The organism is Enterococcus sp. RIT-PI-f (assembly GCF_001297065.1).
Lineage (GTDB): Bacteria > Bacillota > Bacilli > Lactobacillales > Enterococcaceae > Enterococcus_D.
On the sequence record NZ_LHOX01000011.1, the window covers coordinates 1 to 115,343 of the forward strand.

Annotated in this window: 106 protein-coding genes and 3 other annotated features (1 of these 109 running past the window's edge); of the genes, 30 read left to right on the plus strand and 76 right to left on the minus strand. The window is 42.7% G+C overall.

Annotation, left to right across the window (positions count from 1 at the left end; all coding sequences use genetic code 11):
* Positions 1–160: 160 nt before the first annotated feature.
* Positions 161–1,231: an AbrB family transcriptional regulator gene (locus AEQ18_RS03750; RefSeq protein ID WP_326930184.1), complete on the plus strand. Its 1,071-nt coding sequence runs from the start codon at positions 161–163 to the stop codon at positions 1,229–1,231.
* A gap of 167 nt (positions 1,232–1,398) precedes the next feature.
* On the opposite strand, the gene AEQ18_RS03755 is transcribed toward AEQ18_RS03750, so the two are convergent.
* From AEQ18_RS03755 to AEQ18_RS03775, 5 genes are read right to left on the minus strand one after another with little or no spacing between them, the layout of a single operon-like run.
* Positions 1,399–2,136 (minus strand): amino acid ABC transporter ATP-binding protein, encoded by a 738-nt coding sequence (locus AEQ18_RS03755; RefSeq protein WP_054115032.1) that lies wholly within the window; start codon positions 2,134–2,136, stop codon positions 1,399–1,401.
* The gene (locus AEQ18_RS03760; protein ID WP_054115033.1) at positions 2,133–2,834 is read right to left on the minus strand and encodes an amino acid ABC transporter permease; all 702 of its coding nucleotides are present in this window, start codon (positions 2,832–2,834) and stop codon (positions 2,133–2,135) included. Before AEQ18_RS03760 ends, AEQ18_RS03755 begins: the two co-directional genes overlap by 4 nt.
* Positions 2,835–2,861: 27 nt before the next feature.
* A complete protein-coding gene (locus AEQ18_RS03765) occupies positions 2,862–3,671 on the minus strand; it encodes a transporter substrate-binding domain-containing protein (RefSeq protein WP_054115034.1) in 810 nt (269 codons plus the stop codon).
* A 13-nt stretch (positions 3,672–3,684) separates the two neighbouring features.
* Positions 3,685–4,368 (minus strand): amino acid ABC transporter permease, encoded by a 684-nt coding sequence (locus tag AEQ18_RS03770; protein ID WP_054115035.1) that lies wholly within the window; start codon positions 4,366–4,368, stop codon positions 3,685–3,687.
* 13 nt (positions 4,369–4,381) lie between these two features.
* Complete coding sequence (locus AEQ18_RS03775) at positions 4,382–5,239, minus strand: SDR family oxidoreductase (RefSeq protein ID WP_054115036.1); 858 nt, start codon at positions 5,237–5,239, stop codon at positions 4,382–4,384.
* Positions 5,240–5,405: 166 nt separating this feature from the next.
* Between AEQ18_RS03775 and AEQ18_RS03780 the strand changes: the two genes are divergently transcribed.
* Positions 5,406–6,734: a lanthionine synthetase LanC family protein gene (locus AEQ18_RS03780; protein WP_054115037.1), complete on the plus strand. Its 1,329-nt coding sequence runs from the start codon at positions 5,406–5,408 to the stop codon at positions 6,732–6,734.
* Positions 6,735–7,135: 401 nt separating this feature from the next.
* A complete protein-coding gene (locus tag AEQ18_RS03785) occupies positions 7,136–8,044 on the plus strand; it encodes a LysR family transcriptional regulator (protein WP_054115038.1) in 909 nt (302 codons plus the stop codon).
* A gap of 480 nt (positions 8,045–8,524) precedes the next feature.
* Here AEQ18_RS03785 and AEQ18_RS03790 read toward each other — a convergent pair whose 3' ends face one another.
* The 4 genes from AEQ18_RS03790 to AEQ18_RS03805 all read right to left on the minus strand — a co-directional run bounded on the left by AEQ18_RS03790 (position 8,525) and on the right by AEQ18_RS03805 (position 12,548).
* Positions 8,525–8,788, minus strand: a complete 264-nt coding sequence (locus AEQ18_RS03790; protein WP_005228304.1) for a type B 50S ribosomal protein L31 — start codon at positions 8,786–8,788, stop codon at positions 8,525–8,527.
* A gap of 100 nt (positions 8,789–8,888) precedes the next feature.
* A complete protein-coding gene (gene rho / locus AEQ18_RS03795) occupies positions 8,889–10,184 on the minus strand; it encodes a transcription termination factor Rho (RefSeq protein ID WP_054115039.1) in 1,296 nt (431 codons plus the stop codon).
* A 2-nt stretch (positions 10,185–10,186) separates the two neighbouring features.
* Entirely contained in the window at positions 10,187–11,446 is a 1,260-nt protein-coding gene (locus AEQ18_RS03800) for a UDP-N-acetylglucosamine 1-carboxyvinyltransferase (protein ID WP_054115040.1), read from the minus strand.
* Positions 11,447–11,678: 232 nt separating this feature from the next.
* Positions 11,679–12,548: a class II fructose-bisphosphate aldolase gene (locus AEQ18_RS03805; protein WP_054115041.1), complete on the minus strand. Its 870-nt coding sequence runs from the start codon at positions 12,546–12,548 to the stop codon at positions 11,679–11,681.
* Positions 12,549–12,906: 358 nt separating this feature from the next.
* Here AEQ18_RS03805 and AEQ18_RS03810 point away from each other — a divergent pair, with 358 nt between their 5' ends.
* Positions 12,907–13,371, plus strand: coding sequence for a YehR family lipoprotein (locus tag AEQ18_RS03810; RefSeq protein ID WP_054115042.1), 465 nt, complete (start codon positions 12,907–12,909; stop codon positions 13,369–13,371).
* Positions 13,372–13,455: 84 nt separating this feature from the next.
* Here the strand turns inward: AEQ18_RS03810 and AEQ18_RS03815 are convergent, their stop codons facing one another.
* Entirely contained in the window at positions 13,456–15,063 is a 1,608-nt protein-coding gene (locus AEQ18_RS03815) for a CTP synthase (RefSeq protein ID WP_054115043.1), read from the minus strand.
* 681 nt (positions 15,064–15,744) lie between these two features.
* Between AEQ18_RS03815 and AEQ18_RS03820 the strand changes: the two genes are divergently transcribed.
* The gene (locus AEQ18_RS03820; protein ID WP_054115044.1) at positions 15,745–16,221 is read left to right on the plus strand and encodes an RNA polymerase sigma factor; all 477 of its coding nucleotides are present in this window, start codon (positions 15,745–15,747) and stop codon (positions 16,219–16,221) included.
* Positions 16,218–16,907 (plus strand): hypothetical protein, encoded by a 690-nt coding sequence (locus AEQ18_RS03825; protein WP_054115045.1) that lies wholly within the window; start codon positions 16,218–16,220, stop codon positions 16,905–16,907. The genes AEQ18_RS03820 and AEQ18_RS03825 overlap by 4 nt, the downstream gene beginning before the upstream one ends.
* 50 nt (positions 16,908–16,957) lie before the next feature.
* Here the strand turns inward: AEQ18_RS03825 and AEQ18_RS03830 are convergent, their stop codons facing one another.
* From AEQ18_RS03830 to AEQ18_RS03865, 8 genes are all read right to left on the minus strand, one after another.
* On the minus strand, positions 16,958–17,674 hold the full coding sequence (locus AEQ18_RS03830) for a zinc metallopeptidase (RefSeq protein ID WP_054115046.1): 717 nt from the start codon (positions 17,672–17,674) through the stop codon (positions 16,958–16,960).
* A gap of 85 nt (positions 17,675–17,759) precedes the next feature.
* Entirely contained in the window at positions 17,760–18,092 is a 333-nt protein-coding gene (locus tag AEQ18_RS03835) for a zinc ribbon domain-containing protein YjdM (RefSeq protein WP_054115047.1), read from the minus strand.
* Positions 18,093–18,308: 216 nt separating this feature from the next.
* A complete protein-coding gene (locus AEQ18_RS03840) occupies positions 18,309–18,968 on the minus strand; it encodes a methionine ABC transporter permease (RefSeq protein WP_054115048.1) in 660 nt (219 codons plus the stop codon).
* Positions 18,961–19,986: a methionine ABC transporter ATP-binding protein gene (locus tag AEQ18_RS03845; protein ID WP_054115049.1), complete on the minus strand. Its 1,026-nt coding sequence runs from the start codon at positions 19,984–19,986 to the stop codon at positions 18,961–18,963. The genes AEQ18_RS03840 and AEQ18_RS03845 overlap by 8 nt, the downstream gene beginning before the upstream one ends.
* A gap of 12 nt (positions 19,987–19,998) precedes the next feature.
* Positions 19,999–20,850 (minus strand): MetQ/NlpA family ABC transporter substrate-binding protein, encoded by an 852-nt coding sequence (locus AEQ18_RS03850; protein ID WP_054115050.1) that lies wholly within the window; start codon positions 20,848–20,850, stop codon positions 19,999–20,001.
* A 54-nt stretch (positions 20,851–20,904) separates the two neighbouring features.
* Positions 20,905–21,131, minus strand: a binding site (T-box leader).
* Positions 21,132–21,222: 91 nt separating this feature from the next.
* Positions 21,223–22,050: a diaminopimelate epimerase gene (gene dapF / locus AEQ18_RS03855; RefSeq protein WP_054115051.1), complete on the minus strand. Its 828-nt coding sequence runs from the start codon at positions 22,048–22,050 to the stop codon at positions 21,223–21,225.
* A gap of 44 nt (positions 22,051–22,094) precedes the next feature.
* On the minus strand, positions 22,095–23,396 hold the full coding sequence (gene lysA, locus AEQ18_RS03860; protein WP_054115052.1) for a diaminopimelate decarboxylase: 1,302 nt from the start codon (positions 23,394–23,396) through the stop codon (positions 22,095–22,097).
* Complete coding sequence (locus AEQ18_RS03865; RefSeq protein WP_054115053.1) at positions 23,393–24,565, minus strand: M20 metallopeptidase family protein; 1,173 nt, start codon at positions 24,563–24,565, stop codon at positions 23,393–23,395. Before AEQ18_RS03865 ends, lysA begins: the two co-directional genes overlap by 4 nt.
* Before the next feature lie 214 nt (positions 24,566–24,779).
* On the opposite strand from AEQ18_RS03865, the gene dapA reads away from it, so the two are divergent.
* The 3 genes from dapA to dapD are packed head-to-tail and all read left to right on the plus strand — an operon-like array spanning position 24,780 to position 27,155.
* Positions 24,780–25,661: a 4-hydroxy-tetrahydrodipicolinate synthase gene (gene dapA / locus AEQ18_RS03870; protein ID WP_054115054.1), complete on the plus strand. Its 882-nt coding sequence runs from the start codon at positions 24,780–24,782 to the stop codon at positions 25,659–25,661.
* A gap of 12 nt (positions 25,662–25,673) precedes the next feature.
* Entirely contained in the window at positions 25,674–26,429 is a 756-nt protein-coding gene (dapB, locus tag AEQ18_RS03875; protein ID WP_054115307.1) for a 4-hydroxy-tetrahydrodipicolinate reductase, read from the plus strand.
* Between the two features lie 12 nt (positions 26,430–26,441).
* A complete protein-coding gene (gene dapD, locus AEQ18_RS03880; protein WP_054115055.1) occupies positions 26,442–27,155 on the plus strand; it encodes a 2,3,4,5-tetrahydropyridine-2,6-dicarboxylate N-acetyltransferase in 714 nt (237 codons plus the stop codon).
* A gap of 74 nt (positions 27,156–27,229) precedes the next feature.
* On the opposite strand, the gene AEQ18_RS03885 is transcribed toward dapD, so the two are convergent.
* The 7 genes from AEQ18_RS03885 to AEQ18_RS03915 form a co-directional block, all read right to left on the minus strand.
* Entirely contained in the window at positions 27,230–28,174 is a 945-nt protein-coding gene (locus AEQ18_RS03885; protein ID WP_054115308.1) for a DHH family phosphoesterase, read from the minus strand.
* A 58-nt stretch (positions 28,175–28,232) separates the two neighbouring features.
* The gene (locus tag AEQ18_RS03890; RefSeq protein WP_054115056.1) at positions 28,233–29,564 is read right to left on the minus strand and encodes a DRTGG domain-containing protein; all 1,332 of its coding nucleotides are present in this window, start codon (positions 29,562–29,564) and stop codon (positions 28,233–28,235) included.
* Positions 29,565–29,594: 30 nt separating this feature from the next.
* The gene (locus tag AEQ18_RS03895; protein WP_054115057.1) at positions 29,595–30,278 is read right to left on the minus strand and encodes a metal-dependent hydrolase; all 684 of its coding nucleotides are present in this window, start codon (positions 30,276–30,278) and stop codon (positions 29,595–29,597) included.
* Between the two features lie 297 nt (positions 30,279–30,575).
* A complete protein-coding gene (locus tag AEQ18_RS03900) occupies positions 30,576–32,258 on the minus strand; it encodes a ribonuclease J (protein WP_054115058.1) in 1,683 nt (560 codons plus the stop codon).
* Between the two features lie 123 nt (positions 32,259–32,381).
* Positions 32,382–33,434, minus strand: a complete 1,053-nt coding sequence (locus tag AEQ18_RS03905) for an aspartate-semialdehyde dehydrogenase (RefSeq protein ID WP_054115059.1) — start codon at positions 33,432–33,434, stop codon at positions 32,382–32,384.
* A 305-nt stretch (positions 33,435–33,739) separates the two neighbouring features.
* On the minus strand, positions 33,740–35,530 hold the full coding sequence (locus AEQ18_RS03910; protein ID WP_054115060.1) for a glycoside hydrolase family 13 protein: 1,791 nt from the start codon (positions 35,528–35,530) through the stop codon (positions 33,740–33,742).
* 187 nt (positions 35,531–35,717) lie between these two features.
* A complete protein-coding gene (locus AEQ18_RS03915; RefSeq protein ID WP_054115061.1) occupies positions 35,718–36,173 on the minus strand; it encodes a MarR family winged helix-turn-helix transcriptional regulator in 456 nt (151 codons plus the stop codon).
* 140 nt (positions 36,174–36,313) lie between these two features.
* On the opposite strand from AEQ18_RS03915, the gene AEQ18_RS03920 reads away from it, so the two are divergent.
* Complete coding sequence (locus tag AEQ18_RS03920) at positions 36,314–38,653, plus strand: ABC transporter ATP-binding protein/permease (protein ID WP_054115062.1); 2,340 nt, start codon at positions 36,314–36,316, stop codon at positions 38,651–38,653.
* A gap of 157 nt (positions 38,654–38,810) precedes the next feature.
* The gene (locus tag AEQ18_RS03925; RefSeq protein ID WP_054115063.1) at positions 38,811–40,163 is read left to right on the plus strand and encodes an Nramp family divalent metal transporter; all 1,353 of its coding nucleotides are present in this window, start codon (positions 38,811–38,813) and stop codon (positions 40,161–40,163) included.
* Positions 40,164–40,254: 91 nt separating this feature from the next.
* Here AEQ18_RS03925 and AEQ18_RS03930 read toward each other — a convergent pair whose 3' ends face one another.
* The 11 genes from AEQ18_RS03930 to AEQ18_RS03980 all read right to left on the minus strand — a co-directional run bounded on the left by AEQ18_RS03930 (position 40,255) and on the right by AEQ18_RS03980 (position 53,472).
* Complete coding sequence (locus AEQ18_RS03930; RefSeq protein WP_054115064.1) at positions 40,255–41,478, minus strand: DUF1015 domain-containing protein; 1,224 nt, start codon at positions 41,476–41,478, stop codon at positions 40,255–40,257.
* On the minus strand, positions 41,478–42,662 hold the full coding sequence (locus AEQ18_RS03935) for a phosphoglycerate dehydrogenase (protein WP_054115065.1): 1,185 nt from the start codon (positions 42,660–42,662) through the stop codon (positions 41,478–41,480). The genes AEQ18_RS03930 and AEQ18_RS03935 overlap by 1 nt, the downstream gene beginning before the upstream one ends.
* A complete protein-coding gene (gene serC, locus AEQ18_RS03940) occupies positions 42,663–43,742 on the minus strand; it encodes a 3-phosphoserine/phosphohydroxythreonine transaminase (protein WP_054115066.1) in 1,080 nt (359 codons plus the stop codon).
* Positions 43,743–43,858: 116 nt separating this feature from the next.
* The gene (locus tag AEQ18_RS03945) at positions 43,859–44,794 is read right to left on the minus strand and encodes an alpha/beta fold hydrolase (RefSeq protein ID WP_054115067.1); all 936 of its coding nucleotides are present in this window, start codon (positions 44,792–44,794) and stop codon (positions 43,859–43,861) included.
* Positions 44,795–44,944: 150 nt separating this feature from the next.
* Positions 44,945–46,720, minus strand: a complete 1,776-nt coding sequence (locus AEQ18_RS03950; RefSeq protein WP_054115068.1) for a glycoside hydrolase family 2 protein — start codon at positions 46,718–46,720, stop codon at positions 44,945–44,947.
* Positions 46,721–46,724: 4 nt separating this feature from the next.
* On the minus strand, positions 46,725–48,131 hold the full coding sequence (locus tag AEQ18_RS03955) for a glycoside hydrolase family 43 protein (RefSeq protein WP_054115069.1): 1,407 nt from the start codon (positions 48,129–48,131) through the stop codon (positions 46,725–46,727).
* Between the two features lie 29 nt (positions 48,132–48,160).
* Entirely contained in the window at positions 48,161–49,954 is a 1,794-nt protein-coding gene (locus AEQ18_RS03960; protein WP_054115070.1) for a glycoside hydrolase family 2 protein, read from the minus strand.
* 12 nt (positions 49,955–49,966) lie between these two features.
* On the minus strand, positions 49,967–50,377 hold the full coding sequence (locus AEQ18_RS03965; RefSeq protein ID WP_054115071.1) for a hypothetical protein: 411 nt from the start codon (positions 50,375–50,377) through the stop codon (positions 49,967–49,969).
* A gap of 4 nt (positions 50,378–50,381) precedes the next feature.
* Positions 50,382–51,218 carry a carbohydrate ABC transporter permease gene (locus AEQ18_RS03970; RefSeq protein ID WP_054115072.1) on the minus strand — a complete coding sequence of 279 codons (837 nt, stop codon included), beginning with the start codon at positions 51,216–51,218 and terminating at the stop codon, positions 50,382–50,384.
* A gap of 15 nt (positions 51,219–51,233) precedes the next feature.
* Entirely contained in the window at positions 51,234–52,142 is a 909-nt protein-coding gene (locus AEQ18_RS03975; protein WP_082348596.1) for a carbohydrate ABC transporter permease, read from the minus strand.
* A gap of 64 nt (positions 52,143–52,206) precedes the next feature.
* Positions 52,207–53,472, minus strand: coding sequence for an extracellular solute-binding protein (locus AEQ18_RS03980; protein ID WP_152911878.1), 1,266 nt, complete (start codon positions 53,470–53,472; stop codon positions 52,207–52,209).
* 241 nt (positions 53,473–53,713) lie between these two features.
* On the opposite strand from AEQ18_RS03980, the gene AEQ18_RS03985 reads away from it, so the two are divergent.
* Positions 53,714–54,625, plus strand: coding sequence for an ArsR/SmtB family transcription factor (locus AEQ18_RS03985; protein ID WP_054115074.1), 912 nt, complete (start codon positions 53,714–53,716; stop codon positions 54,623–54,625).
* 45 nt (positions 54,626–54,670) lie between these two features.
* Here AEQ18_RS03985 and AEQ18_RS03990 read toward each other — a convergent pair whose 3' ends face one another.
* The 6 genes from AEQ18_RS03990 to AEQ18_RS04015 form a co-directional block, all read right to left on the minus strand.
* A complete protein-coding gene (locus AEQ18_RS03990) occupies positions 54,671–55,699 on the minus strand; it encodes a Gfo/Idh/MocA family protein (protein ID WP_054115075.1) in 1,029 nt (342 codons plus the stop codon).
* A gap of 22 nt (positions 55,700–55,721) precedes the next feature.
* Complete coding sequence (locus AEQ18_RS03995; protein WP_054115076.1) at positions 55,722–56,690, minus strand: sugar phosphate isomerase/epimerase family protein; 969 nt, start codon at positions 56,688–56,690, stop codon at positions 55,722–55,724.
* Positions 56,687–57,406 carry a ThuA domain-containing protein gene (locus tag AEQ18_RS04000; RefSeq protein ID WP_054115077.1) on the minus strand — a complete coding sequence of 240 codons (720 nt, stop codon included), beginning with the start codon at positions 57,404–57,406 and terminating at the stop codon, positions 56,687–56,689. Before AEQ18_RS04000 ends, AEQ18_RS03995 begins: the two co-directional genes overlap by 4 nt.
* Positions 57,403–58,158: a sugar phosphate isomerase/epimerase family protein gene (locus tag AEQ18_RS04005; RefSeq protein ID WP_054115078.1), complete on the minus strand. Its 756-nt coding sequence runs from the start codon at positions 58,156–58,158 to the stop codon at positions 57,403–57,405. The genes AEQ18_RS04000 and AEQ18_RS04005 overlap by 4 nt, the downstream gene beginning before the upstream one ends.
* Before the next feature lie 28 nt (positions 58,159–58,186).
* On the minus strand, positions 58,187–59,263 hold the full coding sequence (locus tag AEQ18_RS04010; RefSeq protein ID WP_054115079.1) for a Gfo/Idh/MocA family protein: 1,077 nt from the start codon (positions 59,261–59,263) through the stop codon (positions 58,187–58,189).
* Between the two features lie 208 nt (positions 59,264–59,471).
* Positions 59,472–60,341: an AraC family transcriptional regulator gene (locus AEQ18_RS04015; RefSeq protein WP_054115080.1), complete on the minus strand. Its 870-nt coding sequence runs from the start codon at positions 60,339–60,341 to the stop codon at positions 59,472–59,474.
* A gap of 132 nt (positions 60,342–60,473) precedes the next feature.
* Here AEQ18_RS04015 and AEQ18_RS04020 point away from each other — a divergent pair, with 132 nt between their 5' ends.
* Entirely contained in the window at positions 60,474–61,262 is a 789-nt protein-coding gene (locus AEQ18_RS04020; protein ID WP_054115081.1) for a PHP domain-containing protein, read from the plus strand.
* A 64-nt stretch (positions 61,263–61,326) separates the two neighbouring features.
* Here the strand turns inward: AEQ18_RS04020 and AEQ18_RS04025 are convergent, their stop codons facing one another.
* The 6 genes from AEQ18_RS04025 to AEQ18_RS04050 all read right to left on the minus strand — a co-directional run bounded on the left by AEQ18_RS04025 (position 61,327) and on the right by AEQ18_RS04050 (position 66,904).
* Complete coding sequence (locus AEQ18_RS04025; protein WP_054115082.1) at positions 61,327–62,265, minus strand: 2-dehydropantoate 2-reductase; 939 nt, start codon at positions 62,263–62,265, stop codon at positions 61,327–61,329.
* Between the two features lie 279 nt (positions 62,266–62,544).
* Entirely contained in the window at positions 62,545–63,501 is a 957-nt protein-coding gene (trhO, locus tag AEQ18_RS04030) for an oxygen-dependent tRNA uridine(34) hydroxylase TrhO (RefSeq protein WP_054115083.1), read from the minus strand.
* A 108-nt stretch (positions 63,502–63,609) separates the two neighbouring features.
* The gene (locus AEQ18_RS04035; protein WP_054115084.1) at positions 63,610–64,347 is read right to left on the minus strand and encodes an alpha/beta fold hydrolase; all 738 of its coding nucleotides are present in this window, start codon (positions 64,345–64,347) and stop codon (positions 63,610–63,612) included.
* 123 nt (positions 64,348–64,470) lie between these two features.
* Entirely contained in the window at positions 64,471–65,343 is an 873-nt protein-coding gene (scrK, locus tag AEQ18_RS04040; protein WP_054115085.1) for a fructokinase ScrK, read from the minus strand.
* Between the two features lie 187 nt (positions 65,344–65,530).
* Entirely contained in the window at positions 65,531–66,025 is a 495-nt protein-coding gene (locus AEQ18_RS04045) for an LURP-one-related/scramblase family protein (RefSeq protein WP_054115086.1), read from the minus strand.
* A 3-nt stretch (positions 66,026–66,028) separates the two neighbouring features.
* Entirely contained in the window at positions 66,029–66,904 is an 876-nt protein-coding gene (locus AEQ18_RS04050; RefSeq protein ID WP_054115087.1) for an SPFH domain-containing protein, read from the minus strand.
* 166 nt (positions 66,905–67,070) lie between these two features.
* Between AEQ18_RS04050 and AEQ18_RS04055 the strand changes: the two genes are divergently transcribed.
* Positions 67,071–67,427 carry a hypothetical protein gene (locus AEQ18_RS04055; protein ID WP_054115088.1) on the plus strand — a complete coding sequence of 119 codons (357 nt, stop codon included), beginning with the start codon at positions 67,071–67,073 and terminating at the stop codon, positions 67,425–67,427.
* A gap of 58 nt (positions 67,428–67,485) precedes the next feature.
* On the opposite strand, the gene queG is transcribed toward AEQ18_RS04055, so the two are convergent.
* The gene (gene queG, locus AEQ18_RS04060; protein ID WP_054115089.1) at positions 67,486–68,652 is read right to left on the minus strand and encodes a tRNA epoxyqueuosine(34) reductase QueG; all 1,167 of its coding nucleotides are present in this window, start codon (positions 68,650–68,652) and stop codon (positions 67,486–67,488) included.
* A 230-nt stretch (positions 68,653–68,882) separates the two neighbouring features.
* Between queG and AEQ18_RS04065 the strand changes: the two genes are divergently transcribed.
* The 4 genes from AEQ18_RS04065 (at position 68,883) to dhaL (ending at position 73,431) form a co-directional block, all read left to right on the plus strand.
* The gene (locus AEQ18_RS04065) at positions 68,883–71,216 is read left to right on the plus strand and encodes a cation-translocating P-type ATPase (protein ID WP_054115090.1); all 2,334 of its coding nucleotides are present in this window, start codon (positions 68,883–68,885) and stop codon (positions 71,214–71,216) included.
* A 211-nt stretch (positions 71,217–71,427) separates the two neighbouring features.
* Positions 71,428–71,832 (plus strand): dihydroxyacetone kinase phosphoryl donor subunit DhaM, encoded by a 405-nt coding sequence (dhaM, locus tag AEQ18_RS04070; protein ID WP_054115091.1) that lies wholly within the window; start codon positions 71,428–71,430, stop codon positions 71,830–71,832.
* Positions 71,829–72,812, plus strand: coding sequence for a dihydroxyacetone kinase subunit DhaK (dhaK, locus tag AEQ18_RS04075; protein WP_054115092.1), 984 nt, complete (start codon positions 71,829–71,831; stop codon positions 72,810–72,812). The genes dhaM and dhaK overlap by 4 nt, the downstream gene beginning before the upstream one ends.
* 16 nt (positions 72,813–72,828) lie before the next feature.
* Positions 72,829–73,431, plus strand: coding sequence for a dihydroxyacetone kinase subunit DhaL (gene dhaL / locus AEQ18_RS04080; protein WP_054115093.1), 603 nt, complete (start codon positions 72,829–72,831; stop codon positions 73,429–73,431).
* A 109-nt stretch (positions 73,432–73,540) separates the two neighbouring features.
* Here the strand turns inward: dhaL and AEQ18_RS04085 are convergent, their stop codons facing one another.
* From AEQ18_RS04085 to hisS, 4 genes are all read right to left on the minus strand, one after another.
* Positions 73,541–75,421: an acyltransferase family protein gene (locus tag AEQ18_RS04085; RefSeq protein WP_054115310.1), complete on the minus strand. Its 1,881-nt coding sequence runs from the start codon at positions 75,419–75,421 to the stop codon at positions 73,541–73,543.
* Positions 75,422–75,618: 197 nt separating this feature from the next.
* A complete protein-coding gene (locus tag AEQ18_RS04090; RefSeq protein ID WP_054115311.1) occupies positions 75,619–76,494 on the minus strand; it encodes a YitT family protein in 876 nt (291 codons plus the stop codon).
* 156 nt (positions 76,495–76,650) lie between these two features.
* The gene (aspS, locus tag AEQ18_RS04095; RefSeq protein WP_054115094.1) at positions 76,651–78,426 is read right to left on the minus strand and encodes an aspartate--tRNA ligase; all 1,776 of its coding nucleotides are present in this window, start codon (positions 78,424–78,426) and stop codon (positions 76,651–76,653) included.
* Positions 78,423–79,736, minus strand: a complete 1,314-nt coding sequence (hisS, locus tag AEQ18_RS04100) for a histidine--tRNA ligase (protein WP_054115095.1) — start codon at positions 79,734–79,736, stop codon at positions 78,423–78,425. Before hisS ends, aspS begins: the two co-directional genes overlap by 4 nt.
* A 119-nt stretch (positions 79,737–79,855) precedes the next feature.
* Positions 79,856–80,062 (minus strand) — a binding site (T-box leader).
* Between the two features lie 217 nt (positions 80,063–80,279).
* Between hisS and AEQ18_RS04105 the strand changes: the two genes are divergently transcribed.
* Positions 80,280–80,729, plus strand: a complete 450-nt coding sequence (locus AEQ18_RS04105) for an acyl-CoA thioesterase (RefSeq protein ID WP_054115096.1) — start codon at positions 80,280–80,282, stop codon at positions 80,727–80,729.
* A 72-nt stretch (positions 80,730–80,801) separates the two neighbouring features.
* Positions 80,802–80,972 carry a hypothetical protein gene (locus tag AEQ18_RS15730; RefSeq protein WP_162838219.1) on the plus strand — a complete coding sequence of 57 codons (171 nt, stop codon included), beginning with the start codon at positions 80,802–80,804 and terminating at the stop codon, positions 80,970–80,972.
* 62 nt (positions 80,973–81,034) lie between these two features.
* Here the strand turns inward: AEQ18_RS15730 and AEQ18_RS04110 are convergent, their stop codons facing one another.
* The 12 genes from AEQ18_RS04110 to nox form a co-directional block, all read right to left on the minus strand.
* A complete protein-coding gene (locus AEQ18_RS04110) occupies positions 81,035–81,661 on the minus strand; it encodes a PepSY domain-containing protein (protein WP_054115097.1) in 627 nt (208 codons plus the stop codon).
* 104 nt (positions 81,662–81,765) lie between these two features.
* Positions 81,766–83,121, minus strand: a complete 1,356-nt coding sequence (locus AEQ18_RS04115; RefSeq protein WP_054115098.1) for a sensor histidine kinase — start codon at positions 83,119–83,121, stop codon at positions 81,766–81,768.
* A complete protein-coding gene (locus AEQ18_RS04120) occupies positions 83,111–83,818 on the minus strand; it encodes a response regulator transcription factor (RefSeq protein ID WP_054115099.1) in 708 nt (235 codons plus the stop codon). The genes AEQ18_RS04115 and AEQ18_RS04120 overlap by 11 nt, the downstream gene beginning before the upstream one ends.
* A gap of 146 nt (positions 83,819–83,964) precedes the next feature.
* Positions 83,965–85,389, minus strand: coding sequence for an ABC transporter ATP-binding protein (locus tag AEQ18_RS04125; RefSeq protein ID WP_054115100.1), 1,425 nt, complete (start codon positions 85,387–85,389; stop codon positions 83,965–83,967).
* Positions 85,386–86,078: an energy-coupling factor transporter transmembrane component T family protein gene (locus AEQ18_RS04130; RefSeq protein ID WP_054115101.1), complete on the minus strand. Its 693-nt coding sequence runs from the start codon at positions 86,076–86,078 to the stop codon at positions 85,386–85,388. The genes AEQ18_RS04125 and AEQ18_RS04130 overlap by 4 nt, the downstream gene beginning before the upstream one ends.
* Before the next feature lie 15 nt (positions 86,079–86,093).
* Positions 86,094–86,684 carry an MptD family putative ECF transporter S component gene (locus AEQ18_RS04135; protein WP_054115102.1) on the minus strand — a complete coding sequence of 197 codons (591 nt, stop codon included), beginning with the start codon at positions 86,682–86,684 and terminating at the stop codon, positions 86,094–86,096.
* A 203-nt stretch (positions 86,685–86,887) separates the two neighbouring features.
* The gene (locus AEQ18_RS04140; protein ID WP_054115103.1) at positions 86,888–88,321 is read right to left on the minus strand and encodes a right-handed parallel beta-helix repeat-containing protein; all 1,434 of its coding nucleotides are present in this window, start codon (positions 88,319–88,321) and stop codon (positions 86,888–86,890) included.
* Between the two features lie 354 nt (positions 88,322–88,675).
* Positions 88,676–89,659, minus strand: coding sequence for an Abi family protein (locus AEQ18_RS04145; RefSeq protein ID WP_054115104.1), 984 nt, complete (start codon positions 89,657–89,659; stop codon positions 88,676–88,678).
* A 326-nt stretch (positions 89,660–89,985) separates the two neighbouring features.
* Complete coding sequence (gene rplT, locus AEQ18_RS04150) at positions 89,986–90,345, minus strand: 50S ribosomal protein L20 (protein WP_054115105.1); 360 nt, start codon at positions 90,343–90,345, stop codon at positions 89,986–89,988.
* 62 nt (positions 90,346–90,407) lie between these two features.
* Positions 90,408–90,608 carry a 50S ribosomal protein L35 gene (rpmI, locus tag AEQ18_RS04155; protein ID WP_003128650.1) on the minus strand — a complete coding sequence of 67 codons (201 nt, stop codon included), beginning with the start codon at positions 90,606–90,608 and terminating at the stop codon, positions 90,408–90,410.
* A gap of 60 nt (positions 90,609–90,668) precedes the next feature.
* A complete protein-coding gene (gene infC / locus AEQ18_RS04160; RefSeq protein WP_054115106.1) occupies positions 90,669–91,190 on the minus strand; it encodes a translation initiation factor IF-3 in 522 nt (173 codons plus the stop codon).
* 48 nt (positions 91,191–91,238) lie between these two features.
* Positions 91,239–91,362 (minus strand) — a sequence feature (ribosomal protein L20 leader region).
* 87 nt (positions 91,363–91,449) lie between these two features.
* On the minus strand, positions 91,450–92,784 hold the full coding sequence (nox, locus tag AEQ18_RS04165; protein ID WP_054115107.1) for a H2O-forming NADH oxidase: 1,335 nt from the start codon (positions 92,782–92,784) through the stop codon (positions 91,450–91,452).
* 336 nt (positions 92,785–93,120) lie between these two features.
* On the opposite strand from nox, the gene AEQ18_RS04170 reads away from it, so the two are divergent.
* Positions 93,121–93,753 (plus strand): pentapeptide repeat-containing protein, encoded by a 633-nt coding sequence (locus AEQ18_RS04170; RefSeq protein ID WP_054115108.1) that lies wholly within the window; start codon positions 93,121–93,123, stop codon positions 93,751–93,753.
* Here AEQ18_RS04170 and AEQ18_RS04175 read toward each other — a convergent pair.
* Entirely contained in the window at positions 93,750–94,655 is a 906-nt protein-coding gene (locus AEQ18_RS04175) for a magnesium transporter CorA family protein (protein WP_054115109.1), read from the minus strand. The two genes, AEQ18_RS04170 and AEQ18_RS04175, sit on opposite strands and share 4 nt — an antisense overlap.
* Positions 94,656–94,740: 85 nt before the next feature.
* Entirely contained in the window at positions 94,741–95,382 is a 642-nt protein-coding gene (locus AEQ18_RS04180) for a deoxynucleoside kinase (protein WP_082348597.1), read from the minus strand.
* A gap of 301 nt (positions 95,383–95,683) precedes the next feature.
* Between AEQ18_RS04180 and mvk the strand changes: the two genes are divergently transcribed.
* The 5 genes from mvk (at position 95,684) to AEQ18_RS04205 (ending at position 101,844) form a co-directional block, all read left to right on the plus strand.
* Entirely contained in the window at positions 95,684–96,616 is a 933-nt protein-coding gene (mvk, locus tag AEQ18_RS04185; RefSeq protein ID WP_054115111.1) for a mevalonate kinase, read from the plus strand.
* Positions 96,609–97,613 (plus strand): diphosphomevalonate decarboxylase, encoded by a 1,005-nt coding sequence (gene mvaD, locus AEQ18_RS04190; protein WP_054115112.1) that lies wholly within the window; start codon positions 96,609–96,611, stop codon positions 97,611–97,613. Before mvk ends, mvaD begins: the two co-directional genes overlap by 8 nt.
* A gap of 10 nt (positions 97,614–97,623) precedes the next feature.
* Entirely contained in the window at positions 97,624–98,706 is a 1,083-nt protein-coding gene (locus tag AEQ18_RS04195; RefSeq protein WP_054115113.1) for a phosphomevalonate kinase, read from the plus strand.
* Entirely contained in the window at positions 98,703–99,743 is a 1,041-nt protein-coding gene (gene fni / locus AEQ18_RS04200) for a type 2 isopentenyl-diphosphate Delta-isomerase (RefSeq protein ID WP_054115114.1), read from the plus strand. The genes AEQ18_RS04195 and fni overlap by 4 nt, the downstream gene beginning before the upstream one ends.
* 190 nt (positions 99,744–99,933) lie before the next feature.
* Positions 99,934–101,844: a heavy metal translocating P-type ATPase gene (locus tag AEQ18_RS04205; RefSeq protein WP_054115115.1), complete on the plus strand. Its 1,911-nt coding sequence runs from the start codon at positions 99,934–99,936 to the stop codon at positions 101,842–101,844.
* Positions 101,845–101,867: 23 nt separating this feature from the next.
* On the opposite strand, the gene celB is transcribed toward AEQ18_RS04205, so the two are convergent.
* The 5 genes from celB to rpsO all read right to left on the minus strand — a co-directional run bounded on the left by celB (position 101,868) and on the right by rpsO (position 108,324).
* Positions 101,868–103,214, minus strand: coding sequence for a PTS cellobiose transporter subunit IIC (gene celB / locus AEQ18_RS04210; protein WP_054115116.1), 1,347 nt, complete (start codon positions 103,212–103,214; stop codon positions 101,868–101,870).
* Positions 103,215–103,237: 23 nt separating this feature from the next.
* Positions 103,238–104,617, minus strand: coding sequence for a glycoside hydrolase family 1 protein (locus AEQ18_RS04215; RefSeq protein WP_054115117.1), 1,380 nt, complete (start codon positions 104,615–104,617; stop codon positions 103,238–103,240).
* Positions 104,618–104,748: 131 nt separating this feature from the next.
* Positions 104,749–105,525 carry a DeoR/GlpR family DNA-binding transcription regulator gene (locus AEQ18_RS04220; protein WP_235505482.1) on the minus strand — a complete coding sequence of 259 codons (777 nt, stop codon included), beginning with the start codon at positions 105,523–105,525 and terminating at the stop codon, positions 104,749–104,751.
* A 196-nt stretch (positions 105,526–105,721) separates the two neighbouring features.
* Positions 105,722–107,839, minus strand: a complete 2,118-nt coding sequence (pnp, locus tag AEQ18_RS04225; protein ID WP_054115119.1) for a polyribonucleotide nucleotidyltransferase — start codon at positions 107,837–107,839, stop codon at positions 105,722–105,724.
* 215 nt (positions 107,840–108,054) lie between these two features.
* The gene (gene rpsO, locus AEQ18_RS04230) at positions 108,055–108,324 is read right to left on the minus strand and encodes a 30S ribosomal protein S15 (RefSeq protein WP_054115120.1); all 270 of its coding nucleotides are present in this window, start codon (positions 108,322–108,324) and stop codon (positions 108,055–108,057) included.
* A 216-nt stretch (positions 108,325–108,540) separates the two neighbouring features.
* Here rpsO and AEQ18_RS04235 point away from each other — a divergent pair, with 216 nt between their 5' ends.
* The gene (locus tag AEQ18_RS04235; RefSeq protein ID WP_054115121.1) at positions 108,541–109,401 is read left to right on the plus strand and encodes a MurR/RpiR family transcriptional regulator; all 861 of its coding nucleotides are present in this window, start codon (positions 108,541–108,543) and stop codon (positions 109,399–109,401) included.
* 80 nt (positions 109,402–109,481) lie between these two features.
* Here the strand turns inward: AEQ18_RS04235 and AEQ18_RS04240 are convergent, their stop codons facing one another.
* Together AEQ18_RS04240 and AEQ18_RS04245 are read right to left on the minus strand one after the other, a co-directional pair.
* Positions 109,482–110,645 (minus strand): AI-2E family transporter, encoded by a 1,164-nt coding sequence (locus AEQ18_RS04240; protein WP_054115122.1) that lies wholly within the window; start codon positions 110,643–110,645, stop codon positions 109,482–109,484.
* A 14-nt stretch (positions 110,646–110,659) separates the two neighbouring features.
* The gene (locus AEQ18_RS04245) at positions 110,660–111,013 is read right to left on the minus strand and encodes a PTS glucitol/sorbitol transporter subunit IIA (protein ID WP_054115123.1); all 354 of its coding nucleotides are present in this window, start codon (positions 111,011–111,013) and stop codon (positions 110,660–110,662) included.
* Positions 111,014–111,132: 119 nt separating this feature from the next.
* Between AEQ18_RS04245 and AEQ18_RS04250 the strand changes: the two genes are divergently transcribed.
* From AEQ18_RS04250 to AEQ18_RS15735, 3 genes are read left to right on the plus strand one after another with little or no spacing between them, the layout of a single operon-like run.
* Positions 111,133–112,155: a lactonase family protein gene (locus AEQ18_RS04250; protein WP_054115124.1), complete on the plus strand. Its 1,023-nt coding sequence runs from the start codon at positions 111,133–111,135 to the stop codon at positions 112,153–112,155.
* Positions 112,156–112,174: 19 nt separating this feature from the next.
* Complete coding sequence (locus tag AEQ18_RS04255) at positions 112,175–112,525, plus strand: hypothetical protein (protein ID WP_054115125.1); 351 nt, start codon at positions 112,175–112,177, stop codon at positions 112,523–112,525.
* Positions 112,526–112,557: 32 nt separating this feature from the next.
* A complete protein-coding gene (locus AEQ18_RS15735; RefSeq protein WP_162838220.1) occupies positions 112,558–112,719 on the plus strand; it encodes a hypothetical protein in 162 nt (53 codons plus the stop codon).
* Between the two features lie 48 nt (positions 112,720–112,767).
* Here AEQ18_RS15735 and AEQ18_RS04260 read toward each other — a convergent pair whose 3' ends face one another.
* Together AEQ18_RS04260 and AEQ18_RS04265 are read right to left on the minus strand one after the other, a co-directional pair.
* Positions 112,768–114,315 carry a bifunctional metallophosphatase/5'-nucleotidase gene (locus AEQ18_RS04260; RefSeq protein ID WP_054115126.1) on the minus strand — a complete coding sequence of 516 codons (1,548 nt, stop codon included), beginning with the start codon at positions 114,313–114,315 and terminating at the stop codon, positions 112,768–112,770.
* 138 nt (positions 114,316–114,453) lie between these two features.
* Positions 114,454–115,343: the 3' portion of an ABC transporter substrate-binding protein gene (locus tag AEQ18_RS04265; RefSeq protein WP_054115127.1), read on the minus strand. The gene runs 388 nt beyond the window's last position; only the last 890 of its 1,278 coding nucleotides appear in the window; its start codon lies beyond the right edge, outside the window; it ends in the stop codon at positions 114,454–114,456.

Here is a 115,343-nt window from a genome sequence, read left to right on the forward strand (position 1 = left end):
TAGTTCGTCTGTTGTAAGATGGGTGTAGGTCATTTGTACTCACTCCTTAATAATTCTTTGGTCGGAACTATTTTGAGTGTAGCACAAATGATCTTTTTAGTTGTCTAGCTTAATTTTACAATCGACGATATAAAAAAACAGACATCTAAAGGAGGCCTTTGTGATAATCCAAATTGTTTTCACACTTCTTATCGCCTTGATTGGTGGTTTGATATTTAAAAGAATGAAAATACCAGCTGCTTTTATGACCGGTGGTATGATTGCAGTCGCCATCCTCTCGATTCTGACAAATCAAATGGCTATGCCTCGTTCTATGAAGTTTTTCGCTCAAGTTATCAGCGGTGCTTATATCGGCCAACAAAGTTCTAGAAATACTTTTTTACAATTAAAGCATTTGATTTTGCCAATTATTTTCTTGATGTCCTTATTTACTATCAACAGCTTTATCTTGGGTGCTATTTTTGTTCATTTTTTTTCAATGGATTGGACAACTGCACTCTTATCTTGCTTACCCGGAGGTATCATGGATGTCTCCCTCATCAGTATTGATATGGGGGCGAATGCTGAAATCGTTGCTACGATGCAATTGGCAAGACTTGTAGGTATGTTGATCATCTTGCCTCAATGGTCAAAATTGATTTTGACTACTTTTGCTAAAAAAAATAAACAACAAAAATCCCGTACTAATAAGGATAATCAATCTGCGCCTTCAGTAACGATCGTGGCCAAGAAATCAATGACCAACGATATAAAGATCTTGTTTATTGCTTTTATTGGCGGCTCCCTTGGTGTGTTCCTCGGTATTCCTGTTGGCGCTTTAATTTTTGCCTTGCTTTTCTCCTTTATGTATAAATTGAGAGTGGATCCTTTCTCTCTTTCACCATATGTAAGATATGGTGCACAGATATTGGCGGCTTCAATTATTGGCAGCACTTTTACGATGCACAGTCTTTCACAAATGAAAACCTTAGTCTTTCCAATCATTATCTTGTTTATCGGTTTCTTGTTGGTCAACATAACCTTTACATTGATTGTCAGCCATTTTGACATACTTGATACCCAGTCTGCAATTTTTGCTTCATCCCCCGCTGGTGCAACAGATATCTCTCTGATTGCTGCTGATTTAGGCGGTGATTTAACTTCTATTGCTAGTATTCAAATCACACGTACCCTGTTTGCGATTGTGGTACTACCACAGTTGATCAATTTTTTTATACATATGATGAATTGAGCAAAATTTTGCGTGCACCAAAAAAAATCCTCTAACGAGGATTTTTTTTGTTAATGATATAAGAAATATAAATACTATTGGCTCTATAATTTATAGAACAAAGGAGACCCGGCAACATTGATCATCCTTTACGATATGCCTCGGTGAATATCATCTTTCAATTTCACCTACTGATTCGACACCCGTGTCAAAAATCGATTGACCCGTTCATTGGTTGACTCTTCAAATATCTGCTTCGGCGTGCCTTTGGCAATCACTTGTCCATCTTCCATAAAAATCACTTCGTCTGCAATTTCTTTTGCAAAACTCATTTCGTGCGTCACAATAAGCATTGTACGGTTATCTTGTGCCAACGTCTTAATTATTGCCAATATTTCACCTACCAATTCAGGATCTAAAGCAGAAGTCGGTTCATCAAACAACACAATTTCTGGATTTAATGCTAGCGCTCTTGCGATGCCGATACGCTGCTGTTGCCCACCGGATAACTGACTGGGATACTTGTCTTTTTGTTCCAATAGACCAATTTGAGTCAACAATACCTCCGCAATTGCCACTGCTTCATCCTTTTTAGTTTTCTTGACCATAATCAACCCTTCGGTAATATTTTGCAATGCTGTCTTGTTTCGAAAAAGATTATAATGCTGAAAGACCATCGACGTATGACGTCCTAAAAATAAACGTTCTTTTTTAGAAAGGTTGCTAAAGTCGATTTTTTTACCTTTGAGCAGAATCTCTCCTGACTCTGCAGATTCTAAACAGTTGATACATCGCAAAAAAGTCGTTTTACCTGAGCCGCTAGGTCCGATGATAACTTTGACTTCGCCTTTTTGAATGGTTAAATCGACACCTTTCAAAATTGATGTTTGATGAAACTTTTTTTTAATTTGTTTGATCTCGATCATATCAAAACCTCTACTTTACTTATTTGCATTGCTAGACGAATTCCTTGTTCAATCAACACACTTAAAAACCAATATATCACTGCGATTGCCAGATATGCTTCTAAATAATTATATCCTTGCCCTGCTTTAATAATGGCGGCGTTGTAAATTTCTATCACACCGACCATTGAAACCAAAGAAGAGGCTTTTACCAAACCAATTAATTGATTGCCCAAAATAGGCATCGCACCCAAAAGCGCTTGTGGCAAAATAATACGAGAAAAAGCTTGCCACTGTGAAAAACCAATGGATTGCGCAGCATCCCATTGCCCTTTGGAGATACCATCGATTCCAGCTTTTAGAGCCTCGGCAGTTCCTGTGATTGAAACGATCGTCAAAGCAAATATCGCAACATGTTCAGGTTTGTTATCGAAAATATTCAAAAATGAATGTCCTTCTCCTATCAGTTGATCTAAATAATTCACGATTACTGTTTGGGAAAATAACAATACAAGTACAACTGGGACTCCTTTAAAAATAGTAATATAAATCGTCGCGAACTGATTCAAAAAAGGGACATGAAAAATCCGAAACCATGTAAATAAAAGACCAATCATGAATGAAAGCAAAAAAGAAATACCAGCAATATTGATTGTCACAGGCAGATAGCCTAATGAAGTACGTATTGTCTGAAATAAGAAGTTAGTGTCAATCGTCATATATTATCCGTCCTATCACAAACATAATTATTCTGTATAATCATCGCCTAACCATTTTTTAGATAATTCTTGTAACGCCCCCTCTTCTTTCAATGATTTTAGTGCTTGATCAATCGCTTTCTGCAATTTGGCTTCTTTCTCATCATCTTTACGATACAAGAAATAAGTTGATGACTCATTGACTGGTTTGTCAGAAGCTTTTAATGACGTACCATATGCTTCGTTGTACTTATTGATGTCGAATTTAGTCAATAATGTGGCATCATAAGAACCTTTTTGCAAGCCTCTTACAATTTCTTCAAAACCATTAGATAAATAAACAATATTGATGTCGCCTTCTTCTTCACTATTGAATTTTTCTAATAAGGTCGGTGCATTTCCACCCGCAACGGCAGGTACATTTTTGCCATTTAGATCTGACAAACTCTGGTAATTCTGATCATCATTTTGGGCAATATAGAGATCGTAATTGGTATACCCTTCAGTGGCGTATAAATACTTGGCTTGTCGTTCTTCATTTGTTTCTAGCTGATTGGCAATTAAATCGATTTTGCTGCTTTCAAGAGACGTAAACAATGAGGCAAACTCGTATTGTTCATATTTAAATGTATACTCTGGCAATTTATCATCAATGGCCCGAAGTACCTCAACGTCATAACCAGTCAACTCCCCCTCTTCATCTAAATATGTGAAGGGTTGTCCCGCTCCGCTAGTACCTACAATAATTTCTTGTGCACCTGTTTCTGTACTCGTTGCCTCTGTCTTCCCGCAACCCGCAGCACCCAATGTCACCAATGATAAACTACCGATGAATAAAGTCCATTTTATTTTCTTCATTCGTTTTTTCCTCCTAATATTCATATATGATCCGTTGATCAATCCATTGAAAGATTCCTTTTAATAAATAACTAGCAACAATAAAAATAATTGCAGCAATCAAGTAGACTTCTGTATTGCGGTAAGTCAACGCTGCAATTGAACGGACTTTCCCCATAACTTCGACAATTCCCAAAGAAAAAGCTAAAGAAGTATCTTGCAGCAAGCCAACCAAAGCAACCCCAAAATTTGGGATGGCAATTCTGAATGCCTGGGGTAATACGATGCGGCTATAGCACCTCCATTGACTTAAACCAATTGATCGCGCTGCTTCTATTTGACCTTTTGGTATGGCCAAAATTGCACCGCGGATAATCTCAGAAAAAAAAGCACTACAGTTCAATCCATAAGCAATGAATACATAAGTCAATTTACTCCATCCCTCAATGGATAAACCGACTGTTTCCAATAACACCGGTAATCCATAAAAGACAACAAACAACTGCACCAAAATCGGTGTTCCTCGCAAAAATGATACAAAAACAATAACAATCTGATTGGCGATAGGTACTTTTTCAACACGGATGATCGCAACTATTGCACCTAGAAAAAAACCTATCAAACAAGCAACTGCGACAATCAATACGGTAAGAGGAAAAGCCTTCAAAATACTAACAAAATAGCGTTGAACAATATCCCAATGAATAAAATCTGCCATCAACAATCACCTCTTACGTCAAATCGATTGACCCTAAAAATTCAGAGATAGTCAATGGGGGACGCTTTAATACCTGGGTCAAATCATCTGATACAACATTCAACTGGTTTTCTCTTAACCCCTTTTGAATATTCGCTATGAATGCAACTGTGGCCTCATCGATCCCAAATGATTGTAATTGAGCAATATACTCTTTTTCGGCAAGTTGTTCAATAACAATATTGGCTTGCTGAACCTCATTGACTTGATTGATCAAATCTGATTGAGATAATGGATTGCCAGAAAATTCATAGATCTGTTGATCGATTTTTTCCTGTGATAAAACAGTTGCGATGGCTTCAGCATAATCTTGTTTTGCGGCCCAACCAATTTTCCCCTCCCAAATGACTGTTTGCCAAACCCCTGTTTGTAGAGCCGTCTTGATTGCTGTCTCCTCGTTCTCTAAATACCAATTATTTCTGAAAAAAACATACGGTATACCCGTTGCTGCGATTTTTTTTTCAGTATAAGCATGGACTTCTGCTAGATTCAATGTACTTTCCTGCGCATTCACTACACTTGTATAAGCAATGAAGCCGACATTGGCTTTTTTTGCGGCTTCTATGGCTTGCCCATGCTGCCGAATACGTTCCTCAGTACTGCCATCTGTCGAAATAATCAGTAAACGATCAACAGCCGCAAATGTCTGCTCTAAATGAGCCGGATCATCAAAGTCCCCTTGACGTACCTCTATACCTGCTGCAGCCAAATCCGACGCCTTTTCAGGGTTTCGTACGCTAACTGCCAATAATTCATTTGGTAAAAGTTTGGATAATTGATTTATGATACGTGCACCGAGATCTCCAGTAGCACCTGTAATCAGTAAGGTCATAACTTATTCCTCCATTATTTTGATTTGTGGTAGCTCCTAGCTTAGCGGTCAGAAAACTTTTCGTCAATTTGGAAATAACTAATACAATCCTTTAGAAAAAAGCTAATTTATTTTTGTGGTTCTACTTGCTATAGTGGCGTTATTCAACTGAAAGAGAGGGAAAAGAATGAGTGTATTTTTAGAAGAAACAAGTCTTACCTATCTAGAAACAGCAAAAAAAGCATTTACCTATATCGAGTCTAAGAAAGTACAAACCGAATATGGCATATACTGGTCGTTAGATGAGTCAACAGATAATGGTGCTTATTTCGACGAAACAAGTATTTACGCAGGAAGTGCCGGTATTCTCTATTTCTATTTGCAACTCAGTAAAGTAACAAACGATAATCGCTATTTAAAGGATGCTAAAGAAGCATTGCGCTACATTCAACATCGTTGGGAAACTGACCGTGACTTACAATTAGCGATTTCAAATTGGGCGTATACCAGTGGATATAGTGGTATCGGCTATGTATTGACTGAACTCTATTTGCATACCAAAGATACTTCGTATTCAGACTTTGTCACAGCAATTGGCCAAGAAATCATCAATCAAGCGGTGAAAGACGAAGCAGGCAACGGCTATTACTGGTCAGGAGCAATCGGTGTTATCGCTGACTCTGGCACATTATTATTCTTATTAGATACAGCTGAAAAACTTTCAATCCCTGAATGGACAACATTTGCTATCGAAGCAGGACGATACTTATTGAATAAAGGAATCACTTATCCTGATGGTGGAATCTATTATAAAGGTGTGAAATTTGGTCCAGAAGGCAGTCATTTCCCTGGCTTTCCTCTCGGTTCGGCAGGTGTCGGTTATACACTTTTGAAACTTTATAAAGCAAGCGGCGATGACCAATTTCTTGCAGCTACTGACGGCATCAAAGAGTACTATGAAGCCATCGCTCAAGGCGATGAAGAAGCCTTGCTGATTCCCCACAATGTGCCAAATGACCATATTTACTATCTAGGTTATTGCGGCGGACCAGCTGGAATCGTTCGTTACTTCTACTATTATTATACGTTGACAAAAAATGAAGAATACCGTGACTTTTATCAAAAACTACTCAAAGGCGTCTTGAAAACTGGGGCACCTGATATTCATTCTGAAGGCTATTGGCATACCCATACACAATGCTGCGGCACTTCAGGTTTAGTCGATACATTTATTGGGGCTTACCTTGATACCAAAGACCCATTGTATTTAGCAGCAGCAAAACGCAGCGGTCTTCAATTGTTAGGCTGGAGCCGAGATGAGCCAACGGATAGTGAAATCATAGGAACCAAATGGTACCAAGCTTACTCAAGAATCGATCCTGACCAAATAACTACAGCAATTGGTTACTATGATGGTGCTGCTGGCATCGCTAGTTCCCTTTTACATCTATATCAAATAGAAGAACACGCCTTTCCGATCCAAAACGTATTAGACAACCCTTTTCCAGTACAATAAACCATTAAAAGTACCTGCTATTTTTCAGTGCCAACCAAAAATGTATTTTTGGTGAAGGTACTGTATGATAAATAGTCGGTACTTTTTTTCATGCAGTTAAATTATTGGCGATTCTTTTTTCTAATCACAAGAAGAAAAAACAAGTCATCCAGATCGACTCATATTGAGAAACCAGGAATAAGAATTCAATCTAGTTTTGCGTTTTTTGTTGCTGTCAACGGGATAATGAGACTATGCTTTTCTGTTTATTCGCGTATCTTCTGCTTATCATTTTTAAGAGATTGATCTTATCACAATAAAAAACCACCTATTGCTCTATGTTCGTTCTTTCTGTTATGCTAACTTAAATTTATCTCCAAGATTCCATTTTAAACTATTGTTCCTAAAGAAAGGTTTTGCCTATGAATCTGCAGCAATTAAAATATATCAACGAAATCAGTAAGCAAGGAACGATCAATGGGGCGGCCTTAAACCTTTACGTAACTGCACCCACTATCTCTGTGGCTGTAAAAGAATTAGAAACAGAACTCGGATTCCGATTGTTCGACCGAACTGCCGCTGGTATGCGTGCAACGCAGCGAGGCGCTGCATTTATTGAATATGCCCAAAAAATTTTGGCAGAGTTAACCAACTTAGAAGCGACCTTTCTCTCCTCAGAAGAACCAGAACAACGTTTTTCGATATCTAGTCAGCACTATGATTTTGCTTCCGAAGCATTTGTGCAATTGATCAACACTTCGGCTGAGAGTCGTTTTACCTATCGTTTTTTGGAAACTGAAACAAAAAAAGTCATCCATGATGTCGCAAACCATATGAGTGAAATCGGCATTATTTATCTAAGTGAATTCAATGCGATTCCGTTGCACGAAGCGTTCCGAAAAAACCAACTGACCTTTGTTCCTTTACTCACCTTTCAACCTCATGCTTTTTTGAACCGATATCATCCTTTAGCAGAAAAGAAAAGTTTATCTTATCATGACTTACAACCTTTTCCTGTCATCACATTTGAGCAGTCGACAGATTCAACGATCCATTATTCTGAAGAACCAATGGAGTTACAATCACAAGCAAAAGTCGTCATTGTCAGTGACCGTTCCAGTGCCATAAATGTTTTGACAGGTACAAACAGCTATTTGATAGGATCTGGGATCATGAGCAGTATGCTTACTGCTCAAACGCTAGTCTCTGTTCCAATCGAAAGTTTAGCCAAGCATCAAATCGGCTATTTATTACACCAATCGCTGCCGCCTTCGCCGACTGCAGAACTGTTTATTGAAAAATTGCACCAAGTGATTACCAGTAAAACATGATTGATGTCATTAATTACGCTATCTTATATATGTTTCACTTCCAATTCATCCTGACCCAACTAGGAAATCTTATTGATGGACATTCACATTTGTGTCTGAATAAATGGAATTTAGTTAACATGTGATGATCAATGACAATAAGACGGCAGTCGCCTATGATAGATAGAACTGGATCACTTCAGCAGCTAAAAAGAATTCTTTCTGAATTCCTTTGCTATTGAAATTTTTTGCCAGCACTTTGATTTCTCTCATGATGCGTCAAGTCGTAAATGTTATTATGTAAGTACCAACGAAATAAGTAAAATGCATATTTATATGATCAATCAATTAAGTGAAATAATATAAAAAACTAAATAGATTTTTTATCAACTGGTTGGGTTTCACTTAAATTTTTCCATCAGTTCTTGTTGACAAAAAGCACAAAAAAAAAGACTTTCTTCGAAAAGAAAGTCGCTGAATATTGATAAATCAATATGTCTATTATTCCGCAGCGTTTGCGTCTTTGAGACCGTATTTTTTGTTGAAACGGTCCACACGTCCGTCTGCTTGTGTGAATTTTTGGCGTCCAGTGTAGAATGGATGTGAATCAGAAGTTACTTCGACACGGATCAATGGATACGTGTTGCCGTCTTCCCACTCAACTGTTTCTTGAGAATTCTTTGTAGAACCTGATAAGAATTTGAAACCAGTAGTTGAGTCCATGAATACAACTGGATGATAATCTGGATGGATATCTTGTTTCATTTCTTCTTCTCTCCTTTGCCCTGGCTCATTTGCTTCACCAGAGTTGATTTTGTCGAATTTACAACATGACTATCTTACCATGTTTGATTTACAGATGCAATTATCTTTTGATATTTCTTTTTGGACGTTTGTCGCCGAAATGAACTTCCTGAAACGCAGCAAGGAATTCTTGATTGTTTTTGGTTTTTCGCAGGAATTGGATGAATTGTTCCGTGAATTCTAATGAGTCACCGGTCATGTTGTTGCGTAAACGCCATGTTTCTTCTAACTGCTCGCTGCTCATCAACAATTCTTCTTTGCGGGTCCCTGATTTTCTAATATCTATAGCAGGGAAGACACGACGCTCAGCCAAACTGCGTGATAGTTGTAATTCCATATTGCCGGTTCCTTTGAATTCTTCATAAATGACATCGTCCATGCGGCTGCCGGTATCAACTAAAGCTGTCGCCAGAATAGTTAAACTACCGCCTTCTTCAATGTTGCGGGCCGCCCCAAAGAATTTCTTTGGTTTATATAACGCAGCAGGGTCGATCCCCCCACTCAACGTTCGCCCACTTGGCGGTACGACTAGGTTATATGCCCGTGCCAAACGCGTGATACTGTCCATCAAAATCACGACATCCCGCTTGTCTTCCACCAAGCGCATCGCCCGTTCCAACACAAGCTCCGCTACTCGGGTATGATTGCTCGGCTGCAAATCAAAAGTTGAGGACACCACATCCCCTTTGACACTGCGTTCTAAATCAGTGACTTCTTCTGGCCGTTCATCGATCAGCAAGACGATCAATTCAACATCTGGATAATTATCGGTGATCCCATTGGCAATTTCTTTCAAAATGCTTGTTTTCCCAGCTTTTGGCGGAGCCACGATCAGGCCACGTTGTCCAAAACCAACCGGTGAAAACATATCGATCATTCGGGTAGATAAGCGCCCAGCGGTGGTTTCCAAATTCAAATGACGGTTCGGATACAGTGGCGTCAAGGCTGGAAAATGCGGACGTTCTTTGGCCTCTTCTGGGTCTTTGCCATTGACAGACTCCACATGCATCAAGCCATAGTAACGTTCCGACTCTTTCGGCGGTCTTGCTTTGCCGGCAACTTTATCTCCGTTACGCAAACTAAAGCGACGGATCTGTGAAGAAGAAATATAAATATCTTCTGCACTAGGACCATAATTGATGGGCCGCAAAAAACCATAGCCTTCTTGCCCCACGATGTCCAAAACACCTTCCATATAGAAGAAGCCTTGCTTCTCCGCTTGTGCACGAATCACCGCTAAAGACAATTCTTTTTTGTTCATTTGACTGTAATACGGAATCCGGAACTGTTTGGCAAAAGTATAGATTTCTTTCAACGTTTTGTTTTCCAGTTCAGCCATTGTTAAATAATCGCTCATAGTTACTCCTCTATCATTTGGATATCCGCACCCAATGCAGTCAGTTTTTCGATAATGTGGTCATACCCACGCAAAATATATTCAACATTGAAGACGGTCGTTGTACCTTGTGCCATCAATCCAGCAATCACCAGACAAGCCCCAGCTCGTAAATCTGATGCAACAACTTCTGCGCCCTGTAATTGACTTGGTCCGCTCACAAAAATCATATTGCCTTCGGTTGTCGCATTGGCACCCATTCTTGCCAATTCAGGAATATGATTGACCCGTTTCGCATAGATCGTATCTAAAATTTCTGACTTGCCATGGGCTTTCAATAACAAAGGTGTGATTGGTTGTTGCAAGTCAGTTGCAAATCCTGGATATGGATAAGTTTTGACGACAGCAGGTTTCAGGTCTTTCGAAGGATGAACGTAAATTTCATCTTCACTGATATCCATGCGGACACCGATTTCTTCTAATTTGGCGATATAGCTTTCAAGATGCTCATAAATCACATTCTTGACTACGATCCCTTCCCCGACAGCTGCAGCCAAGGACAAGTAAGTCCCAGCTTCAATGCGATCAGGAATGATTGAATGTCGGCATCCATGCAATTCTTCTACGCCTTCGATACGAATCTCGTTGGTGCCTGCACCTCTGATTTTAGCGCCCATATTGTTCAACAATGTAGCAACATCAATAATTTCCGGTTCCCGTGCAGCATTCTCAATAATCGTTTTGCCTTTGGCTTTGACAGCGGCCAGCATCACATTGATCGTTGCGCCAATTGACACCATATCCAAAAAGATGCGTTCGCCAACAAGCTCTTCTTCACTGGTACGCAAATACATTGCACCATGCTCGTTCGTCACAGTAGCACCCAGTGCTTCAAATCCTTTAATGTGTAAATCGATAGGGCGTGGTCCTAAGAAACAGCCGCCTGGCAACCCAACGACACCTTCACCAAATTTGGCCAACAAAGCACCCATGAAGTAATAGGACGCACGTAAACTATTGATTTTTCCGCTTGGCATTGGGATCGAGACAATATTGGTTGGATCAATTTCGAGGGTATTGTGTGCAAAATGGGTTTTGACACCCATGATTTCGAGGATTTCAATTAATGAGTGCACATCTTGGATGTCTGGCACTCCTTCTAAAACAACAGGAGAATCTGCGAGGATCGCAGCTGGAATCAACGCCACAGCACTGTTCTTTGCCCCGCTGATGGTGACTTCCCCTTTTAAGGGACGATTGCCTTCGATGACAATTTTCTTCATTTATATCCACCTATACTTTTTTTAAATTTGTGTATACTAAATTGATTTTAGCATAAAATCAGCAAAGAAAAAAGAACCATCTTCTCACGCGACGTTGTCACCTACTGAAGGTGTAGCAGCCGATGGCTGTATATCTTGCGGAAAATGAGTTTATTCATTTTCTAATCCTATCCAAAGCATAAAAAAACCGCTAGAAAGACATCTTTCTAACGGTTTTGGGCAGTTATTCGAATTAAGCTTTACCAGCTGAACCGAACCAGTCAATGTGTTCTTCTGCATCTTTAACGATTGCAGCAACACCTGGTGCCAATAATTTACGAGGGTCGAATCCTTTGCCTTCTTGATCTTTGCCAGCTTCGATATATTCACGTGTAGCTTTAGCAAATGACAATTGGAATTCAGTATTTACGTTGACTTTAGAAACACCCATAGCGATTGCTTTTTGGATTTGTTCTTGAGGAATACCAGAACCACCATGTAATACTAAAGGTACATCAGAACCTACAGCATCAGCGATTGCTTGTAAGTGGTCAAAAGCAAGGCCTTTCCAGTTTTCTGGATATTGACCGTGAATGTTACCAATACCGCAAGCTAGGTAATCTAAACCAGTTGCAACCATTTGTTTACATTCTTCGATGTCAGCTAATTCGCCAGAACCGATGATACCATCTTCTTCTCCGCCGATTGAACCAACTTCACACTCAACAGAAATGCCTTTTGCGTGTGCTTTTTCTACAACTTCTTTAGCCAATTTCAAGTTTTCATCGAATGGTAAGTGAGAGCCATCGAACATAACTGAAGTATAACCAACTTCGATACATTCCATTGCTGCATCGTAATCACCATGGTCTAAGTGGATCGCAACTGGAACAGTAATGTTCATTGAATCAACTAAGTTAGTAATGATATCTTTAGCAACTTTGTAACCGCCCATGTATTTCGCAGCGCCCATTGAAGTTTGGATCAAAACTGGTGCTTTCTTCGCTTCAGCGGCTTTTAAGATCGCTTGTGTCCATTCTAAGTTATTTGTGTTGAATCCGCCGACTGCATATCCGCCTTGACGAGCAGCTTTTAAGAATTCAGCTCCTGATACTACTGGCATAAAAAATTCCTCCTAAGTTTTAAAAAACTTTATTTGTTAAGCCATGCTTAACCGACACTGCTATTTTAGCAAATATTTGCGGTATTTGCTACTAAAAAGAAGAATTTATCTTTTCAAAAAAAGTCTGCACAAAGTCAAAAGAACCTTATTTTCAAACGGTTTTCAGAAAACTTGCCGTTTTATAAGCAATTCTTTCCTGCCTGCTTGCATTTATCACATTATTTCACATGTGAAAATTCGCGAAAAATTTCACAATTTTTTTCGCTGTTTTATCATAATTCTCAGTCCAGGCATTTTTGAGCATATCAATAGCCTTGTGAAAGCGCCTATACTATCATATTAAAAAAGGAGGGATAAAATGAAAAAAGCATTACTTGGATTTTTTACATTGATTGGTATTTTATTTTTGGCAGCCTGCGGCAATGGTACAGGGTCATCTGAAGAGACAAAAACATTCACAATGGCGCAAAATGGGGTTTCGATGGAATTGGTGTTCCATTATGATGGCGATAAAGTCATTAGTCAGACAGCGAACAATGTCATGCCTTATGAAGCGATCGGTGCGACAACGAAAGAAGAAGCACAAGAATTACTGGACCCCATCGCAGAACAATACCAGCAAGTTCAGGGCTTGGATTACTCTCTAGATTATAGTGACAGCGAAGCCACTGAATCTTTGACCATCAATTACGATGAGTTGGACTATGACGCCGCCAAACAATTGCCTGGCGTCAGCTTTGAAGGCGACACGGACAATGGTATCAGTATGGAGCGGACAGAAGAAATGCTTTTGGATCAAGGATATGAACTAAAAGAAGAATAACTCCCTCAGGGGTCACCATAGAAAAAAACGCTATGCACCACTGTCTTTCACATGAAAGGACAGTAGCGGCATAGCGTTTTTTATTTAGGCTTGGCGATTGTCTAATGATGCCCCAACAAACGCTTTGATCAAGCGTTGTGGACGTGTTGGACGTGAGATCAATTCTGGATGGAATTGGCAGCCAACAAAGAATTTGTTTTCTGGAATTTCCACGATCTCAACCAACCGATTGTCCGGTGATACACCAGAGAAGACCATTCCCTGTGCTTCAAAAATCTCACGGTATTGGTTGTTGAATTCATAACGGTGACGGTGACGTTCTTGCACCACTTCTTCATCGTTATAAGCCGCAGCTGTTTTGGTACCTTTCTTCACTTTACATGGATATAGACCTAAGCGTAATGTACCACCCATGTTTTCGATATTTTCTTGATCGGCCATCAAGTCAATAATGTTATTGGCTGTTTCAGGATCTGTTTCTGCAGAATTGGCATTTTCTAAACCAACTACGTTGCGGGCAAATTCCACGCATGCCATTTGCATCCCTAGACAAATCCCTAAGAATGGCACATCGTTTTCGCGGGCATAGCGAATGGCTTCGATTTTCCCTTCGATGCCGCGGTCACCAAAGCCACCGGGAACCAAAATACCGTCTGCATCTGATAAGTAAGCAGCTGCATTTTCAGCGGTAATGTCTTGGGCTTTGATCCAATCTAATTCAATATCTGCGTCAAAAGCAAAACCAGAATGTTTTAACGCTTCAACCACAGATAAATAAGCATCTGGCAATTCAACATATTTTCCGACAAGTGCAATCCGGACTTTTTTCTTCAAGTTCAAGACTTTCTCTTCTAATGCTTGCCATTCTGTCATATCAGCTGCTGGAGCCGTCAATTTCAAATGATCACAAACGATTTGATCCATGCCTTGCGCTTGTAGTGCCAATGGGATTGAATACAGTGTTTCAACGTCGCGAGATTCGATCACTGCTTCAGGCGCCACATCACAAAATTGCGCCAATTTGTTTTTGGTTGATTGGGAAACTGGTTGTTCTGTACGGACAACTAGGATATTCGGTTGAATGCCTAAGCCACGTAATTCTTTGACACTGTGTTGTGTCGGTTTGGTTTTCATTTCTCCTGCAGCTTTTAGATAGGGGATCAAGGTTGTATGGATGTACATCACGTTATCCGCACCTACATCGGCCTTCATTTGACGCAACGCTTCTAAGAAAGGCAATGACTCGATATCCCCAACTGTACCGCCGACTTCAGTGATAATAATATCTGAGTCTGTCATTTTGGCAGCCCGCATGATTTTTTCTTTGATTTCATTGGTGATATGTGGAATGACTTGGACAGTCGCGCCTAGATATTCCCCTTTTCGCTCTTTCCGCAAAACTTCTGAGTAGATTTTTCCAGTTGTTACGTTTGAGTATTTGTTCAAGTTGATATCAATAAACCGTTCATAGTGACCAAGGTCCAAGTCCGTTTCTGCGCCATCATCTGTTACAAATACTTCCCCATGTTGATATGGGCTCATTGTGCCCGGATCGACATTGATGTAAGGATCGAATTTTTGGATCGTTACTTTCAAGCCGCGGTTTTTTAACAAACGGCCCAATGACGCTGCAACGATACCTTTACCAATTGAAGAAACCACGCCGCCGGTTACAAAAATATATTTTGTCATAAACTGAAAAACTCCTTTAATCTATTTTACAGGAAAAGCACTTAGAAAATAGTAAAAGCTCCCTATCCATCGAATGAATAGGGAGCGAAAATTCTAAATCACTTTCTGACTCTTGTAAAGAGTGCCCAAACAGAATGATACAATCTCACCTAATAAATGTCAAGAAAACTTTATCGGATTTTTTCAGAAAAAGACTTGAGTTTCAAATCGAAGGTGGTTCTTCCATGAGGTTTCATGAACCCACCCGTAATTAAAAATTCTTAACTACTCTTCACGATTTCACCATATCTATTCGAAAGAATATCTATTTTTACGCCTACTTTATTGATTTTTACCTGTCATAATCGTTTTTGTAGATGAAGACTGGCGCTTTACTCGTTTTGCTAAAAATGATTGGAAGGTTCATTCTAGGTATTTTTGGCAAATGTGAGGTGCAGGTTCGATTCCTGCCTTCTACGCTATGGTTTGCCCCTGAACAAGATACTGAGATGTATCTTGTTTTTTTGTGGGTTTCCCGATTCTGTCTCATACGCTTCTCCAGAATGGACGGTTGGTTGATTCTAACGAAAAGATTTGCGACAATAGCTATAAACAACAAACAAAGCATTTTTTCAATTTTTCTCTATTCTTTTGTTCACTTTTTCTCAAGTGGTTTGTTGTATTGATGAGAGGAGGGCCGACATGCAGTTAGATCAATATGAACAGTATCTTTTTGCATTGACCAAAGATTTGATTCAGTATCTTCAATCCATTGGCGCTAGTCTGCAAGATGCTGAGGATATTGCACAAGAATCCCTCGTCAAAATACTTGAGATCGAGCAGGTCTTATCCGCTGATGCTATCCGTCCGTGGTTGTTTCGTGTAGGCATCAACCGTTATTTCAATCTATATAACCAGACAAAGCGTCGCAATCGTATTCTCAGACAATATCTCCCTGTCAATGAAGGCACGGAATGGCAGGAATCAGATGATCGACTGTATGGTGCGTTGCTGCAATTGCCTTTAACAACAGCTACGCTCCTATACATGAAATATAGCGAAGGACGTAGCATCAAAGAAATCAGTTTTTTATTCAACAGATCTGAAGACAGTATCAAAACATCTCTTTATCGCGGCCGAAAGCAACTTAAAATGATAGTGGAGGAGAAGGAAAAATGACACTTGAAGACAAAGAATTAGCAGCTATCGTGAAAAAAGCTAGACGTAAAAATAATCGAAAAATCATGTTTACTATTATATTCAGTTTGATTCTATTTATAGGTGTCCCACTTACCTGGTATCTGCGTTACTATAATTACGGTCCTTTCCAAGGAGACAAAATGGCTGGTGTTCCAGACAATCATTTGATTCAATCAGAAAATGATAATGGACTTAGCAGTTTACTGTTTGATTACGGCTCTCATCTCATGTTCAACACGCATGCAACTTCGATCACAGTGTTTGTCGACACATATCATTATGGTGATAGAGTTGGTCACGATTCGGCCGCATCTCTCACCTATGAGAAAGACGCAGATCTCAGCGGCTACATGAACATCGGTTTTCCTAAAGGTGAAGGCAAGCTGCTGACAGAAATATTTTCCAATGGAGCCAAATCTAACACAATCACAGATTTAACACAGTACGGGTATCCGACAGAAGATGAAGAAACTTCACCCCAATTTGGTGGTGTGATCAGCATCGAAAATAACCAAGTGAAGATTCAAAAAAAGCAGGAGATTCCATTGTTTTATTTAGCAAGTGGAGATGCGCTGAAAATTTATGCTGATTTCAAACTTAATATTGCCCAAGAAAACCTTAAGACCTTAGATCTTGTATTTTATATCTATGCGCTCGTTGAATAAAAAAAATCTGCAGAAATTTACTCTGCAGATTTTTTTTCTTATCAGAAAGTTTAATTCCGACGATTGTTATTTCCAAACAAAATAACCAAACGCAGCAATTGTAACAATGTAGCAACCGCTGCTGCGACATAGGTTAATGCAGCGGCAAACAGTACCCGTCGTGCTTGGGGAACTTCTTCCTCTGTCAATAATCCTCCGTCTGCCAAAATTTTGATTGCCCGTTTTGAGGCATCAAATTCGACAGGCAGCGTCACCAATTGGAAAATAAAAGCCAATGAAAAAGCAATCAATCCCAAGTTGACAAGAAACGAGCCACGAAGCAACACACCGATCAAAATCAAGGGAATCGAAATCGAAGTGCCAATATTAGCGATCGGAACGATCGCATGGCGCAGACGCAACGGGAAATAACCCTTAGCATCTTGGACCGCATGTCCGCACTCATGGGCTGCGACACCAATCGCCGCAACCGAGGTTGATTGCGCCGTAGCTTGCGATAAACTCAGTGTTTTATTGCCTGAATTATAATTGTCTGTTAAATCACCAGCGATGGCTTGAACACCAACATCATGAATGCCTTGGCTTTCCAAAATGAATTGTGCCGCTTTCGTTCCAGTAATATTGTTGCGGCTTTTGACTTTGTCAAATTTGTTAAAGGTACTTTTGACATATGCTGAAGCAGCCATCGAAATAACCATACCGATGATCACTAAAATAAACGTAGGGTCGTAAAACCAACCAAAACCATATCCACCCATACCATACATAAGTGTATTCCTCCTTTAAATCTTTGACCTTATTTTACCATTAAAGTCGTGAAAAAACGGTGAAGATGAAACGAAAATTTTGTATTTAACCTTTTTTTACAAACTCAGATTTCAATTTCATTGCACCGAATCCATCGATTTTACAATCAATATTGTGATCACCTTCGACCAATTTGATGTTTTTCACTTTTGTACCTTGCTTAATGGCACTTGTTGCACCTTTGACTTTGAGATCTTTGATCACAGTCACGGTATCACCATCAACCAGAAGATTGCCATTGGCGTCTTTGTAAACCGGCAGCTCTTCTGTGGCTTGCGCGTCTTCCCATTCATGACCGCATTCAGGGCAAACATAGAACCCCCGATCTTCATATGTATAGCTTGATTGGCACGTAGGACAATGAGGCATTTGTGTCATATTGTTGCTCCTTTGATAAAATAGTATAGTTGTAAAAAAAACAATTCGACTTCAGCATACCCAAAATTGATACCGGATGCAACCACTATTTTCGTCATAAAAATTGTAAAAAAAACATGCACTGCATTCGAACATTCATGTGTCCGTTCTGCAGTGCATGCTGTCTATGGTGCCATGAGGGGGGAATCCCCTATTCTTCCTACCATACATATGTCTTTATTTCGAAAAATAATTGGCACAGGCATCGCCAATCCATTGGATGATTTGCACGATAACGATCAGCAAAACAATCACAAAAATCAAGATTGCCGTTTCGTAACGGTAATACCCGTATTGGATCGCTAAATCGCCGATCCCACCTGCGCCAATCGTACCGACCATGGCGGAGTAGCCCAATAAACTGATCAGTGTCAAAACAAAGCCGCGGATCAAAGCTGGCAAACTTTCCGGCAAAATCACCTCACGGATGATCTGACCTGTAGATGCGCCAGAAGCAATACTCGCTTCTAGAACACCATAGTCGATTTCTGTGAAGGCCGACTCCGCGATTCGTGCATAAAATGGGATGGCCGCGATCGACAATGCGATAGCCCCTCCTGCTGGTGTATATGGGTCACCAATCAACAACGCCGATACAGGAATCAATGTGATCAAGAGGATCAAGAAAGGCAGTGAACGAATCGCATTGACAATAAAATCAGCTACATGGTGCAAAGCCTTGTTTCTATAAAAAAGTCGGCTGCTTACTAAAAACAGCACGAGCCCTATCAACAAGCCGAAAACAACGCCGATCACTGCAGAAGTCCCTACCATAAAGAAGGTTTCCCAAAGGGCCTTAGGCAAATTGGTTTTCAATATCTCGATCGTTTCAGTCATTGGCTGCACCTACTTTCCTCAAAGAGAAGACATTGGCCGCAATATACGCGCGGGCTTTGTCGATTTCTTCTTGCGGTCCTGTCAAATATACATACAAAATACCGATCACATCTTGTTGGATATAGTCAATTTTGCCATGAATAATATTGACAGCCACATCATACGCTTTGGCTACTGTTGAAATCAAGGGTTCCAACGTATACTCTCCTTGATATCTTAATTCCAGTAAATCGCCTTGTGTAAAGAGCGCTAATATTTCCTCCGGTAGTGTCAAATCTAAATAACGGCCAACCAACTTTTGCGTGATCGGTTGATTGGGTTGACTGAACAGCCCATAGGTCGTTTGTTCTTCCACGATTCGGCCGTTCTCCATTACTGCTACGCGATCAAAAAATTTGCGGGCAACATCTAATTCATGGGTAATAAAGACGATCGTGATACCGGTTTGTTCTTTGATTTTCGTCAATAATTGCAGGGTCTCTTCGGTGGTTTCAACATCCAACGCACTCGTTGCTTCATCACAGAGCAAAATTTCCGGCTGATTAGCAATGGCACGGGCAATGCCGATTCGCTGTTTCTCGCCACCAGACAAATTATTGGGATACGCATGCAATTTATCTGTTAAATCCACCATTTCCAGTAATTCCATGATCCTAGCTTCCCGCTGGTCTTTGGGGTAGTTGCCGGCTTTTAGCGCAAACGCTAAGTTGTCTTTGATCGTTCGATTATGGATCAAATTGAAATGCTGAAAAATCATGCCGATCTTCTGGCGGATTTGCCGCAATTCCTGTCCCCGCGCTTTCGTGATATCTTGTCCATCAATCAAGATCTGACCACTTGAAGGGACTTGCAGTAAATTCAACGTCCGAACGAGGGTGCTTTTCCCCGCGCCACTCAAGCCCACAATACCGAACACTTCTCCTGCCTGTACAGAAAAGTCCACACTGTCCACCGCTTTTTTGAATTGCTTATTTTGTTTGAATAAAACCGAAACCTGTTTTACTTCTATTTTTGCCATCGCTATTCCTTCTTACTCTGTCCAAAAATCTGGTTGATTGAAATCTTTGAAAGCTGAATCAGCAATCGCATCTTTGAAATCTTGACTTTCCAACACTTCAGTCACAGCTTGTGCAAAGTCGCTGTCTTTGTCTTCTGTGCGAACAACAAAAACATTTTTATATTCTTCTTTCAACGACTCTAGCGCCAATGCATCCGCTGGATCTAAGGAAGCCGCCCAAGCAAAATTCCCAGGTACCAAGGCTACATCTACGGTATCTAAAGAACGGGCCAATTGTGCAGCATCCAGTTCTTTGAAGGTCAAGTTTTTCGGATTGTCTTTGATATCCGTTACAGTGGCTTTGGTTTCATCGATATCCTCTGCAATCGTGATCAAGCCGTTGGCGGCTAACAATTGCAAGGTCCGTGCCAAGTTTGAGGCATCATTGGCGATCGATACTGTTGCACCATCTGCTAGATCATCCAGACTACTCAGTTTATTGGAATAGATCCCCATTCCTAAGGTTGGTACTTTTTGTAATGCTGTCAAATCTAAATCATTGTCTGCTGAAAATTTTTCTAAATAAGCCGTATGTTGAAATAAATTGGCATCGATTTGACCATTGGCTAAGGCATTGTTTGGTTGGATATAATCATTGAAGACCTTTGTTGTCAAAGTATAGCCTTTATCTGCCAATAATGGTGAAATCACATCTGTTACCATGTCACCATAAGGACCAGGTGCAACACCAACCACTTTTTCTTCTAGCGCTGCTGTTGTGCTTGATGCTTCTGTTTCACTGGTACTGCCGTTTCCGCAAGCGGCTAGTGTGAACAAGACGGCTGTTACCGCCAACCCAACTGTTAATTTTTTTAACCCTATCATTCTTCATTTCCCCTTTATTTTAAAATAAAAAAAGTCCCTTCTCTATAAGCATAGAGAAAGGACGAAACAACCAAGTTCGTGGTACCACCTTTATTCGTTGATCGAAATCAACCTTATCAGTTCACTGATTTGCTGTAACGGGCATCCCGTTGTAGGCTAGCCTAAAGCTCACATACAAACGCTCAAAGACCATCTTCGATCAATTGCTTGTGCTCTTTCCCACCAGACCGAGCTCTCTGAAACAAGCAGCAATGACTTACTTTTCTTATCGTTGCGCATTTTTTAATTGTGCTTAACTATACGATACGCAGATTTGATTGTCAATCTTTTTTTCATGAAAATCCAATTCATTTACAAGTGTTTTCACCTAGTTTATAGATGTAAATTCTCATCTGTGATCAACCCTTCTGACACCATGATGGCATCACCAATCAACGCAAGGTTTTCATGGTCAACGACTACAGTCAAGGTACCGCCTAGTACCTGCAGCAAGACTTCTGCCGTGGTTTTTCCTTGATGGTGTGACACTGCATAGGCAGTAGCACCCGAACCCGTACCGCAAGCAAACGTGAAGTCTTCCACCCCGCGTTCAAAGGTTCTGACGACTAAATCACCTGTTGGCGTCTCATCATAGAAGTTGACATTGGCGCCTTTCGGAAAAGCAGCCCAATGGCGTATCGCTTTTGCAGTGTCTGTCAGCTCATTTAAAGGTACATCTGCTAAACCTGGATAATGGACGACAGCATGGGGGATCCCTGGATTGCCTAATTCCACATAATCAAGTGTGGTGACCGTTGTTCCTGGGAAGGATTGAGCAAAACGCGTCACTGTTGGCGGATTTAACAAAACTTTGTATTCTTTCTTGTCTAAGCGCCAAGCGGGTACATCCCCAGCCACTGTTTCAATGGTCATTGCTTCACCAGCGATTTGCTGTTCATAGGCATAACGCGCAATGCAACGCGCGCCATTTCCGCACATCTCAGCTTCCGTACCATCTGCATTGTAAAAACGCATGCGAAAATCAGCTGTGCCTTCTGGATAGTCCACTGCCATCACGGCATCGGCACCAATCGAGAATTTATGTCGACAAGTTTGGATCGCTAGTGCCGAGAGTTGTTCATGGGTCAACTTCAATGACCGATTATCGATCACGATAAAATCATTAGCGGCACCTTGCATTTTGGTATAGGGAATCTTCATGGTTGCTCACCTGCTTTCTTATTTTAATCTGGACAAACGCCGATTTATTTCGTTAAAAATGAAGGAATCACTTCATTTTGGATCATTTGCTGATAGGTTTGGCGTTTGACAGCCAATTCTGCTTGGCCTTCATTGACAAACACAACAGCCGGGATTTGCAAATTGTTATAGTTGCTGGCCATTGAATAGCCATAAGCCCCCGTTGAAAATGTCGCAAAGATGTCACCGGTTTTAACGGGCGGCAACGCCAAGTCCTTCACCAATATATCGGTACTTTCGCACGCTTTGCCAGAAATCGTGATGGTTTCTGTTGCTGGTTCATTGGCGCGGTTAGCCAAGATACCTGTATAAGCTGCTTGGTACAAACCCGGACGAATATTGTCTGTCATCCCACCATCGATACTGGCATACGTCCGTATACCTGGAAGTGTTTTGATACTGCCAATCGTATGCAAACTAATACCGGCCTCTGCAACAATACTACGCCCAGGTTCAATAACGATCGTTGGCCGTTCTTGGTTTTGCTGTTGATAAAATGCATCGATTTTTTCCATCACTGGGTCAAGGAAGAAGCTGTAAGGCTGACGGATGTCCGCTTCAGTATAACGGACACCAAAACCACCACCAACATTCAACTCCTTGATCCAATAAGAAAACCGATCAAAAATTTGTTTGACTAACTGCAGGGCTGCATCCGTAGCGCCTAGATGTGATTGGTTATCGGATAACTGACTGCCAACATGAAAATGCAGCCCATAAAAATCGAGTTCAGGCGCATCGATGACCTCGGCTATCAGCGGAAACAAGATGTCTTCATCCAATGGAATCCCGAACTTAGAATCTTTTTGGCCAGTAGAAATAAATTGATGCGTTTTTACAGACACTTCTGGTGTGATCCGCAACATAATCTTCGCCACCTGATTCATCTCTTGGCAAATCGCCCGAATCAAGCCGATTTCTTGTATTCCATCGACAATGATCCGGCCAACACCATACTCGATGGCCGCTGTCAGCTCTTCGATTGATTTGTTGTTGCCATTAAACTCGATATGTTCTGCAGGGAAATCAGCTTGGATCGCCGTATATAATTCACCGCCACTCACAACATCCAATGACAATCCTTCATCAGCAATGATCCGCAACATCGCAGTTGTACAAAATGCTTTGGCTGCATAAGCCGCTCGCGTATGCGGATAGCGAGCCAAAAAGGCCGCATGGATTTTCTGACATTCTTCCCGAATGTCAGAAACAGAATAGACATACAAGGGGGTCCCGAATGTTTGCGCCAATGACACCGTATCGACACCATCGATGTATAAATGGTTTTCTTTGATTTCTTTTGTCATTTTGCAGCTCCTTTCGTTTCATTCAATGCAGGGATCAGTCGGACATAACACTCAATCCCTTGCAAGAGATTTTTTTCATCAAAATTCATTTTATTGCTGTGCAGCGGGTACGTATACCCCTTGTCTTCATTCCGTATCCCAACGAAAAAGAAAACACCAGGAATTTCTTTTTGATACATCGAAAAGTCTTCCGCCAACATATAGGGTGGGGTTTCAAGATAACTATCTCCTGCGACTTTCGCCAAAACATCCACCATTTGTGCATCGTTATCTACGACACGATACAGGTGCTCAAAGTCTACTTCTGCACGACAACCATAGCCTTTAGCAATTTCTTCCGCTAACAAAGTCACACGCTGTGTCATCGTATCATACACATCATCATCAAACGCGCGCATCGTCCCATTCAAGACAACTTTGCCCGGAATGATGTTCTCAGCATCTCCACCATGGATTTTGCCAAACGTGATCACACCAGAGGACAACGGACTGATGTTCCGAGAAATCACTGAATGCAACCCTTGGATCACAGCCGCAGCTGCCAAGATCGCATCACTTCCTTGTTGCGGTTGTGCCCCATGGGCGCTGGCGCCATGGATCGCGATATTGATTTCGCCATTGCGAGCCATCATCGGCCCTTTGCGGCAAGCGATCACACCTTCAGGGAAATCCGGAAAGACATGCAAGCCCACGATTTGTTCCACCGCAAAATCCCGTAAAACACCTTCATCGATCAGCAGTTGTGCACCACCCGGCCCTTCTTCTGCTGGTTGGAAAATGAGAATGATCGTTCCTTGGATCGCCTCTGGGTGTGCGGACAAATACTTAGCAAAACCCAACATTGTGGCCATATGTCCATCATGGCCACAAGCATGCATGCGCCCCTCGTGGGTTGAATGAAACGCGACCCCAGTCTCTTCTTGGATCGGCAATCCATCAATATCTGTTCGAAAAGCAAGTGTTTTCCCTGGTACTTCACTGCGGAAAACCGCCACTAAACCTGTATCTAAAATAGGATAGATCTCCTTCATGCCAAAAGATTGCAACTGGCGCAGCAAGTATTCTTTTGTCTTGAACTCGGTCAACCCCAATTCAGGAATTTGATGTAACGCACGTCGATAACGCACCACATCCTCAGTTAAATCTTTGACAGCTTGAGATACTTGCATGTAAAAACACCTTTCTTTCATCCGAATAAATTATCCATAAAGTGGCTGGATATTCAGTTTTTCATGGTTTTTCATTGATATTGGTTAATATTATAGTATATAATTCGAATAATCTATAGATAAATTGTCTAAATTTTTCGATTTTTATTCAAACTTTTCTGGTACACTTATCTTATAGACAAAAATAAAATTGGTTGGAAGGATGTGTCGTATTTTGACAATATTCAAAGGTTCTGGCGTTGCTTTGATCACCCCTATGCTTCAAGATGGTTCGGTGGATTTCGATAAGTTGAAGGAGTTGGCAGAGTGGCATGTGCAACAAGGAACTGACGCGATCATTGCTTGTGGTACGACCGGAGAAGCCTCCACACTGGACGATGAAGAACACATCGCAGTCATCGAAGCTGTGGTGCAGCAAGTCGCTGGCAGAATTCCCGTGATCGGTGGTACTGGTTCGAATAACACCCAGCATGGCATCTACCTTTCGCAAGAAGCGCAACGTGTTGGTGCAGATGCATTATTGGTGGTGACACCTTACTACAATAAAGCAACAAAAAGAAGTTTAGTGGCGCATTATGAAGCCATTTGTCAAAGTGTTGATTTACCCGTGATCTTATATTCGGTAGCTTCCCGCACAGGCTTGAATTTAACCCCTGACGCTGTAGCTGAGTTGAAAAAGATTCCAAATATCAAAGGGATCAAAGAAGCCAGCGGCGACATTTCACAAATCGCTGAAATCGCACGCTTGGCAGATGATGATTTTGCACTGTATTCCGGCAATGATGATCAAGTGACACCGATCCTCGCACTTGGCGGCGCTGGCGTCATCTCAACGATCGCTAACATCGCACCTAAACAAACGGCGAAATTGGTTGCTGATTTCTTAGAAGGCGATCTTCAGCCTGCCATTCAAGAACAACTGAAACAAAAACCATTGATCGATGCCATCTTCAGTGAAGTCAACCCAGTGCCGATCAAAGCAGCGGTGTCCTTACTAGGAAAATGCGATTTGCATTACCGGTTGCCTCTTGGCATGCCGGAAGATGCGACCTTGGTCCATTTAGAAGAAGAAATGACTGCATACGGTTTGCTTTAAGGAGGCAGCATGGTGAAAAACATTTTATTAAGCGGCGCCAATGGCCGCATGGGTCAGGTGTTGCAAAAACTGATTGGGCAGCACCCAGACCTTGAAGTTGCAGCTGGATTGGATCGCCACAAAGATCTTAACGGTGCTTTTCCGATCTATGATTCAGCCGCTGACATCAAAGAATCGATCGATGTCGTCATCGACTTTTCGCATTACAGCAATGTCCCTGAGCTGTTGAATTACTGTGTTGATCAGCAATTGCCCATCGTGGTAGCAACCACAGGATTAACGGAAGAAACGCAAATGATGCTGCCAGTAGCGGCCAACGTCATTCCAGTTTTTTATTCCGCCAACATGTCATTGGGGATCAATGTCTTGATCAAAGCGCTCCAGTCGATCACCCCAGCACTAGAAGCTGATTTCGATATCGAGATCATTGAAAAACACCACAATCAGAAACTGGATGCACCTAGTGGCACCGCACTATTGTTGGCCGACGCCATCAATGACAGTTGCGAGAACAAGAAGGATTATCTCTATGGCCGTTCTGGCAGCGACCTTGTCAACGATCGACAACAACTAGGCATCCACGCTGTACGAGGCGGTACGATCTCTGGGGAACATACTGTTATCTATGCGGGACAAGATGAAATCATTGAACTGAAACACACCGCGCTCTCACGCGACATTTTCGCAAACGGTGCTTTAAAAGCAGCAGTCTTTTTGGCTGATCAAGCACCAGGACTCTATTCTATGCAAAATCTACTCGATAAGTAAAGGTGGTATCTTATGTCAGAATTACAATTTTCAGATCCGTATCAATTAGCAAAATATATCAAAGACGCCAACAAACAAACCCCAGTCAAAGTATATATCAATGGCGACCTGTCAGACGTTGCGGTTGACGACATTCAATTATTCGGCAGCGGGAAGTTTTTCTTCGTTGTTGGCGATAGTCAAAAAGTCGCTGCATTTCTCACGGAACATCAAGACAAGATCACCGATCATTATTTGGAAAATGATCGCCGGAATTCAGCCATTCCGCTTTTAGACCTAACCGCTGTGGATGCGCGGATCGAACCAGGCGCCTTTATCCGTGATCAAGCCATCATTGAGAAAAATGCTGTCATTATGATGGGCGCAGTCATCAATATTGGGGCCGTCGTTGGTGAAGAAACGATGATCGATATGGGGGCTATTTTAGGCGCTCGGGCAACTGTGGGCAAGAAAGCCCATATTGGTGCTGGTGCCGTCTTGGCTGGTGTCCTTGAACCACCTTCAGCAAGTCCAGTGTTCGTAGAAGATCATGTATTGATTGGCGCCAACGCAGTCGTTTTGGAAGGTGTGCGTGTAGGTGAAGGTGCCGTCGTAGCCGCCGGTTCTGTGGTGACTGAAGACGTGCCCGCTGGTGCAGTTGTTGCCGGATCCCCAGCAAAGGTCATCAAAATGAAAGATGACAAAACCAAAAGCAAAACCGAATTCTTAGACGACTTGCGGGGATGATCTCCCTATGCTCCTGTCGCCTACTAGGTGTTGAACAGCATAAAAAAGAAGCAGCTTGTCGGCTGCTTCTTTTTTTATGCTTGTCGGATCGCTTCTTGGATTTCTTGATAAATAACTGCGACTTCTTCTAAATCAGCTGCATTGGCGCCACTAGCTAATGGATGCCCCCCGCCATGATGGCGCTTGGCAATCTCATTGATGACAGGTCCCTTCGAACGCATCCGCACGCGATAATAGCCTTCAGGCTGTTCGACAAAAATCGCCCAAGCCAAAACATCTTCGATTTTCCCTGGCAAAGAAACGATCGCTGATGTTTCTGAATCGACCACACCGAAAGATTGCTGTAATTCTTGTGAAAGAATCACTTTTCCAGCACCTATCTCATCCACTTCCAGATGTTCATAGACATACCCGGAAAGCCGTGCGACTGATGAAGATATTTGATCGATTTGACGATTTATTTTTGGTGCATCAAAGCCAAAGTCCAATAAATCAGCAGCGAGCCGTAAGGTGGTTGCTGTGGTGGCAGGATATAAAAAGCGGCCTGTATCACCAACGATGCCTGCGTAAAGTAAACGGGCAGCTTCTTTATTCATTTTAAGTATTTCTTGATGATCTGACCAAAAAGCAGCAATCATTTCACTGCAGCTGCTGGCCTGCGTATTGACCCAGACAATATCTCCATAGGGCTCATCATTTGGATGATGATCGATTTTGATCAATTTGGCGCCTTTGTCATAGCGTTGATCACTGACCCGTGGTGCGTTGGCTGTATCCGTAACGATCACCAGGGCACCTTGATAATCTTCGTCAGTTACAGTGTGCATTTGTGCCAGATAATCTAGACCTTCTACCGGACCACCGACTTGATAAATGGTTTTATCCGGAAAACTGTTGCGTAATATCTCTGCCAAGCCAACTTGAGACCCTAAGGCATCTGGATCAGGGCGTTGATGGCGATGGATAATAATCGTTTGATAACGCTGGATCGTCTGTAAAATTTCTTCTTGTACATTCATGTCTGTCACAACTTTCTCTCTTCGATTTGCCGTTTGATATCTCCTGCGATTACTTTGATTATGGCCGCTCCATGACTTGGCAAACGACGATTGCTTTAGCGACCAAAGAATTCTCGATCGTTACCTCAATATCGATTTTTGCTGAGCGCCGACCCAATTCTAAAATTCTTGGTTGAATAATAATTTCACTTTCTAATTGAATCAAGCGGAAATAATGCAGATTGACTTGTTCGATCCAACTATTTCGTCTTTGATTGAGTTGCATCGTTCGTTTGGCTGTATTGGCGATCACTTCGCTCAATACACCAAAAGAAATCGTCCCGACTTCATTGACCATTTGCGGTGTGACTGCAAAGCTGAAATGCGGTTGCGGCAGTTTATTGCCTTCAAAATCTTGATCGATCACTTGCATCTGTCCTGAGATCTGATCAGAGATCGTATCAGAGATTTGCGTTTGTCTTTGGACCATTTGCATGGCTTTCATAATATCTTGACGCGTCACGATCCCTATCAATGATAAATCATCTGCCACTACAGGCATGACTTCCAAGCCATCCCAAATCATTTGATGACTGGCAGAAGCGACACTCATTTCTTTCTTGACGATGCGCGGATCACGGGTCATGATCCGTTCAATGATTTGTGTATCTGGTTTCTCCAACACATCTTTTGCAGTTATGATCCCCACGACCCGCATATTTTTATTGACCACAGGATAGCGAGAATGGTTGGTTGATTCTGAGAGGACTTTATAGTCTTTGACAGTATCAAATGTATGGAGATATTTTGTTTTTTCTAAAGGCATATAAATATCACTCACCAACATGATATCTTTCTTGATCAGTTGGTCACTCAAGGCTCTGTTGATCATCGTTGCTACGGTAAATGTATCGTAGGTCGTTTGTAAGATCGGCAACGCTAGCTCATCTGCCAAGCGACAAATTTCTGGTGTCGTTTCAAATCCCCCAGTGATCAAAACCGCTGCACCATCTTCTAACGCTAATTTGTGGACTTCATTTCGGTTCCCGACGATCACCAATGAACCTGGTGTGATATAGCGTTCCATCGCAGACTCTTTCATGGCACCAATCACAAATTTGTTCAAATCTTTATCCAACCCGCTGGCACCGCCAAGCACATTGCCTTCAATGATTTGAACCACTTCACCAAAGGTCAGTTTTTCAATATGTTTTTTTAATTTTCGTTCGATGCGGATCGTTCCCACTCGTTGGATCGTTGATACCAAACCAATATTTTCAGCATCTTTGATCGCCCGATACGCTGTTCCTTCACTAACATTTAAATCTTTTGCGATGCCCCGCACAGAAATGCGGTCGCCAACCGGTAAATTCTCGATATGCATTAAAATCAAATCATGTTTTGTTGCCATAACTATCCCCTCTACGAACCATCTTCATTTTTATAAAGTGATCGATTCACCGATCGTCATTATCTGTCCTACACCCTTTGGCAGCAGCTGAATAAATGCTTGCGGGTCTTGTTTGATCAGCGGAAATGTATTGTAATGGACCGGTATTGCTTTTTTTGCTTGCAATAATCCTGCAGCCGTTGCAGCATCTTGCGGCCCCATCGTAAAATTATCCCCAATCGGCAAGAAAGCCACATCAATGTCAAATTGTTCGCCAAGTAAAGCCATATCGCCAAACAGCGCTGTGTCACCCGCATGATAAATCGTTTTGCCTTCCGCTTGGATCATGATCCCTGCAGGGTTTCCCATATAGATTGTTGTGCCGTCTTCTTCAATTCCCGAACTATGTTTTGCGTCAACGAAAGTCACTTGGCCAAAGGGAAAGTCATAGGACCCGCCAATATTCATGCCATGTGTTTCTGAAACGCCTTTACGCGCAGCATATTGACAGACTTCTACAACACTGATGACCGGCGCTTCATTGCGCATCGCAATATCGACCATGTCCCCGATATGGTCACTATGACCATGGGTGATCAAGATCCAGTCTGTTGTTACTGTTTCTGCCTTCAGATCCGTTGCAGGATGACCGTTGATAAAAGGATCAAACAACACTTTTTGTCCATTGTCAAAATCAATTGTCACGACGGAGTGTCCATGGTATGTCAATTTCATGTAAAAAAACTCCTTTCCTATCCATTGATACAGTCTAATATTTTTTATTATAACAGATAAATACAGGATACCCAAAGAGGAAAATCGACAACACCTGATCAATCCCCTTTATAGCCATCCGCTGGTCCCTATACCATAAAACCAATGTATTCTTAAAAAAAGGAAATGACACAGTTTTTATCATTGATTCAGCACGGAACAGAGACTAAAAAAAAACTGTAACTGAAGCGCAACGAGGCCTCAGTCAGCGGAATTGCTTTTGGGCACTCATTGGCTTTAGTTACAGCAAATGACGGTTTATTTACGGTGACGATTTCTTTGACTTGATTCCATGATCACAGGTAGGATCACCGGACGACGTTTGGTTTGTTCAAACAAGAAACGGCTCAAACGATCACGGATATCTTGTTTCAACTTGCTCCACTCAAACTCTTCATCGTGCAAATGTTTTTCAACGATTTCAGCTACGATCTCACCGCTTTCGCGGATCAAGTCACGACTCGCTTTGACATACACAAAGCCGCGAGAAGTGATTTGCGGTGCAGAAACGATTTTCTTTTCGCGACGATTGATCGTCACCACAGCCACAAAGATGCCATCTTCTGATAGGACTTTACGATCGCGCAATACGATATTGCCAATATCCCCCACACCGATACCGTCGATCATGACGTTTTCAGCAGGTACATTGCCAGCAGCATGCATGTGCTCTTTTTTGTACTCCAGCACATCCCCCCGTGCAGTGATGAAGATGTTTTTCATTGGAATACCGACTTCATGCGCCAAATCAGCATGCGCTGCCAGTTGACGATATTCGCCTTGGATCGGAATCAGATACTTCGGTTTCATCATGTTCAGCATTAGTTGCAGATCATTGGGATTGGCATGACCAGACACGCGGAAATTGTCCGAAATCTGTTTGACCGTTCCGCCTGCTCGATAAATCATATCCTCTGTCTTAGCAACGATCGTTTCCATCGCAGTTGTTGGGGTCGTCGTAATATACACCAAATCCCCTTCTTGCACTTTTAGCGAACGATGTGTGCCATTCGCCATTTTTTGCAAGGCTCTGATTGGTTCACCCATACGTCCTGTTTCCAAAATCAATAGTTGTTCCGGTGCATATTTCTTCATTTCTTTTTGTGTGATCAATAAATCTTCAGCTGGTAATTTCAACTTGCCTAATTTCATCGCCGTTTTGATGATTCGACCAAAATCTTGGCCAGTCAAAACAACTTTACGGCCTGAACGAAAGGCTGCATCTAACACTTGTTGGACCCGTTGCAGATTGCTGGCCACGCTAGCCACAATAATCCGGCCTTCCCAGTAACGAATGTTGTCATAAACCTCGTCTTGGATGGTCAACTCAGAAGCAACTGGTGCAGGATTTTCTGCATTAGAAGAAGTACTCAATAAGGCTAAGACGCCTTCTTTGCCGATTTCTGCTAAACGACCAAAGTCTGTTTGATACATGGGAATCGCTGTTTGATCAAACTTGAAGTCCCCTGTATAAACGATATTGCCAGCTTTTGTCTTGACACTGATCCCGACTGAATCAGGGATTGAATGGGTCGTTCTAAAGAAACTGATCGTTGCATCACCAAAATCGATTTCTGAATGTTCATCAATAATATGGAAATCTTTGAAACGCTTGGTAGCTTCATTTTTATTCACTGTTAACTTAGCCAATTCAATCGTTAATTCCGTCCCGAATACGGGTACTTGAATGTTCTCCAAGAAGTAAGGCAAGGCCCCAATTGCATCCGCATGTCCATGGGTCAAAAAGACACCAGCAACACGGTCAGCATTTTCTTCTAAATACGTAAAATCAGGAATGACTGTATCAATTCCTAATAATTCATTTTCTGGATAGCGGACACCGCAATCCAGCACAAATATATCCTCTCCTACTTCAGCAATGTACATATTCTTTCCGTTCTCACGTACGCCGCCAAGAGGAATGATTTTTATTGTTTCCACTTCTATTCACCTCTTATAATTTTCTCTATCTTTTATATCCCAAGCATAAGCCGTCTTTTCTATTATACAACAAAAAAAAGAAAAGCGTGGCATTCACCACACTTTTTCCGAAATTCTTATGGTTTACACATGGACCAAACCTTGTTGGTGCAAGGTTTCGGCGATTTGTACAGAGTTCCAGGCTGCACCTTTGAGCAAGTTATCAGAAACCACCCATAAATGCAAACCATTGGCTACATCTAAATCTTTGCGGATCCGCCCAACGAAGGTCTCTGTTTTCCCCACACTGTTTAAGGCTTGAGGATAGATTTGCTGACTCGGATCATCTTGCAAGACCGCGCCGGGTGCTTCGCTGATCCACTGCTTGACCGCAGCGACATCGGCATGGTCAGCTGTTTCAATGTACACCGATTCAGAATGGCCGCTAAATACCGGGATGCGCACACAAGTGGCTGCCACTTGGATCGTCTCATCTTCCATGATCTTTTTGGTTTCATTGATCATTTTCCACTCTTCATACGTATAATCGTCTTCAGCAAAGACATCGATCTGCGGCAACGCATTGAAAGCGATCGGATAATGTTTTTTGTCGCTTCCAGCTGGTAAAATCTCTGGATTCAATTCTTCTGGCTGCTTGCCCGCCAATAAATCTGCTGATTCTTGCGCCAACTCAGCCAAGGCCTTGGCACCCGCACCAGAGACAGCTTGATATGTTGAAACGATCAACCGTTTCAACCCAACTTTTTGCCGAATCGGTTCTAAAGCGACCATCATTTGAATCGTTGAGCAGTTGGGATTGGCAATGATGCCTTTGTGCCGCGCCAGTGCGTGGGCATTGACTTCCGGCACCACTAAAGGCACTTCAGGATCCATACGAAAATGACTGGTATTGTCAATAACAACAGCCCCGCGTTTGACAGCTTCTGGTGCATAGACTTTGGAGATCCCCCCGCCAGCGCTGAACAACGCAATGTCAATCCCTTCAAAAGAGTCTGGGGTCAATTCTTCAATAACAATAGGTTGATTATTGAACACAAGGGTCTTGCCAGCAGAGCGTTTAGACGCCAATAATGTGATCGTTTGAATAGGCAGCGTGGTTCGCTCCAACATCTCAATCATTTTTGTGCCAACTGCGCCCGTCGCGCCAACAACCGCTACGTGATACCCTGTACTCATCAAATCACTCCTCAAATATTCAACTATTTTCCCTAGTTTATCATATCCCTCAAAAAAGAAAAGACCTTTATGAAAGAAGCAATGAAAAATGTTGTGAATCATCAGAATTTTCAGCAATTCGCACTTTTTTTCAAAAAACCCACTCATTCTGAATAGATATCATTTGTCACATTCATATGTTATAGGCTATAATAGCCGCAGAAGGAATTTTGGGGAAGATTCTTTCCAACGTGCATGGGGAAATTAAAAAAACCCAATAACTTAAATGAGGCAAGATTCCACGGGAATCTTGCCTCATTTTTACTCTATTCTTTTTCGATAGTATCTTCTTGATCGGCTTTAGCGATCGCAAACCCTTTTTTATCAATCACGATGATTTCTTCTTCCTCTTGCATAAATTGCTGCAACAGAACATTTTCTGGTTTAGATAAAGTGATTTGCTCATCGCCGGTATTAAAAATACCGATGATGCGCTGCGCCTCTAATTCTCTTTCAAAAATAATCAATCCATCATCTTCTGAAACCCAATTCCAATGCAGGGCCCCTTCAGACAGGACCTTTTGATTTTCTTTGCGAATGCTGATTAGATTCTTTGTAAAATTCAGCAAGTCGCGGTCTTGTTTCTCTTCTTCCCATATCATACATTTTCGACAGTCAGGATCCATATCTCCAGTCAAGCCGATTTCATCTCCATAATACAAACAAGGAACCCCTTGTTGGAGATACATAAAGGCCATGACTTGCCGCATCAAATCTTTATCCCCTTGTGCCAGCGTCAAAATACGCGGGGTATCATGAGAGTCTAGGATATTAAATTGGACTTGATTGGTTTGTTCCCGGTAGAGCATCAGCTGATTGTTCAATTCCGATACCATTTTGGTCATGGAGATCTCGTCTTTGACAAAGAACTCAATGATCGCATCAGTATAGGCATAATTCATGACAGCATGGAATTCATCGCCTTGCAGCCAACGTTGTGATGAGTGCCATATCTCACCGAGAATATAAAAATCATCTTTTGCATTGTCACAGACTTGTCGGAATTTTTTCCAGAAGGAATGGCTGACTTCATTTGCGACATCTAATCGCCATGCGTCAATATCAAATTCTTCGATCCAGTAACGGGCAATATTCAACAAATACGCCTGAACGTCTGGGTTCTCTGTGTTTAATTTTGGCATATGCGGGGTAAAAGCAAATACGTCATACGTAATATCGTAGGCATCTTCAAAGTTCTCCCCTTCTTTGTAATCAACAGGAAATTCATTGATATGGAACCAGTCGGCAAAGGGTGAGTCTTGCCCATTCTTGATGACATCTAACCACTGGTGAGAGGTATCCCCCATGTGATTGAACACGGCATCCAGCATCACTTTGATACCACGTTTGTGGCACGCCTCTACCAGTCGTTTAAAGGTATCGTTGTCTCCAAAGGCAGGATCGATCGCCAAATAATCAATCGTATCATATTTGTGGTTGGAATAAGCTTCAAAAATAGGACAGAAATAAATGCCGTTGATCCCAAGATCGACCAAATAATCCAAATGATCGATGACCCCTTGCAAATCACCGCCGAAGAAATCTTGTCGATCAGGATTTTTCGATCCCCAAGGCAAAACTCCTTCAGGGTCATTAGATGGATCACCATTTGCAAAACGCTCTGGAAAAATTTGATACCACACAGTTTCTTTGGCCCATTCAGGTACTTTGAAACGGTCAGCTTCTTGAAAATAAGGCATCCGGAAGTAGTTGTTGTTCATTTCTAAATATTGTTCTTCAAAGGGATAGACCCCATGGTCCCCATAAAAAACATGTAACCCGTCAAAACTCTCAATGGAAAAGCCATAAGCCAAGCGACGGAACTCCGCACCGACAGATACTTGCCAATAATCATGCAAGTCTGTTGACAATACTTTTTCCATTGGGATTCTCTTTTGATACCACGCTTCTTTATAAAGCGTATACGGATCACCGCACAACAATTGGACATGGCGGATATCTTGGCGGGCAGTGCGTAGACGGATATGCATCTGGTTTTTTTCATATAAATAAGCAAATTCGCTTTCGGGACGATGGTAAATAGCAGTTGTATTCATACAGATCTCCTTTTGATTGTTTTGTTGCTTCCATTCTCCCACAATATCTGCACAAAAACAAGAGATAAACGCAATCGGTTGCTTTCGTTTATCTCTTGTTTTTTAACTATATAATCGATGTACCCGCCATCGAATAAAAACAACCAAGCAATCGATTGCTTTGACAAATCAATCTCAAGCCGCTTGTTTATGGACGCTTCAAAATATTATACTTGCGCAACAATCGAACGGCATCGCTTAAGGCATCTGTTAACTGGTTGTAATCCTCCTGAGACATTTCAGCCGCTTTACTATTCAAACGTTCTTCGACTTGCTGCTTCTTTTGGACAAACAATTGTCTGCCCGCTTCATCAAGATAGACGTTGACATTCCGTCGATTCAGCCCGTTGGTTTCACGATGCACAAAACCATCTTTTTCCAAACCAGATACAGAACGGCTGATTTGAACTTTCGATGTACCAATTTGGTTCGCCAGTTCAGACATGGTCAACCCTTCATTACTGGAAATGATCACCAGCTCCAGCATTTCCATTTTTGTCAATTTTAAATCCTCTAACCCGATTTCTTCAAATAATATGTTTCCCATCAATGAAAAAATCTCTGCAAACACAGCAATATTGAATTCCCCGATTTGTTTCTCCATCTTGCTCCCTCTCTTCTATCTTTTAGTTTAGTATAAATCTTTCAATTAAACAATGATAATCGTTGATTTTTGTTAACCATTGTGATAGCGTGGATACAGGATGAAAAAAGTTGTGAAAACAGCAAGAAAAGAGTGACAGCATGTTAGAATTAAAAGACATTAAAAAGTATTATACGGTAGGTTCAAGTACCACCAAAGCCTTAGACGGTGTATCTGTTTCTTTCCGTAAACAAGAATTCGTGGCCATTTTAGGCCCCAGCGGTTCCGGAAAAACCACCATGTTGAATGTGATCGGCGGCTTAGACAATTATGATTCTGGTGATATGGTCATCAACGGAAAATCAACAAAATCCTTTAAAGACCGAGACTGGGATGCTTACCGAAACAATTCCATCGGCTTTGTCTTCCAAAGTTATAACTTGATCAGCCATTTAGGCATTATTGACAATGTGGAACTTGGGATGACATTGAGCGGCGTATCAAAGGAAGAAAAAAGAGCCAAAGCTTCTGATGCGCTGACACGTGTGGGCCTTGCGGATCATATGCACAAAAAGCCAAATCAACTTTCTGGCGGACAAATGCAGCGTGTGGCTATCGCCCGGGCATTGGCCAATGACCCAGACATTTTATTGTGTGATGAACCAACAGGCGCTTTGGACTCCGAAACCAGCGTGCAAATCATGGAATTGATCCAAGAATTGTCGAAAGAAAAACTCGTCATCATGGTGACGCATAACCCTGAATTGGCCAATAAATATGCTGGTCGTATCATTGAATTTAAAGATGGGCGAATCGTTCACGACTCCAACCCTCATGTTGAAGGACAAAAGAAGGACCAGTTCCACTTAAAGCATACAAAAATGAGCTTTATGACTGCATTGCGCCTGTCTTTCAATAATATCCGCACCAAAAAAGGCCGGACATTCTTGACCGCTTTCGCTTCAAGTATTGGGATTATCGGGATTGCCATCGTACTCGCCTTATCGACTGGCTTCCAAAAACAAATCGACGATACACAATCTGAAACATTGTCCCGTTTCCCAATCACGATTTCACAAGTCGCGACAGAACAAGATCCAACAGCTCTTACCCGTACCCCAAAAGAAGAGTTTCCGGCAGATAAAGAAATCACAGCAAAATTAAGTGATGCTGATCGTGCCACACACATCAACAATATTGACCAAGATTTTATTGACTATATCAATGATATCGACCCTGAACTAAGCAACAACATCGGCTATACCCGTTCTACTTCATTGAACCTATTCCGTAAAATCGATGATACGGTTGAACAAGTCAGCTTTTCAAATGCTTCTGCAGACAATGACCAAACCAGCACCATGATGAGTGCGATGAGTGCTTCAACAGGAATTGGTGTATCTACATTTCCTGAGCAACTGTCTGAAGGCAATGGCAATTTCTTAGAAGACAATTATGATCTTTTAGATGGTCGTTATCCAAGTGCTAGCACAGACGTTGTATTGATCGTAGATGAAAACAATGTCACCAATGTCAACGCCTTGATCAATCTTGGCTTTGATATCGAAGATGGCGACACTGTAAACTTTGATGATGTAGTCGGCACAACAATCACTTTAGCGACAAATGATGCCTACTATACGGAATTACCTACCGGCAACTTCATTCCTAACCAAGATTTAGATGCCGTATATGAAAATGACAGCAACAAAGAATTAACGATCAGCGGAATTTTACGCATCAAGCAAAACTCAACGATGAACTTGCTCTCAACTGGGATTGCTTATAGCGATACTTTGGCCCAAGAAGTCATCAAGGAAAACCAAGATTCAGCTATCGTACAAGCACAAGAAGACAGCGATACAAACGTGATGACCAATGAACCAGTTGATGATAGTACCAAAGATTCATTGATTGCTTATCTTGGCGGCAGCGATATTCCAAACAGCATTATGATCTATCCAAATGACTTCAATGCCAAAGAAAAAATCCTAGATTACTTGGATGCTTACAACGAAGGAAAAGACAGCGAAGATCAAATCGTCTACTCTGACTTAGCAGGGACGATGACCCAATTAACAGGTGGATTGATGGATGCCATCACGTATGTATTGATTGCCTTTGCTGGTATTTCATTGGTCACTAGCATGATCATGATCGGGATCATCACCTATACTTCCGTCTTAGAACGAACCAAAGAAATCGGTGTACTAAAGGCATTGGGTGCGCGTAAAAAAGATATTACTCGTGTCTTCGATGCTGAAACGTGTATTTTAGGTATCGCCTCCGGCGCATTAGGTGTCTTCATCGCATGGTTGGCAACTTTCCCAATCAATGCTGTTTTATACAATATGACAGATTTAGAAAATGTGGCCCAATTAAATCCACTTCACGGATTGATTTTGATCGTCGTCAGCACTGTTTTGACCATGATCGGCGGACACATTCCTGCACGGATGGCAGCCAAAAAAGATGCCGCTATCGCTTTACGTGCCGATTAAACGATAACGTTACTCGACCACACATCCTGCTGTGTGGTTTTTTTTTTGCCATTTTAAATTATTATGGTTTTTCAGTTATTTTCACTTGATATTTTCATAAATGAGGACTACAATTGATTTGATTTTAGGTATACCTAAAAAGATTGGGTGTGAAAGAATGAATGAAGAAAAAAAATTGATCCAAGCAGCCAACGGGCCTAGCTTAGAAGAAATAAACAATACAGTCACCATTCCAAAAAACGGTAATTTTTGGCGCAATTTACTGGCTTTTTCAGGTCCAGGCGCATTAGTCGCTGTCGGCTACATGGATCCAGGTAATTGGATCACTTCCATCGGTGGCGGTGCCGAATATGGGTATTTGCTGCTGTCCGTGATTCTGATTTCGAGTCTGATTGCTATGCTCTTGCAATATATGGCTGCAAAACTAGGGATCGTCACACAGATGGATTTAGCCCAAGCGACCCGCAAACATACCAGCAAAGGACTGGGATTTGTTTTGTGGATCGTCACGGAACTGGCGATCATGGCCACTGATATCGCCGAGGTCATCGGTGGTGCCATTGCCTTGAACCTGCTTTTTGGGATCCCCTTGCTGATAGGTGTCATCTTAACGATTTTCGATGTGTTATTGCTTTTGTTCTTGATGAAATTAGGATTCAGAAAAATCGAAGCGATTGTCATGACCTTGATATTGGTGATCATGTTGGTCTTTTTGTATGAAGTAGCGATCGCACAACCAAATATGCCTGACGTACTACAAGGCTTCATTCCTCAAAAAGAAGTATTGAACCACGGGCAATTAACGATGGCCTTAGGCATCGTTGGTGCCACTGTCATGCCCCACAATCTATACTTGCATTCGTCGATATCGCAATCCAGAAAAATCGACCGACAAAACCAAGGAGAAGTAGCTACAGCGGTTCGTTTTGCCACTTGGGATTCAAATATTCAATTGTCCGCTGCTTTTTTGGTCAATTGTCTGCTGTTGATTTTAGGGAGTGCCCTCTTTTTCGGGCATAGCGAAGAAGTTGGTACCTTCTCTGCACTCTTTGATGCCTTGCAAAACTCCACGATCGCGGGGGCTGTCGCAAGTCCTGTATTAAGCGTCTTGTTTGCAGTTGCCCTTTTGGCTTCTGGCCAAAACTCGACGATCACTGGTACGCTGACCGGCCAAGTCGTGATGGAAGGCTTTATTCACATGAAGATTCCTACCTGGGCCAGACGCTTGATCACCCGCAGCTTATCTGTCATTCCCGTACTGCTATGTACGATTTATTTCGGCGGTAATGAACAATCGCTGGATAGTCTATTGATTTATTCACAAGTATTTCTCAGTGTAGCCCTTCCGGTTTCGATGATCCCATTGGTCTTGTTCACCAGCTCTAAAAAAATCATGGGCGATCGCTTCAAAAATCCTTTATGGGTGTCTGTCTTAGGATGGATTTGTGTGATTGCTTTGACGATCTTGAACGCACGGCTAATCATCGATACACTGGCAGGATTGTTCTAACACAAGATAAAAACTCCTGTTATATTGACTACAAAAGAAAGATACCTTAGACACGATCTGTCTCTAAGGTATCTTTTTTAGCGATTCAATTTTATTTGGTTTCTAAGTCATGCAGGAACAACCCGCTCAATAATTTGGGCTCAAACCAGGTTGATTTAGGCGGCATGATTTCGCCGGCGTCTGCTACAGCCAGCAAGTCACTCATTTGTGTCGGATACATCGAGAATGCTAACGACCAATCACCGCTATCCACCAAACGCTCCAACTCCTCTGGCCCGCGAATCCCGCCAACAAAGTCAATCCCTTTGTCGGTACGAATATCTTTGATGCCGAAAATTGCTTCTAAAATATAAGTCTGCAGCAAAGAAACATCTAGACGCCCAACTGCATCCGTTGGAACAGCCGATGGCTTGATCGTCAATGCCCACCATTGATGATCAAGATAGAGATGGATCGTACCTGCTTGCGCTGGTTTTTTGTCCGTTGTCTGCTTGATTGTGAAGTTGACAGACAAATCCTCAAAAAAGTTTTCTGGTACAGAATATCGCAACACACGATTGTACTCCCAAATCGCTAATTCATTTTCAGGAAACAAAATAGACAGGAATCGTTCACTTTCCACGCTGCTTTGGCCAGCTTCACGTTTTTGCAGTCCAACTTTCACCGCTGATTCTGTACGATGATGGCCATCAGCAATATACAATGCATCCACATCGGCAAAGGCGCCGCTTATGATCTCCAACAATGCTGGATCATCCACCAGCCACACGCGATGCTGAACATCATGGTAACTAGCAAAGTCATAGATTGGTGGATGCGCTGCTTGCCACGCATCGATTTGTTCTTTCAAAGCAGCCGGTTGACGGTAACTCAAAAAAATCGGGCTTGTATTGGCATCGCACGCTAAGACATGGTTGATACGGTCAATTTCTTTTTCCGGTCGGGTAAATTCATGTTTCTTGATTTGACCAGAAATATAATCATCGATCGATGTACAAACCACCAATCCAGTTTGACTGCGCCCATCCATAGTCAATTGATACAAATAATACGCAGGTTGTTCATCTTGCACAAGCCAGCCTGCATCCTTAAAGGCCGTCAAATTGTCCGCCGCTTTTTGGTAAACCTTTGGCTCATAGGGATCTACACCTGGCAAATCAATTTCTGAACGATCGATATGAAAATAGCTGTACGGGTTGTCCGCAGCATAAGCGGCCGCTTCTTGAGAATTGACCACATCGTAAGGCAACTCTGCGACTTGTGCCGCCAATGCTGCTTGTGGCCGAATCGCTTTAAAAGGATAGACTTTCACCATTAATAACCAGCCTCCTGGTTTTGGATGACCCGCACCCGAATAATATTTTCATTGTCTCGTAACTTCCCTGCCAACGCCTGCAATAAGTCTTTGTCCTCAGAGTCGACGTCAACCAGTGTATAGGCATAGTCATCCCGCCCACGATTTAACATATTGTCGATATTGATCCCACTTTCGGCGATGATCGAAGAAATTTGCCCGAGCATATTTGGCACATTTCGGTTGATGATCGTGATTCGATAAGGTGAACGGAAGGCCATTTCAACGGTAGGAAAATTGACTGACCGTTTGATGGTCCCGAATTCCAAAAACTTCTTTAACGTTCTAGCAGCCATTTTGGCACAGTTGACTTCTGCTTCTTCAGTCGAAGCACCTAAATGCGGCAATACCAGAACTTTTTCGTTGTGCAGCAATTGTTCATCCGCAAAATCTGTCGTATAACCGGCCAACCGATTTTCTTGCAATGCTTGTAAGATGGCGTCTGTATCAACGATTTCTTTCCGCGAAAAATTAAAAATCTTCGTTGTAGGTTTCATCTTGCTGATTTCAGCTGCACCAATCAACCCACGTGTGTTTTCCATCAAAGGCACATGCACTGTGATGAAATCACAGGTTGAAAATACTTCTGCGATATCATTGGCACGTTTGACACGTCGAGAAATCGTCCATGCAGTATCTACAGAAACATAAGGATCGTACCCGACGACTTCCATCCCTAAACGGTACGCATCGTTGGCTACCATTGCACCAATCGACCCTAAACCAATGATGCCTAATTTTTTTCCTTCTAATTCTGTTCCAGCAAACTGACTTTTGTTGGCTTCTGCTTGTTCTTCCACATTGTGTCCACTTAGCGTTTGGACCCATTGCGCCCCTTGAATGATCGGGCGAACGCTTAACAGCAAGCTGGCAACCACCAATTCTTTGACAGCATTGGCATTGGCTCCAGGTGTGTTGAAGACAACAATCCCTTTTTCTGTACATGCCTCAACAGGAATATTATTGGTGCCGGCACCCGCTCTAGCAACCCCCAGTACACTTTCAGGAAAATCGTAGTCATGTAATTTTTGGCTGCGCAAAAGAATCCCTTCTGGCTGCTCACTCTGGTTGATCGCGTAATTTGCTTCTTCTAATCGTTGTAAACCTTCGGGTGCAATCGCGTTGAATGTTTTGATTTGAAACATTTATTTGACCTCCGCTTCGAATGCTTGCATAAAATCAACTAGCGCTTGAACACCCTCGATAGGGAAGGCGTTGTATAGACTGGCACGCATACCGCCAACAGAACGGTGCCCTTTCAAATTCTCAAAACCAGCTTTGACAGCTTGTTCATTGAACAGGCGATCTAATTCCTTATCGCCAGTAACGAATGGAATATTCGTTAATGAGCGGCTATCTTCAGCAACCGGACTGCTAAACAATGTTGATTTCTCAATTGCTTGGTAAAGCAACGCTGCTTTTTGGCGGTCTTGTGCTAGGATTTCTTTGACACCACCGAGTTCCTGCAACCATTCAAACACCAATTTGGCGATGTAAATGGCATACGTTGGCGGCGTATTATATAATGAATCATTTTTGGCTTGTAGACGGTAATCCAACATTGGCACAAAAATGGCCTCATCATTTAGCAGATCATCACGGATGATCACAACCGTCAATCCTGCTGGACCAATATTCTTTTGGGCACCTGCATAGATCAAACCAAAATCTTCCACCTGATAATCATTGGCCAGGATATTAGAAGACATATCTGCAACGACCGGAACAGTCCCAGCATTTGGAATCGTCTGAAACGCAGTGCCTTCGATCGTGTTATTGGTCGTGATGTGTAGATATGCAGCATCTTGATCGATAGAAGATGGATCGATGTCAGGAATATACGAAAATTGCTTGTCTTCACTCGAAGCAATCACGTCAACAGTTACGTCTGCAATCTGTTGCGCTGCTTCGATCGCTTTTTGTGACCAAGATCCAGTGTTGACATACAACGCCTTTTTATGGCGAGCTAAGTTCAAAGGAATTGTGCTGAATTGTAAACTTGCACCACCTTGTAAGAACAATACTTGGTAGTTTTCGGGAATAGCCATTAATTCACGAAGCAAGTTTTCAGCATCTTGAATGATTTCTTCAAATAAGGAGGATCGATGACTCAGCTCCATCACGGACATCCCACTGTTACGATAATCCAAAAGTTCGGATTGTGCTTTTTCCAATACAGTGCGGGGCAATACGGCGGGACCAGCTGAAAAATTATAAACAGTCATACAAAAAATCTCTCCTTTATTGTTAGATGTGAAAATTATTATAACAGATAACCTTGGATGAAAGAACCCTTAAAAGAAAAAATGAATTGGAATTTTCAGAAAAAACTAGCAATTCCTTAACGTTCGTCATTACAGCGTTTTACTGACAACCATCTTGCGACTTCCCCATACACAATGTCTTTTTGTTTCTCATTTAAAATTTCATGTCGGCCATTTTCCAGCAAATACATCGTCACGTCAGCATTCCCTTCCAGTTGTTTTGCTAATTGTCGCACACTTTTCCCGTAATGCCCGACGGGATCTTGGTCGCCAGAGATCAAAAGCAATGGCAATCGAGGATCGATTTTACGGAGATTTTTTGACGCACTAGCAGTTTCCGTCAGCACAAATAAATCTCTATAAGCTGACAAAGAAAAATGAAATTGCGTATGAGGATCTCGTAAATAGGTATCTACTTGTGACACGTCACTAGATAACCAGTCTTTTTTTGTCCGATTCGGTCTGAAACGCTGATTGTGTTTGCCAAACACCATTTGATCCATCACACGATACGGCCAGTCTTGTTTTGCAAAGGGTCTCAACATTCGTGTCACGAATTGTCCACTCTTCATCAAGGCTGCTGGCTCCATCGTTGTACCCATAATGATTGCCCCGTTTAAAGGTTTCGGCTGTTGAAAAAGATAATTGCGCAAAATCAGGGATCCCATACTGTGACCTAAAATGAAATACGGACATCTAGGATATCTTTCAGCAGCTAATTGATGGATCAGGCCGCAATCCGCAACCAAGAAGTCCGCACCATCAACCTCTCCAAAATGGCCATACTTCTCTTTCACCTTGACCGTTTCACCATGACCTAAATGATCATGACCAATCACGACATACCCTAAAGAAACCAAGTAATGGGCAAAATCATCGTAACGGGCAATGTGTTCAATCATTCCATGAATCAGTTGTACCACAGCGATGGGTTCTTCTTCTGGGATCCAAGACAGGATATGCAATGTATCTTGTCCATTTGACGACTGGATAGACTCTCTTAAAGGATTCATTTGGCACCTCTTCCATCTTTGTATTGTATGTTGACTTTATTATACATAGTTTTCGCAGTGCGCAATAGGTCAATTGTTTTTTCACAAAAAAAGAAAACTGAGAATCCATATGATTCTCAGCTTTCTTCGACAAATACTATAAATTCGTCTCTATTTTATACGGCGTTGATTGATTTTTTTGATTGCCGCCAGATCAACTTTAGGTGCTCTTTGAGGATCTAATAGACCGTTGACTTCTTGCTCGACATCTGTCAGTTGGGTATAGCAATAGCCTGTGACATAAGGCAAATCTTGGATTGCTTGGTGGATGGCATCGAATCTTGCCATAAAGGCTGCATCATCTTTGACTTGGTTGCCGTACCCCCAATCTTCATCAGAGTCGGTCGTAAACGCGATTCCACCAAACTCAGAAATGATCACTGGTTGCCCATTATAGTGATAGCCATGGGCAAAAGCAAACCAATCGTTGTTGAACATTTGCTGGTTGGTAACGATCGCTTCTTTGTCTGCATAGCGCTGACTGAATCGCTCGCCTACTTCTTCATAATCATGTAATGTCAAAATATCAGAAACTGTATGCTCCCAGCCGTCATTCGTGATGACTGGTCGTTGACTATCGATTGCTTTGGTCAAGTGATAGATACTTTCTGTCAGTTGTTGCGGTTTCACCAACGAATGGATACCTTTGATGCCCCAAGACTCATTAAATGGCACCCAAGTAATGACAGAAGGATGATTATAATGCTGCCACACGATCGATGTCCATTCTTTTGTCAGATTCTGGATTGCTGTATCGTTGAAGGTATACGTCGAGGGCATTTCAACCCAAACCAACAACCCCATTTGATCGCATAAGTATAAGAAACGCTCATCTTCAATTTTCTGATGTTTTCTTAATCCGTTATACCCCATTTCAAGTATACGTGCTAAGTCAGTTTTCATTGCGTCGATCGAAGGCGGTGTGATGCCAGATTCCGGCCAGTAACCTTGATCCAGAATCAAGCGTTGATAAAGTTTTTCGTTGTTTAATAGAATCTGCCCTTCTTCGATCGCTATTTTGCGCATGCCGCAATAGCTATGGACTTCATCAATCACTTGCATGTTTTCATCAAGCAATCGGTATTCGATATCATATAAATCTGGATGATGCGGGTGCCATACTTTAGTCCCCCAACAAGCGTCTTCTCGAACTCTCGTATCCAACGCAATGGGCGCATTGTCATGCGTCAATGCAGTGATTGATTGACTGACTAATAACCCATCAAAAAGCAACTTGATTTCTAAAGACAGCTTTTCTTCCGATACTGTCCTGTAGCTTCCCCGATGCTTCACTTGCGGCTCAAAAATCATTTGATCCTGATCGAAAGCGGGCGTGACTTTCACACGATCTAAATACTGGGTCGGCGTATTTTCAAGCCAAACTGATTTCCAGATCCCAGTGGTCTGTACGTACCAGCAACCAAAATTATCTTTCAACCAGCGCTGTTTGCCACGTGGTTGATCTGTGGCCAATGAATCTTCTACCCGAAGAACCAAGCGATTGTCTCCATTACATAATTCACTGTCGACCAAAAATGAAAAGCGGCTATATGCACCTTGATTTCGGCCAATTTTTTGTCCATTGACCCAGACTTCTGTTACGTAGTCTACCCCTTCAAAATGAAGTGTTATTGGCTGATCGGCCTGTGCTTGAAAGGTTGTTTGATACCATAAAATTTGATGATGGTTCTCCTCATGAATGCCACTTGCCTCAGTTTCATATGTAAAAGGCACTTGAATCTTGTGTTGTGGCTCAAACCCTTGAAACCAATTGTTTCTTTTGCCTTTGTTTTCATCATCAAAAGCAAAATCCCATTTGCCATCAAGTGAAGCCCAATCCTTTCGGATAAATTGTGGGCGTGGATGTGTACTGCGATCGATTGTCATAAAGTTACTCCTCGTCTATTTGAATAATTTCCAAGCGGTCGACTTGCACTGTATCGACCCCAATTTCGGATGATAAGATGATTTCTTCGCTTCCTTCTACTAAGGAAAATCGTACTTGGATGGGCTGATAATACTGAGATGGCGGCACCAATAGTGTTTTTACCTCTTCTTTGCTGCCCATGTTGAATTGTATTGGCGCAGATAGCGTCAGATACTCAGGTGATTTGACATAAGCAATCACTGTATAATCACCGGTTTGATCAATTTTTGCTTGGAAAGTCAACCGATCATTTGTTGACTCAAAGCCAGAAACAATCTGCTTCGTAAGGGCAGTCTCATCGGCGATCGTTGTGAGATCTCCTGTTGCGACAGCATCTTTCGCTGCTAAACGTAATCGGCTTGGCTCACCAGCAGGCAACGTTTGTGTTTCTCCATCTCCCAGCGGCTGATCTATCACTAGTTTGCCCGCTTCATCCCACGTAAAAGACTGCAGCCGGATCGACCGCGCCCAACCAGAATGATCCCATCGGGCAGCATGATAAATCAACCAATCTTCTGTACCATCCTTTGATTTGGCAAATCCGTTATGACCAGGACCAAATACTGCGTCCGTCTGCTGAAAGATGGGTTCAGTTTCTTTTTGCCAATTGTCTTTGACCAATGGATCTGCATCGGTCGCCATTGTCAGCAAACCCAAGGCATAATCATTGTCCCAACTGCCGCTGCCAGAATAGACCAAATTGACAGTATTCTCTTTGATGATGACTTGCGGTGCCTCGTTGATCAAAGGTGTCTGCTTCATTTCCCACGCATACTCTGGTGCAGAAATCAGCTGCTTTTCTCCCTGAACTGACGTCGGTGAGGTCATTGCTGCGATATAAATATTTTGGGCCACATTTTCATATCCTGCCCAACCAGACCAAATGAAGTAGTTGGCGTCCCCTAACGTCAACACCGTTCCGTCAATGGCAAATGTGTCATCCATGCCATCCACAGCTTTCAACACCCATTCACCTGAGTAAGGATCTGTTTGATCATTGATGAGGGCATACATTCGATGGGTTTCTGAAGGTTTATTGGCGGCAAAATAGACGATCCATTGTCCTTCTATAAAATGGAGTTCAGGTGCCCAAATATTCTCAAGATCCGCCGGCATTTCCCAGATCACTTTTTCTTCGCCAGCAGCAACATCCGTCAACTGTTCTGAGCGCCAAAGTGTAAGATTATTGCCAGTGGTTTTCGTATAATAGTAGACATCATCTGTCTGCAAGATCCAAGGATCTGCACCATCATTGTCGATAATCGGTGTGAAATCTTCCACAACTGTCCTTTGGGTCGCAGCATGTCCGCAACCACTCAAAACCCACGCAGCGCCGCACATGCACAACCATACAAACCCTCTTTTCTTCATTCACTCTCTCCTTTTGTCCTTGTTTTGGACTAATCGACTTGAGGGGCGTGAAATTGGTCATTGATTTTTTTGATCGCCGCTAATGGTACTTTTGGCTGACGGTCATAGGTCAATAAGCCATTGATTTCTTGTTCAACATCAGTGATCTGCGTATAGCAATAACCCCAAAGACCGACCGATTGATAGACTGCAGTCATGATGCGTTGATAGTCTTTCAAGAAGTCTGTTTCATTGTCTGCAGAGGTATACCCCCATCCTGGTTGCCCAGACACATCAAAACCGATACCGCCAAACTCAGTCAATAAGATAGGTTGATCTTGATAAGCAAATCCTTTGGCAAACACAGGCCAGGCAGATGTCATTCTCGACACCAGATTTTCTCTTGTGCTTAGTGTTTTTTTGAAATAGTCATACTTCTCAGGTTCTTCTTTTGTACCATGGCTGTAATTATGCAGCGCGCATATATCCGTTTCAGTCATCGCCCAACCATCATTTGAGATGACCAAGCGCGTTGGATCTATCGAATGGATATAATGATACATGGCTTGCGAAAAATGTTGTTGTTGGCGATCATGGCCAATCGCCGGTACACCCCAGCTCTCATTGATTGGCACCCACGTCACGATCGAGGGGTGATTGCTGTCACGATCAATGATCTCCGTCCATTCATGCATCAAGCGAGAGACGGATCGTTCATTATAAATCGCTGGTGCTGCACATTCCCCCCAGACAAGAAAGCCTAACCGATCCGCCCAGTATAAAAAGCGTGGATCTTCGGTTTTCTGATGTTTGCGACAACCATTGAAGCCCATTTCTTTCGCCAGCAAGATGTCTTGTTGGAACGCTTCATCTGTTGGTGCAGTCAACAATCCGCTTGGCCAATAGCCTTGGTCTAACACCAATTTTTGATAATATGGCTTATTGTTTAAGTAAACCATCCCGTTTTCAGTATGGATTTTCCGCATACCAAAATAACTGTTCACCGTGTCGAGACATCTATCTTTTTGTTTGAGTGTAAATCGGATATCGAAAAGTTGAGGGTTCTCTGGCGTCCAGGACCAACCATTGTTATGAAAATTCGTCCTGAAAATATGTTCTTGAAACAATTCGACTTCGAAGACAACTTTTGCTTCAGTGAACACAGCAGTACCTGCTGCAATAGCAGTCTCTCCAAATGTAATCTCATAAGCCAAAGATAAATCACTGATCACCTGATTCACTTCAGCAGTGATGGCGATTTTCCCCGCATCAAATCGTGGAACTAACTTTGTTTTTTGCAAATAACTATCTTGGACCACTTCTAACCAGACAGTTTGCCAAATACCGGTAGAATTGGTGTACCAAATCGCTGCGGATTCCGCTTCCCAAAATTGTTTCCCGCGAGGTGTACTCTCATCATCGTGCCGATCGTAAGCACGAACCGCTACCCGCTGCGGACCACCGTCAAGCAACTGGTGCGTGATATCCACCTCGAATGATGTATGCCCACCGATATGATTTTTGACATGTTGTCCATTGATATAGATGTCCGCTTCATAGTCCACAGCACCAAAATGCAGCAACACTCGTTCGTGCTTGCTGTAAGACACCTCAAACTCCCGCATATACCACACAATATCATGTGGGGTACGATCACCAATGCCACTTTCCGCACTTTGGTAGACAAAAGGTACTTGGATGGTTTTCTGGTAATGAGATGGGTCGTCCTGCCATTTATTTTCCACACCTACATTTTGGTCATCGTACATAAATAACCATTCACCATTTAAGTTTGTCCACTTATCGCGGACAAATTGTGGTCTTGGATATTCTGTTCTGTTCATAATTACCTCCTCTTATGCCAGCTTTTTTTTCAATCGAATCGATTTATTTTTGGCAATCAACAAGACACCTGCGGTCATGCCTAAAATCAAACTAATAAAGTCCAAAATAAAATAAGAGAGCAAGCTCTGAATCATGATGTACATGCCCATCCTAAAATGGATTTGATCATCTTTGATATATTTTTTACTCAGTAGAATGTTGACGAGTCCCAAACCAATCAGCACAACGCCAAAACTACTGACAAACAAAAAGATATTGCCATATGTTGCATCTAACTGCTTCAAGTAAGTCACATTCCCACTATTGAATCCAAAGAGATTCAATTGGTTTCCTAACCCATAAAAAATGATCGTGATCAAGCCGTCAATGATTTGCCAAATCCCCATGATCAGCACCAAACGCTGTTCCATTTTTCTGCACATTGTCTTATCCTTTCACGCCAACCGATAAAGACATCGATTGCAAGAAGTATTTTTGGGCAAATAAGTATAGTAGAAACGTTGGAATAATGGCAATCAATGCGCCTGCCATCAAGAGCGTTGGTTGGGCTTGGTACATACCTTGCAACAACTGCAAGCCAGAAGTGATCGGCATTTTCTCGATATCATTAAACACAATTGATGGCCACAAGAAATCATTCCAAGAGCCCGTAAATGAGAATAAAGCAACAACAAGTAGTACTGGCTTGATCAATGGCAAGATGATTCGCATAAAAATGGTCAAGTCACCTGCACCATCAATTTGGGCAGCTTCATCAAAATCTTTGGGGATATTGTCCATAAATTGCTTGACTAAGAAAATATTGAAGACGCCAGCAGCGCCCGGAACGATCATGGCCAAAGGTGTGTTGACCCATCCAAAAATATCTACGATTTTATAGAGGGGAATCAAATTCACCACTGAAGGAAACATCATCGTTGCCAGTAAAAAAGAAAATAATACATTTTTGCCTCTAAATTGCAATCGGCTATAAGCGAAAGCCGAAAAGGAAACAACAACCAATACCAACAAGGTGTGGCTGACTGATATAAACATTGAATTCATGAACCACTTAACAAGCGGCGTACTGGTATTATTGACTAATAACTCGGTATAGTTGGTCAAGACCCATTCAATGGGTAAAATTTTAAAACCAGCAGTCATCAGCTCCATCTCTGACTTGAATGAAGTCAATACACCATACAATAAAGGCACGAGCCAAATCGCTGCCATGATGATAAGAAATATAAACGCAACAACTGATGAAATTGTTCTTTTTTTCATACGCTTGGACCTCCTTTATCTTTTAACACGTAGAAATTTGAATTGAATTGCAGAAACGATCATGATACATACCCCTAAGATCACTGCCATTGCTGAGGCAATCCCCGCAATCGATTGTCCTGATCCGAAGGCGTTCTGTTGAATATACATCAGCAATACCCGCGTCGAATTATTCGGTCCGCCACCAGTTAGCATCAAGGGCTGTCCATACACATTGAATTGTGCGATCGTCGTCATCACAACGGTATATAAGATTTGTCCGCGAATGGACGGCAACGTGATTTTAAAGAACTTTTGAACAGCAGTAGCGCCGTCGATATCCGCCGCTTCATAATAATCTTTTGGAATACCATTCAAGGCAGCTTGATAAATAATCATATTTCCGCCAATCGTCCACCATACAGTGACAACAACCAATGCAATCCACGCATATGGCTGCGTACCAGTCCAAGGTGTGGATGTGTTGAAGATTGAATTGATTGGGCCATAGTTCACGTTAAAAACCAATGTCCAAATGATGACGATGGCAGAAATGGCGAAAAGTGAAGGCATATAGAATATAGACTGAAATACTTTACTCAGAAACGGTTTGGTATTCAGTGCAGCTGCCAATAACAGCGGAACGATAATACAAAATGGCACCGCACAAAGAACAAAAATAAAGGTATTGGTCAAACCAGTCCTTAACTGGGTATAGAACGTCGAATCTACATTAAAGAACAATTCTTTGTAATTATCCAGACCGACAAATGTCGGCGCATTGAATAAATCCCAATCTGTGAAGGAAATATAAATCCCAAAAACAACTGGAATGAGAAAGAATATAGCAAAAATAATTAAATGGGGTGCGACAAATAGCCAGGCAGACCATTCTTTCGTTGTTGATTTCTTGACCGTCTTGGTTTTTTCCATCGACGTGATCATACATCATGCTCCCTTCTTGAAGAAAAACGGTATCAGCACAGAACCAAGCTGATACCGTTCATGTTTATTTGTTCGAACTATCTTTTGCTATCTTGTCTGCTACTTCTTTTTGCATACCAGACGTAAAGTCATCGATTTCTTGTTTGCCAAAAATCGTATCAAAGCCATGGGCATCTAAGTATTCTGCAACATATCCGTTGTATTTATAATCGAAGATGCTCAATGTTGCTTGTTGTTCTGGTGTTGAGATGAATATTGATTGCGGCATTTCTTGGTATTCTTCATCATTCAAAATATCTAATGAGGCAGGATTTTGACCAGCTTTCGCCCATTCAAGTGAATTCGTACGTAACCATTCTAAGAAATCCATGATGCCTTTTTCTTTTTCATCTGTACGTTCTTCACTGTTGAATCGTACAAATTGGTGCGAAGAAGCCCAGTTGACTGTTTCATTTAAATCATCAGATAACTGTGGTGAATTGGTCAATCCCCATTCAAATTCCGCGTCTTTCAAATTGTTTTGCAACCAGATACCTTCTGGGAAGAAAATCAATTTACCTGCAAGGAATAATTGTGTTGGATCTTCACCATCTTTTGTTGTCACACCTTCGTCATACATTTCTTTCCATAGGCCGATGGCATCTTTAGATGCTTGCGTATCTAAAGTTGGCTCTGTGCCATCTTCAGTCAACGCACCTCCGTATTGTTTCATCAACGATAAGAAATTTGGTTTGACCCAAGTAACAGCCATACCACGAACGTCATCTGCAGCTGCTTTTTCTCCGGCTGCTTTGATCTCATCAAATGTCAAAATATTGTCATCCAACGCACCTGGTGCATATTTTTCGACTAAATCTTTGTTGTAATAAGTTCCCCAACTGTGAATATCTAGCGGTACACTGTAGCGAGAGCCATCTAATTCTCCAAGGTTCCAAGCTTCAGCAACATAATTGTCAGCATTGATGTTTTCATAATCTCCCAGCAAATCATCATAACTTTCTAGCATCCCATTATCGTTGTATTGTTTGATCCGTTCCGCATGGACGATGGTTAAATCCGGGATATTCTTGCCTGAATTGACAACCGTTGGGATCTTTGCATACATATCCCCTTCTTTTAAGGACACATTTTTGATTTTATATTCTGGATCTGTTTTGTTATAGGCATCGATCATGGCCACCATATTTGACCCATCTGCCCCCGTAAATGGATTCCAAAACGTGATTTCGTTCTTGCTGCTTCCCGAACTGCTAGACGAATTGCCACAACCAACCAAGAGACCTGCACAGACACCCATCACCAACCACTTTGCCATCTTATTCGCTTTCATTGCCATCCTCCATTTTACCAATTAGTTAATTCGTTAATCTTTATACACGACTTATACTTTAACTAATTAGTATTAGTATTTTGTTGTTTCCGTTTACAAAAATTAAATTATCATCTATTGCAAGCGCTGTCAATGCTATGGTATATTAATTTAGTAAAAACAACTCATTGGTTAATGAACATAGAAATGTTACCTAAGACCCCTGCATTTAGTTTAACTTAAAAGTTAAGGAGATGAAGCAATGGAACTTGATTTAACGAAACACTCACTTGCTGTGTATGAAGCATTAGCGAGCGAAACACGGTTAAAAATGATTCACTTTATCGGCAGCGAAAAGAAAAGCATCAGTGAGATCGCCAAAGAATTACAGATCAGCAATGCGATCACCACCCGCCATGTACAGCAAATGGAAGATGCTGGGTTATTAGATTCGGAAAGAGGGATTGGCGCCAATCGCAATAAAAAAATGGTTTTTTTAAAAGTAGACGATATCCATATCACATTTCCCGAAAGAATCTACCAAGCCTTTAAGTTGCACTCAACTGATCTCAGCATTGGTCACTTCACTGATTTTTCCGTCAACCCAACCTGTGGTTTGGCAACAGTCAAAGAAGTGGTTGGCAAATCGGATGATCCTAAGTATTTCTTAGATTCCAATCGTGTCAACGCAGGGCTGTTGTGGTTTAGCGAAGGCTTTGTGGAGTACAAGATCCCAAACCTTTTGCAAGAGTCTGAAACAGCAGAATTGTTAGAAATCAGTCTTGAATTGGCGTCGGAATTCCCACTATCCAATAACATTTGGCCAAGTGATATTTCGATTTTTGTCAACGATGTCAAAGTAGCTATCTATACGGTTCCTGGAAACTTCTCAGACACCAGAGGTCGCTATACACCCCTTTGGTGGAATGATCGCTTTAGTCAATATGGCTTGCTCAAACACATTCGGATCAACAAACTAGACACCGGAATTGATGGTGAATCTTATTCAGAGGTCACGATCGATGATTTGCACCTGCATGATTCTCCCTTTATCAAGTTACGGTTGGAAATCGAAGAACATGCCAAGAACAAAGGCGGACTCACCTTATTTGGTAAAGGATTCGGGAATCATAATCAAAATATCCTTGTGAATGTTTATTATTTAGATAATTAATAAAAAGGATCACAGACCAATAATTTGGTCCGTGATCCTTTTTCTCTATGCACTTGCAAATATTCGCTCAATCAGCAACATCACTTGCCGCACTTCTTCGTTTTTCACGATTGGTTCTGCTTGATTACGCACGACATGGTAAAAGTTTTTGTAGAATGGATCGAAATCCGCTTCTGCCGTTGGGAATGGGACTTTCTCGGCTGCTAATTCGGATGGCGGTGCCATTGTTTTGGTCAAACCTACGCCTGCTTGCACTGGTTTTGGTGCGGCAACATCTTCTCGACCCGTTGCCCGAACCATTTCACCATTCAATGACCAATCCGTGATCGTTGCCGTGCCTTCTGTTCCTTTGATATACCAGCGTGGCAACTGTGTATAGTTGGACGTTCCGACTTCGACGATTGCTTTAACGCCATTTTCGAAGGTGATCAGACTGAAGAATCCATCATCGACTTCTTCACCTAAGACATAGCTTAAGTCTGCTTTAACATCCTTCACTGGACTATCCACCAACCACAACAGTTGATCTAGCAGATGCACGCCCCAATCTAACAGCATACCGCCACCTTGTTTTTTGACATGTCGCCAATCACCAGGGATACCGTTAGCACCTTGGACCCGTGATTCCAATTGGAACAAGTCCCCAATTTGTCCGTTGCGGTACAATTCTCGTACGATCAAGAAATCAGGGTCCCATCGTCGGTTTTGATGGACCATAAATGTATTGCCTGTTTCTTCTGCAACAGCCATGATTTCATCTAATTCCGCGACATTCAAAGCAACCGGTTTTTCACACACCACATGTTTGCCAGCCCGCAGTGCTGCGATCGATAAGTCTTTATGCAAGTCATTTGGTGTTGCGATCAGCAACGCTTCAATTTCTGCGTCTGCCAATACGTCTTCATAACTTTTATAGATTTTATGGCCTTTCTCTTGCGAAATAGCCTGCCGTTCTTCTGAAATATCGTACGTACCTACGATATGGATTCGTTCGTTTTCATTCGGCATAATATTGTGCACATGGTAAGCGCCCATGCCGCCATAGCCGATTACTGCAAAGTTGATTGCACTCATTTTTTGAACCACCTTTCCGTTCTTACGCCCACCACATAGATGAGGCTTCTTCGCGAATCATGATCGTTTTTAAATTACTGATCGCTCGTGTCAGCCCTTCATCGATGGACATGATTGGATCTTCATGTTCGATACTCAAGACATAGTCATACCCATAGATGCGCAGTGCAGAGATGATATCTGACCAGACTTGCAGGCTATGGCCGCATCCAACTGACCGGAATGTCCATGCCCGGGTTTTGACATTGCTGTATGGTTGCATATCTGTCAACCCATGCATATTGATGTTGTCTTGATCCAAATAGGTATCTTTGGCATGGAAGTGATGGATGGCATCTGCTTCCCCTAAGATTTTGACTGCGGCTACAGGATCGATGCCTTGCCACCATAAATGACTTGGGTCAAGATTGCAGCCAATCGCTTTACCGGCAGCATCTCGAAGTTTCAGCATTGTATAGGGTGTGTGGGCTAAGAATCCACCGTGCAATTCAATACCGATTTTGACACCGGCTGCCTCAGCTTCTTGGTTGATGCCTTTCCAATATGGAATTAGCTTTTGGTCCCACTGGTAATTGTAATTGTCGTCGTATTCAGTCGGCCATGGCAGGACTGGCCAGTTGACTTGTGTGTCTGTCGCATTCCCACCGGAGACGCCAGAAAAACCATTGACTACGGGTACTTGCATCAAGCTTGCTAGTTTGATCGTTTTGCGCAGCAATTCATCTGCTTCTTGGGCTTCATTTTTTAATGGCGAAATAGGATTGTTGTGACAACTTAATGCAGAAATCGATAATCCTTTGTCTGCTAACTTCGCTAAATATTCTTTGCGTGCAGCTTCGTTTTCTAGTAATCGATCGATATCTAGATGGGCATTCCCTGGAGAACCGCCAGTGCCGATTTCCACAGTTTGCAAGCCTTTTTTGGCTACTTCATCGATCATTTCTTCAAAGCTTAATTGGTTGAATAAAGGTGTAAATACGCCTAATTTCATTTGATTTCCTCCTCTAATGCTTGAAAGTGCCCGTAATAGGGATAGCTGTTTTCCGTTGGCGCACACCAACGGGCAGCATTTTTGATGACTTTTTGGACTTTCTCGTTATAATAGCTCGGGAATGTTTCATGTCCTGGTTGGAAATAGAAAATTTTGCCATTTCCACGTCGGAATGTGCACCCGCTGCGGAACACTTCGCCCCCTGGGAACCAGCTGACAAAAATCAGTTCATCTGGCGCAGGGATATCGAAATGTTCACCGTACATTTCTTCTTGTTCTAATTCAATATATTCTCCGACACCTTCCACGATTGGATGGCTTGGATTGACATTCCACACCCGGGCATGGCGGTCATCGACACGCCATTTCAAATCACAAGAAGTACCCATCAAGGTTTTGAATACTTTTGAGAAATGACCAGAATGTAAAACGATCAAGCCCATTCCTTCTAACACGCGCTGATGGACTCTTGCGACAATCGTGTCATCGACTTCATCGTGGGCCATATGTCCCCACCATATCAAGACATCTGTATCGGCTAATACTTGTTCCGTCAGCCCATGCTCTGGTTCATCTAATGTTGCTGTTCGCACTTCAAAGTCGTCCGCGCCCAAAAAAGCAGCGATTTGACCATGTATGCCTTCTGGATACATTTTTTGGACTGTTTCATCGGTTTTTTCATGACGAAATTCATTCCAGACTGTGACGTGAATCATTGGTGGACCTCCTCTACGATCTCTTTCAATTGTAAATAATCAATGGCAATTGCTTCTAACGGGCCATAGGCTTGGAACGCTTCTTGTTCAACGATCAACCATGGCAAATCAAGGGCTTTTGCTGCCTCCACATAGTCTTTGATTGGCAGGATACCTCGATTGATTTCGGTGCTTTCTTTTGGTTGTGCTTGCATATCTTTGATATGGACCAATCCAACTGTTTCTCGATGCGCCGTCAGCCACGGCAATACATCCACGTCGGCAAATGCCAACCAATACAGATCCGCTTCTAATCTTAAAGATGGGTTGTCTTTCAGCAACGTGTCGATCATGGATCGATCAGGAATTTCGGTAAATTCATGGGCGTGGTTATGATAATATAAAGCCATTCCTGCCGCTTGGACCTGTTGGGCAATGTCTTTCAGTGATTGGGCAAAATCCTGCCATTTTTCAACAGTATCAAAACTGGCATAAGGAATCACGATACGCGTGTTGCCAATTGCTTGTTCAAACGCCAATGTTTCTTGGATCTTATCAGGCAGCAACGCTTCATAGGGAATATGAGAAGCCGCTGCTTCAAGGGATAACTGAGTTAACAGCGCGGCAATTTCCGCCGCAGAGTGATCATAATAACCGGCAAATTCAACCCCGTCATAGCCTGCTTGTTTGACCGTTTGCAACGCTGCCGCAAAGTCTTCTTTACAGGCATCCTGGATGCTCCATAGTTGTACGCCAATTTTTGGTTTCGTCATGTCCGTTCCTCCCATGCGCTTCTATTCTCTAGCCCAAATAGACAGGTTCACCTGTATTTGATGATTTGTAGATAGCTTCTAAAATCTCGGTCACGACCATTGCTTCTTCTGGTTTTACGACCGGCTCTGTATCATTGATGATCGCTTGGATCCATGATTGGGCTTCTAGGATCTCAGGTGTTTCTCCAGTGCCTTCATAAAAATCAACGCCGCCAGTTTCTAATTCAATATTTTTTTCATAAAGTAAGCTATGGTCTTCGCCATTGATCGTCAAGCCATTGTTCATGTCTGCACCGGCTTTACTGCCAATCAGCGTTGTTTTGGCCTCTTTGACGTCCAAACTGTTCAAAGCCCAGCTTGCTTCAAGGAAAATCGTTGCCCCATTCTCCATCACAACAAAACCAAAGGCAGAATCTTCAACAGAGAATTTTTCTGGATCCCATGCGCCCCATGCATTGGCTGCATTTTTGGTTTGTGATAATTCATGATAGGCTTTGCCGACCACGAATTTTGGTTTGTAATTGTTCATCATCCACAAGGTCAAATCTAGGGCATGGGTACCAATATCGATCAACGGACCGCCGCCTTGGGCTTCTTCATCTAGAAAAACACCCCATGTCGGTACTGCACGACGACGAATCGCATGGGCTTTCCCGAAGTAAATGTTGCCTAGTTGGCCTTCTGAACAAACTTCATGCAAGTAGCGAGAATCTTTTCTGAATCGGTTTTGGTAGCCGATCGTTAATTTTTTGCCTGTACGATTCGCGGCTTCGATCATCGCCTTGGCTTCTTCAGTGGTTTTGGCCATTGGTTTTTCACACATCACATGGCAATCTGCTTCTAACGCAGCAATCGATAATTCTGCATGAGAGGCATTTGGTGTACACACATGAACCACATCAAGATCCGCTTGTGCCAACATCTCTTGATAGTCACTGAACACTTGTGCATCTTCTGTTCCGAAAACAGATTTTGCCTCCACTGCACGTTCAACGATCAAATCACAAAATGCCACCATTTCTACTTCTTCAACATGTGACAATGCAGGCATGTGCTTGCCATTCGCAATCCCACCACAACCAATGATTCCAACTTTAACTGTCATAACTTTCCTCCTGAAAACGCTTTTTATTTTCTATAAGCTTATTATAACGAACCCGAAAACGAACTTCTTCCCGCTTTCCATGGAAAAAATTCCCGAAATTTATCTTATGGAATTCTCACCAAATATGCCAGGACGTGCTTATTTCGGATTGGGAACAGGTGCCTTTTAGCGACAAAAAAACTTGCCGTGGATCCCAGCAAGTTGTGTATTATTCATTTAAATTCAGTTGTTTTTGGTACTGTAATGGCGATTGACCTACCGTTTCCTTGAAGACGTGATGGAAGGTTTTTACACTGGCAAATCCTGCTTTCTCTGCCACTTCTGCCATCGGTATTTTTTGATTGGCCAAGATAAATTTGGCCTGATTGATCCGATACTCCGTCAAAAATTGCATAAATGTTTTCCCAGTATTGGTCTTAAAAAAACGGGTAAAGTAATGGGGACTAAACCCAACATAGCGCGCAGTTTCTTCCATCGTCAGCACATCTTGATAATGTGATTCAATATACTCGAAGACTTGATTCAATCGTTGCAACGTTTCTTTGTACTGGGCAGCAGAACGCTTCAACGTACCATGGACTTTCTGACGTTTGGGTAAACTTTGATAACATTCTCCAATGATTTGATAGAGTAAGCCCATCATCAAATAACGCTTTCCTCGGACATTCTCTTCTTCTAGTTGATACAACTCAGTCAACAGACCTGTGATTTTCTCTGTAAAACTATCAGGCCATTCACGGCTATGTGGCTCGCCTTCTTCAAACAAACGTAAAAGAGACGTTTCAGATTCTCTTAATAAGGCTTCTTCAAATAGTTTCAAATCAAATTGGTAGACATAACGCTCACTTTCCGGTGATGCCAGAAAATAATGCGGCTGACCGCTGGCAAAAAGATACAAATCCCCTTCCCGCAGTTCAACGATCGTATCATCAACACCAATATTGACTGTGCCGCGCTTCGCATAAATAATCTCGATTTCTTTATGTACGTGGGGGTAAACGATCGTTAATCCATCATTTAAAAACGTGCGAAAACGAAATTCACTTTCAAATTCCGGAATTTCTAGATACATACTCATCGACTGACGGCTCCTTCTCAGCTATTCGTAGTCTATTATAATAGAAAATGAATAGAAGAGAAAACCTTTTCTGCAAGAGCATGGTTTCTACTGGCTTTTTGTGGTATCGTATTCAGAAAAAGGAGGCTTTTTATGAACTACTATGACCAACATTTGCACACCTTTTTATCCTTCGATTCCAATGAACAATTTGAACATTATTTGGCGTACCAGCCTGAATTTTTTGTAGCGACAGATCACTTTGATCTAAAAAATCCCTATTCGAATTTCCACGATGATATTCCTGATTATCAGCGTCTAGTCGAAAAGCATCAGCAATTGCAAGATACCACAAGCACACACTTGCTGAAAGGGATTGAGATTGGCGTAGTTCCCGGCCAAGAACAACAGATTCTCGACTATCTCCATGATCATCCCTATGATTTGAAACTGATCAGTATCCATCAAAACGGTACCTTTGATTATATGGATGATGCTGTCTTGAAAAAAGACAAATTCGACGTGGCAAAAATCTATTTTGAACAGATGTCAACCGTCCTCGACTCATTTCCTGAAGGCCATATCATGACCCATTTTGATTATGGATTGCGCCGTTTTGATTTCAGTCAAGAAGAATTGGCGCAGCATTTTGAAACTGAATTGACAACGATCTTCAAGAAAATCGTGGCGCGAGAATTGGCGATGGAGATCAATGCCAAAAGTTTTGGACCATACAAGAATGCCCATTTGTACGAGTATGCGATCCCTTTATATCAAAGCGTGGGGGGCAAACTCTTCACCCTTGGTTCTGACGCGCATGTAGCCAGTGATTATCGTCTGGATTTTGCTGCGATGAGCAAACTGCTGCGTTCTTTTGACGTGACAGAATTGGCTGTGTTTCAAGGGACGGAACGGATGATGACGGATTTGCCGGAAGCATAATGGCTATTTACAACAAAACGGATCTGCAGCAATCCTGCAGACCCGTTTTTCTTTTCGAACGCTGTTACTTCGCTTCCAACACTTCTTCTTTCGCGTGGATCAATTGCGTCAAAAAGTCACAATAAGGCGTCGGTACATCGTATTTCTTACCTTTGCGTGAAATGGCGCCATTGATATAATCGATTTCTGTTTTTCGGTGATTGTTGATCAAGTCTTGGTACATAGATGGATAATGCATGCCGATCCCTGCTGGATCATACGTTTCTTCAATATGCCGAACCACTTCTGGAATATCTAATTCGACCGCTTCATGTCGCGCAACAGCAGCGAATTCTGCAACGATCGTTTCAACCATTTTCCGAGCTGTTGAGGTACTGCCAAACTGGGCAATATTGACATCTAAAATCGAGCATAAGCCATTCAATGTCCCGTTGACGCAGGCTTTGCGATAGATCGAATAACGGATATTTTCTGAATATGCAGCATGTAGACCTGCAGCTGCCAAGACAGCCGCGACTTCCTTCGCTTCAGTTTCATACCCTGGTTTCAAATTCTGCAATTCTACTGAGCCTTCTCCAAATAAGCGCACTTGACCAGGGCCAATCAAATCTGCCGTCCAAATGGTGTTCCCTAGAAAAATTTTGTCAGCAGTTACATATTTTTCAATCGTATCTTCATGGCCGATGCCATTTAGAAGGCAAAGCATCTTCGTTTCTTCACCGATCATCGGCTGGATCGTTTGCATCATTTGATCCAATTGCATCGCCTTAGTAAATACCAAAATCAAATCTGCTTGTGTGTCTGAGGGGATTTCCTGTTGCGCATAGATTGGAAATGGAATGGCGATTTCTTCTCCATTCAAATTGGCTCTCAACCCATGTGCCCGAATCGCTTCGATATGCGCCGGCCAACCATCGATCAACGTCACTTCGTTGCCGCCTCTTTTCAACATGATCGCAAAGCGACTACCCATCGCACCAGCACCAGCAATAACAATTTTCATCTATCTTCCTCTTTCCTATCTGACAATTAGGTATAGTTTACTCTAAATTGCCCAAATATGCGAGAGGCTTGCGTTTCAAGCAAGAAAATTTAAGAAAAAGCGAATTGGAATAGTTTGATTTTTCTGATAATTAAAGAACGTACAATACTCCTTACAGTACGCTCTGCCTCGTGTAAACGGTTGACCGCTTGCAACCACAAATAAATACTTGCTAGCCGACACGGTCATCACCGTCCAACTAACAAGTATTTCACTCCCTATCTTTTCACGCCAAACTACTTATGCGTGCATAGCTTCTACCGCAAAATTCGCCAATAAACGTTCCTTGTCGGCTTCGGAAATGCCATGTTTTTCAACATAGCGGTTGTGTTCGTGCGTGGCACAATCATAGCTGCAGGCACCTAAATGCACAGCTTGATTCTCTTCTGACGTCAAGAATTGACGGTTACATTCAGGATTGGCACAGTTCACGTAACGTTCACATGGTGTCCCATCAAACCAATCACGGCCAATCACTTGTTTGTCTACGTGATTGATTTCCACACTGATGCGTTCATCAAAGACATACATTTTGCCATCCCACAATTCTCCTTGTACTTCTGGATCATTGCCATAGGCAAAAATGCCGCCATGCAATTGGGCAACATCTTCAAAGCCTTCCCGCATGAGCCAACCTGAGAATTTTTCACAGCGAATACCACCGGTACAATATGTGACCACTTTTTTGTCCATAAACTGTTCCTTGTTGTCGATGATCCATTGCGGCAATTCACGGAAACTGCGAATGTCTGGGCGAACCGCACCACGAAAATGACCCAAATCATATTCATAATCATTTCGGGCATCGATCACAACTGTATCTTCATCCAACAATGCTTCTTTGAACGCTTTCGGGTCTAAATATTTCCCAGTCATTTCTAATGGATCGATATCATCTTCAAGATTCAATGAAACCAATTCTTTTCTTGGACGGACGAAGATTTTCTTGAAGGCGTGGTCTGCCACTTCATCGACCTTATAAAAAATGCCTTGGAAACGAGGATCAGCTTCCATCATTTCCCGATAGGCATCTGTCGCTTCGACCGTTCCTGAAAGCGTGCCGTTGATACCTTCTTTTGCGACTAAAATACGACCTTTGATGTCGTTTTCTTTACAAAATGCTAAATGCTCCTTTGCGAAGCTTTCTGGATCTTCGATAGTTGTATATTTGTAAAACAATAAGACACGGTAACTCACAATAATTCCTCCTTTTTTTGCACACTACAGTATAGGTTATCTCGTGACAAAAAACGAGTTTTATGCTTGTACCTTTTCACACAATTTCGCCAGTTGCTGCGACATTGCTCACTGCAGCGATGTGACGAAAAATGCTGTGACTTGATCCATTGTTTCACCGCGAACCAAATGCCGTTCTTCTCGGGAGATAAACTGTAGGTTGGCATCAGGATTTGCCTCTACGAAAGCTTCTACATCTTGATAGGGGATCTTTTCATCTTGAGTCCCATGCCAAAACAACAACGGTCGCTGACCTAATTTTTCTGGTTGGGATTGTAAATCATAGTCGTCCATCCAACCCAATAGCTTCGCATAATCGTCTGGCACAAAAAAGCCAGCTGCGCCTGCATGGGTTTGGATGCGCGCCCGATAGCTGATCATGGAAGGAGAACCCATGATACAGGCAGCCGCAGTGATTTCAGGATGTTGGCACAAAAGACCGCAAGTGGTCATGCCCCCCATCGAAACGCCGCCGACTGCGATTTGTCCATTGACTAAACCTAAATTTTCAAAGAAATCTACTAAGTATGCAAACTCGAACAAGTTCGTTTGAATACTTTGCCAAAACGTTAGGGACGGAATTTCCGATAAAGCAGTTTTTCTTTCGCCATGGTTGGCGGCGTCTGGTAAAATCACTCGAAAGTTGGCGCGTGCTAGCTTTCTCCCTTGGGTCAAAACCAACTCTTTGCTGGTTTGCCAGCCGTGATAATAAATGATCAGTGGTAACGGTTCATAGATCAACGCCTCCGGTACCACTTCTAACACAGGAATATTGCCGATTTTTCTTTTGCGTACTGCTACTTTCATTTTCTCCACCTCTTTCTAAGTATACGAAATGTCCAGCTTTCTGCAAAGCAAGTTCCCTTTGTACGCCCCTAGTCAGCCTATCATGAAAAAGACCATGCCAGCTATGGCATGGTCTTCGCTTTCCTATGCGTGTAAAACTGCTTCTCTTGCCAATGCCAGACAGCCTAATGTTCCCGCATTGTCTTCTAGTGCTGGCGTAACGATGTATTTATCTAAAGCCGGCGTTTCTACATAGCCATTGATCAGTTTTTGAAATGCTTGATGGACGTTTTCCAGCATATGCCGCTGTTTCATGACGCCGCCGCCAAATATGATCACATCTGGTGAGAGCATCAATGTCGTATTATAGGCACATTGGGCAATATAGCTGGCTTCAATGGCCCAGTATGGATCATCCTCTGACACATCTTGGCCTTTTTTGCCTAATCGTTTTTCAATTGCTGGTCCTGCAGCCATGCCTTCTAAACAATTGCCATGGAACGGACAACTGCCTTTGAAATCATCATCAGGATGAGGCACGACCAAAGCATGACCCATCTCAGGATGGCTGAACCCTTCAACAAAACGGCCATCTTGCAACGCACCACCGCCCACGCCGGTACCTATCGTATAATAGACAACACTGCGACGGCCTTTGCCATTGCCAAAAACATATTCCCCGTAAGCTGCCGCATTGACATCTGTTGTCCATGAAATCGGTATAGGAAATGCTTTTTTCATCGTGCCGATAAAGTCAAAATTCTGCCATGCCAACTTTGGCGTTGACGTAATATAGCCATAAGTTGGTGACTCATGATGGATATCGATTGGTCCAAAAGAACCAATCCCGATGCCCGCCAACTGGTCTTGATATTGTTTAAAAAAGTCAATCACCAACGCCATCGTTTCATCAGGTGTTGTGGTAGGGAAACTAACCCGTTCTTTGATCGTCATTTCTTCATCGCCAATGCCGCAAACAAATTTCGTGCCGCCGGCTTCGATCGAACCGTATAACATGTGCTCCACTTCTTTCTTTGGTTGATACTTCATTTTAACTAACTTTTATTGGAAATACTAGGCAATCGACAAAACTTATCCCATGAATAAACCCTATGACCATAAGATTCTAACCGGTTTCACTTTCACTTGTCTATTTTTCCCTCACGGACAAAAAAAAGACCTGCATCCTGCAGATCTTTCTCTGTTAAGAACTCGCTGAACTTGCTGCATTGTCATCTGCTTTGACACGATCAATGGCGACAACCAAAGAAATGATCAAATCGTCCATATCTTCTTCATAAATCACGACTTCGTAAGTATCTCCCCATGAGATCCATTTTTTGTGGATCTCAGCGACTCGTTTGCCATGGCGGTTGACAACAAAGTCCATATCCCACCAGTTGCCATCAACACTGATCCCTTCTGCATCAATGTCGTATTTTGCTCTGAAAAAAGTCAATTGTTTAGATAAGACAATGGCTTCTTTGCCATGGACTTCAACAAAAAACTTTGGCAGCAAACTAAAGACTTTCTTGGTGATCTCTGCCACTGGTTGTCGTTGTTCATCTAAAATCTTAAAACGCTTAGGAATTTGCATAAAACTGCCTTCCACATAGTAACGGGGATTTTGTTGCTCATCCATGACAGTAAATTTTTCACCAATACTAAATACCTTTTGCTTGATATAGAGTTTTTTCATCTGTTAGACTCCTTTTTCTTTGACATCTCCGGTATTGATCACTGGTTGCGTGCCTTTATCGGTAATGATCGATACCAGTAAATTATTGATCAGTTGCACTTTACGGTCATCTGTAAAATTGATGTCTTGGCCATCTTCGATCTGTTCTAAAGCCATTTGTGTCATTGAAACGGCCCCTTCAACAATGATTTGGCGGGCGGAAAGAATCGCTTTGGCTTGTTGTCGTTGCAGCATTGCACTGGCAATTTCTGTCGCATATGCCAAATGATTCAAGCGCGTTTCGATCACTTCAACACCAGCAACAGCTAACCGTTCTTGCAACTCTTTGGCTAATTCGGCTGACACTTCATTGGTATTCCCACGTAGGGTGATGTCGTCATCATTGAATGTGTCATATGGATATTGACTGGCAATATGGCGAACTGCCGTTTCACTTTGAATCTCAATAAAGTTTTGGTAGTAGTCAACGTCGAACAGTGCTTTTGCGGTATCAACGACTTTGAACACGACCACCGCCGATATCTCGATTGGATTGCCATCAGAGTCATTGACCTTTAATAAAGAACTATTAAAGTTGCGGACTTTCAATGATACATTGATCTTTTGTGTCAATGGTGTGGTCACGAACAAACCATTGGCTTTGATCGTGCCTAAATATTGACCAAAAAACAAAATCGCTTTGGCTTGATTCGGTTGCACGATGGTCAGTGAGCTGAGGAATAAAAAAGAAATGATCCACAAAACCACACCGATGATGATCTCAAATGCGCGTTCATTGACCGCACCGTCATAAAACATATAGGCACCACCGATCAACAACCCAATCAAAACCACCAATGCCAAATACCCATTCACATGAAACGTTTGTTTTTCTTTCATTTTGTTCCTCCTTTGTCTTATTCTCTCCATCTTACCGCGGTTGTTTCAAGTCTGCAAATGTTCTTACGCATTTTTTTAACAGGACCAATCGTCCTATTTTGATTTTGACCCATTTCCCGTTACAATTAAAGGAGCAACCAATTTAGTCAAAAAAGGAGCACACACTATGACACAAAAAATCGATTTAGAAAATACCAAATGGTCATTAGAAAATATCATTAAAACTGTCGGCACTGATTTGTCTTCTGTCGTTGAGATCCAAAATACAGAAGGTATCGACGTGGTGGTCATTTCTAAAGATGAATGGCAGCATCTGTTGGCCTTATTAGATACCCGTCATGCAGAGGGGTATCGCTTGGATCAAGAATTGCCTGAAGACATTTTGATCGACGTCGCCGACACGGACAATCAGTATAGCGGCGAAGGCGAATTGGAAATGGAACTGCCAGAAAGAGTCCATCCAGCGCCTGACTTTGAACTTGAAGCAGAAGAAATCGTTGAAAGCGATGACGTTCTAGACTAACAAAGAAGAAGCGAACCTGTTACAGGTCGCTTCTTCTTTGTTTGTTTGCGGAAATTGCTTATGGTGCTTGTTTGTCTAACACAGCTTGCAAACGGGCGATAGCCGGGCCTAGTTCTTGTTGGGCTTCTTCTTCTGGATCAAGGGATTGGCACTCTTGCAAGCGGGCCAGCCAAAGCGCCGGTTCTTTCACCCCTAATTGACCTATCGCCCAATAAGCGGTCCCCCGAATCACGGGCCTTACATCTTCAGTGGCGCACCGCCAAATGTCTGGCAAGGCACTACGATCGCCGACATTGGCTAAGGCAATGATGGCATTGCGCTGCAAGGGCTTCTTGCCGCGCCATGAACCAGATAAATGGCCAAATTGTACTTTAAAGTCTTTGTTGGAGAGCGAAAGCATCGGTTTCAATTTAGGATAGACAGTCTCTACTTCCGGTTCCATCTCAGCATGAAAATGAAAATCTTTGCCTCGATTATACGGACAAACCAGTTGGCAGATATCACAACCGTAGATCACATTGTGCATCTTCTTCCGATATTCCTCAGGCATCATCCCTTTGGTTTGTGTTTGATAAGAGAGACAGCGTTGCGCATTCATCCGGCCGTCTCCTAGCAGTGCTTTGGTGGGACAAGCTGTGATACAGCGGGTACATTCTCCACAACCAAAAGGCACTTCTTCGTCTGGGGCCAAGGTGATATTGGTGACGATTTCTCCTAAATAAACAAAAGAACCAAACTCCTCCGTGATCAATAACCCATTACGTCCTACGAAACCTAGTCCAGCTCGTTGTGCTGCAGCAACGTCCACCAATTCTCCAGTATCCACTTGCGGTGCAAATCGCCAGTCTTCCGCTGCTTCCATAGATGCTGCTTGCGCTTGGATAAAGGCAATCAACTTATCTAAACGGTCACGCAGCACATCATGATAATCGATTCCCCAAGAAGCACGGGCAAACATGCCTCTTTTTTCATCTCTAGGTACTTTTTCTTTGATTTTTGTTGGATAAGCTAGTGCAATGGCGATGATTGTTTGGGGATTCTCGAAAGTCCGCTCAGGATAGATACGCTCCTCGATCACTGGATGTTCAAAACCCGAGGTATGCCCTTTGGCCTTTTGTTCTCGCAGTGATTCTTCTAAATAAGTGAAAGGTTCTGCAGATGCAAACCCAATTTTATCGATGCCTAACCGCTTGCTTTCAGCGATAATTTTTTCTTTTAAAGACATAGTTGCTCCTCTTTTGATAACTGACCGTTCAAAGCATATTTTTTTATTCTCCCATTATACGAAAGGAAATGCAGAATGTCGATATCTAGCTCTTTTTGGTTTGTATACATCGAAAAATGCGTACAAAATTTTAAGATTTCAATTAGCTTTGATTTGTTACCGTTATCATTGGTTACTTCAAAGGTCTGTCATGCTAGACTAATAAAAGAAAAAGTGAAATGGAGAAGATTATGGATCAAACAACGATTGGGCTGACTTCTGCAGAAGCAGCCAAAAAAACAGCAGCTGGCTTGCATAATGACTATGAAACCACTGCCAGTAAAACAACTACAGCCATTATTCAGGACAATATATTCACCTTATTCAATTTTTTGAATATACTGATTGGTATCTTCTTATTTGCAGTTGGTGCCTACTCGAATATGTTTTATCTGGTGATCATCTTGGTCAATATCACCATCGGGATCAGTCAAGAAATTCATGCGCGGAATCTGGTCAAAAAGCTCTCGCTTATTGCACCTCAAACTTTGCGGGTGTGGCGGGATGGTCAAATCAGCAGCCACACCTCGAAGGAATTGGTACTTGGCGACTGGGTGGTACTTGGCGCAGGGGATCAGATCCCTGCTGACTTAACGATTCAATCTGGACGCGTGGAAGTCAATGAAGCCATGCTGACAGGTGAAGCCGATCTTGTTGTCAAACAAGCAGGGGATCGTTTATTATCTGGCAGCTTTATTGTGAGTGGCGAGGTCACGGCTGAAGTTCTTCATGTGGGTGCTGATAATTACGCAGCGAAACTAAGCAATGAAGCCAAAGTCCACAAACCTATACGTTCTGAATTGGTTTCATCGATTCGTCGGGTGTCACAATTCACCAGCTATGTGATCGTTCCTCTTGGCGTCATCTTATTTTTGCAAGCTTATTTCTTGCGAGATACAGGCATCAAATCTTCGGTGATCGTTTCTGCCGCAGCTTTATTGGGCATGTTACCTAAAGGCCTTGTCCTGCTGATCAGCATCGCTTTGACGACAGGTGTGATCAAACTTGCCAAAAAAAGGATCCTTGTCCAAGAAATGCATGCGATTGAAACATTGGCCCATGTCGATACCCTTTGTCTAGACAAAACTGGTACGTTGACAGAAGGCAAAATGCGCTTAGAAGACGTGCTGCCATTGCAGGATACAGTCGATCCTCATGTGTTCCTTGGTCATTATTTAGCCGCAAGTACCGATAATAACTTGACCATGCAAGCCTTGCGAGAAGCTTTGCCTGTCAGCGCAGCACAAACCCCTGTAACCATGCTCCCCTTTTCTTCCGAACGCAAATGGGGCGCTGTTTCTTTCGATTCACTAGGTACGCTCTATTTGGGGGCGCCAGAAAAAGTCGCTGACTGCGGGGAATTACCTGAAGTCAAGGCAGCACAAATGGCCGGTTTGCGGGTACTGATTTTGGCCCATTCATCAACAGCACAACACACCGCAGAAGCGTTTGATCCTACTGACGCACAAGCGATAGCTGTCATTGTCTTATCAGACATTATCCGCCAAAACGCCCAAGAAACCTTGGCTTATCTCTCCGATGAAGGCATTGATTTGAAAGTGATCTCTGGGGATAATCCAATCGCTGTCGCGGCGATTGCCCAACGTGCCGGTGTCCCTTATGCCGAAAAAGCCATTGATCTATCCACTTTATCTTCAGAAGAAGACGTTCGCGCCGCAGCCTTGCGCTATACAGTTTTCGGCCGTGTCACGCCTGAACAAAAGAAATTACTGGTGGAAGAATTAAAAGCCGCCAACCGAACTGTCGCCATGACTGGTGATGGCGTCAATGATGTGTTGGCCTTGCGGGAAGCCGATGTCAGCATTGCCATGGCTGCTGGGGATAGTGCCGCAAGACAAATCGCCAATTTTGTCTTATTGGACTCCGACTTCACCACATTGCCAGATGTCTTGTTTGAAGGCCGCCGGGTGGTCAATAATGTGACCAAAGCCTCAGGGATCTTTTTTATCAAAACGATCTACAGTTTTCTCTTGTCCCTGATTTGTATTTTGACTTCCAGTGCCTTTCCATTCTTGCCGATCCAAATCACCTTGATTGATTTAGCGATCGAAGGCTATCCTTCTTTCTTTTTATCTTTCGAAGAAAATAAGCAACGCATTCATGGAAACTACTTGTCTACTGCCTTGCTGCATGCTTTACCTAATGCCTTGCTCGTGCTCGTGAATTACTTCGCTGTGCGCTTCTTGCAAACCGATTACGGTTGGCACGCAGGCGATACCACAACATTATTGTATTATTTGTTGATTGGGATCAGTTGTTTGGCAGTGATCCGTGCCTGTCTGCCGTTAAATCCGCTACGTCTTTTCTTAGCAATCTCCACCACGATAGGCATCTATGTGGCTGCGATGCTCTTCCATCACTTATTGGAAATCAGTTTCTTAACAGCCGTGACATTGCCTTATTTCATAGGATTGATGGTCATCAATATCATTTTGTTCACCGGCTTGTCTTTATTGGCCAAAAAGTGGACAGCCATGCGCCTAGCAAAAGCACAACACGAATGACATACTTAGACGTTTCCGTATATTTACGGGGACGTTTTTTTCATGGATAGGCCCATCCCCCACTGACCAAATGAAATCCATGCAAGATTTTGAAAATTTGTTATACTAATCTTGTAGGCGGTTACAATCGTTATGTGCCTTTTATTTTTTAATGCGGACAAAATGACTGAACTGTGCTGCAAATTTGCTCAGAAAGCGTTGGTGATCATGCATGAAAAAAAGTATTTTACTCGTTTCTCACAGTCAACAACTTACTGAAGGCTTAAAACAAATGATTGAAGATATGGCAGATACGCAGACGGTAACTCTTTATGCGCTTGGCGGTACCGCGGATGGCGCATTAGGTTCTGATGCCACAAAAATCATAGACGCTGTCAATGAATCCGATCAAACGGCGCTGATCCTCGTCTTTGCCGATTTAGGCAGTGCCGTGCTGAATGCGGAACTTGCCTACGATATGTTAGCACCTGAACAGCAGGAGAGATATCATTTGATCGATGCACCATTGGTAGAAGGCGCCTTCGCGGCAGCCATAACCGCCGGTTTCAGTGATGATTTAGCGCAAATCACAGCAGAAGCAAAAAAAGCAGCAGAGAAAGGATGGCCCACAGCATGAAAAAAATTATCAATGATCCAAGCAAGATCGTCGAAGAAATGTTGGCAGGATTGGCAGGTAGTTATCCGCATTTGATCCATCAAGTTGAAGATACACGGGTGCTTGCAAAAAATGATCAGCAGCCGCAAGTTGGTTTGGTATCTGGTGGCGGCAGTGGCCACGAACCGGCGCATGCTGGCTTTGTTGGCGACGGTATGCTAAGTGCTGCCGTTTTAGGAGATGTCTTCACTTCCCCTACACCTGATCAGATTTTGCATGGTATCCAGGCCGCCGATCAAGGACAGGGTGTCTTGTTGATCGTCAAAAATTATACAGGTGATATTTTAAATTTTGAAATGGCTAAGGATATGGCTGATATGGAAGATATCCAAACAGAGATCGTTGTCGTTGATGATGACATCGCCGTTGAAAACAGTACCTATACCGCTGGCAAACGTGGTGTTGCAGGGACAATCCTTGTACACAAGATTCTTGGCAATGCTGCCCGCAACGGCACCTCTTTAGCAGAACTAAAAACCCTCGGCGATACGATCGTTGCAAAAATCAAAACGATTGGTGTTGCCTTGAAAGCTGCCACAGTCCCAGAAGTTGGCAAACCCGGTTTTGCGTTGGCTGACGACGAAATCGAATATGGTGTCGGCATCCACGGAGAACCAGGCTATCGGCGAGAAAAATTACAGCCCTCAAAGGATTTGGCCAAAGAGTTGGTTGAAAAACTACTGTCCGATTATGAACAAACACCCAAAAAAATTGGCGTCTTGATCAATGGTATGGGTGGTACACCTTTGATGGAACTCTTCGTCTTTGCCAATGACGTTGAACAACTATTGGCCGAAAAAGCCGTCACCGTTTGCTTCCACAAAGTTGGTAATTATATGACCTCGATCGATATGCAAGGCTTATCCTTGACCTTGATCGACTGTACAGATACAGACTACACAGAGGCACTGACCGCCCCTGTGACAACTATTGCATGGTAAAGGAGTGAACCACCAAATGAATCTGACAACTGAATCGATCCAAACTTGGTTAAACACATTTACAACTGCCATTGAAGACAACAAAGCCTATTTAAGTGATTTAGATACCCCTATCGGTGATGGCGATCATGGCAACAACATGGCCCGCGGCGTCGCGGCTTATCAAGAGGCTTTTCAAAAACAATCACCACAAACAATCAGTGATACCTTCAAAGTACTCTCGATGGCTTTGATCTCAAAAGTTGGCGGTGCTTCTGGTCCTTTGTACGGTTCCGCCTTTATGAACATGACCAAAGCCACCAAAGAATTAGATGAGATCACTTCGTATGAAGCACTAGGGGACATCATTGCCGAAGGACTCGCCGGCATCAAACAACGAGGCAAAGCCGAATTCGAAGACAAAACGATGGTTGATGTCTGGCAACCTGCCGCGGAGGCTTTGCAAAAAGGCGGCCTTTCCAAGTCAGATATCGACACAGCTGAAGCTCATACTAGCGAACTTGTAGCCAAAAAAGGCCGGGCTTCGTATCTAGGCGAACGGGCAATTGGTCATATCGACCCGGGGGCAGCTTCCAGCGCTATTCTTTTTAAAACCTTGCTTACGGTGATCGAACCATAACCAAAGATCGATTACAGCGCATTTTACAAAAAAAACACCCAAGCACGCACGATGCAAGCTGCTGACCAATTGTCGCAGCTAACATCTGTTGCTTGGGTGTTTCGTTTGTTTAATCCTCCGCTAAAATCGTTTGGGCAACTAACTTCACGTATTCAACCATGCCATCTGGATTCGGATGGACCCGGTCTTCATAAAACCAAGATTCTTGGCTGTTGCTCAAGTCATACCAATCGATCAACGTCATATTGTCATATTTATCCGCCATTTTTTCCAGCATGCGATTGACTTCATTCTGCCAACGTTGCGTCGGTACACGCACATTGACCCAATACACATTGCGATCCCCGATCTCACTCATAAAACTATCGAATTGCGCTTCCGTAAATGAGCCGTTTGTCCCTAAGCCAACCAAGACCGTATCTCGCAATAAACCTTGATCTTTCAATGATTTGATCAGATCAGGGCTGGCATACAACTGCCTGCCGACATCGCCATCAACAACTGCTTGGGGAAATAATTCTTGAAGATCGGCTGTGGCATCCAGCATCACGGAGTCGCCAAAAGCGGTGATCTCCAGTGATTCAGCCTTTTTGAGTTGCGCTTCTGTCAACGCGTATTTGGTCATGATATCTTGTTCAGCTTCAGTAGTATCGGCAGCATCACTGCTGTCCGTACTGCTTTGCGCACTATCTCCGTTGGCATTTTTTTGGGTTTCTTCTGCCGCTTTCTTATTGGCAGCAATCGTATCTTTCAATTGCTGCTGTTGCGCATCCACATAGTTCGTTGGCGCTGAGATAATCCCAACTAACGCAATCATGGTGATCAATGTCCCCGGAATCACCCATGGCTTTTTCCAACTAAAGATAGGCTTTGTAAACCATCCACGCACGGTGCTTACTGTATGCTTGTATTTGAATTTTCGTAGTGGGTTCTCGATAAAACGATACGACAGCTCACTAAAAAGTAAAATCAAGAACAGTTCAACCAACGTGTGCAGCAGAACATTCTCCCCAATATTGCCTACTTTTGATTCATAAAAGATCATCACTGGGAATTGATATAAATAGATCCCATAACTGCGCTTGCCAATATAACTAAACAACGGATTGGTCAACAGCCGATTCAGACTAGCCCCAGGATGGGCAGTCACCGCGACGAGTACCGTGGCCAGTATACTGATCAAAAACATGCCGCCATAATAGACGAAGGTCAAATGATCATCCAGCAAGAAGAAGGCGAACACCAATCCCAGCAGCGAAACGATCCCTGACAGATTCAATATCCGTTTGGCCTTGATAGGAATTTCTTTTTTCAAGTGAGTCGTTGGCCAGATAAAAGCCAGTGCACTCCCCATCCAAATAGAGAACAAACGGGTATCTGTACCATAATATACCCTCGTTGGATCCGCCCCCGGCGTATACAACACTGCGAACAAAATACCTGAAAAAACGGTGATACCTGCTACAACATTGAAAACCCTGCTTCGCTTCTTACCGATCTTCATCAACAGAATGAACACCAACGGCCAAATCAAGTAATTCTGTCCTTCTACTGCCAAAGACCATAAATGTGTAAAAGGGGACTCATTGCCAAATCGGTCAAAGTAAGATAACCCATGGTTGATTTGCCACCAATTATTATAATACAGCAGGGAACTAACCACGACACCTCGTAGATTGTTCAACAAATTACGCTGGAATAAGGTGATATAGGCAGCTGCCAGTCCTAGCATCACGACCATGCCGGGATAAAGACGTTTCATCCGCCTAACATAGAAATCAATCACCTTTATTTTCCCATTTTGATCCCATTCTTGCCGCAGCAAGTCCGTGATCAAATAACCCGATACAACAAAAAATACTGGTACGCCTAAATACCCGCCCCGCATTTGGGTAGGCAATAAATGATATAAAATAACGCCGATCACTGCTAATGTTCGAATACCATCGAAACCTGTGATGTAACGGCTTGTGCTTAAACGTTTGCTCATTATCCAACCACTTTTCTCAAATTGATCCATTTGCTTTTCTCGTAAATAAATGACAAAAAAACCTGCTTATGTCATTCTCTCATAATTTACCAGAAATGACCCCCTTTAAGCTAGCACCTTTTGTTATATTTCTAAAAAAATTAATTTTTGTATAAAAAAAGTATTTCATCAACGAAATACTTTTCTCATGCTTTATCTTATAATTCTTCTTCATAAAAACGACCCAAGATTTGCACATTGTCCGCAATACTGACAAAGGCTTTCGGATCAGACTCTTTCATGGCACTGCGCAACATTGGCAATTCAAACCGTGTCACGACAGTCAACAAGACGGTTTGTTTATCATGTTTGTAAGCACCCTCTGCTTCATTGATGATGGTGATCCCGCGACGCATATGTCTTTGAATCGTTTGGATCACTTCTTCGGGGTTTCTAGTGATGATCGTGACTTGCATCTTCTTTTGTTTGGTAAAAACAGCATCCGTCACTTTGCCGCTGACAAAAATCGCAATTGCACTATACAATGCGTATTGCCATCCGAACAAAATACCCGCAGCAAACAAAATCACGATATTAAACCCGATCGAGATCGAGCCAATCGTTCGGCCCGTCCGTTTGCGGATCGCAATACTGATAAAATCCAAACCGCCAGAAGACAAGCCGTTTTTTAATGCATAGCCGATCCCAACACCGCTGATGGCGCCACCGAAAATGGCACAGATCATTGGATCAGTCGTTACCGTTTCTTCCGGTAGTACTTGGACAAACAATGATGTCAATAAAACAGTGATACCAGTAAAGATCGTAAACTTGTGCCCAATTTTGAACCAGCCAATAAAAAACAGCGGGATATTCAGCAACAGTAATGTCAGAGATACAGGCAGATAGACTCCAAGCCAATCTTTCGATAGTGTGGTAATGATTTGGGCAACCCCTGTAATACCGCTGGAATAGATATGACCTGGTTGATAAAAGAAATTGACGGCAATTGATGCCAATAATGCATAAACGACAGAAAAGGATAATTTACTCGCATAGTCTGGGTGTGGGAGCCATTTAAATAGGGGATTCATTGCATTTTGCAGCCTCGCTTTTGTGATTTTGGTCTTATTATACGTCAGCAAACAAAAAAAGAAATGAACAATGAAAGAAATCGACAAATTCTCATGAAATATATTCATTCCTTCATCAGTTTCTGATTCATTACTCATTTCTTCAAATCGTTTTATCTATTCGTCTTCTTCAACTGTTGTGACATCGATACTCAAGTCAAACAATTGCATTGGTGATACGGTACTTGGCGCTTGTGACATTGGGTCTGCAGCTTTCCCATTTTTTGGAAAGGCGATGACTTCGCGGATGTTGTCTTCTCCTGCCAACAACATCGCCAAGCGATCCAATCCTAAAGCGATACCGCCATGTGGTGGGAAGCCATAATCTAATGCATCTAACAAGAAACCAAATTGTGCTTGCATTTCACGTCGGGAGAAACCTAATGTTTCAAACATTTGCTCTTGCACAGCCCGATCATGGATCCGCAAAGAACCGCCGCCTAATTCGTAGCCATTCAAGACAATATCATACGCCTCAGCATAGACTTTTGCAGGATCAGTCGCCAATAATGGGATATCACTTTCTTTTGGCAACGTGAATGGGTGATGGGCTGAAACAAAACGACCCGCTTCATCATCATACTCAAATTGCGGCCAATCAGTGACCCATAAGAAATTAAATTTGCTTTCATCGATCAAACCAAGTTCTTTGCCCAGTTTATTACGGATCGCGCCTAGGGTCGCTGATACCACAGCAAAAGAATCAGCACCGAACATCAAAATGTCCCCAACTTCAGCATTGGCAGCGGCAATGATCTCGTCAGTAACTTCAGTCAAGAATTTTGCGATTGGCCCTTTCAGCCCATCAGCTTCCACTTTGACCCAAGCCAAACCTTTCGCCCCAAACTGGCCTGCATAATGACCTAAGTTGTCCATATCTTTACGAGAATATTTGTCCGCAGCACCCTTCGCATTCAAGACTTTCACAACGCCGCCTTTTTCAAGCGCCATTTGGAAGACTTTGAAGTCCACCGCTTTGACAACGTCAGACAAATCGATCAGTTCCATGTCAAAACGGGTATCTGGTTTGTCACTGCCGTAACGACCCATTGCTTCATCATATGTGATTCGTGGGAAAGGCAATGTCACGTCTAGCCCTTTGACTTCTCGCATGACTTTTGCCAGCATTTCTTCTGTATACGTTTGGATTTCTTCCGCAGTTAAGAAGGTTGTTTCGATATCGACTTGCGTAAATTCTGGTTGACGGTCGCCACGCAAATCTTCGTCACGGAAGCAGCGTACGATTTGGTAGTACCGATCAAAGCCTGCCCCCATCAATAATTGTTTGAAAATTTGTGGTGATTGCGGCAACGCATAAAAATGGCCTGGATGGACCCTTGATGGCACCAAATAGTCCCGGGCACCTTCTGGCGTTGATTTTGCTAAATAAGGCGTTTCGATATCCAAAAAGTCGTGATTGTCTAAGAAATTGCGGATCGACTGTGTCGTCTTCGCCCGCATCACGATATTTTGCGTCATTTTCGGCCGACGCAAATCTAAATAACGGTACTTCATACGAATTTCGTCGCTGACGGTTTGGTCGTCTTCAATCAAGAACGTCGGTGTTTTGGCCGTGTTTAAGATCGTGATATCGGTGATCATCACTTCATATTGTCCAGTAACCATTTTCGGATTGATTGCTTCTGGCGCCCGATTGATCACTTCACCTGTGACTTCCAATACGTATTCACTGCGGCATTTATCTGCAATTTCCCATGCTTCTTTTGATACTTCTGGATTAAAGACGATTTGAACGATCCCTTCACGATCGCGTAAATCGATAAAGATGACGCCCCCTAGATCCCGACGCTTTTGGACCCAGCCTTTCAAGGTGATTGTTTGATTTAATTGGGCGTCTGATACGCGCCCGCAATATACTGTACGTTTACTCATTTTTCTTCTCCTTGTTCGATCATAGTCGTGGTCATTTCGTCATAGATTTCATCGAAATGATCATAAAGTGCTACCAGCGGAAATTGTTTTTCTACTCGACTAGCCATTGATTTGATATTGATGACTTGTTGTGCCAACTCGGTTTCACCTAAAGTCAGCACCAACTGTGCCCCTTGTTTATCAGCCGATTTGAATTGTGCTTTGGCCTTGCGATCCATAAAGTCCCGATCAGCCGAAAAACCAAAGTTGCGAATGGCTTGCACGACTTTCAATGCTTCTATATTGGTTTCTTGTCCTAAACCAACGACATACGCATCTAGTTGATTCAATGCAGGGATCACGACTTCTTCTGCTTCTAGCGTTAACAATAAACGTTCCATCCCTAAAGCAAAACCAAAACCTGGTGTGGCTGGTCCACCTAGCTCTTCTACCAAATGATTATAGCGGCCACCAGCACAAATCGTAGCTTGTGCGCCCATTTTGGGTGCATCACTCATAATTTCAAAAATCGTGTGGGTATAATAATCCAATCCGCGCACCATCGTCGAATCCACTTCATAAGCAACCCCTAAAGCATCCAACATGGTCGTCACTGTATCAAAGTGGGCTTTTGCCTCAGGCGTCAAATAATCCAAGATAGATGGGGCATCGGCGACAAATTTTTGATCGCGTTTGTCTTTGCTGTCCAAAACCCGCAATGGATTTTCATGGAGGCGGCGTTTTGAGTCTTCACTCAGTTCTGCCTCATGAGGCACCAAGTAATCGATCAATGCTTGGCGATAATTTTGGCGGGTTTCTTTGTCTCCCAATGAATTGATGACTAAGCGCAATTGATTCAAGCCAAGTTGGCGGTAAAAGTCCATGGCCATGGCCATCGTTTCAGCATCCGTTGCGGGATTCGCTGAACCAAAGACTTCGACACCGATTTGATGAAATTGGCGCAAACGGCCCTTTTGCGGCCGTTCATAGCGAAACATCGGTCCCATATAGAATACTTTATACGGTTTGGTGTATTCCGGTCCAAATAGTTTGTTTTCCACATAAGAACGGGCGATCGGTGCTGTACCTTCTGGCCGTAAGGTAATATGGCGCTCCCCTTTGTCGTGGAAGTCATACATTTCTTTCGATACAATATCAGTCGTATCCCCGACACTGCGGGCAATCACTTCAAAGTGTTCAAAGATTGGTGTGCGGATTTCATTAAATTGATAGTCACGAAAGACCAACCGTGCCGTTTCTTCCAGAAACTGCCATTTCTCCGATTCACCGGGTAAAATATCATTGGTCCCTTTTGGACGTTGGTAACTCATGCTCGTTCATCCTCCTATTGTTTGGGTCTTGCTCGTCATATACCTTCTGGCTGCTGCTCTATATGTATTGCTTTCTTGTCCGTACTGCTTGACAACAAAAAAACCCGCCCTTGTTTGTTCACAAGGGCGAGTTATCACACGCGGTACCACCTAAATTCGAGAAATTGCTTTCTCCTCATCACGATTAACGCTCGGTCACGGAACAGCTTTGCTTCTGTTCATCTCCAGATTGTCTTTCCTTTGTTTGCTCCTTCACTGCTTTCAGCCATGGCAGTTCTCTCTTTTAAGGGGGAAAATCAAAGTACTCGATCCTTCATCGATAATAGATATTATCTATAAACTACAAGAAACAAGGTGAAATGTCAAGATTTTTCAAGATTTTTTCAAACCTTTTGATCGCATATTTTCAGCCTTTTTTGTAAATAGTGGACGCGGTGATCATTCCATTGTACCAAGTAAAAAATGCGCGCCAAGTTTGCTTTGCTTTTCGTTCAAATTGGGTTATGCTGAGTAACAACCACAGCTAAAAAAAGGAGTCTGATTATGTCTTTATATCCTGGCTATATCCGCAAACCCCATTATTACGAAACCGATCAAATGGCCATCATTCACCACAGCAACTATATCCGCTGGTTCGAGGAAGCCCGTGTCGAACTTTTGGCTTATTTAGATTTGCCGTATCATACGATTGAATCAGTAGGCCTGATTGTCCCAGTTTTGGGTGTGTCTGCGCAATATAAACAAATGATTCACTATGAAGACGAAGTTTTGATCAAGGTATTGGTCGATAAGTACACAGGTACACGTTTGGATTTCCGCTATGAAATCTCTAAAACCAGCGATGGTCAATTGACGACGATCGGTACTTCTCAACATTGCTTCTTAGCCAAAGAGACAAACCGTCTGGTACAGTTAAAACGCCAATTCCCTGAGATCCATCAACGCTTTGCTGACTATGCTGCCCTGTCTGAAACTACGGCAAAAGAGGCCTGATCGAGGCATTATACTTGCTTTTTGAAACTGCTTTCGTATAATCAAAGGTAATTTCAGGGAAGGAAGATGGCGATGTACGTTATCAAAGTTTTGCATGGGTACATAGGCAAAGATGGTCGTCGCACACGTGAAAAAATTCCAGACAAATTATGGGTCTTTGAAGATCGGCAACAGTCCGAAGCATTTGCAGCTAAAATTGGTGGTCGCGTCAAACCGTTGAAAGAAGTCAAACAACATACGTAAACAAACAGCAGCTGGATTCTTTTATCAAAGAATCCAGCTGCTGTTTGTTATCTTCAAAGCGTTTAGTCATCGATTTCCGTTTCTAAGACTTCGCCAGTTTGGGCATTGATTTTGACATTGGTTTTGGTATTTCCCTCTTGCACCTTGACTTCCCAATACGTCACATTCATTTCTTTATCCAGATCCCAATCTGTGGCTTCGCCGCCACCCACTTCTTGGAGAGCGATATCGGATATTTCAGTCAAGGACAGTAAGTCTTGCGTGTCCAATTGATCTTCGGCCTTTTTGACGCCGTTTTGTTCATCTGCATCTAGTTTTTCTGTCCGCTCATCAGAAACCGATTTGGTTTCTGCATCGATCGTTAATTCATATTCGTTGGTATCGTCTACACCTTCGATTTTATAAAAGTAATTACCGAAAGTCGTGTCCAATTCCAAAGAAGTGACGACGGCATCCGGATACGTATCTTGAAAGATTTGGATAGCTTCATCCACAGTTACTGAAGGCAAGTCCCCTGTCGCATGTGCCGTCTCCCCGCTGGCGCTTTGCTCGGTTGAAGTTGTGGCAGACATTGCCGTTGACGCACTGCTGTCAGTGCTTTGTGCTGAGCTGCTTTGCGTCGTGTTTTGGGTGCATCCAGCCAATAATCCGAGAAAGGCAATCCCCATAAAAATCGTTGTTTTCTTCATTTGATGTTTCCTCCTATAAGCTTTCTTGTTTGTACCTTTAGCATACCAAGTACGCGATCAAAAAGAATCAAAAATGCTTGAAGGTTAGATGAAGAAATGTTCATTTATTCTTTACTCAAAGGAAAACAAACCGTAAACACACTTCCCTGCACTTGATTGTCCGTCACAGTGATCGTTGCGTGGTACTGATCAGCAATTTGCTTGACCAATGCTAAGCCGATCCCTGAACCGGCGATCTCACTCGATCGGGAATCCTCTACACGATAAAAGCGATCAAAGATCCGCTCTTTCTTATCATCAGGAACCCCTATGCCTTGATCCGCCACTGTCAAACATACCTGACTGCCTTGTTGACAAAAGCGCACATGGATCATCCCATCATCCGGGGAATATTTGGCTGCATTTTCCAGCAGATTTTGCGCAATTTGTTGAAAATCGGTTTTTACACCTTTCATCAGCAGTGGCTCGTCAATCGTATAATCGATGGTTTGCGGACTAACGATCGCTTGTTTTTCGCATATTTCTCGGATCAGCTGGCCAACATTCAACGTTGCTGTCTCTCTCTTCACTTGTTGCCTGTCCATATCCAGTAATTGATTGCTCAAGCCCTCTAAGCGTTTGGATTCTTTATCGATAAAGGCTAGAGAGGATGGAATGATCTCCGGATGTGCCTCACTACGGCGCTGAATCAGTTGAACGTGTCCGCGAATCGCCGCTAAAGGTGTGCGCAATTCGTGTGATGCATCAGCGATAAACTGCTTTTCACGGGCGATCGTTTCCCGCTGGTCTTTCAGCAGTTGATTGAAAGAAACAGCGACTGATTGAATCTCAACAGGTTCGTCTACCACTGTTAACTCTCCCTGCCCACCCGACTCGATCGCTGTAATTTCACTGGCCATCAAGGTCAACTTTCGACTCCATTTGCCTACTCGCCAATATATCAACAGACTGCCGATCACAACCGCGGCAAGATTCAATAAGCTGCTGATCCACAACAACCCATAGGCCAATTCCACACTAGCTTCTGCATTCATCGCGACGTTGACTTGGTCTCCATTGATGCTTTCCGTTTTCGAAAAATAAACCCCTTCTTCACTAAAAACTACGCCTTCTAGCAAAGGCGTGATCTTGCCTGCAGCCAATGCAGAAAACACTTCCTGCCCCTCTTCGGATACGTAGACTGTGCCATCTGGCTGTTGTACCCGCAATGCATTTTCTTCATCTGCAGATACATAAGCATCGATCAAGGACGACCATCCGCTTGTTGCAGCATGCCCTTTTTCAATAGCCTCAAAAACATTGTCTGTTTGATCCTCGATCCGCTCATACAAAAAGCCAATCGACAGAACAATAAACACAACATTGAAAAACAGCATCACTGCGCCCAGCAGCAGCGAGAACTGCCGTGTCAGCTGAAACTGGGCGGTATGCCTCCACAGGGTCTTTTTGTTATTGCTCATTTGCTGCCCTCAAAACATAGCCCACACCACGGACAGTTTCAATGACCTCTTCTGTGATGTGTACAGCCAGTTTGTTGCGTAGTGTCCGAATGTAGACATCTACTACATTGGTTTGTCCGTCATAGTGATACCCCCAGATCTCATTCAATAAATCATCTCGGGTTTTGACAATGCCTGGTTCTTTCATTAATTCATATAAGATGCCAAATTCCTTTGGGGTCAGTTCAATGCGTTCGTCCTTGATCGTGACCAAATGTTTGGCCGCATCTAAGTGCAATCCACCAGCCGTCCATTGGGTTTGGCTGCTGTGCTGCAATTGTGCCATTTTCGCTATGCGCCGTTCAATCACACGAATTCGTGCAAACAGTTCTTCGATATCAAAAGGTTTGGTCAGATAATCATCTAAACCGACATCGAGTCCTGTCACAATATCCGCCGTTTGGTTTCGCGCTGTCATCATGATGATTGGCACCTCACTGTTTTTTCGTATCCGGCGCGCAACAGTCATGCCATCGTAAATAGGCAGCATCCAATCCAATAAAATCAAATCTATCGAAGTCACCTCTTCTTGAAACATCGTCAATGCTGCTTGACCGTCTTTGGCCCACAGCGTCTGATATCCCTCAAAATGCAATTCTTGTTGGATAAAACTAGCTAAACTTTCTTCATCTTCTACAATCAAGATTTTGAAAGACATATGCTCCCTCCTAACGCTCTCTTTTGTTCTATCTTACCGGATAATCTTTCTTGCCGCTAATCGATTGTGCCAAAATTTGATGAAGATTTTTTCATATAGTGATCGAATCACAAAAAAACCGTTCCCTCTGCAACAGGAACGGTCTATCAGATTGATCTTTGCTCATCGTCTGCCACCATACCTTCGGCCAAGCGAATCACTTGCGGACAGGTTCTTCGCAGAAATTCTTGATCGTGGCTGATCACTATAAGCAGATCCACTTCTTTGGCAACTTGCTGAAGTAACGTACTGACGGCTTCCATTTGCCGCAGATCCAATCCGCTGGTAGGTTCATCAAAAAACAAGAAACGTTTTCCTGATAACAAGGCACTGCCAATAGCCACTCGCTGTTTTTCGCCGCCAGATAAACTTTGCGGGTGACGTTGCAGCAATGCAGACAAATCCAGCAAAGCAACGATTCTTTCGAAGTCCGCCTGTTTCTCAGCTTTGATCAGCAACTCTTTTTCTACGGTCTCAAAAAACAACTGTAAATTGACATCTTGCATCACCAGAAAGCTATTTTGCAACAATTGTTTTTGCGAAATTGCTTGTCCATTTATATGAAAGGCAGTTTTTGACGCCTTCTTTAACCCTGATAACACTTGAACCAATGTTGATTTTCCCGCTCCATTGGGTCCTGTAATGCCGATTGCTTGTTTCATCGGTAAGGTTAACGCAGGGATCGAAACAGCCCAAGGACGGGTCGCTTTTTTTCTGGTTTGTTTGATCTTCAACCCTGTGATCACCAACGCTTCATTTTTTTCTGTATCAATGTATCCACCCTCATTAAAATCTACAGGTTCTTGCAGCTGCCTTAACCCCAGATCATGGATCATCTGCGGACTAAAGGAGAGGATTTCATTTGCTGGATAAAGCTTTTTGATCTGTCCTTCTTCAAGCAAACAATAGCGATCCGCTAATCCAGTCAGATACGCCAAGCGATGCTCCGCGATCACGATGGTTTTTCCTTGCTGCTTCAAGGCAATCAATGCATCAACCAACTTCGCCAATGCCCCATCATCCAGATTACTTGAAGGTTCATCCAATAAGAATACATCGTGGGGCAGCATCGCAGCCGCAGCCAGTGCCACAAGCTGCTGTTCGCCTCCAGACAAATCAAAGACACTAGCAGATAGTAAATGGGCAATCGCAAATTGTGCTGCCGTTTCCTTGATTCGCTGCCGAATCAAATGAGGGGCAATGCCAGCATTTTCCATTGAGAAGGCCAATTCAGCATAAACATCTGTGGTGAAAAACTGGGTCTTCGGATTTTGAAAAACGACCCCAATTTTTTGGGCATAGGCTGAAAAATCAGCTACCGGCAACGAGATATCGTCCACTTGGATCACACCGCTGACCGTTGCTGGATACAACTCTGGAATCAAGCCATTCAATACATTTAAGATCGTTGATTTACCGCTCCCGCTGGCACCGCACAAGACGATCACTTCGCCAGAGGGAATCATCACGGAGACATCTGTCAAAACAGCTCTTTTTTCTCGTATCACCTGAACATTTGCCAATCGAATCACGTAAGCCACACCCCTCCCAATAAAAAGCCGCAAAGGACCAACAAGACAAACGCATCACGCCATTGCAACTTTTGATCGTAGACAGTTGTATGCCGCGTGTCTGTCGCCAGCCCCCGCACCAATGCAGTGGCAGATAATTCAGTAGCGGTCTTTTCCGCAGACATCAGCAACGGAATCAACAGATATTCCAGGGATTGGATGGGATGCAAGAACAACGAAGCGCCATTCATGCCAATTCCCCGAAAGCGCATTGCTTGCCGGATCCGTTTAAAATCTTGGATCAATGTTGGGAAAAAGCGAAACAATACCGCCAATGGAACCAACAATACGTTGGGTATGTGGATTTTTTGCAAAGCCGCCATCCATTCGCTATTTCTCGTGCCGCTGACTGCGAAGACTGCTGCCATGATCGTGGGCAGCAACCGCCGATAGCCGACCGAAAAGAAATCAAGGATGAATACCCACAGATGATCACCTTGGGCAAACAATCGCTGGTCCGTCCAAGTCAAAAACAGAAACAATAGATACAATGCGAGCCCTTTTTTCCAAAAACCACTCCATACAAATAGCAGGAAGAGACATGTCACGAATAGACATTCCTCTTCCCAGCCAACGGGGATCATCATTGTAAAACTAGCGCAAAGAATCACAGCTAATTTGGTCCGGGGGTCAAAAACTGATTTATTCACCACAAGTCATCCTTTTTATTCTTGATCGGCAGGGCGAAAATGCTTGTCATATAACCGGCTGCCTATAAATAATCCCACAATGGCGCCTATCAAAACAGCCACTGCACAGAACACAAACATCGCCGTCGTCGTATGAGCAAAGACTCCATTGATGTAGGCCTCATCTTTTCCTCGGGCAATCAAAGAATCTATATAAGCATTCTTCATCAGCCATAACGGCAAAATCGGTCCCATCAAGCCAAAACTAAACACAATATAACTGACCATCACCTTGACTTGTGCCGCCAATTTTGTACGATAGAGAATCAAGTCTGCAGCAAGTGCGCACAGCATATTGGGTAAAAATGCCAATGGAAAGTGGCCTGAAATCAAAAAAAAGAGCCCGACAACGGTACCCATAATGGTGATAGCGCCAAATTTTGGTACTTTGTTCAATAAAATAAGATAAATCACACCCGAAAATAATGCCGATACTGCAGGAATAAATAAATTATGAAAACCAGGGATCACGAATCTTAAGATCAATAAACAGACACTCATCAATAGAAAGTAAATAGCCGTATAAATCCCAATTGCAATCAAATCTTGTACCTTTAACTTCTTCACTGTTGATACGCTCCTTTTGTTGAACAGAGAGGATATACAACCATTTGCCTCACTCTGTCCCTTACGCAAATTCTTTGTTACAAAGTTTGAGTATAGCATAAATGGCACCACAAACAGATGAAATATGCTCGCAAGGAGGCACGCCGCTCCTTGCGATTGCTTTTTCATCCTCTTCTCACTCTTTTTACGGCATGCATGATTGATCAATAAGCGGAAGATTGATAGGCACCGACATCGATTTGATCCGCTACAACCCGTGGATTCCCTGCAAAATCTTTGTCGCCTACCCAAGCATTGACTTGTGCTGCACCAATGGCTTCGGAGTTTGCTTGTAATCGAAAATCATCTTTGTCCTCATCTACGAATAATGGTGAACCAGTATAATTATGCGCTGTAACGATATGGGTCAAATCGCCATCAAATACTTGTCCTTGATAAAAAATATTGTTCAATACCTGATTGCTGTTGGTCTGTGCATGGTATTGAACCAACACATGGACAGCATTGTCTACCAACGTATTATTCGTGATCACAATATCTTCTGCACGCCCTCGAGAGGCATCGTATCCCCCAAATGCAATCCCCGCAATGGCTTGACACCGGTAGACCAAGTTGTTGCGAATGGTGATCTGCTTGGTCGTTTTGCCCTTATGTTCACTAGCAGCTTCAATGCCAATATCACAAGCATAGACTGTATTGCCTTCGATCACGATATCTTGCCCACCATCGACATAAATGCCAGCTGCGGAAGCTTCCATATAAGACGGATTCTCTTTGGTTGAATTTTGCCATACACGGTTTCCTATGCAAATACCTTTACGCACACGATCGTTTTCCGCGGCAGTTCCTTCAAACCCGATAAAATCAATGCCTATATTATCATTTTGATAGACCTCATTTTGACTAATCAAGAATTCCTCAACATGGCCATTTAAGACAACAGCTTCGCTCAAACCCAACCGATTTTCAAAAACACGGCAATTAGCAATGACCAAGTCGTGGATCGGGTGATCTTTATCGGTTCCATAAACTGCGATACCATGCGCATTGGCAGCTTCTACATTGCGATTGGTCGTACTGATCTTAGAGACGTCACAGTCCGAGATGTTCAGATGATGGCTCGCTCCTGTGATCAATATGCCCACCGGGACTTGATCATTATCAGAAGTCAAATTGCTGAAAGACAATCCTGAAATGTGGATATAAGACTGGTCATTGATATTTACCAATCCTTCCATATCATCTGTAAGCATTACGGCACCGCCATCGATGGTCACAACCTCATCTTGGTAGTTGGTCAGTGTCAGCCACGCTTCTGCCGTTCCCGAACGATCAAAAGTCAATTGTTCATGATATGTCCCACCCCTGACGGTGATGGCATCGCCAGGCTGGGCAGCGGCTAAAGCTGCACGGATGGTTTGGTACGGCGCCGCAAATGAGCCATCCCCGTCATTTTGACTCGTTTGATCTACATAAACATCTCGTGTATTTTTGACATCGAGCTCCTCGAAATCAGCCACGGATATATCTCCCGGTACGGCATTTGGCTGCATTCCACGACCGTAAAGGAAAGCAAAACCAACCATACTGATGCCTATCGTCAGTATAACAATGCCCTTGACTAAATTATTTTTCATTTTCCCTCCATGGCACAATGCATAGTTTTTTTTGTGTGATGCCTCTTATTGTAGCAGAGATCATTGTCTATAGCTTTGCTTATTGATTGATTCAGTGGACTTTCCTAACTAGAACGCGGTGTGGCAGATAATTTCATAAACAAAAAACCTCACTTCATCTGAAGTGAGGACATTGATTATTTGTTTAAAGCGTCTTTTGCTTGGTCAGCTAAAAAAGTTAAATAAGATTTACTTCGTTGTGGGCACAAAAAAAGCCAGACGCATCCGACTTTTTCAAGTGCAAACCGAAGTAATACACCGCTATTTAATGAACCAATAGTACCATGAGGCATTTAAAGAGTAAAGAAAATTATATTATCCAATTGCAATATAGGTTTGTAATCCTGCTATTTTTCTTCTAGCATCAGTACCCAATATTTCACTATAAGCATGCATTGGAATAGATAGATACAGGTGTTCTCTTTTTTTATCAAAATTTGATACAATACGCTTCAACTCTGTTTTTGTTGTATACTGTATTTTCATTAAAAATATGAGTAATACTAAAAAGTCTACTATACTTTCAAAATCAATAGGTTTGATCCCAGTTGCACTTTCTAAAAAGCGAATAAATTGAGAAGAAAAATTTCTATTATTAAATCTGCAATCAAAAATCATAGAATTATGCATGGTTGCGTTTCTTAGTCCAGTTAAACTGAAAATAATATTCTCCAGCATTCTTCCATTTTGATTAAAACCAGTGTGATGCATATTCAATATTTCCGTAAACTGAATTCTATATGAAACATCCATACATGAGATAAAATTACCAAACTCTCCCATAGTTGTTACTTCAAAGTATGCCCATAGAGGAAGTGGCTTACTACTGTGAAAAAAGTGCTGAATACATGGATGGGCTTTAGAATAGTTATACGCAATAGTACTATCTATCTTATTTCTTAATTCTAACTTCTTATTCAAATATTTTTTAAAATCCTTACTGCCTACAGACTTTGCTTCATAATCATTTAATTTCTTTTGATAAATACTTTCTAAATCGGATTCATTATTTTTAACCAAAAAATCAATCAAGCGATTCTTTAAAGAGGTTTCTATCCTCATGAGCAAAGGATAAAATATTGTTTTCACTTCAATATCAAAATCATAAATAGCTTTTACTTCTTGAAAAGTATGATAATTTTGCAAATTTGAACTCCGCTTAATATACCTACTTGCTTTGTATCCATGATAATACCCCATATTTAAAAGGTCTTGCTTTTCCGTAGTTCCGTTGATATCTATGCCATGAGAATTGCGAATATGTCTCATTAAACCATCTGTACTCTTTCCTTTTTTCATTCTTCACCCCAACTTCCTTACATACTAATGTCTACAAAAATTATAGTCGCAATCTTTCCTTCTTTAACGTGCAAATTGACTTGTTCATTCTAATGCCTTTCCTTAATTGAAAATTTTATGCTTTAAGAAAACATACGCTAAAAGTGAACAGTTTTTATTATATCCATCCATACTGCATGAATTGAAATAGATCATTATTTAGCGATACGAGGGCTTAGAAAGATAATAAATAGTAAGATGAATATTTTAAAAATGGGGAAATCACCATTTTTAAAACAAAAACCCCCGCTCAATGAGCGGGGGTTAACGTTGTTACCAACGATTGATTATTTGTTTAAAGCGTCTTTTGCTTGGTCAGCCAATGCAGTAAATGCTGTTGCATCGTTTACAGCCAAGTCAGCTAACATTTTGCGGTTGATGTCGATTTCAGCTAATTTCAAGCCGTGCATCAATTTTGAGTAGCTTAAGCCATTCATACGAGCCGCTGCGTTGATACGCGCGATCCATAATTTACGGAAGTCGCGTTTCTTTTGACGACGATCGCGATATGCGTAACTGTATGATTTCATTACTTGTTCTTTTGCTGTTTTAAATAAAGTGTGTTTAGAACCGTAGTAACCTTTTGCTAATTTAAGCACTTTTTTACGACGTTTACGAGTTACTGTTCCACCTTTAACACGTGCCATGTATAATTCCTCCTAATTTGAAAATCACTCATTATTTGTTGACGTAAAGACTGGTGACGCAATTATTTCATGCGTGCTAATTGTTGACGGATACGTTTGTAATCGCCAGCTGAAACCATTGAAGCTTTACGCAATTGACGACGTTGTTTTTTTGTTTTGCCGTGGAAACGGTGACTAGTAAATGCACGGAAGCGTTTCAATCCGCCGCCGCCAGTACGTTTGACGCGTTTTGCTAATCCGCGGTGTGTTTTTTGTTTTGGCATAACTAATTTCCTCCTCAAAATCTTTCGTTATCTGACTTTAAACTGAAACTCAGTGAGTCATTATTTATCGTTTTTTGGTGCTAATACTAAGAACATACTGCGGCCGTCCATTTTGGGCTTTTGCTCAACGGTTGCCAAATCAGTTGTTTCCTCAGCTAAACGATCCAACACTTTCTGACCAATTTCTTTATGGGTAATGGCACGGCCTTTGAAACGGATAGAAGCTTTCACTTTATCACCTTTTTCAAGGAATTTACGTGCATTACGCAATTTTGTGTTGAAATCATTCACATCGATCGTTGGACTTAAACGAACCTCTTTGATACTGATTACTTTTTGTTTCTTACGCGCTTCGCGGTCTTTCTTTTGTTGCTCGAAACGGTATTTTCCGTAATCCATAATTCTTGCTACTGGCGGTTTTGCATTTGGTGCCACCAATACCACGTCAAGGTTTGCTCGTTCTGCAATTTGTAATGCTTCAGCTTTACTCTTTACACCAAGTTGTTCGCCGTTTTGATCAATCAAACGCAATTCACGTGCACGAATGCCGTCGTTTACCATCATATCCTTTGCTATGGTCATTCACCTCCGAGTTTTTTGAGAGAAAGAAAAGCTTGTCGATTCGAAATCAGACAATAAAAAAAACGAGTTCTTCACGAACCCGCACGTATTCCATACAAATAAATGATTGGAATCCTATTCTGCCCAGCAAGATCATCACTCAGGCGAGAAGCGGGTGCTTCTACTTTTATTTCTCAACTCTTATAGTATACAGTCTTCCACACCACTTGTCAATGTTTTTACACAAAAAAACCGAGGCACTTCACCTCGGCTCTTAAGATTATTCAGCTTTCAATGCAGCCATTGTAATGTAGTTGTATGGTTGGTTGAAATGCGGTAAGAAGAAAATGTCTAGTAATTTCATCTTGTCGATGGTCACGCCTTCTTCGATCGCCAATGAGAACATGTGGATACCCATCGCAATTTCAGATGTGCGTGATGCCATTTGTGCCCCTACGACGCGACGAGAGTCTTCTTCATAAACGATCCGGATCTTCACTGTCGCATTTTCTTTCATGAAGCCTGGTTTTTGTGTATCTTCATAATCTGAATATTTCACTTTCAACCCGTTGCGTTCAGCTGCTTCCACAGATAAACCAGTTGAAACCATGTTATAACCGAAAATTGAAATACCGTTTGAACCTTGAACGCCTGTTGATTCTAATGAAGTGCCGCCAATGTTATGGGCAGCAACGATTCCTGACCGAACCGCATTGGTTGCCAATGCAATATAAGTTGTTTGTTGTAAAGCATTTGAGTAAACTGTCGCACAGTCACCCACTGCATATACGTCCGCATCACTTGTTTGTTGGTGACGGTCTACTAGGTATGCCCCGTTCGCAAACAATTCTAAGTGATCTTTGCCTAATTCGTTGTTTGGCAAGAAACCGATCGCGTTGATGACTAAATCAACTGGGTATTCACCACTGTCAGTGACAACTGCTTCTACTTTATCTGTTCCTTTGTATTCACGCGCCAATTCGCCGAAATGCAATTCAATGCCATTGTCTGCTAGGTTGACATCCATATCGTCAGTGAACCATTTGTCATAGTAGTTTGGCAATGCACGTGTTGCTGCATCAAACAATAGAACATTTTTGCCGCGGCGTTTTGCTGCTTCCGCAATCTCTACACCGATGTAACCAGCACCGATGACTGCTACGTTTTTGACTTCATCTGAAGCCAATTCTTTATCCACAGTTTGACCATCTTGGAATTTTTTCAAGAAATGGATGTTCTTCAAGTCACGACCAGGTACTTTAGGTGAGATTGGTACAGAACCTGTTGCAATCACAACTTTATCGTAAGATTCAACGACTTCTTCACCAGATTGTGTCACAGCGTGAACTTCTTTTTTAGCAAAATCGATATGGTCAACAATTGTTTCCATGTAGATTTTAGCACCTTTGGCTTCAAAGTCTTCGCGTTTGGTATAAAATAATCCTTCATATGAGTCGATTTGACGACCAACCCATAAAGCAGTCCCACAACCTAGGTAGCTCAAATTGGTATTTCGATCGATCATAACTACTTCTTGATCTTGATAATTGTCTAATAATGTATTAGCGGCTGCGATCCCTGCATGGTTCGCACCGATGATGACTGTTTTTGTCATGGAAAATTTCCTCCTTTTGTTTACATTGTCATTATAGCTAGATTGTGAAAAGAACTACTATCAACTTTTTCGGGTTTTTCAAAAAAATTGACAGTTTTCGCAAGACTCCCCCCTCTTTATTGCATGAAACTGATGGATAAATAGACCCGACAATCTCGTCCGAAGACAAGATTGTGAATTTTAGAATAAATTTTATGCTCGGTTTCGACCAATTTAAAAGCATTCCTGACTGCCATTGAATAAATTTCACAATCTCAAACAAAGATTCAGCAAGAATACATCCCGCAAATCACCCCTCATGGTATACTAGAAAAAAAAGTAGGAAAGGAACATTCTATGACTAAAAAAAATCTACCCCTCCCTCCATCGCTTCCGACACTCATTTCAGATGATTTTTATCTTGAAGAGGAAAAAATATTCGAAGGGGCGCTTCTTGAGGACGCTGATTGCAGTTATGACACGTGCAAAAATTTGCTTTTAAAGCAATGCCAACTCAAAAAAATCACCCTGCAAAAAACCCGACTTGAACAATGGGAATGTCAACATGTCGTGTTTGAGCAGTGTGATTTTTCGAATCTTGAATGTTACGGCGCTAGTTTTCATCGGGTGGTCTTTAAGCAATGCAAATTGACTGGCACCAATTTTGCGGACAGTTACTTTCGCGATTGTACCTTTATCGATTGCACCGCCAACTTCTCTTCCTTCAGCAATACCAATATACGCACCATGCTGATCGATCATTGTCAGTGCAACGATAGTGAATTTACAGAAGTCGATTGGAAGCACCTGACCCTAAAGGAAAACCAGCTGAATAACAGCAATTGGTTCCATACAAAATTGGCATCATTAGATTTCAGAAGCAATCGCTTTGAGAAAATCGCCCTTTCTATGGCGCAGCTGAAAGGACTTGTCGTTGATCAAGAACAAGCCTTGATCATTGCCGCAGGTTTGGGCTTAGTCATCGATTAGCGAATGCGCCGCCAAAGGGCTACTAGCATCCAAATCGACAGCACCAAACTGATCAGCAAAGCGATCCCCCAGCCAAATACAGAATTGGTAAAGGGCAAAGGTACGTTCATGCCGAAGAAGCTAGTGACGATCGACGGTACGGTCAACAACAAGGACCAAACTGTCAAAAATTTCATGGTATCGTTCAAGTTATTGTTCAACAAGTTGTTGTAAGTGCCTGACAGCTGTTCCAAAATCTGAAAAGCCAGCTGCGTCATTTCCACCGCTTGCTTGGCTTCGATCAGTGCATCATCCAGTTGCTCTTTTTCGTCAGCATCCATCAAGCGGTATATCGACAGGGCTTTGATTTGTTCCAACAATACTGCATTTTGTTTGGAAGCAGACACCAAAAAGACAAGCCCCACTTCTAAGTCGGACATCTGCAATAGATTCTTGTTCGTTGTTTTTTCGCGTAGTCTTTGATTGAGTCGAATACGGTCACTATTGACTTCTTCTACCAGCGGGAAGAACGTCCCTGATATCAAAAATAGACTTTGAAACAAAAAGTGGATGGGTGTTTGCATCGGTGATTGCATGATCAGACGCTCCATCATTGGAATCACATATTGTGTATGCTGTGAAGAGAAGGTAAACAATTGCTGTTTTTTCAAAATAAAGGTTATCGGACTTGTTTCAAAGTGATTGTCCCGTTTGTCTTGCTGCGGGACATTGTACACCACCAACAAGGCAGCTTCATCCGTATCATATTCCACCCGTGCGCGTTCATTTTTGTCCAATGAATAGGTCAGCATCTCATCTGACAAGTGGTATTCTTTTTGTAAAGCAGTAATACTCGCGGCATCTTGTTGGTCCACTTGGATCCATTCGTAGTTGCCATCATTGAATAAATGTTTCTTTTCCAAAGCGTTCCCTCCAGTCTTCCTTTCTATTATAAAAGAAAAAAAGCCCAAAGCCCACTTATAAGCGGTCTTTGGGTCAATCGATCAATTAGCGTACGCCTTTCAATGCGTCTTCTACCATGGTCAACACGGCTTGTGCAGCTTCCGGATCTTCGACAAAATTGAAACGATCGCCGTCGATTTGAATTTTGGGACTCTCGTTATAGTCCGCATACCATTGATCATAGCGCTTATTCAATTCTTCATAATAATCGTACAATGTTGGATCGAAGGTCAACTGCTCGTACTCCCGGCCGCGTTTTTGGATCCGTTCTAGCATCGTGTCAAAAGATACTCGGATATGTACCAATAGATCAGGATGTTTTTTGTAGGCCGCATAGGGTAATTCTTCCAACATGTTGGCCAATAATTCGTCATAGACTTTAACTTCTGTATCAGTTGCTCGTCCCAAATCAGCATTTAAATGGAACAATAATGAATCTTCGTAAATCGAACGATCCAGCACATTGTTGTCGTCTGTCATGGCTTTCTTGATACTATCAAATCGTTTATTCAAAAAATATATTTGCAGTAAAAACGCATATTTGTTTGGATCTGCATAAAATAATGGCAGCACTTCATTGTCATCGATCGATTCATAAAAGGCTTCACTGCCTAAATGATTGGCAATCAATGCTGTTAAACTTGATTTGCCGGCACCAATCGTTCCTGCTAATACGATCACGCTCATATCCCCCAACTCACTTACACTAAATATTGTATGTTTCTTTTGCGATATCAACTATACAACACTATATCTTGTACCGTCAACTAAAATTAATGAAGCATACATCAAGTTTTTTTTCAATAAAAGTTTAAAGATTTTTGCTTTTTTTGCAAATCTCTGTCGGAATGCTTAACGAATCAGTCATCTTCTAGTAGAATAGGAAAGGATCTTTCATTCAATTTAATTTTTGTCAGTCGTTTTTTACGATAATGATAGTTAAAAAAGACATAGGTGGGCTACGCTCCCTAAAGAAATGAGGAAAAACATGTCAGTCGGTAGTGGCATAGCTACGGGTAAAATCATCTTGATGGGGGAACATGCTGTTGTCTATGGAGAACCAGCGATTGCCTTCCCTTTTTCGGGGGCAAAAGTCCAAGTCGAAATCATCGATAGTACAACCAATACATTGATTTCAAGCTATTTTCATGGTTCGTTATCGGATGCCCCTCCACATATGAAGAATGTCAAAACATTGTTACTGCGGTTGCAGCAGGATTTTCAGACGGCGCCGTTTCAAACGACGATCGTCAGCACCATCCCTTCTGAACGAGGAATGGGCTCGAGTGCAGCAGTAGCAGTTGCTTTGACCCGGGCTTTTTTTGATTGGATCGATCATGCGTATACCAAAGAAGAATTGATGGTCTATGTTGATTTTTCTGAGAAAATCGCCCATGGCAATCCGAGCGGCATCGATGCAGCCGCAGCCAGCGGACATGATGCGATCTATTTTATCAAAGGTCAGCCAATCACTTCTTTCCCCTTAACGATCGATGGCTACTTATTGGTCGCAGATACCGGAATCAAAGGACAGACCCGTGAAGCAGTCAAAAGTGTGGCACATCTTTTCGATACAGAACCCACGGTAGCTCGTCAAGCGATCCAGCAGTTGGGACAGGAAACAAAGGCAGCCAAGCAAGCTGTGATCAACAATCAGCTAACTGCCCTAGGTCAGGCTATGGATCATGCCCATCAGGCGTTGCAACAATTGGGCGTCAGCAATGATCGCCTGGATCATTTAGTCGCCACTGCAAGACAGCAGGGTGCCTATGGTGCCAAATTGACCGGTGGCGGTCGCGGCGGTTGTTTGATCGTCTTGACCGATACCAGAGAAAAGGCTGAAACGATCAGCCATATTTTATTGTCCGAAGGCGCCCGTGCGACTTGGATACAAGGATTAGGAGTTTATGAACATGTATAAAGGGAAAGCACGTGCCTATACGAATATCGCGTTGATCAAGTATTGGGGCAAAAAAGATGAAGCACTGATTTTACCGATGAACAATAGTCTGTCTCTCACGTTAGATGCGTTTTATACAGAAACATCTATCACGTTTGCAGAAGACTTCGCAGAGGACCGATTTTTCTTAGATGGCATAGAACAATCTGCAGCAGCTACCAAAAAAATCAGCGCATTCTTAGATATGATCCGTTCCGAAGCAGACTGTCCGCTCTATGCCTCCATCGACAGCCGCAACTTCGTGCCGACAGCTGCTGGTTTGGCCTCTTCTGCAAGTGGGTTAGCTGCTTTAGCAGGCGCTTGTAACGAGGCTTTGAACATGCAGCTTTCAGTGGAGGAACTATCCCGTTTGGCACGGAAAGGATCTGGATCCGCCTGCCGCAGTATATATGGCGGCTTTGCTGAGTGGCAGCAAGGAACAGATGACACCTCTTACGCTTTGCAAGTAGCATCAGATGATTGGGAAAATGACTTGAGCATGATTTTCATCTTGATCAATGACCAAGAAAAGGAAGTCTCCAGCCGCGATGGGATGCGCCGGACGGTGGAAACATCTAGTTTTTATGATGGTTGGCTGACCGCTGCAGCAAAAGACTTGGTGACGATCAAACAAGCGATTGCTGACAAAGATTTTGCTGCTTTGGGCGCTGTCACCGAGGCCAATGCGTTGAAAATGCATGGGACGACCTTAGCTGCCCAGCCGCCTTTCACATACTGGTCACCAGAATCGCTGCGAGCGATGGATTGCGTCCGACACATACGCCAACAAGGTCTGCCTTGTTACTTTACGATGGATGCCGGACCAAATGTCAAAGTCCTGTGCCAAAAGCGAGACGAACAAGCGATTTTAGACGCATTGCAAGCCAACTTCACACCAGAACAGCTGGTATTGGCGCACGCTGGTTCTGGACTGACTGCATTACCCTTAGAGAATGACGTACCAAAAATGAGCAAATAGGAGTGTCGACATGATTGAACTATCTGTCCCGGGAAAATTATTTATTGCAGGTGAATATGCGGTGGTTGAGCCTGGTCACCCCGCGATTATCGTAGCCGTTGACCAATTTATCAATATCACGATCGAGCAAGCCAAGAAAAACGGCAGTATCCAATCTGCTCAATATAGTGACTTGCCTATCCGTTGGACCAGACGCAAAGGAGAACTTGTTTTAGATCACCGTGACAATCCTTTCCATTATATTTTGGCCGCTATTCGCTTAACAGAAAAGTACGCACGAGAAAAAGGGACTACTTTGTCCTTTTATGATTTAAAAGTGACCAGTGAATTGGATAATTCCAATGGCCGGAAATATGGTCTAGGTTCTAGTGGTGCAGTGACGGTGGCCACCGTCAAAGCATTGAACTTGTTTTATCAGTTGAACATGGATCGATTGACACAATTCAAAATTGCCGCTTTGGCTCATTTAGCGATACAAGGCAATGGCTCTTGCGGTGACATCGCGGCCTCATGTTATGGCGGCTGGTTGGCATTTTCGACCTTTGACCATGACTGGGTCTTGACGCAACAGAAACAACGCTCGCTGACTGATTTGTTGGCAGCGGACTGGCCAGGATTGTCGATTCGCCCGCTCACCGTTCCGAAAACATTGCGATTGCTGATTGGTTGGACAGGCTCTCCCGCTTCTACTTCTGATTTAGTCGATCAAGTGTATCAATCAAAAGAAGCCAAGGAAACTGCCTATGCTGATTTTCTCAATGCCAGCAAATCTTGTGTCAATCGGTTGATCGATGGCTTCTTGAATGAAGATAGCCGAACAATCAAAAAAATGATCACTGAAAACCGCAAGTTATTGGTGGGATTATCTGCCCTGACTGGTGTGTTGATCGAAACCCCCGCCCTCAAAAAACTATGCGACTTAGCAGAAACCTATCGCGGTGCAGCCAAGTCTTCTGGTGCCGGCGGTGGTGACTGCGGGATCGTGATCGTCGATCAAAAAACGGGGATTTTGCCTTTGATGAGCGCCTGGGAAAAAGCGGCTATCATACCGTTGCCATTACATGTCTACCACTATCGGGAGGATCAAGTATGAATCGAAAAGATGAACACGTATCTTTAGCCAAAGCGTTTCACAAAGATCGCAGCAATGACTTTGATGCGGTTCAGCTTGTCCATCATTCCTTTCCGGGAGTAGATGTTGACCAAGTGACCATCGCAACCACATTATTCGACCGCTCCTTCACCAGCCCTTTTTTTATCAACGCCATGACTGGCGGCAGTCCAAAAACCAAAGAGATCAATCGCGATTTGGCGGAGATTGCTCAAGCGTGCGACTTGATGATGGCGACAGGCTCTGTATCAGCGGCGCTGAAAGATTCATCTGTTTCTGATACATTCACCGTCGTCAGAGAGACTTTTCCCACTGGCTTTTTGCTTGCCAATATCGGTGCTGGCAGCCCTGTTGAGAATGCGCAGCGGGCAATTGATTTGTTTCAAGCTGATGCCTTGCAGATCCACCTGAATGCCCCCCAAGAATTGGTCATGCCTGAAGGGGATCGTGACTTCCGCCAATGGTTGACCTTATTAGAAAGAACTGTTGCCCAGGTCAATGTCCCTGTGATCGTGAAAGAAGTCGGTTTCGGCATGTCGCGGGAAACCATTCAGCAGTTGCTGGATATTGGCGTTGAAACCATTGATGTTGCAGGCAGTGGCGGTACAAGTTTTACGCAAATCGAAAATGCCCGTCGCAAAAAGCGCGAAATGGCTTATCTCGATCATTTTGGTCAATCCACGGTGATTGCATTGTTGGAAGCCAATGAAGTCAATCAAACTTTCACTCGCATCGCGTCGGGAGGGATACGAGATGCCTTCGATATTTTCAAAGCCCTTTGCCTCGGCGCCAAAAGCGTTGGTTTATCTGGTACGATCCTGAACCTTCTATTGACCAAAGGCAAAGAGGAAACGATTGCCACCATTCAATCTTGGCAAGCAGAATTGACCTTGCTTTATGCCATGGTTGGGCAGTCCCAGACCAGTGACTTGACGAATGTGCCTTTGGTACTTAGCGGACCTGTCAAAGACTGGTGCGAAGCAAGACGTATTCCTTTAACCACTTATAGTTTCCGTTGATCCATCCTATCTTTACGAAGAACGTCTGATTCTCCTTGAGTCAGACGTTCTTTTTTCTGGCCTTTCAGCCAACGATAGCTTTGATAATCACTTTCATTATCAAGTAGCCTATTTTTTTACAATCAAAATGCCCAATATGCTATGCTGAAGATAAAGCAGACAGTGCTCAAAAAAAGAAGGAGGCGTTCTGATGCTTAAATCAACCAGTTCAGCCATGATATCTACCCTAATTTGCCTTATTCTCATGATTGTAGGCGCTACTTTATCCTATCTTGCCTTGCCTTTCAGTGAAGCGGCCTATGGATTGGCGATCCTTGCCGGTGGTTGGAAACAAACATGGGCAGGGATCGAGGAGTTGTGGACAGATAAATCACTCAATGTTGATTTGTTGATGGCGTTAGCTGCAATTGGTGCCTGTACCATTGGTCACTGGTTCGAAGGTGCCATGCTGACTTTTATTTTTTGCCTGAGTGGTGCACTGGAAGAATATACCACCAACAAAAGCACCCGTGAAATCAGTTCCTTGATGGCTTTGAAACCTACCACTGCACAGCGTGTGCTGTCAGATGGGCAACTGAAAGAAGTAGCCGTCGAAGAATTGGCTGTGCATGATACGATCATGGTAGCCAAAGGCACTGCTATTCCTATTGATGGACAAATCATCCATGGTATCAGCACTGTCGATGAAGCAGCCCTCAGCGGTGAATCATTGCCCGTAGATAAGCAACAAGGAGATACAGTCTATGGTGGAACGATCAATTTAGGGCAGCCGTTATTGATCACTGTCACCCACACGAGTGAACAGACACGTTTTGCCAAGATCATTCAACTTGTCGAAGAAGCCCAGCAACTCCCTAGCCAAACCGCTACACTCATTGAAAAAATCGAAAAGATTTATGTGCCCATCGTCATGGGTATGGTGCCATTGATGATCATCTTGAGCACGTTATATACGGATTGGGGATTTCAAGAAAGTTTTTATCGCGGTATGGTATTACTCGTTGTTGCCTCGCCTTGTGCATTGGTGGCTTCAGCTACACCCGCAACGCTGGCCGCAATCTCCCACGCTGCCCGGATCGGTGTCCTTTGCAAAGGTGGGCAAGCATTAGATACTTTCGCCCACATGAAGGCGATCGCTTTTGATAAAACTGGCACTTTGACCAATGGTCAACCTGTTGTTTCAGATGTTGCTTTTTTTGAGGACATCCCCGATCTGCCTCGTTTGATCGTAGGCATGGAGTCCCAATCTGCGCATCCCTTAGCAGAAGCAATCAAAAAGTTTTACGCCGACACGGAGCCATTACCAATGAAAGTGAATGAACACGCAGGAGTTGGATTGACTGCAGACGTTCAAGACCACCATTGGCAAATAGGCAAAGAAGCCATTACAGCCGATTTATCCCCGCAGCAAACGGCGCAACTGGATCAACTAAAAGCCCAAGGAAAAACGATGATCTATATCAACCGAGATGGGCAACTTGTTGGCTATTTGGCATTATTAGATCAACCTCGGACAGATGCCCAAGCATGCATCCGTTATTTTCGTAAACTAGGTGTCCACACAACCATGCTGACAGGCGATCATCAAGGCACTGCCCAACGTGTGGCCGCAGAAATCGGCATAGATGACTATCTCAGTGACTGTCTGCCCGATGAAAAAACGACGGCCATCAAGACATTGAAAGCGCGGTATCAAGTCAATGCCATGATTGGCGATGGCATCAATGATGCCCCTGCACTTGCCACCGCTAGTCTGGGTATCGCTATGGGAGAAGGAACAGATGTGGCCATGGATGTCGCTGATATCGTGTTGATGAAAAATGATCTGTTGCGTTTAGTCGACTGTCATCGTTTAGCCCTTAAATTACAGCGGATCATCAAACAGAACATTCTTTTTTCCATTGGCGTGATCCTTCTATTGATCGCCTCGAACTTCTTACGTTTCTTGTCACTGCCCCTCGGTGTGATTGGTCATGAAGGCAGTACGATCCTAGTGATCCTCAATGGCTTGCGGCTCTTGATTCCCCTCAAAAAAGAGCAGCATCTGCCGACCCCTCACTGTGATGATTGCGTCTTGTATCAAAAAATGCAGCACATCTAAAAAACGGATGTGCTGCATTTCTTTTATTTACTTTGTTTAAGCCCTTCTTGCTCAGCAAACAATTTGCCATCATACATTTTGAAGAAAGGGTAATAACAGACAATCGATACACCCAAATTGATCAACGCGATCAATACGGCGCGAAAATCGCCGCCAGTACCTAAGAAAGCCCCAATACCAAGGGGAGAGATCCAAGGGATACCTGTGATGATTTTGCTGACAAAGCCAACGGATGACGCAAAGTACGCAATGGATGCCGTAATCATGGGCGTCACAATAAATGGGATGATCAAGTATGGGTTATAGACGATCGGTGCCCCGAAGATCACCGGTTCATTGATATTAAATAATCCTGGTAAAATGGCTGCTTTCCCCAATACTTTCAATTGCTGCGATTTGGCGACAAAGAGCATTAGTAAAACCAAGCCCAATGTACTGCCAGCTCCGCCAATAAAAATATACATATTCACGAAATCCCCCGCAAAAATATTGTTTGCGCCATCAATGTTTTCCGTCAAGGCAACCAATAAAATCGGGTTGATAAAACTATTTTTGATCACTGCCGTTCCATGAACACCGACTGCCCATAATAGATGGATCAGCAACATGATCACCATGATCCCTAACCATGACCCCGTCAAATCTTTCACAAATTCAAACGGTTTTGAAAGCAAGCCATGCAGATCCGTATGGAACAAAGCTAAGACGCCATTGATGATCACCATCAAAAAGGCAATCAAGATTGCCGGGATCAATGAAGCAAATGCCTTGCTGACACCATCCGGCACCCCCTCAGGCATTTGGATCGTGATATTATGTTTGACACACAAGCGATAGACGGTTGTTGCCAAAACAGCGGTAATGATACCGATAAAAATCCCAACGCCGCTGAAACGCGTGATCCAACCGCCAACAGCGATACCATTATACACAATGGCTGTATCACTTTCAGTTTGAAGCAATTGCGCTGCCCCGTCTGTGATATCCACTTGAATGATCGTCATCAAGAACGCGTACAAGCCCAGGATCGCCCCGACAAAGCTGCTGACACCCAGCTTATCCTCTTTACGATAGATCTCAGTCAAGTAATAGCCCGTTGCCAAGCAATAAAAGACCGCAATCGAGCCAATCGACATCGTTGTCGCCACCGTATACAAAGGGGAAAATTTCAAAATCGTTCCTTCAAAAAAACCAGCTAACGGTGGGATGATCTGGGGCAGATTATTGATAATCAAAAAGATAGAACCCACGATCGTAAATGGCACCGTAATAATACCGGCTTGCATGATCGCCCGGATAAAGCGCAGATTCGCCACTTTATTCAAAGGCGGCATCAGGCGTGTTTCTAAAAAACCAAAGACACTATTCATTTTTTACTCCTCCAACCAAGGGCTCACCCTTCTTTGATTAATGTTTGATACCAATAAAAACTATCTTTCCGATACCGTTTTTGTGCCTTCTCGTCATCATCTGTCCGATCGACATAAATAAACCCGTAGCGCTTTTTGATCCCTTCATGGACGCTGATCAAATCGATTGCCGACCAAGGACTATAACCAATCAGTTCTACGCCAGCATTGATCGCTGCCAAGCATTGCGCTGTATGCTGTGCCAAATAGTCGATACGATAATCATCATGGATTTTTTCGTCCGCTGTTAATTGATCCTCCGCACCTAAACCATTTTCAGTTATGATAATAGGCAAATGATAGCGGTCATATAGCGTCTGCAGCGTGGTTTTCAACCCTAACGGATCAATCGTCCAATTAAAGGCATTCTTTTTTAAATACGTATTGGTGAACCCTTTATAAAATCCACGTTCCATGATATCTTCACTTTGCTGATCGCTGATGCCATTTTTCATATCCCCAGTTGTTGTCGGTTGTTCTACAGTCACTGTCGTATAAAAGTTCATCGCCACAAAATCAGGCAAAGCTGTTTTCATCAGTACTTCATCTTCAGGCGCAAACGTGACAGCAATCTGATTTTGTTGAAGATAATCCTTGAAAACAGCATTGTAACGACCAAAACACGCAAAATCTAGATAAGCCCAATTACGGACACTATTGAAATATAGGGCGGCTTGATTGTCTTCTGGTTTACTCGTTGCCGGATAGACCAATGAAATATTCGGCACTGGGCCAATTTTTCCGTCAGGAACCAATGCATGACATCGGTCAAAGGCATGTTTTTCAGCCATCATCAAATGATGGAATTGCTGATATTTTTCCTGCAAAGGAATCTCTTTGCCTAAAATCTTGCGATCTACCAACAGCATGATATTGGGTTCATTGATCGTTAACCAATGGGTCACACGATCACCGTATGCTGTAAACAACGTTTCTGCATATTCTTTGAAGGCTGTCACTGTTTCTCGATTCGTCCAACCACCTTCATCTTCTAAGGCTTGCGGCAAATCAAAATGGCTCAAAGTGATATATGGCTGGATATCATACTTCAGCAGTTCATCGATCACATCACTATAGTGATCGAGCCCTTGTTGATTGATGGTCCCACGGCCATTGGGAAAGATCCGTGTCCAAGCAATCGAAAAACGAAAGATCTTGATCCCCATTTCAGCGAGCAATGCAATATCTTCTTTGTAGTGATGATAATGGTCAACTGCTACGGTAAAGTCAGCAATCTCATGGTTATCTCGGGGACGGGTATCTTGGACACTAAGTCCCTTCCCATCAGTTGCATAGGCACCTTCTGTTTGATGGGCAGAAATCGATGCCCCCCATAAAAAATCTTTTGGAAATCTTTCTGTCATATCGTTCTCCTATCTCTTTTTAGTAAAGCGCTTTCTTACCCTTAGATTAATCTTTTGCCAAGCTAATTTCAAGACATCTCCTGTAACCGTTCATGAATCTTTTTTTATGAACGGTTGCTTGACTTGATGATTTATTTTGATGCGGCTAGCGAGTCGATGACCACACCGGCCTGTGTAAAGTACGTATGAAGATGTGCAGGTACTTCTCCAGGTACGAGCATATGGTCCATTGAGAACGTTCTGTCTATCATAAATCCCGGCACCTGCCCCAAATGTTTTCCGTCTGTATAAATGATTTTTTTTCCTTTCGTATGATGGAGCATCGTCCGGTAAACAAACGACTCTGCCAAAGAACGGCTAGTGATTTCATGTTCATTTATCCCAACTACTTCCAAAAAGCATAGATCCGCATCAAATTTTGAAAAAGTCCATGTCGCAATATCTCCGACCAAAGCATTTGTTCCAGCTTCTAACTCGCCACCACATAAATAAATCATACCGGGGTCCTCCCTTTGTGCGATAGACAACGCCTGATAATCGTTTGTGATGATGGTGATAGCCAATTGAACCAATGCCTCGATCAAAGCAGTTGAATGCTTGCTGGCACCGACAAAAACCGTTTGTTTCCTTTGCACGAACGATTGGCAAAATTGGATCAATCCAGCTGTTTCTATTGAAGATGACTGTTCTTGATGGTGATATGGTTGGGGGATTTTGTTGATACGCACACCCCCATAGTATCGCTCAATCAATCGTTTTTTTTCTAAAAACAATAAGTCCCTGCGTATCGTCACCAACGACACATGAAATAAGACTGCTAACTCATGAACAGTTGCTTGTCCCCTTCTTTCAATATACTGGATCATTGCTTCTCGACGACGGTAGACACTCCCTTGACTCGCTTTCATCATAGGCTCCCTTCATAGCGAATATTTTGAATTATCTCTTATTTTATCACGTAACGCAAAGAATAAATCTGTCCATACCTAGCGCTACCATTCAAAAATATAGAACCTTTTAATCAAAAATCACAAAAAAAAACAAAGCCGAATCAAATTCGACTTTGTTTCTTTGTTGTATTGAAAAACGACGTACGCTTATCTTTTATTTTTGTTCTGTTTTTTCTTCATTCAATAGCGCTTTTCTTGAAAGATTGACGCGGCCTTGTTTGTCGATCTCAGTGACTTTAACTAAGATTTCATCGCCTTCTTTGACCACATCTTCGACTTTATTGACCCGTTCATTGGCCAATTGTGAGATATGGACTAAGCCGTCTTTGCCTTTGATCAAGTTGACAAATGCGCCAAATTTTTCAACGCGTACAACTTTACCAAGATAGACTTCGCCAACTTTGACTTCTTTGGTCAATTCTTCAATGATCTTGATGGCTTTCTTGATCATTTCTGCATCAGCAGAAGCGATCGATACTTTCCCGTCTTGATCAATATCGATTTTAACACCAGTTTCTTCAATAATGCCGTTGATGGTATCGCCGCCTTTGCCGATCACATCTTTGATTTTCGCTGGTTCGATTTGAATCATTTCGATCTTCGGTGCATATTGACTTAACTCTTCACGTGGTGCAGCTAGGGTTGAAGTCAATTCATTTAAGATTTCCATACGGGCTTTTTTGGCTTGTGTTAACGCTTCGGTCAAGATTTGTTCTGTGATCCCTTGGATCTTGATATCCATTTGCAAAGCAGTGATCCCATCTTTGGTTCCCGCAACTTTAAAGTCCATGTCCCCTAAGTGGTCCTCTAAGCCTTGGATATCCGTTAAGATCGTATAGTTTTCACCATCAGAAACCAGACCCATAGCGATACCAGCTACTGGCGCTTTGATTGGCACACCAGCATCCATCAATGCCAACGTACCGGCACAAATACTTGCTTGAGAAGAAGAACCATTTGATTCTAAAACTTCTGCAACCAAACGAATTGTGTAAGGAAAGACAGTTTCATCAGGAATCACTTGCGCTAAGGCACGTTCACCTAACGCACCATGACCAATTTCACGACGACCAGGTGATCCGGCACGGCCAGTTGACCCTACTGAAAATTGTGGGAAATTGTAATGATGGATGAAACGTTTTGATTCTTCGACACCTAATCCGTCGATGATTTGATGCTCCCCTAAAGGTGCCAATGTACAAGCAGATAATGCTTGTGTTTGTCCCCGTGTGAACAAGCCTGAACCATGGACGCGCGGCAATAAACCAACTTCTGAAGCCAATGAACGGATTTCATCTAATTTTCGGCCATCAGGACGAATTTTGTCGATCGTGATCAATTCACGTACGACATCTTTTTCAAGATCTTCCGCAATCTGTTTCACTTCTTTTAAGAATTGTGCTTCTTCTTCATGTCCAGCAAATTTTTCTGCGTAAACTTCTTTGACTGTATCTTTGACTTGGTCGATTTCATCTTCACGTGCCAATTTCTCTTCAGTCATCACCGCAGTTTTCATTGTTTGGTAATAGCGATCGAAAATTTCTTTTTTCAGATCAGCATCCACTTGCAATAATTTGACTTCCATTTTTGGTTTGCCGACTGCAGCAACGATTTCTTCTTGGAAAGCAACCAATTCTTTGATGGCATCAAAACCAAAAAGCAATGCGCCGAGCATATCTTCTTCAGAGACTTCTTTGGCACCAGATTCAACCATATTGATGGCTTGTTTGGTTCCAGCAACTGTCAACTCGATGTCGGTTTGTTCTGCTTGTTCCACCGTTGGGTTCAAGACGTATTCGCCATTGACACGACCAACATCGACACCTGCGATTGGGCCGTCGAATGGAATATCAGAAATAGACAATGCCAAAGATGAACCAAACATTGCAGCCATTGCTGGGGTGCAATCTTGTTCAACACTCATCACGATATTCGTGACTTGAACTTCATTTCTGAAGCCATCAGCAAACATCGGACGGATTGGACGGTCGATCAAACGCGCAGTCAATGTAGCTGCTGTACTTGGGCGTCCTTCTCGTTTGATAAAGCCGCCAGGAACTTTCCCTACTGCGTACATTTTTTCTTCATAGTTGATGGTTAATGGGAAAAAGTCTGTGTCTTTTGCTTCTTTAGAAGCTACAGCAGCACTTAAAACGACTGTATCACCATAACGAACCAAAACAGCGCCATTGGCTTGTTTGGCCATTTGTCCGATTTCAACTTCTAATGGGCGTCCGCCCCAAGTTGTTTTGAATACTTGTTTTTCTGTCATGTTCTGCTCCTTTGGGCTGTTCCAAGTAAGTCACTACTAAACAAATGAAAAAATCGGCATCCTCATCCGCTGCTTTCATTTGGTTAGTAGGATACTGCTCACTAGGATCCAGCATGATTATTTTTGGCCACCCCTTTTGATTCACCAACTCAAAAGCGATGATTCATAGCAAAAAAAGTGAGATTCGGGTTGAACCTCACTTTTCTTCATTTTGATTAACGACGTAATCCTAAAGCTTGAATCAATTCGCGGTAACGTTGTACGTCTTTTTTACGTAGGTACGCCAACAAGTTACGACGATGTCCAACTTTTTTCATTAAACCACGATATGAATGGTGGTCTTTTTTGTGCATACGTGCATGTTCGTTCAATTGGTTGATGTCTTCTGTTAAGACAGCGATTTGAACTTCTGGAGAACCAGTATCTCCTTCATGACGTGCAAATTGGTTGATTAGTTCGTTTTTGCGTTCTTTTGAAATTGCCATGTTTTTCACCTCTTCTTCTTTTTCCCCTGCGACTGAGTAAAACGTTGGTGATTCGTTGAACCAAGTAACAGGACACGTGCATTTCGCACGTTACTACTTTACTTTATTCTAGGTAAAAAAGCAAGTTAATGACCTGATTCTTTTTGCGAATAGTGAAAGCTCATACAAATCTTATGTTATACTGTTTTTAGATATTGATGTAAAGGATGTGAAAGAATGAGTGTTCTTTCCCGAATCGAGAGCATGAAAAACGAACTGTCCCTCTCTGAAAAGAAACTCTTTGTCTTTATGGAAGAAAATCCTGAAAAGGTGCCTTCCATGACTGCCAGCCAATTGGCTGAGGCGACCGGGATCAGTGCCCCTACCGTGGTACGTTTTGCCAAGAAAACTGGTTTTGCCAGTCTGACTGATTTGAAAATACAATTATCTGCCGAAACTGGTCTGCGCCAAAATCCCCACGAGAAATTGGGTTACGCAGATGTTGAATTAAACGAGCCTTTCCAAGCGATCACCTCTAAATTAAGCCATAATGCCCAGGTCACTTTGACTGAAACAGCCAATTTATTAGATGAATCCCTCATGGTAGCAGCGACCGATTTGTTGGCTGCCCGTGAAAGAATCTTTGTCTGCGGGATCGGTGCTTCGTCATTGATTGCCCAGGATATCCAGCAAAAATGGACACGCTTAGGCAAAATCGTGATTTTCGAGAACGACTATAATCTGCTACTGCCGCAACTTGTAAAATACGAGAAAAAAAGTGTGTTATGGGTGATTTCCAATAGTGGACATACCCCCGAAATGGTCCATTTGGCTGAGTTCGCCGTGGGCAAAAAAATCCCTATTATCTCTCTGACCCGCTTTGGCAATAATCCTTTGTCGAAACTAGCAGATGTGCCTCTTCAAGTTTCTCGAGCCAAAGAGGCCAATCGCCGCAGTGCTGCCACCAATTCGATCATTGCCCATTTATTGGCGGTGGATGTCCTTTTCTATGTTTTTTTAAGTAAAAATGAACGTTTGGCCCGCAATATTTATGAGTCGCGGCAAGCAATCGCTGATTTTAGAACGAAATACTTGTAAGCTCGCTTTTCCAGATCGTCAATCAAAAAAACTTGTTGTCAGATGACAACAAGTTTTTTTGTATGTTGCAGTATTGCTTGCTATTCTTGCTTGACTTCACTCGTTGTATCCTCTTCATACAAATTAGATACTTCCTTATACCATTCAAAGACATGGGTGATGATCACCTTTGCAGCTGCATAAACAGGGATCCCTAAAATGACGCCCACCAGCCCAAACAGCTTACCAGAGGTCAACAATACCAATAGAATCGTTACAGGATGGATCGACAATTCATTCCCTAAGACAAGTGGCGAGATAAAGCGGCCTTCGATCGTCTGCTCGATCACAAAGACGATCAAGACTTTTACCAGCAAGATCGGCCCGCCAACAATGCCTAAGAAAACCGCTGGCACCATGGCCAAAAATGAACCGAGATAAGGAATCAAGTTCAAAAAGCCGGCTGCGATACCTAAAGTGATCGCATAATCCAAACCAATCAAGCTAAAACCGATCATAAACATGATCGCTACGGCAAACGCCACTGTCAGTTGACCACGGATGTAAGACGACACTTGATCATTCATCTCTTTTAACACGACAAGTGAAGGCTGGCGCATCTTCGTTGGTAAGAATTTTACAAAATAAGGCGCCAACTGCCGACCATCTTTCAACAAATAGAATAAGATGAAGGGCATTGTGATCACTGCCAACACGATCGTTGCCACGGCACCGAAGAAACTCCCTAAATTCTGGATCGTGCTTTTCGATAAGTTTTGAATCAAATCCGTCATTGATGTAATCAGCTTTTCATTGGACGCTTCGATTTGGTCTTGCACTTGTGAAAAGATCGGATCTGACAAAATCTCATTGACTTTATTTTCAATGATCGTTAAATAACCTGGCAGATTATCAGCAAAACTTAAAGACTGTTCTTGGATCTTCGGAATGATCACGACAACACCCCAAACGATCAAACCAACCACCAGAATAAACAAGCCAAATATACTATAAATACGTTTGACTCCCTTACGCTCTAGATAATCAACCGTCGGATTCATCAAATAGTACAAAATCCCTGCCAAGATAATTGGCAATCCGACAATGGCCAAAAATTGCCAAAAAGGTTCGAATAAATATGATACTTTGGTAAACATAAACAAAATCAGCAAAACCAAAAGAATGACCAATAGACTGGTCACTGCTTGATTGTTCAAAAACCATTTCCAAAACCAAGAATATGGCTTCTTATTTGTTTCTTTCATGAATAGACGGCCCCCTATTTGTAGGTCACTTTCATATCAACTGCCAAGCTCGGCACTACTGCTGGTGTTAAATAGATTGCACTAGACAATTGATTTTCTGCTGGTACTTCACCGAAAACAAACGTGACGTGTTGGATCGTTTGCAAAATTTGGTTCGCAACAGCTCCTACATATTGTACACTATAGGCTTGATCTCCAAAAAGAATTTGATCGTCTTTTTTGACAATCAACGCTTGGGAATCAGGCAAAGATTGAATCACTGAATATTCTTTTAGTGCACCACCAGCTTCTTCACCGAAGAAAATCAGCATTTTCTCTTTTTCATCGATGGCTTGCGGCCCGATTTCTTTGATGGTTCCTTGTTTCATAAGACAAACTCCCCTTTCAATTCTTCCATGATTATTATAACATAAAGAGTTTTTCTTACCGCCGAAATCCGCATAGTATGGTAGAATTAAAAAGAAATGAAAATATTAGGAGGTTATTTATGTTGCAAACGATTTATTTAGGTACGTATACGCGTCGCGAAAGTAAAGGGATTTATTCGATCGCTTTAGATACAGAGAAAGAAACTTTATCTGATTTAACCTTACGGGCAGAAGAAACCAGCCCTACGTATTTGGCACGCAGTAAAAAAGAAGCGGTTTATTCCGTAACTGAAGTCGATGGTAAAGGCGGGGCTGCAGCATATACCCATGATTTCACACTATTGAACACAGCCACTGAAGAAGGCGCGCCTTTATGTTATGTAGCTGTAGACGAAAGTCGTCAATTGCTCTATGGCGCCAATTACCATAAAGGAGAAGTCAATGTGTATAAAATTTTGGCAGACGGCAGTATCGAAGCCACTGACAGCATTTACCATGACGAACCCGTTGGCTCCCATGAAAACCAAGACAAACCGCATGTCCATTATACAGACTTAACGCCAGATCAACGTTTGGCTGTCTGTGATTTAGGAACAGACCGTGTCTACACCTACGATGTATCCGCAGAAGGCAAATTGACCGAAGTTTCAGTCTATGTGGCAGAAGATGGTACTGGTCCACGCCATTTGGTTTTCCACCCCAACAATCAATATGCATACCTTGTTGGTGAATTGGATAGTTCATTGACTGTCCTGCGTTACAACGAAGCAGATGGCAGCTTTGAAGCGATCCAAAAAGTCCCAACGATCCCTACTGATTTCACTGATTTCAATAGTGGTGCTGCCGTACGTATTTCAACTGACGGACGCTTTGTTTACAGCTCTAACCGCGGTCATAATTCAATCGTTGTCTTTGAAGTTGCAGCAGATGGTGCCGCACTGACTTTTGTTCAATCGATTTCGACTGAAGGCGACTTCCCGCGGGACTTTGATTTAGATCCAAGCAACGGCTACCTAGTCAATGCCAATCAAAATTCTGATAACTTGACTTTATACCGCCGTGATACAGACACTGGTGTCTTGACCTTGTTGGAAAAAGACATTTATACACCTGAATGCGTCTGTGTATTATTCGAAAAATAACTCTCTGGAGGACTCCCCCATGTTTGAAAAAACACCAAAGGAACTTGTACTAAAAGATTTCTCAAATATTTACAATAAATCCCAATCAACATATGAATTGGTCACCAGTCGGCGCTATAATGAGTCGCTGGTTTTACTGACAACAGCTGAAGCCTATGCAATCGCAGAGAAAGCGTATATTCGCTGTGACACCTTCAAAGAACTGCAAACACCTGAAGTCGAAGCCTTCTTTGATGCGTTCGAAATTTATTATTTTGAATTGAAACAAGTTCTTTTTCATGATGACGATGATTTTGTTTCTTTAAAAAATCGGTTGACCCAAACAGCTTCAGCCTATGAAGCATTGACAGCCTCATTTAATTTGCTATGATGGAAGCAAATCAAACATGAAAAGGTGAGCCCATGAATCGAGAAGACGTATTAGATCGATTGCGAGAAGAATTGGAAATGCCATTCTTTGAAGCAAAATTAGCAGACAAAGAATATACAGAAGCAGATTATCAGCAAGTCAAAGCGGATTTGATCAAGTATTTCGATGATTATGTCCGGAATGTAGAGAACTAAATCAGCGAAAAGGCACCTAAGAAGTCTTCACTTCTCAGGTGCCTTTTTTTAGGCGATCACGGTGAAATTTTGATTGGTTGCTGCTTCGATCATAGGATGTGCCTTCAAATAATCAGCAATCAGTTCGGTCATATCTACTTGGATCTCTCGAATGATTTTATCTGCAGAGAACATATCATAATTGCCCCCACCGACTGCTCGGTATTGATTGATCACGATATCAAGAGGCTGTTCCATGCCAATCGCTGCGCCTTCGAATGCGAGCGAAGTGATCCGGTGTCCAGTTGGTTGCCGTAGATCGATGGTATACTCGATGCCTTCGTACATATCATAATTGTAATATTGCGGTTTAGGATCGATGAATGCCGGATTGAAAATGATTTGCCCTCCTTCACTCACTAAATAGTTCGCCGTTTGTTCCAATGCCGCCTTCAATTCTGCCCCAGTCACTTGGACAACGGCCAATGTATTCGGATAAATATAATTGGTGATGACATCACGCATCGTGATCGTGCTGCCAAAACCTTTTCCTTCATTGTTGAACAGCGCAGTACCTGAAATCTTCGCTCCGCTAGCAGCCATTTGTACTTGATTGATAAACTCGATATAAGGATGCTCTTTGATCCTGGCACCCATTGGATCTGTAATCCGCATATCGCCTTGCACTTGACCTAAAGGTTGGTCTAACCATGTATTCAGCTCCTCATTGATGGGCGCCAATAAGGCCAACGTCGCTTCATCGGGTGCTGCATCAGCCACCGGCACCAATGCTGCCTCACGTTCCACTACTCGGACATGCCCTTCATCTGTGTTTACAGTCAATTCGATTTTCCCGATGAAGCTTCCTCGAAATCCTGGCTGAACAACAGGTACACCATTGACCACACCTGCAATTTCACGGTGCTGATGGCCAGTGAATAGCGCGTCGATGCCTGAAACTTCATGGAGCAATTGATAGCCTTCATTCTCTCCTGTCAACAACTCTGTCGGTTCTCCTGTCGTCAAGTCTTTCTCAAATCCCCCATGATAGCTTATGACGACAATATCAGCTAATTCTCTTAATTTCGGGACATACACTTTTGCCGTATCCACGATTGATTGAAAGGTCATCCCTTTGATCGTTGCTGGTTGTTCCCAGTGAGGAATATATTGTGTCACCAAGCCCAAAACAGCGATCTTTACGCCTTCTTTTTCAATGATCGTATACGCTTGTCCGAAAAACGGCTCGCCGGTATCGTTGACGATATTGGCCGCCAGCACTGGACTCTGGTAACTGCTGATGGCTTCTTTCAAGTAATCTAATCCATAGTTGAATTCATGATTGCCTAACACATGGGCATCTACCCCAAGTTGGTTGACGGGCGCTGTCAATGCAGCGACAGGATGCTGGCTTTTCGCAATATAATAACTCAACGGCGAACCTTGGATAAAGTCGCCATTTTCAATGGTGATCACCGGGCCGTTTGCTTCTGCTTTCAGCTGTTTCATTTTGGCAGCGACTTTTGCGGTACCGAACCCTTGCTCCTGGTCGTCAGAAAAGTTGGTAGGTGCGACATAACCATGCATATCGCTTGTTTCTAAGAACGTGATTTTCATATAACTATTCTCCTCTATTCAGCTATGTACACAAAAGGATCTGTGTCTAGGTATCGCAACACCTTATGACACAAATCCTTTTGTCATCGTTTCATCAAAGCGTTTAAGCTTATTATACCTTAAAGAACGTACGACGTCTTATTGATTCCACACATCTTCCAATTGTGGTTTCGCTTCTTCAATCAATTGATCGACATCTTTGTCGGTATTTGACAAAATATTTTCCATGATCGCGCGGATTTCAGTGTACGCTGAGTCGCTGTTTTCAACCACTGGCAAAGAGAATAATTCTTTGGTTGCTGAGGCCAATTCAGCAGCGACTTTTGTATCAGGATTGTTGGTGTAGTCATCACTTTCTAAGACAGATTCTACAACAGGCATGTATCCGGTAGCGACTGCCCACTCCAATTGTGACGCAGGAGAGGTCAAGAATTTCATATATTCAAACGCAGCAGTCCGTTCTTCAGCAGATGCACTATTGAACATGTATAGATCCGTACCTTGTTGCAGATTAATGGCTTCTGGACGAGCAGAAACACCGTATTCAAACTTGCCTTCAGTATCTTTCTTGACATAGCCTTCACCAGCAATCGAACCAATGAACATCGCCACTTGTTCGTTAGCGAATGGACCAGACAAGTATTGATCAGAACCAGCAATGCGGAAATAGCCATCTTTGACCCCTTCTGCATAATAATTGATCACTTCTTTTGATTCATCGCTGTCTAATTGCAAATCTTTGTCAAAATCGACACCTTGATTTTGCATGCCGATTGAATAATAGTTATTCAATGAATCAAATCCCGCACCTACGACTTTCCCATCTGATTTTTCATAAATCGTTTGCGAAGCAGCTTTTAATTCATCTAGCGTTGTTGGTACCTCAACCCCGTATTCTTCTAGCATATCCGCATTATAAAAGAGCATTTCTGTTGATTTATTGAAAGGAATCCCGTATTGAACGCCTTCGATTTGTGCCCCTTCTAATAAAGAAGAGCGAATCTCTTCTTGGTCCCCCCAACCAATCG

Bases quoted from the DNA above. Each gene is read 5' to 3' on its own strand.
- AEQ18_RS04035 (WP_054115084.1), bottom strand. From the start codon at position 64,347: ATGAAAGTAGCAGTACGCAAAAGAAAAATCGGCAATATTCCTGTGTTA.
- pnp (WP_054115119.1), bottom strand. From the start codon at position 107,839: ATGACAGAAAAACAAGTATTCAAAACAACTTGGGGCGGACGCCCATTA.
- AEQ18_RS04260 (WP_054115126.1), bottom strand. From the start codon at position 114,315: ATGAAAATCACGTTCTTAGAAACAAGCGATATGCATGGTTATGTCGCA.
- AEQ18_RS03935 (WP_054115065.1), bottom strand. From the start codon at position 42,662: ATGTTTCAAATCAAAACATTCAACGCGATTGCACCCGAAGGTTTACAA.
- AEQ18_RS03910 (WP_054115060.1), bottom strand. From the start codon at position 35,530: ATGAATACAACTGCTATTTACCATCGTCCCGAAAGCGAATTTGCTTAT.
- AEQ18_RS03755 (WP_054115032.1), bottom strand. From the start codon at position 2,136: ATGATCGAGATCAAACAAATTAAAAAAAAGTTTCATCAAACATCAATT.
- AEQ18_RS04240 (WP_054115122.1), bottom strand. From the start codon at position 110,645: ATGAAAGAAACAAATAAGAAGCCATATTCTTGGTTTTGGAAATGGTTT.
- AEQ18_RS03810 (WP_054115042.1), top strand. From the start codon at position 12,907: ATGAAAAAAGCATTACTTGGATTTTTTACATTGATTGGTATTTTATTT.
- AEQ18_RS15730 (WP_162838219.1), top strand. From the start codon at position 80,802: ATGTACGTTATCAAAGTTTTGCATGGGTACATAGGCAAAGATGGTCGT.
- AEQ18_RS04145 (WP_054115104.1), bottom strand. From the start codon at position 89,659: ATGAAAAAAGGAAAGAGTACAGATGGTTTAATGAGACATATTCGCAAT.
- AEQ18_RS04020 (WP_054115081.1), top strand. From the start codon at position 60,474: ATGAACTACTATGACCAACATTTGCACACCTTTTTATCCTTCGATTCC.
- AEQ18_RS03830 (WP_054115046.1), bottom strand. From the start codon at position 17,674: ATGTATGGTATGGGTGGATATGGTTTTGGTTGGTTTTACGACCCTACG.
- AEQ18_RS03985 (WP_054115074.1), top strand. From the start codon at position 53,714: ATGGAACTTGATTTAACGAAACACTCACTTGCTGTGTATGAAGCATTA.
- AEQ18_RS03920 (WP_054115062.1), top strand. From the start codon at position 36,314: ATGTTAGAATTAAAAGACATTAAAAAGTATTATACGGTAGGTTCAAGT.
- dhaM (WP_054115091.1), top strand. From the start codon at position 71,428: ATGAAAAAAAGTATTTTACTCGTTTCTCACAGTCAACAACTTACTGAA.
- AEQ18_RS04205 (WP_054115115.1), top strand. From the start codon at position 99,934: ATGCTTAAATCAACCAGTTCAGCCATGATATCTACCCTAATTTGCCTT.
- queG (WP_054115089.1), bottom strand. From the start codon at position 68,652: ATGTCTTTAAAAGAAAAAATTATCGCTGAAAGCAAGCGGTTAGGCATC.
- AEQ18_RS03980 (WP_152911878.1), bottom strand. From the start codon at position 53,472: ATGAAAGCGAATAAGATGGCAAAGTGGTTGGTGATGGGTGTCTGTGCA.
- AEQ18_RS03895 (WP_054115057.1), bottom strand. From the start codon at position 30,278: ATGAAATTGACATACCATGGACACTCCGTCGTGACAATTGATTTTGAC.
- AEQ18_RS03865 (WP_054115053.1), bottom strand. From the start codon at position 24,565: ATGCAAGTATCTCAAGCTGTCAAAGATTTAACTGAGGATGTGGTGCGT.
- dapF (WP_054115051.1), bottom strand. From the start codon at position 22,050: ATGAAGATTCCCTATACCAAAATGCAAGGTGCCGCTAATGATTTTATC.
- AEQ18_RS03820 (WP_054115044.1), top strand. From the start codon at position 15,745: ATGCAGTTAGATCAATATGAACAGTATCTTTTTGCATTGACCAAAGAT.
- AEQ18_RS04025 (WP_054115082.1), bottom strand. From the start codon at position 62,265: ATGAAAATTGTTATTGCTGGTGCTGGTGCGATGGGTAGTCGCTTTGCG.
- AEQ18_RS03850 (WP_054115050.1), bottom strand. From the start codon at position 20,850: ATGATAGGGTTAAAAAAATTAACAGTTGGGTTGGCGGTAACAGCCGTC.
- AEQ18_RS04050 (WP_054115087.1), bottom strand. From the start codon at position 66,904: ATGAAAGAAAAACAAACGTTTCATGTGAATGGGTATTTGGCATTGGTG.
- AEQ18_RS03845 (WP_054115049.1), bottom strand. From the start codon at position 19,986: ATGGCAAAAATAGAAGTAAAACAGGTTTCGGTTTTATTCAAACAAAAT.
- AEQ18_RS04085 (WP_054115310.1), bottom strand. From the start codon at position 75,421: ATGAGCAAACGTTTAAGCACAAGCCGTTACATCACAGGTTTCGATGGT.
- AEQ18_RS04120 (WP_054115099.1), bottom strand. From the start codon at position 83,818: ATGTCTTTCAAAATCTTGATTGTAGAAGATGAAGAAAGTTTAGCTAGT.
- AEQ18_RS03925 (WP_054115063.1), top strand. From the start codon at position 38,811: ATGAATGAAGAAAAAAAATTGATCCAAGCAGCCAACGGGCCTAGCTTA.
- AEQ18_RS04170 (WP_054115108.1), top strand. From the start codon at position 93,121: ATGACTAAAAAAAATCTACCCCTCCCTCCATCGCTTCCGACACTCATT.
- AEQ18_RS03760 (WP_054115033.1), bottom strand. From the start codon at position 2,834: ATGACGATTGACACTAACTTCTTATTTCAGACAATACGTACTTCATTA.
- lysA (WP_054115052.1), bottom strand. From the start codon at position 23,396: ATGACAAAAGAAATCAAAGAAAACCATTTATACATCGATGGTGTCGAT.
- AEQ18_RS04105 (WP_054115096.1), top strand. From the start codon at position 80,280: ATGTCTTTATATCCTGGCTATATCCGCAAACCCCATTATTACGAAACC.
- AEQ18_RS03890 (WP_054115056.1), bottom strand. From the start codon at position 29,564: ATGGCAACAAAACATGATTTGATTTTAATGCATATCGAGAATTTACCG.
- AEQ18_RS04140 (WP_054115103.1), bottom strand. From the start codon at position 88,321: ATGAAAAATAATTTAGTCAAGGGCATTGTTATACTGACGATAGGCATC.
- rpmI (WP_003128650.1), bottom strand. From the start codon at position 90,608: ATGCCAAAACAAAAAACACACCGCGGATTAGCAAAACGCGTCAAACGT.
- AEQ18_RS04180 (WP_082348597.1), bottom strand. From the start codon at position 95,382: ATGAGCGTGATCGTATTAGCAGGAACGATTGGTGCCGGCAAATCAAGT.
- AEQ18_RS04000 (WP_054115077.1), bottom strand. From the start codon at position 57,406: ATGATTCACGTCACAGTCTGGAATGAATTTCGTCATGAAAAAACCGAT.
- scrK (WP_054115085.1), bottom strand. From the start codon at position 65,343: ATGTTATACGGTTCGATCGAAGCCGGCGGCACGAAATTTGTTTGCGGC.
- AEQ18_RS03840 (WP_054115048.1), bottom strand. From the start codon at position 18,968: ATGACTGAAACGATCGAGATATTGAAAACCAATTTGCCTAAGGCCCTT.
- AEQ18_RS03975 (WP_082348596.1), bottom strand. From the start codon at position 52,142: ATGATCACGTCGATGGAAAAAACCAAGACGGTCAAGAAATCAACAACG.
- AEQ18_RS04115 (WP_054115098.1), bottom strand. From the start codon at position 83,121: ATGAGCAATAACAAAAAGACCCTGTGGAGGCATACCGCCCAGTTTCAG.
- AEQ18_RS03960 (WP_054115070.1), bottom strand. From the start codon at position 49,954: ATGAACAGAACAGAATATCCAAGACCACAATTTGTCCGCGATAAGTGG.
- AEQ18_RS03970 (WP_054115072.1), bottom strand. From the start codon at position 51,218: ATGAAAAAAAGAACAATTTCATCAGTTGTTGCGTTTATATTTCTTATC.
- AEQ18_RS03790 (WP_005228304.1), bottom strand. From the start codon at position 8,788: ATGAAACAAGATATCCATCCAGATTATCATCCAGTTGTATTCATGGAC.
- AEQ18_RS04015 (WP_054115080.1), bottom strand. From the start codon at position 60,341: ATGAGTATGTATCTAGAAATTCCGGAATTTGAAAGTGAATTTCGTTTT.
- mvk (WP_054115111.1), top strand. From the start codon at position 95,684: ATGTCAGTCGGTAGTGGCATAGCTACGGGTAAAATCATCTTGATGGGG.
- serC (WP_054115066.1), bottom strand. From the start codon at position 43,742: ATGACTGTTTATAATTTTTCAGCTGGTCCCGCCGTATTGCCCCGCACT.
- dhaK (WP_054115092.1), top strand. From the start codon at position 71,829: ATGAAAAAAATTATCAATGATCCAAGCAAGATCGTCGAAGAAATGTTG.
- AEQ18_RS03885 (WP_054115308.1), bottom strand. From the start codon at position 28,174: ATGAATGTACAAGAAGAAATTTTACAGACGATCCAGCGTTATCAAACG.
- rpsO (WP_054115120.1), bottom strand. From the start codon at position 108,324: ATGGCAATTTCAAAAGAACGCAAAAACGAACTAATCAACCAATTTGCA.
- AEQ18_RS04065 (WP_054115090.1), top strand. From the start codon at position 68,883: ATGGATCAAACAACGATTGGGCTGACTTCTGCAGAAGCAGCCAAAAAA.
- AEQ18_RS03815 (WP_054115043.1), bottom strand. From the start codon at position 15,063: ATGACAAAATATATTTTTGTAACCGGCGGCGTGGTTTCTTCAATTGGT.
- aspS (WP_054115094.1), bottom strand. From the start codon at position 78,426: ATGAGTAAACGTACAGTATATTGCGGGCGCGTATCAGACGCCCAATTA.
- AEQ18_RS04010 (WP_054115079.1), bottom strand. From the start codon at position 59,263: ATGACAGTTAAAGTTGGAATCATTGGTTGTGGTGGGATTGCGAATGGC.
- infC (WP_054115106.1), bottom strand. From the start codon at position 91,190: ATGACCATAGCAAAGGATATGATGGTAAACGACGGCATTCGTGCACGT.
- AEQ18_RS03945 (WP_054115067.1), bottom strand. From the start codon at position 44,794: ATGAATCCTTTAAGAGAGTCTATCCAGTCGTCAAATGGACAAGATACA.
- fni (WP_054115114.1), top strand. From the start codon at position 98,703: ATGAATCGAAAAGATGAACACGTATCTTTAGCCAAAGCGTTTCACAAA.
- AEQ18_RS04195 (WP_054115113.1), top strand. From the start codon at position 97,624: ATGATTGAACTATCTGTCCCGGGAAAATTATTTATTGCAGGTGAATAT.
- rho (WP_054115039.1), bottom strand. From the start codon at position 10,184: ATGAGCGATTATTTAACAATGGCTGAACTGGAAAACAAAACGTTGAAA.
- AEQ18_RS03990 (WP_054115075.1), bottom strand. From the start codon at position 55,699: ATGAGTGCAATCAACTTTGCAGTAATCGGCTATGGCGGCATGGGCGCT.
- dhaL (WP_054115093.1), top strand. From the start codon at position 72,829: ATGAATCTGACAACTGAATCGATCCAAACTTGGTTAAACACATTTACA.
- AEQ18_RS15735 (WP_162838220.1), top strand. From the start codon at position 112,558: ATGAATCGAGAAGACGTATTAGATCGATTGCGAGAAGAATTGGAAATG.
- dapD (WP_054115055.1), top strand. From the start codon at position 26,442: ATGTCAGAATTACAATTTTCAGATCCGTATCAATTAGCAAAATATATC.
- AEQ18_RS03905 (WP_054115059.1), bottom strand. From the start codon at position 33,434: ATGAGTACAGGGTATCACGTAGCGGTTGTTGGCGCGACGGGCGCAGTT.
- AEQ18_RS03955 (WP_054115069.1), bottom strand. From the start codon at position 48,131: ATGAAGAAAAGAGGGTTTGTATGGTTGTGCATGTGCGGCGCTGCGTGG.
- AEQ18_RS03995 (WP_054115076.1), bottom strand. From the start codon at position 56,690: ATGAAATTAGGCGTATTTACACCTTTATTCAACCAATTAAGCTTTGAA.
- AEQ18_RS03770 (WP_054115035.1), bottom strand. From the start codon at position 4,368: ATGGCAGATTTTATTCATTGGGATATTGTTCAACGCTATTTTGTTAGT.
- celB (WP_054115116.1), bottom strand. From the start codon at position 103,214: ATGAATAGTGTCTTTGGTTTTTTAGAAACACGCCTGATGCCGCCTTTG.
- rplT (WP_054115105.1), bottom strand. From the start codon at position 90,345: ATGGCACGTGTTAAAGGTGGAACAGTAACTCGTAAACGTCGTAAAAAA.
- AEQ18_RS04005 (WP_054115078.1), bottom strand. From the start codon at position 58,158: ATGACGAAACCAAAAATTGGCGTACAACTATGGAGCATCCAGGATGCC.
- hisS (WP_054115095.1), bottom strand. From the start codon at position 79,736: ATGAGTTACCAACGTCCAAAAGGGACCAATGATATTTTACCCGGTGAA.
- AEQ18_RS04090 (WP_054115311.1), bottom strand. From the start codon at position 76,494: ATGAATCCCCTATTTAAATGGCTCCCACACCCAGACTATGCGAGTAAA.
- AEQ18_RS04235 (WP_054115121.1), top strand. From the start codon at position 108,541: ATGAGTGTTCTTTCCCGAATCGAGAGCATGAAAAACGAACTGTCCCTC.
- nox (WP_054115107.1), bottom strand. From the start codon at position 92,784: ATGACAAAAACAGTCATCATCGGTGCGAACCATGCAGGGATCGCAGCC.
- AEQ18_RS03930 (WP_054115064.1), bottom strand. From the start codon at position 41,478: ATGGTGAAAGTCTATCCTTTTAAAGCGATTCGGCCACAAGCAGCATTG.
- AEQ18_RS04255 (WP_054115125.1), top strand. From the start codon at position 112,175: ATGTTTGAAAAAACACCAAAGGAACTTGTACTAAAAGATTTCTCAAAT.
- AEQ18_RS04220 (WP_235505482.1), bottom strand. From the start codon at position 105,525: ATGAAAGCGAGTCAAGGGAGTGTCTACCGTCGTCGAGAAGCAATGATC.
- AEQ18_RS04215 (WP_054115117.1), bottom strand. From the start codon at position 104,617: ATGACAGAAAGATTTCCAAAAGATTTTTTATGGGGGGCATCGATTTCT.
- AEQ18_RS04055 (WP_054115088.1), top strand. From the start codon at position 67,071: ATGACACAAAAAATCGATTTAGAAAATACCAAATGGTCATTAGAAAAT.
- AEQ18_RS04045 (WP_054115086.1), bottom strand. From the start codon at position 66,025: ATGAAAAAACTCTATATCAAGCAAAAGGTATTTAGTATTGGTGAAAAA.
- AEQ18_RS04110 (WP_054115097.1), bottom strand. From the start codon at position 81,661: ATGAAGAAAACAACGATTTTTATGGGGATTGCCTTTCTCGGATTATTG.
- AEQ18_RS03805 (WP_054115041.1), bottom strand. From the start codon at position 12,548: ATGCCAGTAGTATCAGGAGCTGAATTCTTAAAAGCTGCTCGTCAAGGC.
- AEQ18_RS03965 (WP_054115071.1), bottom strand. From the start codon at position 50,377: ATGTGCAGAAAAATGGAACAGCGTTTGGTGCTGATCATGGGGATTTGG.
- AEQ18_RS03785 (WP_054115038.1), top strand. From the start codon at position 7,136: ATGAATCTGCAGCAATTAAAATATATCAACGAAATCAGTAAGCAAGGA.
- AEQ18_RS04245 (WP_054115123.1), bottom strand. From the start codon at position 111,013: ATGAAACAAGGAACCATCAAAGAAATCGGGCCGCAAGCCATCGATGAA.
- AEQ18_RS03835 (WP_054115047.1), bottom strand. From the start codon at position 18,092: ATGACACAAATGCCTCATTGTCCTACGTGCCAATCAAGCTATACATAT.
- AEQ18_RS03765 (WP_054115034.1), bottom strand. From the start codon at position 3,671: ATGAAGAAAATAAAATGGACTTTATTCATCGGTAGTTTATCATTGGTG.
- AEQ18_RS03800 (WP_054115040.1), bottom strand. From the start codon at position 11,446: ATGAAGAAAATTGTCATCGAAGGCAATCGTCCCTTAAAAGGGGAAGTC.
- AEQ18_RS03950 (WP_054115068.1), bottom strand. From the start codon at position 46,720: ATGACAATCGATCGCAGTACACATCCACGCCCACAATTTATCCGAAAG.
- AEQ18_RS03915 (WP_054115061.1), bottom strand. From the start codon at position 36,173: ATGGAGAAACAAATCGGGGAATTCAATATTGCTGTGTTTGCAGAGATT.
- AEQ18_RS03780 (WP_054115037.1), top strand. From the start codon at position 5,406: ATGAGTGTATTTTTAGAAGAAACAAGTCTTACCTATCTAGAAACAGCA.
- AEQ18_RS03825 (WP_054115045.1), top strand. From the start codon at position 16,218: ATGACACTTGAAGACAAAGAATTAGCAGCTATCGTGAAAAAAGCTAGA.
- AEQ18_RS04250 (WP_054115124.1), top strand. From the start codon at position 111,133: ATGTTGCAAACGATTTATTTAGGTACGTATACGCGTCGCGAAAGTAAA.
- AEQ18_RS03775 (WP_054115036.1), bottom strand. From the start codon at position 5,239: ATGACCTTACTGATTACAGGTGCTACTGGAGATCTCGGTGCACGTATC.
- mvaD (WP_054115112.1), top strand. From the start codon at position 96,609: ATGTATAAAGGGAAAGCACGTGCCTATACGAATATCGCGTTGATCAAG.